This is a genomic window from Achromobacter sp. NCFB-sbj8-Ac1-l (assembly GCF_052695805.1).
Genome location: NZ_CP199812.1, coordinates 3,795,126 through 3,906,695, shown reverse-complemented (window position 1 = coordinate 3,906,695; position 111,570 = coordinate 3,795,126). Strand labels below are relative to the sequence as shown.

Below are 111,570 nucleotides of genomic sequence, written 5' to 3'. Positions count from 1 at the left end.
CACGATCAGCAGGAAGACCGAGATTTCCTCGGTCCAGGCGAACGACTGGTCGGTGAAGTAGCGCACCAGCACGTTCAGGAAGGTGATGGTGGCCAGGGCCCCCAACAGGATCACGGCCAGCCAGTCCTCGATGGCCAGCGGTACTTTCACGGCGGGGTCTGTTTCGGCGGGGATGATCGGTTCAACAGGCTCGACGGGGGCTTCGGGGCGTGACATGTGAGGCAACGGCCAGCGCGGCAGGGCGCTTTCTAGTTATAGGGTCGCTGCATCCTACCGTCGGGGCGCGGGCGCCGGTGTTCGTGTTTTCCCGCGCTGCGGTATGGCCGCAACATGGTGCATTGCAATAGCGGGGACGGGGGCTGGAACCCGGCTGGAGCGATATACCGGGTGGCGGGCAGGGGTTTGGTGCCGATATTGCTTTGCAGCAGTCGCGCCGTTGCGTCGCGGAATTCTTTTGTAACATCGTCCGGAAGGGCGCGGCGAGAGGCCGGATCGGGGTTGCGGTAATCCCGGCTCCGGGAAAACCCCTTAAACAGGTAAAATCCCTTTTCTTTGCTCCCCTCCTTATACGGCGCCCGCATCGTGTCCCTAGTTCAGCATCTGCCTGGTTCCTCTGTCCTGTCCTCCTTTCGTCGTGACCGCCTGCTGGCGCAATTGAAGGAAGCCGGCCTGCCCGTGGCCGACATCTCCGCCCGCTACGAGCACTTCGTCAGCACCGACGCCGCCCTGACGGCCGAACAGCAGCAACACCTGGCCCAATTGCTGGACTACGGCACCCCCGCCACCGGCGAAGCCCCCGCCAAGAGCCTGGCCCTGTTGGTCATTCCGCGCCTGGGCACCATTTCGCCGTGGGCCAGCAAGGCCACCGACATCGCCCACAACTGTGGCCTGTCGGCCGTGCACCGCATCGAACGCGGCGTGCGCTATACCATCACTCCCGAACGCGGCTTGTTGGGCACCAAGTCGTTCGACGACGCCATGCTGGCCCGCGCGGCAGACTGCCTGCACGACCGCATGACCGAAACCGTGGTCGACGCCAGCTTCGACGGCCAGGCGCTGTTCCAGCCGCTGGCCGGCAAGCCCATGCGCCAGGTCGACGTCCAGGCGCGCGGCGCGCAGGCGCTGGTCGAGGCCAACACGGCCCTGGGCCTGGCCCTGTCCGACGACGAAATCGACTACCTGGCCAAGTCGTTCACCGACCTGGGCCGCGACCCCACCGACGTCGAACTGATGATGTTCGCGCAGGCCAACAGCGAACACTGCCGCCACAAGATCTTCAACGCCCAGTGGGTGATCGACGGCCAGGAACAGCCCAACACGCTGTTCGGCATGATCCGCGCCACCCACAAGGCGCAGCCCGAAGGCACCGTGGTGGCCTATTCCGACAACGCCGCCATCATGGCCGGCGGTCCGGCGCAGCGCTTCCAGGCCGGCGTGCCCGGCGTCACGGGCGAGGGCGTCGACGGCGCCAGGTACATCCGCCGCGACACCACCGTGCATACCCTCATGAAGGTCGAAACGCACAACCACCCCACCGCGATCGCGCCGTTCCCCGGCGCCTCGACCGGCGCGGGCGGCGAAATCCGCGACGAAGGCGCCACGGGCCGCGGCTCCAAGCCCAAGGCGGGCCTGACCGGCTTCACCGTGTCGCACCTGCGCTTCGACGATGCCCTGCAACCCTGGGAAGCCGACCACCACGGCCTGCCCGAGCGCATCGCCTCGCCCCTGTCCATCATGATCGACGGCCCCATCGGCGGCGCGGCGTTCAACAACGAATTCGGCCGTCCCAACCTGCTGGGCTACTTCCGCTCGTTCGAGCAAAGCGCGGGCGGCACGCGCTGGGGCTACCACAAGCCCATCATGATCGCGGGCGGCCTGGGCAGCATCGACGCCGGCCTGACCCACAAAGACGTCATTCCCCCCGGCGCGCTGCTGATCCAGCTGGGCGGCCCGGGTTTCCGCATCGGCATGGGCGGCGGCGCCGCCTCCAGCATCAGCATGGGCAGCAACTCGGCCGAGCTGGATTTCGATTCCGTTCAGCGCGGCAATCCCGAACTTGAACGCCGTGCCCAGGAAGTCATCGACCGCTGCTGGCAGCAGGCCGAAAACAACCCCATCATCGCGATCCACGACGTGGGCGCGGGCGGTTTGTCCAACGCGTTCCCTGAACTGGTCAACGACGCCGGCCGCGGCGCCATCTTCGACCTGAAGCGCGTGCCCCTCGAAGAGTCGGGCCTGTCGCCCGCCGAAATCTGGAGCAACGAATCCCAGGAACGCTACGTCCTGTCGATCCTGCCGCGCGACCTCGAACGCTTTGACGCCATCGCCCGCCGCGAGCGCTGCCCCTACGCGGTGGTGGGCGTGGCCACCGAAGAACGCCAGCTGCGCGTGGTCGACGGCGAAGGCCTGCCCGGCCTGGACGCCATCCGCCCGCAAGGCGACGCCGAAGTCCGCCCGGTCGACGTGCCGATCGACGTCATCCTGGGCAAGCCGCCCCGCATGACGCGCGACGTGCGCCGCCTGCCCGGCGTGTCCGAACCCCTGGACCTGGCCGGCATCGACCTGACCGAAGCCGCCTTGCGCGTGCTGCGCCACCCCACCGTAGCCAACAAGTCGTTCCTGATCACCATCGGCGACCGCACCGTGGGCGGGCTGTCCAGCCGCGACCAGATGGTCGGCCCGTGGCAGGTGCCGGTGGCCGATTGCGCCGTCACCCTGGCCGACTACGAAGGCTTCCGCGGCGAAGCCATGGCCATGGGCGAACGCACCCCCATCGCCATGCTGAACGCGCCCGCCTCGGGCCGCATGGCCGTGGCCGAAGCCCTGACCAACCTGGCCGCCGCCGACGTGGCCCGCCTGGAAGACATCAAGCTGTCCGCCAACTGGATGGCCGCCTGCGGCGTCGACGGCCAGGATGCCGCCCTGTACGACACGGTGTCCGCCGTCAGCGAACTGTGCCAGGCCGCCGGCCTGTCGATTCCGGTCGGCAAAGACTCCCTGTCCATGAAAACGTCCTGGGAACAGGACGGCGAGCAGCGCCAGGTGGTTGCGCCCGTGTCGCTGATCGTCACGGCCTTTGCACCGGTGGGCGACGTGCGCGCCAGCCTCACGCCGCAACTGCGCACCGACGCCGGCGACAGCGTGCTGATCCTGATCGACCTGGGCCGCGGCCTGCACCGCATGGGCGGCTCGATCCTCGCCCAGGCCTACAACCAGGTCGGCGAAACCGTGCCGGACATCGATTCGCCCGAAGCCCTGCGCGCCTTCTTCGTCACCATCCGCACGCTGGCCGAAGCCGGCACGCTGCTGGCCTACCACGACCGCTCCGATGGCGGCCTGTTCGCCACGCTGGCCGAAATGGCCTTTGCCGGCCGCACCGGCATCTCGGTCAACCTGGACATGCTCACCTTCGACCCGCAATCGGCCGATTGGGGCGACTACAAGATCCGTCCGGAACAAGTGGCCGTGCAGCGCGAAGAACTCACGCTCAAGGCGCTGTTCTCGGAAGAAGCCGGCGCCGTGATCCAGGTGCCCGCCGCCCAGCGCGACGCCGTCATGCAGGTGCTGCGCGGTGCGGGCCTGTCGGCCCACTCGCACGTCATCGGCGGCCTGAACGGCGCCGACGAAATCGAGTTCTACCGCGACGGCAAGAAGGTCTGGGGCCAGCCGCGCGCCGAACTCGCCCGCGCCTGGAGCGAAGTGTCCTACCGCATCATGTCGCGCCGCGACAACCCGGCTTGCGCCCAGGCCGAGCTGGACGTCTGGAACGACACCAAAGACCCGGGCATGACGCCTTCTGTCGCCTTCGATCCGCAAGAAGACGTGGCCGCGCCGTTCATCAACACCGGCAAGCGTCCGCGCGTGGCGATCCTGCGCGAGCAGGGCTGCAACAGCCAGGTGGAAATGGGCTGGGCATTCGACACTGCCGGTTTCGAGGCCGTTGACGTCCACATGACCGACCTGCTGTCGGGCCGTGTCGACCTGGGCCTGGTACAGGGCCTGGTGGCCGTGGGCGGCTTCAGCTACGGCGACGTGCTGGGCGCCGGCGAGGGCTGGGCCCGCACCATCCGCTTCAACAGCAAGCTGTCGGACCAGTTCGCCGCGTACTTCGCGCGCCCCGACACCTTTGCGCTGGGCGTGTGCAACGGCTGCCAGATGATGGCCGCGCTGGCGCCGATGATTCCGGGCGCCGAGCACTGGCCGCGCTTCACGCGCAACCAGTCCGAAAAGTACGAAGCCCGCCTGTCGCTGGTCGAACTGGCCAAGTCGCCGTCGATCTTCTTTGCCGGCATGGAAGGCGCGCGCATTCCGGTCGCCGTGGCGCACGGCGAGGGCTACGCCGACTTCTCCCAGCAGGGTGACGCCGGCCGCGTGCTGGCCGCGGCGCGCTTCATCGACAACTACGGCAACGCCACCGAGGCCTACCCGTTCAACCCGAACGGCAGCCCGGCCGGCCTCACGTCGGTCACCACGGCCGACGGCCGCTTCACGGTGATGATGCCCCACCCGGAACGCGTGACCCGCAACGTCATGATGTCGTGGGCGCCGGAAAAGTGGGGCAATGCGGATACCGGCGGTGCGTACAGCCCCTGGATGCGCATGTTCCGCAACGCCCGCGTCTGGATCGGCTGACAAGGAAGGGCCCCCACGCCGCACGCGCGTTGCGCGCTTGCTGCCCCCCGAGGGGGCTCCCCGGCCTTCGGGCGGCCGGGCGGCCGGGGGGCTGTTCTAGCCCACAGGACGGGCGTTCTAGCCAACAGGGCGGGTGTTCCCGCCGACAAAGACCTCACCAGTTTCTGGTGAGGTTTTTTTTCGCCTGCTGGCCAGTCCGTGATGTAACCCAATGAGATATTTAACTTTTCATTGCAGTGGGCCGTAAAGAAGGGGGACAGCCCGTGGCGGCTGTCTCATGCAAACCCGGAAAGGCCCCCCAATGTTCAAGAACCTGAGTATCCGCGCGGTCCTGACGACCGCGCTTGGCGTTTTTTTCGCGCTGTTCCTGCTGACCGGCATTGCCGTCTATCAGCAGCTGACGTCCAACCGCAGTTCCATCGAAGTGCTGCTGGACACCAACCTGGTGCGATCCAACGCCATGGACGATGCCGGTGCCGAACTGTTGCGCGCCCGCCTGGTGCTGCTGGCCGCGCAGAGCGCGCTGCTGGAAGGCAAGCGCATCGACAGCCTGGCCAGCATGCAGCGGCTGGACGGCTACACCAAGCGGGCGGCCGACCTGGTGCAGAGCGCCCGCCAGACGCCTGAAACGTCACCGGTGGGCAAACCGCTGTTCGAGGCCGCGTTGGCGGCGTATGACGTGTACCTGCGCGACGCGGTCCTGCCGATGATCGCTGCCATCCGCGCCAGCAACGCCCAGGAGGCCAGCCGCCTGAACCTGGACAAGGTCACGCCGCTGGGCATCAACTTCACGCAGGCCAACCAGAAATACTCCGATTTCGCGGACGAGGTCGGGCGCCGCGTGGCAAACGAGTCGTCGACGCGCATCAATGGCGCGATCGCGTTCCTGATCGGCCTGCTGGTGGTCGTGGCGGTGCTGGTCGTCGGCTTGTATGCCGTGTTCGCGCGGTCGGTGTTCCGGCCGTTGCACGACGCCGGCCGCCTGTTCGACCGCATCGCCAGCGGCGACCTGACCAACCGCATCGAGCAACGCGGCAACAATGAAATCGGCGTGCTCTACGGCGCCGTCAAGCGCATGCAGGACAGCCTGGCGCGCACCGTGGCGGCCGTGCGGCTGGGGGTCGAGGAAATCCATACCGGTTCGCGCGAGATCGCGGCGGGCAACATCGACCTGTCGTCCCGCACCGAGCAGCAGGCCGCGTCGCTGGAGGAAACCGCCGCCAGCATGGACGAGCTGTCGTCCACGGTGAAGAACAACGCCGATAGCTCGCGCAGCGCATCGCAACTGGCCGTGGCCGCGTCCGATGTGGCCACCCGCGGCGGCAAGGCCGTGGGCGATGTGGTGGGCACCATGCGCGCCATTGCCGACAGTTCCAACCGTATCGCCGACATCGTCGGCGTGATCGACGGCATCGCTTTCCAGACCAACATCCTGGCGCTGAACGCGGCGGTGGAAGCTGCCCGCGCGGGCGAGCAAGGCAAGGGCTTTGCGGTGGTGGCCAGCGAAGTGCGCGCGCTGGCCCAGCGCAGCGGCCAGGCCGCCAAGGAAATCAAGGGCCTGATCGACGACTCCGTGCAGAAGGTGTCGATCGGTTCGGACCAGGTGGAAGCCGCCGGCGCCACCATGCAGGAAATCGTGACGTCGGTGCGCCGCGTGACGGACATCATCAACGAGATCTCCAGCGCTTCGGAAGAACAGTCGCAGGGCATCCAGCAGGTGAACCAGGCCGTGTCGCAGATGGATAGCGTGACGCAGCAGAACGCGGCGCTGGTCGAGCAGGCGGCCGCTTCCGCGGCGTCGCTGGAAACGCAGGCGCAACGCCTGCGCGACGCGGTGGCGGTGTTCAAGCTGCAGGCTGGCCGGGTGATCGACGCCGATGCACCGGCGCTGGGTCGGGACGGCGAGCCTGCATTGCTGGGCGTCTGAACCGGCGCGCGTTCAAAGTCGTCCTGCAGGGCATGCCGGCGGGCGCTCGCGCCAGCCGGTGGCCAGGATGTCGTCAGCCCGGCGCTTGCGCCGGGCTGACGACCAGGATGGATTGTCAGGCCAGCGCCCGCGCCAGCCAGTCGACCAGCGCGCGGGCGCGCGCTGGCAGGCGCCGGGGGCCGCTCAGCGCATAGAGCGTGACCGGCTCCATTTCCCAGCCCGGCAGCACCGGCACCAGCCCGGCGGCAAGCGGGGCCGCCGTGCCGGTGGCATGCAACGCGGCAATGCCGACGCCACGAGCGGCGAGCTGCATCGCCATGGCCGGCGCATCGACGCCATAGCGTTCACGCACCGTGACCACTACCCGTTCCGACCCCGACCACAGCCGCCAGCGAGCCGGCCGGCTATCGTGCCCGCGCTGCGGACCGACATGCAGGCCGATGCAGTCGTGCATCGCCAGTTCGATGGGATGTTCGAGCGGCGGCTGCCGCGCCAGGTAGGCGGGCGCGGCGTACAGGCGGGCACGCAGGGCGCCCAGGCGACGGGCCACCCGTGCGGGATCCGCGGGCGGCTCCAACCCGATGGAAAGATCGCAGCGCTCGCGCACCGCGTCAGTTTCGGCGCCGCTCGGGCCCAACTGGACCCGCACGTCTGGATGCCGCTCGGCGAAGGCCGCAAGCGCCGGCGCCAGCGCGTCGTGCACGCGGGCGTCCGGCAGGATCAGGCGCAGCGCGCCCGCCTGGGTCAAATCCCTCATCCCCATATCCGGTGCGATCGCCGCCGATCAGAACGCGTAGACCACGCCGACGCTGCCGAATACATTGGCGCGGCGCTCGGTGAGCGGACTGTCGCGCGCGTCGCCCAGCAGGGTGTTCACGCCGACGGTGGTGATGGTGCTCCAGCTGGGGTTGATGCGGTACGACCAGTTGGCGAACACGGCTGCCGACTTGAAGCCCGACGATGGCGAGTAGGTCGACAGGCCTTCGCGGCTGCGAGCGGCCTGGCTGGAGGTCACGCCGAACCAGGTCTGCATGGCATCGTGGCTGGCCCATTGCGTGCTGGCGCCGACGTTGACGCGGTGGGCGCCTTCTTGCCAGGCGTTATAGGTGGCGCGCAGTTCCAGCGTGCCGCCGTAGCCGCTGCGCGCGGCCTGCCGGTAGGCCGCGCCGAGCGACCAGGGGCCGGGCGTCCATTCGACGAAGCCGCCGTAGGTGGCGTGAAAGTCGATGTCGTCCAGCCCTTTGGTGCGGTCGGCGTCGCTGGCATCGCGGCCCAGCGCCATGCCCAGGAAGACGCCGGCTTTCCAGTCGGGCGCCAGGTCGGTCTGCAGGCCCATGGCGGGCAGGCCGGCGCGCGGCGAGATGAAGAAGTTGCCCGCACGGTAGTTGATCAGCGGGACGGGCAGGGCGCGGTAGTCGCGCGAGCCTTCATAAACCGGGACGTATCCAACGCCCAGGCCGATGAAATTGGTGCCGGGTTGATCGGCCTGGGCCTGGCCTGCGGCGCAGGCCAGGACGGCGGCGGTGGCGGCGCCTCTTGCTAACATTGCCAGCTTCATTGCGGGGGTCTTCCTTTCTGGTGAGCGTTGCGCGCGGCACGGCCGCGGCGCGACAAGGCGCTCATTGTCGAAGCGCGCTTTTAAAAATTCTTTAAATCCGGGGCGGCACAATGCCGCACCATGGATAGTCAGGGAGTGTTCGTGCAAGTCTTGCTGGTGGAAGACGACGCCATGCTGGGGGATGCCTTGCGCACCAGCCTGGCGGGGTCGGGCATGCAGGTCGATTGGGTCCGCGACGTGCCGGCCGCGCGCCTGGCGTTGGTCGAACATGGCTACGGCGCGGTGCTGCTGGACCTGGGCTTGCCCGGGGGCAGCGGCCTGGCGGTGCTGAAACACCTGCGGTCGCGCTACGACGCCACGCCGGTGCTGATCATCACCGCGCGCGACCGCCTGACCGAACGGGTGCAGGGCCTGGATGCCGGGGCGGACGACTACATCGTCAAGCCGTTCCAGCTCGATGAGCTGCTGGCGCGGTTGCGCGCCGTGGTGCGGCGCAGCCGCAATTCGGTGGTGTCCGTCCTGCGTTGCCGCGATGTGCTGCTGGACCCGGCCCGGCGCGTGGTCACCAAGGCGGGCGCCGAAGTGGTGCTGAGCGCCAGCGAGTACCGCACGCTCTTGGCGCTGATGGAACGGGCCGGCCAGACCGTCAGCCGCGAACAGCTGGAATCCGCGGTGTACGGCGGCAGCGGCACCATCGAAAGCAACACCGTGGCGGTCTACATCCACCAGCTGCGGCGCAAGCTGGGCGACGACCTGGTGGCGACCGTGCACGGCCTGGGTTACCGCATCGCCACGGCGGACGCGCCATGAAAACCCTGCGCCGACGTCTGACCGTCACGTTGCTGCTGACGTTGCTGGTGGCATGGGCGGGCGTGTTCTGGTGCCAGCAGCACGCCATGAACGAGGCGCGCACCGGGATCCGTGACCAGGCGCTGGCTGACGCCGCCACCAAGGCCATCCTGACGCTGCGGCGCAGTCTGCTCGACGAAGATTCCAACGAACGTTTCGAACTGCCGCCCTCGCAGCAGTATCGCGGCGACCGCACCACGTTCCAGGTCTGGTCTCTGCCGGACCGCCGGCTGGTGCTGCGCTCGCCTGAGGCGCCGGTCCAGCCATTGAGCCCGCGCTTTGAAGACGGCTTTCACGACAGCGATATTGGCGGCGAGGTCTGGCGCGTCTACGCGTTGAGCGACGCTTTCGACCAGGTGCAGGTGCAGGTCGCCCGCGCCGAAAGCGGCCTGCGGGCCGAAGCCCTGGCGTCCTTCAAACGCAGCCTGGTGATCGTGTCGGCGCTGTTCCTGATGCTGGCCGCCGCCACCTGGATGGGGGTGCGGCAGGCGTTCCGCCTGGTCGACCGTGCCGGCGAGGCCATCCAGCGCCGCGCACCGTTCGACCTGGCGCCGCTGCCGCTGGACGGCCTGCCCGGCGAATTGCATCCCTATGTGCAGTCCATCAATGCCTTGCTGCTGCGGTTGCAGGCCGCCATGGACCATGAACGGCGCTTCCTGGCCGACGCGGCGCATGAGTTGCGCACGCCGCTGGCGGCGCTCAGCGCACAGACCGAACTGCTGCTGCAAGGCATTGCCGGCACGCCGGCGGCCGAGGCAGGCACCAAGCTGCGCGCGGTCGCGCAGCGCACCGCGCGCCTGGCCGAGCAGCTGCTGGACCAGGCCCGCATGGACGCCGTCAGCGAAAAGGGCTCCGACCCGGAAACCGTGGCGCTGGATCAATTGGTGGTGCTGCTGGTGCGTGATGGCGAAGCGGCCGCGGCGCGCAAGCGCCAGCGCATCCAGCTGGACGTGCAGGCCTGCGAGGTGCGCGGGCGCATGGACACCCTGGGCGTGCTGGTGCGCAACCTGTTCGACAATGCCTTGCGCTATACGCCGGATGATGGCCAGATCGCGGTCGCTTGCGGACCGGCGCAAGACGGCGGGGCCTGGCTGCGCGTGGCCGACGATGGCCCGGGCATCGCGCCGCCCGAACGCGTGCGGGTGTTTGATCGTTTCTACCGCGGCGCGGGCGTGGGCGCCGGGGCGGGCGGCAGCGGCATCGGCTTGTCGCTGGTGGCGCAGATTGCCGCGCGGCACGGCGCCACCGTGGCATTCGCGCCGGGGCTGAACGGCCGTGGCGTGGGGCTGGTCGTGACGTTTCCCGGCTTGCTGCCGGCGGCCACCGCACTCGGATGAGCGCGGCCGCCGCCGTGGGCGCCGTTTATTGATCCAGCTGGATCTTGGCGTCGGCCGCCACGTTCTTCCACTTCTTCACGTCGCTGGCGATCACGTTCTTGAACGCCTCCGACGTGCCGGCCACCACCGTGCCGCCCAGGCTGGCCATCTTGGCCTTGACCTCGGGATTGTTCAGCGCCTTGACCGACGCGTCGTGCAGCTTCTGCGTCACGTCCGCGGGCAGGCCCTTGGGCGCCAACAGGCCGTTCCAGGCATTGGCTTCATAGCGCGGCAGGCCGGCTTCCTTGAAGGTCGGCGTGTCGGGCAGTTCCGGCGAACGCGTCTCGGCGGCGATGGCGATGGGGCGAATCTGCCCGCCCTTGATGTACGGCAGCGAGGCCGGCACGGGTTCCCAGATCATCGAGACCTGGCCGCTGATCACGTCGGTGAACGCCGGGCCCGCGCCGCGGTAGGCGATGTGCATGAGCTTGGCGCCCGTCATCGACTTCATCAGTTCCATGGCCAGGTTGCCCAGGCCGCCCGCGCCGGACGAGGCGTAGGTGTACTTGTCCGGGTTGGCCTTGGCGGTGGCGATCAGCGCGTTCAGGTCGGCGGCCGGAAAGTCCTTGGTCACGCTCAGCACGCCCGGCACGGTGACCAGCTGCGTGATGGCGGTGAAGTCCTCTACCGCGTCGTAGGTCAGGTTCTTGTACACGGCGGGGTTGGTGCCGTGGGTGCTGGACGAGGCCAGCAGCAGGATGTAGCCATCGGGCGCGGCATCGGCCACGAAGCGCGTGCCGATCGAGCCGCCTGCGCCGGCCTTGTTCTCGACCACCACGGTGGCGCCCAGTTCGGTGCCCAGCTGCGCGGCGAACACGCGACCGATGATGTCGGCGGTGCCGCCGGGGGCGAACGGCACGATCAGGCGCACGGGCTTGTTGGGATAGTCGGCCTGCTGGGCCGAGACCGCGCCGGGCAGCAGCGAAGCGCCGGTCAAGAGCGCCACGGCCAGGGTGGTTTTCGTCAATGTCATGGGGTGTCTCCAGGCGAAGGTTAGTCGAGGCCGTTGAGCCAGTCGACGATCAGTTCGGCGATGCGGTCGCTGTTGCGGTCCAGCATGCAGAAATGCGAATTGCCGGCGATGCCGGCGGCGGGCAGGTCCAGCACGTCGGCCCGCTTGCCCGCGCGGTGCAGCGCGTGCCAGTAGGCGTCCGTCTGGGCGCGGTAGCGCTGCCAGGTGTCGTGGGCGGCGAAGTGGTCGCCCCAGACCAGCAGTTGCGGGGGCAGGGGGCCGTCGACCGTGGCGGGCGTGCCGGTGGGTTCCACCGCCACCACCGCGCGGATCGGGCCGGGGCATTCGCGCGCCAGTTGCGTGGCGTAGCCGCCGCCCTGGCTGTGGCCGATGACGATGCAGGGGCCGGCCAGGTCCAGCAGCAGGCGATAGGCGTCCAGCGCCATCGCGTCATGGTTCAGCCAGCGCGGCACGAACTGCTTGGCGAAGGTATCGAAGGCGTCTTCGGGAAACTGCTGCCCGGGATGGGCGCGGCGCGGCTGGCCGGCCGGCGCGTAGCCGCCGGCCGGGCCGATGCGGAACAGCTGCCAGGCTTCTTCCTTGGACCGGAAGATCGGTGCGGTCTCGTAGACCTGTGGCGTCATGGCCCACGACGCACGGCCGCGTTCGGGCGCATCGGCCACGAACACGTCGTAGCCCGATTGCAGCAGGCGCCATAGCCAGCCCTGGCGGCCGTCGGGCGTGCTTTCCCATTGGGCGCCGGTCATGCCGCCGCCGTGCCACAGCAGCACGGGGCAGGGGTGGCGTGGCTGCGCCAGCCGATATTCCTGCACGTAGAGCTGGCCGGCGCTGTAGCTGCCGTTCATGTCCAGGGCCCGCGCCGAGGCATTGCCCACGACTTTCTTTTCCACGACCGGCAGTCCGCTCGCCACGACGTCGCGCCCGCCCAGGAAGTGGCTGCGCAGGGTTTTCAGCAGAATGGGGGCGTCGGGCATCGGCATCTCCGGAAGGACGCCGTAATACTAGTTGTAACTAAAGCCGGCTTTGTGCAAAATGTGCAGGCGCTGTGCCGGATCGGCACAGCGCCATGACAAGCAGTCGGAGACAAGATGGACATCAAGTGGCTGGAAGACTTCGTGGCGCTGTCCAAGTCGCGCAACCTGTACCAGGCGGCCGAGGCCCGCAACGTCACGCACCCGGCGTTCGGGCGTCGCATCAAGGCGCTGGAAGATTGGGCCGGCGTGCCGCTGGTGGAACGCGGCCACCAGGTGTCCACCCTGAACCCGGCCGGCCGCAGCATGCTGGCGGCGGCCATCGACGTGCTGGACATCCTGCGTGAAACCCGGCTGAGCCTGCAAAAGCCGGAACTGGCGCGCAGCCGCAAGCTCTCGATCGCCTCGGGCAAAACGCTGGCGCATTCGGTGCTGCCCGGGTTGATGGCCAGCGTGCAGCAAGGCCTGCCGCCGTTCCAGCTGAAGGTCATCACCACCACGCTGAACTACGGCGTGGACATGCTGGCCGAGGGCGAGGTCGATTTCCTGCTGTGCCATGCGCACGAACCGCTCTATGCCCAGATCGACAACCCCAATTACCGCTGCCGCCGGGTGGGCGCCGACAAGCTGGTGGCGGTGAGCGCGCCGCTGGCGGCGGGCAGCAGGCACCCGCGCCATGCCGTGCCCAAGCTGGCCTGCGACCCGGCCGTGCCGTTCCTGGCCTACGCCGACAGCATGTCGCTGGGCCGCATCCTGCACGACCGGCTGCGGGGACTGTGCGTCACCGCGCAGTTGCAGACGATGTATGAATCGGATCTGGCCGATGCCCTGCACGCCATGGCCCGCCAGGGGTTCGGCCTGGCCTGGCTGCCGCACACGCTGGTCGAGGCCGACCTGCGCGCAGGCAACCTCGTGCGCGCCGACAGTGCGCGCAACGATATCCATATGGAGATCCGGCTGTACCAGTCGGTGGACAACGCCAAACCGCTGGCGCGCCAGGTGTGGGGCCGGATCGAGGCCTACGCGGCGCGCTAAAATAGTCCGATTCCCTCCTGACATCCCACCACAGGATTCCGCGCCATGAACGCACGTATCCCCGACGACGCCCTTCCTCCTACCCTCGATCCGAAGGCTCTGCAGGCTTTTGTGGACGACAAGTGGGACAACGAGATCATTCCCGCGCTGACCGACTACATCGCCATCCCGGCCAAGAGCCCGGCGTTCGACGCCGACTGGGAAAAGAACGCGTTCATCGAGCGCGTGGTGCGCGACGCGGCGCAGTGGGTAGAAGCCCAGAAGGTCTCGGGCCTGACACTGGAAGTGGTGCGCCTGCCGGGCCGCACGCCCGTCATCTTCTTTGACGCGCCGGCCACCCGCAGCGACAACGGCGACACGGTGCTGCTGTACGGCCACCTGGACAAGCAGCCGGAATTCTCGGGCTGGCGCGCCGGCCTGGGCCCCTGGACCCCCAAATACGAAGACGGCAAGCTGTATGGCCGCGGCGGCGCCGACGACGGCTACGCCGTGTACGCCTCGCTGACCGCCATCATGGCGCTGGACAAGCAGGGCATTCCGCGCCCGCGCTGCGTCGGCATCGTCGAAACCTGTGAAGAATCCGGCAGCTACGACCTGCTGCCCTATGTGGACGCGCTGCGCGATCGCCTGGGCAACGTGGCGCTGGTGGTGTGCCTGGACTCGGGCGCCGGCAACTACGACCAGTTGTGGATGACCACGTCGCTGCGCGGCATGGTGTCGGGCACGCTGGAAGTGCAGGTGCTGGACGAAGGCGTACACTCGGGCGATTCCAGCGGCGTGGTGCCGTCGTCGTTCCGCATCCTGCGCCATCTGCTGGACCGCCTGGAAGACAGCGCCACCGGCCGCCTGCTGCCGCAAAGCCTGCATTGTGAAATCCCGGCCGAGCGCATTGAACAGGTCGCCGCCACCGCCCGCATCCTGGGCGACGAAGTGTGGCGCCGTTTCCCCTGGAGCTGCGGCGCCGAAGGCGGTTTCGTGCTGCCCATGACCACCGAACCCGAACAGGCCCTGCTGAATCGCACCTGGCGTCCGACGCTGTCGGTGACCGGCGCCGAAGGCCTGCCGCCGCTGTCCAGCGCCGGCAACGTGCTGCGCCCGCGCACTGCGTTCAAGCTGTCGCTGCGCCTGCCGCCGCTGGTCGACGCCGTGGCCGCCTCGCAGGAAATCAAGGAACTGCTCGAAGCCGACGCGCCCTACAACGCCAAGGTGATCTTCAAGGCCAACGAAGGCGCCGCCACCGGCTGGAACGCGCCCGCGTCCGTGCCGTGGCTGACCAGCGCGCTGGATGCCGCTTCGCAGCAGTACTACGGTTCGCCCTGCGGCTACATCGGCCAGGGCGGCACGATCCCGCTGATGAGCATCCTGCAGAAGGGCTTCCCCAAGGCGCAGTTCATGGTGTGCGGCGTGCTGGGCCCGAAGTCCAACGCCCACGGCCCGAACGAATTCCTGCACGTGCCCTATGGCAAGAAGCTCACGGCCGCGGTCGCCCAGACCATGGCGGCCATGCCGACTGCGTAAAGGGCGGGGCGGTAAACGCAACGCGGACCCGTACATGGGTCCGCGTTTTCATTGGTAGCTGCACTGATGGCGCAGCCTGAGGCGCTAAGCCGCTGCCCGTGTGGCCGAGCGAGAAAACACCACACTGAGCGATGTGTTCGAGGTGGCGCGCAACGTGACATCGCTGCGCGGCCGGGCCAACAGGGCTGAACCCCGTGCCATGACCCAAAGCCAACCGATGACCGGAATCATGGGCAGTACCGTTTCGGTGAACGAGGCCGGGCGGTTGATCGGGGTGAGTTCGACTGTGCTGGACAGGCCGTCGCGCGCCAGCAACGACTGGATGCGTTGGGTGGCGTCGTTCAGCGTGTCGATGTTCTCGAGAAAGAAACTCTGTCGCTGGCCCAGCACCGAGACCAGTTCATCGTCGTGCATGCGGTTCAGGAAATACGTGCGCGCTACAGACATCAAGACCTCCGCGATTGGGGTTCCGTCACTCTACACCAGGCGTGTCGGCCCCGCTGACCGGTCGCCTATACTCCCTTTTTTCTAGGACTTACCGTCATGATTTCCACCTCCGACGCCTACGCCAACGTGGTCGCAGAAACCCGCCACTGGCTGACCCAGGCCGTGATCGGCCTGAACCTCTGTCCGTTCGCCAAGGCGGTTCAGGTCAAGGACCAGATCCGCTTTGCCGTCAGCGACGCGACCGACGCCGAAGGCGTGTTGACCGACCTGCAGGACGAACTGGCCCTGTTGGCAGAGACCGATCCGGAAAAGATCGACACGACGCTGCTGATCATTCCGGACGCGCTGGACGACTTCCTGGATTTCAACGACTTCGAAGAGCTGTCCGACCGCCTGCTCAAGCGCATGCGCCTGGTGGGTGAATTGCAGGTTGCCACCTTCCATCCGCAGTTCCAGTTTGCCGATACGCAGCCGGACGACATCGAGAACTACACCAACCGTTCGCCGTACCCGATCCTGCACCTGCTGCGCGAAGACAGCATCGACCGCGCGGTGGAATCCTTCCCGGATGCCGCCGAGATCTACGAAAAGAACATCGAGACGATGAACCGCCTGGGGCTGGACGGCTGGAAACGCTTGATGACCAAGGCGTGATGCGTACCGGGATATCCCTAGATAGCCCCGGCGCCATATTGCATACAAGATACCGTCATTGAGACCCCCGCCGTTTGGCGGGCGGCCTGTGCCTCCTTCCCCCTTATCGTTGATCGCAGGGCTTGCCACGGCCGGATGCCGCGCGCCTGCCGTGCACGCCTGTCCGGAGAGCCTTATGCCGTTCACCCGCCGCCACGCCCTGGGCGCGCTTGCCGCGCTGCCGTTGATGCCTCGCCCCGCCCGGGCACAGGCTGACTTTCCCACCCGCCCCGTGCGGCTGCTGGTCGGCTTCGCGCCGGGTGGCCTGACCGATATTGCCGCGCGTGCGCTGGCCGAGCGCATGAGCAAGATACTGAAGGGCAACGTGGTGGTGGAAAACCGCCCGGGCGGCCAGGCCATCATCGCCACCGTGGCGGTGGCGCGGGCCGAACCCGATGGCTACACGCTGGGTTTTGCCGGCACCAATGGCATGATCCTGAATCCCTTGCTGTACAACAACCTGCCGTACCAGGTGTCCGACTTCAAGCAATTGGGGTCGATGGGCAAGTCGCCCATGCTGCTGATCGTGCATCCGGCCCTGGGCGTGAAGAACGTGCAGGAATTCATCGCGCTGGCCAAGAAAAAGCCGGGCGACCTGACCTGCGCCCACGCCGGTCGCGGCGTCATCAACCACCTGGCGCTGCTGCACTTCCAGTCCAAGACCGGCACGCAGTTCCAGGACGTGCCCTACAAGGGTAGCGGCCCGGCGCTGCTGGACCTGATGGCGGGCACGGTGCAGTGCACCTTCGATTTCCCGACCTCGGCGCTGCCCAATATCCAGTCCGGCAAGCTGCAGGTGCTGGCGGTGACGGCGGACAAGCGGCTGTCCAGCCTGCCCGACGTGCCCACCATGAAAGAGGCGGGCGTGGACGGCATGGAACTCTATACCCGCATGATGATCTCGGGCCCGGCCGCGATGCCGGGCAGCGTGGTCCGCACGCTGGAAAACGCCGTGCGTGAAGGCACGCGCGACCCCGGCCTGGTGCAGCAGTTTGCCGCGCAGGGCGTGACGGTGGAATTCACCTCGTCGGCCGACCTGGACCGCGTCATTGCCGAAGAATCCGCGTTGTGGGCCGGGGTGATCCGCGCCAACAACGTGCCCAAGACCGACCTGAAAGGTTGAGAACCGCCATGACCGAGCAGCCCCGCATCACCGTCAGCCCGGAATTCGCGCTGATCGACGTTGCCCGCGAGATCCGCCTCGACGGTTTCGCGCCCTATGCCTTCGTGACCGTCACGGCGCGCATGCGCATGTGCGGCGCGCCGTGGCAGTCACAGGCCGTGTTCCTGGCCGGCCACGACGGCAGCCTGGACCTGGCGCGTGACTGCCCGGTGTCCGGCAGCTATGCCGAGCCGTCGGCGATGGGCATCGTCTGGTCGATGGTGTGCACCGAGATGGATCGCGTGGTGTTTCCGCCCGATCGCACCGAGCCGCTGACCATCGAACTGCATGCCACGGACGGGCAGCGCAGCGCCAGTGCGCAACTGGTGCAGGATTTCGTGGACGACGGCGTGACGCACCGATCGGTGCGCGAACAGGTGGGCGGCATGACCGTATCCGGCGAACTCTACACGCCCGCCGGCCCCGGCCCGCATCCGCTGGTGATCTACATGAACGGCTCGTCCGGCGGCGTCAATGCGCCGCGCGCCGCGCTGTTCGCCGCCCGCGGCTACCAGTGCCTGGCGCTGGGCATCTTCAATTACGAAGGCCGGCCCAAGTACCTGAACGACATGCCGCTGGAATACTTCGAGCACACGCTGCGCTGGGCGCGCGACACGCTGCAGCCGCGCGATGGCTTCGTGGCGCTGTCGGGCATCAGCCGGGGCGGCGAGACCTCGCTGCTGGTGGCCGCGCATTATCCCGAGCGGGTCAGCGCGGTGGTGGCCTACGTACCGTCGCCGGTCACGCACGGCGTGGTCAGCGCGGGCGAGCCGGGCACCGGGCGCAATGCCCAGGTCTGGCTCAAGGGCGGCGAACCCTTGCCGCATCTGTGGCAGGACAACGCCAGCGCCGATTGGGACGCGGCCTACGCGTCCGATCCGCCCTACCGGCAGACCCACGCCTTTCTCAGCGCCAGCCGCGACGCGGCGGCGTTCGAGCGGGCCCGCATCCCGGTCGAGAACTATCCCGGCCCGGTCATGCTGGTCAGCGCGTCCGACGATGGCTTCTGGCCGAGCACGGCGTACTCCGAGATCGTGATGCGCCAGCGCCAGGCGCACGGCCTGCCCACGTTCCACCATGTCTGCATGGGGGCGGGGCACCACGTGCACTATCCCTATCTGCCCGCCACGCTGATCAGCAAGCCGCACGCCATGTCCGGCCTGCTGCTGGATGCGGGCGGCACGCCGGCCGCCAATGCGGCGGGCAACGAGGGGTCTTACCTGGCCGTGCTGGATTTCCTGGGGCGGGCGTCCGGGGGCGCCCGTTCGTAGGACGTTTCAAGGCCGGGCACGGGCGGGCGCGCAGCCCGTGTGGCCGGGGCAATCAGGGGGCGTCCGTGAATAGCCGCTCGCTGATGAAATCCACGAACACCCGCACCTTGGGCGACAGGTTGCGGTTGGACGGCCATAGCGCCTGGAAGCGGCCTTCGCCTTGCACGTGGTCGGCCAGCACGACCTGCAAGCGTCCGCTTGCCACCGCATCGTGCACCAGAAAGTCCGGCATGCAGCCGATGCCGAAGCCGCTGACGGTGGCGCCCAGCAGCGCTTCCATGTTGTTGCAGGTGAACGCCGTGGCGATGCGCGGCGGCGCTTCGCCTGCGGACAACGTCAGCGGCCATTCCTGCAGCGTGCCCGCGTTGGGGTAGCGAAAGCGCACGGCGCGATGCCGCTCCAGGTCGCGTGGCCGTGCAGGCACGCCATGCCGCGCCAGGTAGGCCGGCGCCGCGCATAGCTGCAACCGGTACTTGCCCAGCGGCCGCGCCGCCAGGCGCGAGTCGGGCAGGTCGCCGCTGCGGATCGCCACGTCGACGCGCTCGCCGATCAGGTCGACGATGCGGTCGTTGAAATCCATGTCCAGCTCGATGCCCGGATAGCGCGCCGCAAAGGCCGGCAGCACGGGCAAGAGAAAGTGATAGCTGACCAGCGGCGCGCTCACGTGCAGCCGCCCACGCGGCACCTCCAGGGTCTGCGACAGCATGGCGTGGGCATCGTCCAGGTCTTCCAGGATGCGCTTGCAGCGCTCGTAGAACAGCCGGCCTTCGTCGGTGAGCTGCATGCGGCGGGTGCTGCGCTGGAACAGGCGCACGTGCAGGTCCTTTTCCAGCTTGGCCACGGCCTTGCCGACGGCGGACGGCGACAGGTCCAGGTCGCGGGCGGCGGCGGCAAAACCACCCAGCTCGGCGCTGCGGACAAACGGCATCAAGCCGCTCAAGCGGTCCATGGGGGCTCCATTGCGGAAATTAATTCTCTTGTGTGTGGATTTTTACCCTATTTATCCGGAAGTCGTGCGCAAGTATCTTCAATGCCGTTGCGTCTACCTCTGGTTTCTTCATGTCCCCATCCCCTGTTGCGCCGCTTGCTGCGGCCCGCAAGACCCTGATCCTGATCGCCGTGTGCCTGGCCTGCGCGGCCATGCCGCTCAGCTTTACCGGCCCGGCGATCGCGCTGCCGTCCATCGCCCAGGCGCTGGGCGGCGAACCGGTGGCGCTGAACTGGGTCACCAATGCCTTCATGCTGGCGTTCGGCAGCGCCTTGCTGGTGGCGGGCGCCCTGGCCGACCGCTATGGCCGCCGCCGCGTGTTCCTGGCCGGTACGGCCGTGTTCATCGCGGCATCGCTCGGCCTCGTCCAGGCGCCCGGCATCGTCAGCTTTGACCTGTTGCGTGCGGTGCAAGGCCTGGGCGGCGCGGCGATCTTCTCGGGCGGCGCCGCGGCCCTGGCGCAGGAATTCGACGGCCTGCCGCGCATGCGGGCGTTCAGCCTGCTGGGGGCGAGCTTCGGCGCGGGCCTGTCTTTCGGGCCGATCTCGTCGGCCTTGCTGATCGAACGCTACGGCTGGCGCAGCATCTTCTTGCTGGTGATCGGCCTGGCGGGGGTGGCGTTGGTGCTGGGTGCGCGCAGCTTGCGCGAATCGCGCGACCCTGACGCGGGCCGGCTGGACTGGCCCGGCGCAGCCGCCTTCACCGCGGCCCTGGCGCTGCTGACGTGGGGCATCATGCGGGTGCCCCAAGAAGGTTGGGGCGATCCGCTGACGCTTTCGATGCTGGCGGGCGCGTTGCTGCTGTTCGTGGCTTTCACGCGGATCGAACTGCGCACGGCGCGACCGATGCTGGACCTGACGCTGTTTCGCTACCCGCGCTTTGTCGGCGTGCAGTGGCTGGCGGCCGCGCCGGCCTATGCCTTCGTGGTGCTGCTGATCCTGCTGCCGGTGCGTTTCATCGCCGTGGACGGCCTGGGCGAAATCGCCGCGGGCCGCCTGATGATCGCGCTGTCGGCGCCGTTGCTGGTGCTGCCCGTGGCGGCCGGCCTGATGACGCGCTGGCTGGCACCCGCCGTCATCTGCGGCGCCGGCCTGCTGGTGTCCGCGGGCGGCCTGGCGTGGCTGGCCGTGGCGATGACGGCCGGTGAACCCCAGGCCTTCATCGGCCCTATGCTGATGATCGGCGTGGGCATCAGCCTGCCCTGGGGGTTGATGGACGGCCTGGCGGTCAGTGTCGTGCCCAAGGAACGCGCGGGCATGGCGACGGGCATTTTCAGCACCACGCGAGTGGCGGGCGAGGGCGTGGCCCTGGCCATCGTCAGCGGCGTGCTGGCGAGGCTGACGGCGCGGCACATCGGCGCGGCCGTTCCGGGCGGCGCGGCGCACGCCGCCGAGGCCGCCCAGCGGCTGGTGGCGGGCGATTTTGCCGCCGCCGCGCAGTGGCTGCCCGTGGCCGGGCGCGCGGCATTGGTGCTGGCCTCGGGGCAGGCATTCGCCAGCCTGCTGTGGGGGCTGGCGGCCGTGACCGTGCTGACCGCGCTGATCGTGTTCCTGTGCCTGGGGCGAACGGAACCGAAGCGCGCCGCGCGTCAGCCCAGCCGCATCGACACTTCCACATCGCCGCTGAACGGCGTCGATAGATAACCCGATGCCGGCGACCGCACGCGGGCCAGGTATTCGGGGCAGTAGTCGGCGTTGTCGGCCACGATCATTGCCCCCGGGCGCAGGCGGCTTTCCAGCAGCGCCAGGATGTCGGAATACAGCGCCTTGGCGCCGTCCAATAGCACCAGGTCGATCGACGCAGGCAGGTCGGCGGCCAACGTTTGCAGCGCGTCGCCCTGGCGAAATTCGACCAGATCGGCCAGACCGCCCGCCGTCAGGTTCTCGCGGGCACGCACCACCTTGGACGGCTCGAACTCGCTGGTGATCAGGCGGCCGCCGCCGTTGTCGCGCAGCGCAGCCGCCAGGTGCAGCGTCGAGATGCCGAACGAGGTGCCGAATTCCACGATGTAGCGTGCGTTGCCGCTGCGCGCCAGCATGTAGAGCAGCGTGCCGGTTTCTGGCGAGACGGCCAGCGGCAGGTCTTTCATGCGGCCGTAGAAATCGAGGTAGTCAGTCTTGCTGCGCATCAGCCGGGTCTGTTCGGCATCCGACATCGTGGCCAGGGCCGGGTCGGCGGTCGACCACGACGCGTCGGCCTGCGTGAACAGCAGGTCCAGGAGCGGGGCGACGGGGGAGGAAGTCAGGGTGTTGGTCATGCGAAGGTTCCGATATCAAGTGAGCGGTTGCGGCAGCATCAAAGGGCCTGTCGGATCGGTCCGTTGAAGCGCCGCCAGTACCGGTTTAGAATACGACGAATTCGTCGCATTTCTCTATTCGCATTTCCGGATACCCCATGCCCACCCGCCGCAGCGCCCGGCTTTCAGAGCGAAAACAGCCCCAGCAGACCCGTTCGGCAGAACTGGTCGCCGCCATCCTGCAAGCCGGGGCTCAGGTTCTGGCCAAGGAAGGCGCACAGCGCTTCACCACGGCGCGCGTCGCGGAAAAGGCCGGTGTCAGCATCGGGTCGCTCTACCAGTACTTCCCCAACAAGGCCGCCATCCTGTACCGCTTGCAGATGGAAGAATGGGCGCAGACGTCAGGCCTGCTGCGCGGCATTCTGGAAGACGCCAGCCTGCCGCCGCCCGAGCGCCTGCGCACGCTGGTGCGCACGTTCCTGCATTCCGAATGCGAAGAGGCCGTGATGCGCGTGGCGCTCAACGACGCCGCGCCGCTGTACCGCGATGCGCCCGAGGCCAAGGCCACCAAGGAAGAGGGCGCCCGCATCGTCCAGGCCTTTCTGCGCGAAGCGCTGCCGCAGGCATCCGAGGCCACCCGCGCGCTGGCCGGCGACCTGATCACCACCACCTTCAGCTCGGTCGGCAAGCAATTCTCGGAAAGCCCGCGCACCGCCCAGGAAATCGACGCGTATGCCGGGGCGCTGGGCGACATGCTGTGTGCCTATCTGGACAGCCTGGGGGCGATGCGAGAGTAAGATTGCCGGTCCTTTTCGGCACATTGTCGGCCCCGTCCGGCAGCAGCGAGGTTTCGCCATGCATGCTTCCCCCGTCGCGCTGGTCACCGGATCCACGTCCGGCATCGGCGCCGCCATCGCCCGGCGCTTGTCGCGCGAGGGCTATTCCATCGTCTTGCATTCGCGCCGTTCGGCCGATGCCGGCCACGCGTTGGCTGCCGAACTGGGTTCGGCCGTCTACGTGCAGGCGGACCTGGCCGTGGATGCCGACCGGGTCCGGCTGGTGCGCGAGGCCGTGGCCGCCTGGGGGCGGTTGGACGTGCTGGTCAACAACGCCGGCATCAGCCGCGTCATTCCTCATGGCGACCTGGCCGCCGCCACGCCGCAGGTCTGGCACGCGATGCACGAGGTGAACGTGGTGGCGCCCTTTCGCCTGGTGGCCGAGGCGCAGGCGGCGCTGCTGGCCTCGGCGGCGGGCGGCAAGCCGGCGTGTGTCGTCAATGTCAGTTCACACGCCGGGGTGCGGCCCAAGGGCGCGTCCATTCCGTACGCCGCCGCCAAGGCCGCGCTGAACCACGTGACCCGGCTGCTGGCCGTGTCGCTGGCGCCGGCCATCCGCGTCAATGCGGTGGCGCCCGGCCTGGTGGATACGCCGATGACGCAGGACTGGACTGCGGCCCAGCAGCTCTGGAAGGAACGTGCGCCGATGCGCCGCGCCGCCAGCCCCGACGACATTGCGCAGGCCGTGGCGTTGCTGGTGCAGTCCGATTACCTGACGGGGGAAATCCTGCTGTCGGATGGGGGCTTGAACCTGACCTGACGGGCCTGGGCCGGCCGCGCCATCGCCCGCGCAATCATGGGGGGATGCCGGGCACGCCCAGCCGGATGTTGCGCGAGTACCGCGCCGGGTCGGTGGTGGCGCGGGCACGCTCGGTGTAGCGGCCGGCTTGTCGATAGGCCGCCGCACTGTCCGCGCCTTCCAGCGCACCCAGCCGGTACAGGTACTCGGGCAGATAGCCCGAGAGCAGCAGCCGGTAGTCCAGCGGCAGGCCCGGCACGATCTTGTCGGCCAGCTGGTAGATGATGGTGATGCAGTTGGCCGTCAGCGTGTTGTAGAAGCGGGGGCAGCGCGCCAACTGGCTGGCCGTGTCCACATACGACAGCAGCAGCTTGCGGGCCGCGCCTTCCGGCATGTGCACCCGATACAGGTAGCCGTCTTCGCCGCGGACATTGGTGCGTACGCGCAGGCTGTCTTCTTCGGCCGACGCCAGCACCGACAGTTCGTATCGGCGAAAGAACCCGCCGATTTCCGAGAACTTGTCGTGCAGCTTGCGGCGGATTTCGACCGAAAACACCACCTGCTGCCCATCGGTGAAGCCGAACGACACCAGCGCATGCGCGACGGCCGGCCGGCCCCAGTACGACAAGGCCAGGTCCACCGAGGCCAGGCGCGACAGGTCGTAGGTGCGCGTTTCCCAGCGCTCGTCGTAATCGGTGGCGCTGCGCCAGTTGAAGTTGCGCACGTTGTGCAGGGTCAGTGTATCGCCTTGCAGCGACCCGTGCGTGATGCGGGCGACTTCCGGAATCCACTCGCGGTCGTTGGACGGCCGCACCCCCCAGCGCCACCAGGCCAGCAACGCCAGCAGCAGCGCGCCGAAAGCCCAGGCCGGCAGCGTGTGGCCGGTGGCCAGCCCGATCAGCGCAACCGCCGCCAGCGCCAGCCAGACGATGGGCAGCAGGGGGCGCCCGCGCCCGCCCGCCAACGGCTGGAACCACAACGCCAGCGCGCCCCAGAGCGCGCCCGCCATGATGACCAGGCCCACGGCGACAGCCGCCATCACGGTTGCGCCTGCGCGTTGCGGGCGCCTGCCTCGCGGTCCTGGCGGCGCCAGCCGGCACGCAGCGCCGCGATCTGGCGAATGGCCGCCTGCGACATCTTCCACCAGCCGAACGGCCGGGGATCGGCCAGCATGCTCAGCGCGCGGGCGTAGTCCAGCGTCAGGCCCGGGGTCCAAGCCATGGTCAGGGCGCGCTTGCGGATCTGCGCGGCCACCCAGAGTTCGGGCGTGAGCAACAGGCGCAGCAGCACGCCCCAGCCCGCCTTCGGGCCGTGCAGGCGGCCCACCACGCCATCCAGCGCCGCTTCCAGCGCCGCCGACACCGAGCTGGAACAGTTGCGGTGCGTCAGGTTGTAGATCTCGGTCTGGCGGTATACGTCCCAGAACGCCTGCAGCTTGGCCGCGTCGTAGTTGCGGATGCGCACCTGCATGGTCGACGGGCACCAGGCGCGGGACTCGGTGGCGTAATCGGGCTGGTACACGCCGGGTACGTTGTTGTCGGCGGTGGCGCGCAGCAGCGTGCCGAATTGTTCCGGCGAATGGTCGATTTCCTGGGCGGGGTACAGGCTGATGTACACGCCTTCGGGCGATTCCAGCGCGGCGTGGCCGGTGGACACGACGCCGTTGATGTCGACCGCGGCGATGTAGCGGTCCAGCACCGGGTAGTTGCGCGTGGCCGTCTTGGCCGAGCCCGACGGCGTCCAGACATGCACCGTCAAGGCCCGTTCGCTGGCCAGCGGCGGCCCGTCGAACACGGTCTGGGCGGGGCCATCGACACGGGTGGGCATGAAGTCGGGACGCGGGTTGTCGGCCAGCGCGGGATTGGAATCCAGGCTGCGCACCCGGCGCGCCAGCCACACCAGCTTCATGCCCGAAAACGCCAGGAACAGGCCCAGGCAGTACGGCACCGTGCCGACGTAATGGGTGGGGTAGGGCTGGAAGAAGAAGATCGCCAGCAGGACTTCGACCACGCCGGACGCAAACACGTAGCGCCAGCGCGGATAGCGCACCACGTAGGCGGCGATGCACTGCAGCAGCCCGTCCGCCAGGAACAGCAGGCCGAAGATCATCGACAGCAGGAAGTGGCCATGATGGTGGCCGGCCAGGATCATGATGCCGGCCGCCAGCACGAACACGCCCTTGGCGTAGCGCAGCACCCGCTGGCCGCCCACGCCGGATGTGGCGATGGCCAGCGTCGCCAGCCCTTCGATGACGAACAGCACGGCAAACAGGTACAGGGGAAAATACAGCGCTCCATCCAGTGCGTCGATGAAGATGATGACGCCGGCCGCCAGCACCAGCCAGCCGACGATGGCGAGTGCGCGGGCGCGCTTGTGCAGGTAATCGACGCCGAGCAGCAGCAAGACCAGGTGGCTCATGTTCCTAGTGCTCCGTAGAGAGGGGCCGGTATTGCGATTGGGGTAGAGCAGGTGGCGCTGGGCGGACGATGTCGCGGCGCCGCTGCCAGGGCGGTACTAAAGTATCACGGGTGTCCCGCCGTGCGGGCACAGGGCCGGCCTCGCAAAGACACCGGCGTCGGGCGATGCCGGGCCGCCTACCGGTGGGCCACGGCCTGCAGCCAATGGCTGGCCAGGTCCAGCACGATGCGTTCCTGTTCGCGATGCGGCACGTGGCCGCAGTTTTCCAGCAACGCCTGCTTGCCGCCGGTCAGGCCCGCGATGCGCTCGGGATGCGCCGCGGAGCCGTATTCGTCCAGCTCGCCGTGCAGCGCCAGGACGGGGCAGCGCACGTGCCGCAGCGTGTCGTTCAAATTCCAGTCGGCGAAGTCGGGCGACAGCCACGTGTCGACCCAGGCGGCCAGCACCCAGGCGGCCTTGTCGCCGTGGTATTTCTTCAGCCGGTCCAGTTGGCCGGGGTCGGCGAAATTGCGTTGCGCCGCGCGAATGCCATCCAGCGTGCGGTCTTCGGCGAACGCCTGGGCCGATTCGGTGATGAGCGCCACGCAGTCGTCGGGGTAGGCGGCCGCGGCGCAGATCGCCATGCCGCCGCCCACGCTGTGGCCCAGGCCGATGTAGCGGCCGATGGCCAGCGCCTGGCGCAGGTCATGAAAGCCCTCGCGCGCCTCGGCTTCGACGAAGCCCGTGGCAAGCGTGGCGGGGTTGGGGTCCGACTGGCCAAAGCCCAGTCGGTCGTAGGCGATGACGCTGCGGCCGGTGGCCGCAGCCAGGTGCTCGGGAAAATCTCGCCACAGGTCCACGCAGCCCAGCGAGTCGTGAAACAGCACGACGGGCGCCGCAGCGCCATCCGCTGCCGCAGTCGCGGCCTGGCCCGCCGGTTCCCAGCGGCGCGCGAAAAGGCGGCCTTGCCGGGTGGGCACGTGGATATCCTGGCGGGTAATCGGAAGCATGTCGGGGTCCTGGTGGGGTGGGGCGCTCGGCGGCGCCGCCTGGGATAGCCTCCGATTATAGGAAAGCCGGCCTATTCCTCGCTGGTCCATTCGACCTGCACGCCCAGGCTGCGCAGGTTTTCGACAAAGCGCGGGTGGGCGCGGCGGATCGGCGTGGCGTTGCGGATTTCCGAGCGGCCGTCGATGCTGCTGGCGATCATGAACAGCGCGATCGCGACCCGGATGATGTAGGGGCTTTCGACCACCGCCGGCGTCAGCGGGTTGCCGCCAAAGGTGATGACCCGGTGCGGGTCGGACGAAAACACATGGGCGCCGAACTTGGACAGCTCGCCCGTCCAGCCCAGCGCGCCGTCGTAGACCTTGTTCCAGAACATCGCGTTGCCTTCGGCGCACACGCCCAGGGCGATGAAGATCGGCAGCAGGTCCACCGGAAAATACGGCCACGGCGCGGCTTCGACCTTGGTCAGCACATTGCTGGTGAAGGGCGTCTGCACCTTCAGGGGCCCGTTGCGCAGCGCGCGCGACCAGCCATTTTCGTGCACGATCTGCACGCCGAACTTGGCGAAGGTGCGGTCGATCAGCGGGAAATTGCCGGGCGTGCTGTTGCGCACCACCACGTCGCCGCCGGTGATGGCGCCCAGCGCCAGGAAAGTCGTGATTTCGTGGAAATCTTCTTCGAAGGTGAACTCACCGCCGCGCAGCGTCGCGCCGCCGCGCACCGTCAGGCGCGAGGTACCGATGCCGTCGATGTCGGCGCCCATCATGGCCATGAAGCGGCAGAATTCCTGCACGTGCGGTTCGGACGCGGCGTTGGTCAGGGTGGATTCGCCAGCGGCCGCCGCGGCGCACAGCACGAAGTTCTCGGTGGTGGTGACCGATGCGTAGTCCAGCCAGTGATGGGTGGGCTTGAGCGGACCGGCGCTGCGCACCAGCAGCGAACCGCTGGCGCGTTCGACCTCGCCGCCGAACGAACGGAAGATATCCACGTGCGGATCGATTTCGCGCACGCCCAGGGTGCAGCCCTTGACGTTGTCTTCCAGCCGCGCCACGCCAAAGCGCGCCAGCAGCGGCGGCACCAGCATGATGGACGAGCGCATTTCCTCGGGCAGCCGGTGCCTGGCCGCGTCGAACGCGGTGTCGCGGTGGTGCAGGTCCAGCGTGCGGGTGCTTTCGTCCAGCCGCACCTCGCTGCCCAGCGTGCGGAAGATGTCCAGGATCTTGCGCACGTCGGTGATGTCGGGCACGCCATGCAGCCGCAGCGGCTGGTCGGTCAGCAGCGTGGCGCACAGCACGGGCAGCACGGCGTTCTTGTTGGCTGACGGAATGACGCGGCCGCGCAGGGGCGTGCCGCCGTGGACGATGAGATTGGACATGGGCGAGGAGCTTGGACGACAGGAAAAGCGGGTTGGGGGAAGGGCGCGGGAAATTGTACCGGGCGGGCCAGGCGGGCGCCGGGCGGCCCTGGGCGAAATGGTGTCAGACTGCAAACCGTGTTGCCTGGCTTTGCGTGGGTAGGGGTATCGGTCTTGCGTTCAACCCTGGCGTTGGCCCAGGGGGGGCGGGTTCGAAATCTTGGCGCGAGCCTGGAATATTGGGGCCAGCCTGCATGGACGCCCCGGGGCAGCTTGGGTATAAAGTCCGCCGGGCCATTGCCCCGAGCCAGTCCGCCTTTTCGCCAAGGACCGCCGCCATGAGCACTGCCAACGCTGCAAAATCCGCAAAAGCCGACAAAGCCGACAAAGCCGACAAAGCCGACAAAGCCGACAAAGCCGACAAAGCCGATCCTGTCGCCGCCGCCGCGTCATCCCCCGCCCAGCAGATCGACGCCCGCATCCGCGAGTTGGCCGACTGGCGCGGTGAAGTGCTGGCGCGGCTGCGCCAGTTGATCCGGCAGGCCGTTCCCGATGTCATCGAGGAATGGAAGTGGCGCGGCGTGCCGGTGTGGTCGCACGGCGGCATCCTGTGCACGGGCGAGACCTACAAGAGCGCCGTGAAACTCACCTTCGCCAAGGGCGCCGCGCTCGAAGACCCGGCGGGCCTGTTCAACGCCAGCCTGGACGGCAATACCCGCCGCGCCATCGACATCCACGAAGGCGACGCGATCAACGGCCAGGCGCTGAAGGCATTGATCCGCGCCGCGGCGGCCTTGAACGCGGCGGGCAAGCAGGCAGCGGCCAAGAAAGCGATAGCGAAGAAAGCCGTAGCCAAGCAAGCCATACCCAAGAAAGCCCAAGGCGTCTGATCCCGTTCAGGCCAATTTCAGGGCTGCTCGTTAAGATGCGCCTGTTGTCGCGGCAGCTCGCCGCCGCACCGTAAGCGTTCACGTCAACCAACGCGCCTTCGGACCGCCTGTGCTGCGGCCGGGCGCGCCCGTGCGACCGCTGGGCCAGGCCCGCTCTGGCGCAGGCGTCCCCCGCATCGGGACTGCACTCATGACCCAACCCGCTATTCAAGCCTCGTCCGCCGCTGCGCCGCCGGACGCGCGCCGGCTGTTTTTCACCGCCTTGCTGGTCGCCGCCGCCTTCTTCATGGAGAACCTGGATGGCACCGTCATCACCACAGCCTTGCCCGCCATGGCGCAGGACTTCGGCGTGTTGCCGGTGGACCTGAATCTGGGCGTCAGCGCCTACCTGCTGACCCTGGGCATCTTCATTCCCATCAGCGGCTGGATGGCCGACCGCCACGGCGCGCGTCGGGTGTTCTGCGCGGCCCTGGTCATCTTCACCCTGGCGTCGCTGGCCTGCGGGCTGGCCGACGGCCTCTGGTCGTTCATTGCCCTGCGCGTGCTGCAGGGGGTGGGCGGCGCCATGATGGTGCCGGTGGGCCGGTTGGTGGTGCTGCGCCATACGCCCAAGCACGAACTGATCCGCGCCATGTCCATCCTGACCTGGCCCGCACTGACCGCGCCCGTGCTGGGGCCGCCCGTCGGCGGCTTCATCACCACGTACGCCTCGTGGCGCTGGATTTTCTATCTGAACCTGCCGCTGGGCCTGGCGGCCCTGGCTGCTGCCTGGGTGCTCATCCCCGATGACCGCGCGACCGAACGCCGGCCGTTCGACTGGGCGGGTTTCCTGTGGATCGGCGGCGGTCTGTCGGGCCTGTTGTGGACGCTGGAGCAGTTCGGCGCCTCGGCCCCGTCGTGGGGGCGCATCGGCTTGTGGATGGCTGCCAGCGTCGCGCTGCTGGCGCTGGGCGTGCGTCACCTGGGTCGGCACGCGCATCCCATGTTGACCCTGTCCCCGTTGAAGATCCGCGCTTACGCCGTCAACTTCTGGGGCGGCTCGCTGTTTCGCATGTCGGTGGGCGCGGTGCCGTTCCTGTTGCCACTGATGTTCCAGGTGGGCTATGGCATGGACGCCTTTCGCGCCGGCTTGCTGGTGATCGCGGTGTTCGCCGGCAACCTGCTCATGAAGCTGTTCACCACCCAGGTGTTGCGACGTTTCGGCTTTCGGCCAACCCTGCTGGGCAATGGCGCGCTCAATACCGTGGCATTGGCAGCGTGCGCCCTGATCGGCCCGCAGATGCCGATGGGTATCACCGCGCTGATCCTGTTCATCGGCGGCATGTCGCGGTCGATGCAGTTCACGGCCCTGAATACCCTGGCGTTTGCAGATATGCCGCAAGCGCAGATGAGCGCGGCCAACACGCTGTTTTCCACCATGTCGCAACTGGCGCTGGGCATGGGCATTGCGCTGGGCGCCATCGCCATTCGCATCGGTGAATGGGCCGTGCCGATGCTGGGTCTGGAGAGCGCGCCGGGTGCGGCCTATCGGTTGGCGTTCATTGTGGTGGGAGGGGTGTCGTTGATCGGCATGCTGGACCTGTTCGCGTTACCGCGCGGCGTGGCCGACGACGTGTCGCGGGGGCGGCGGGCGTAAGGCGCAACCCTGCCACGCCAGGCGCGTCGCGCCCAGGCGTGTGCGTCCCCGTGGCGTTAGCCGCCCGTACCCAGCAACCCGCCAGGGCCGAACGCCAGCCGCGCAAAGCGCTCGCCCATGCGGCGGTGCGACGCGCCGTCCGGATGCAATCGATCGGGCAGCGGCAGTTCGGCAAAGTCCGCCGGGCCATACAGCGTCATGCCGTCCAGATAGCGCAGTTGCGGGTCGGTGGCGGCGCGCTGCGCGACGATGCGGCGCAGTTCGTCGCGAATCACCGTCAACGTCAGCTTGCCGGCCTGACGCTCGGTCGGGTTACCGGTGGCGCGAAAGGCCACCTTGCCAGCGGCCAGGGCGTCGGTATCGAAGGCCCCGGGGCCCGGCGTGTCTTCATGGATCGGGCAATGGATCGGCGACACCACCAGCAGCGGCGTATCGGGATGGCCGTCGCGGATCGTGTCCAGGAAACCATGCACCGCCGGGCCGAAGGCGCGCAGTCGCATCAGGTCTGCATTGACCAGGTTGATGCCCAGCTTCAGGCTGATCACATCGGCCGGCGTGTCGCGGATGACGCGCGCGGTGAAGGGGTCGAGCAGCGCGCTGCCGCCGAAACCCAGGTTCACCAGTTCCACGCCGCCCAGGCGGGCGGCCAGCACCGGCCAGATGGCGGTGGGGCTGTCGCCGTTGGATCCGTGGCTGATCGAGCTGCCGTGATGCAGCCACACCGGCCGGCCATCGCTCTGCACCGGTTCAAGCGGGGCATCGCTGCGCAGGGCGACCAGTTCGGTGGTTTCGTTGTGGGGCAGCCAGATCTCGACCCGCTTGGCGTGGCCGGGCAGATCGTCAAAGCGCAGCGTCGCGAGTGCGCCCGTGTGCCGCGAGACTGCGCCCGTAGCCATGTTGATCGTGATCACATCGCCGCCATCCGCGCGGGCCTGCGCGGCCAGTTGGCCGTCGATCTGCAGGTCGTAGATGCCCACAGGCCGTGGCGGTATACCGGCATAGACGTAGCGCGTGGGGGCAACATCCAGTTCAATCCGCGTGGCGGTGGTCTGGAACACCAGGCGCACACCCGACGGCTGCGATTCGGCCATGGCCAGTTGCGGGTCCGGGCACTGCTGACGCGCCCACGCAGGCAGGCGATGCGGCAGCAGGCCGCGCGCGGTCGTTTCCAGTTCAAGGGCCCCGCGCACCAGCGCCGGGGCGATCGAGGTGGCGTTCAAGGCAGGGCGCGCGTTCGTCATGCGGTGAAATCCGTGCGGGTTCAAAGCGCGCGATCTTAGCAAGGGCGGGCGACCGGCGATAGCGCAGCGCCCGCCGGCCTGGCTATTGCAGCGCCGGGGGGCGGCGCTTGCGGATCAGCACCGAACCGCCGATGGTCAGGAGCAAGCCGCCACCCAGGTAGGGCAGCCCGAAGATCAGCACCCAGAAGAACAGCGCGGTCTTGGTGTCGTTGGCAGCCTGCGCGCCCGCCGTGGCGGCGTCTTGTACGCCGGGGTCCATCGTCAGCACACTGGCGAGCAGCGTCAGCAGCAGCGTCAGGCCGAGCAGCACGCAGCCCCAGCCGGCACGGCGGCGGTTGTCGGCAATACGAAGCAAGGCGGCCGCCACCACAACCGTGATCACCGCGCTGATGATCGTTCCGGTGATCAGCATGCGGTCCAGCACGGCGGGGTCATCGGCCACATAGGGCTGTCCCGCTGGGTGGTTCAGGCCGAACAGCACGATCAGGATGGGATTGGCGACACCAAATGCCGCCCGGCCAACCAGCAGGCCGAATGCAACGCCGGTAATCCATTTGATCAGGGTGGGGTTCATTCAGGGTTGCCGTAGGTGCCGAGGTGGCAACAGGATACCGCTAATCGGCGCGCCGCTTGGGGTCGGCGCTGGCGGTGGCGCGGGCCAGCGCCGCATTCGCCTGCCAGTAGCGCGACAGGGCCGCGAAGGCCGTCTCGGGCGTCATCTCGCGGGTGGGGCATGGCAGGACGTATTCCCGGGATTTGGCCGCATAGCGGGTGCGCGATCCCTTGCTTGCGGACCGTGGCGGCTGATAGCCGGCAGCCATCGTCAGGATGATCCGCTTGCTGACGATGGTGCTAGCGCCTGCCGACAGGTTCAGTTGTTCTTCCGTGCTGACGCCGGTGATCTGGTCCCAGGGAACCAAGGTATTCAGGTCCGGCAACCAGACGCCCTTGTGCGACAGCACGGCATAGGGTTGACGCTGCAGCCAGAACGCCCGCAGGGCCGCCCTGGTCAGTTGCAAGCCGCTGACGATGCCAATGGCGCCGATGAGCCAACGCTTCAATTCCAGGCCCGCCTGCAGGCCGGCAACCAGCAGCACCCCTCCTGCCAGGGCGCAGAGCAGGGCGGCGCCCCATCCGTGTTCGTAGAGTTTGGCCGGCGGGGTACCCGTCAAGGACTGGCGTTGCAGGGCGGCGATGTCCTGCGCAAGGGCCTGCCTGGCCAGGGCGCGGTAGTCGAATTCGGGGGGAGTGTCGAAGGACGAGGGGTCCCGGGCGACAATGACGTTCAGGGGGGTGATGCGGGGCATGAGGGGAATCGGGGATTGCGCGACGCGACTGCGGACAAGGCCAAGGGGGCAGAATACGTGGCGCAGCGTTGCACGAACATTGGAAGATTCTTATTTTTTCGCTGTGATACGGTATGGCTTTTTTCGCGCAGGTCTGTCTGCGCCCACCGCCAACATGTCCGAGCATCATCAGTTCTTCTTCCCGCTCCAGCCGCACCTGCCGCCGCCCGACTGGCAGGCGCTGGAGGCCCGGCTACGCCAGGGCAACTATGTGCTGGAGCCGCGCGGCGCTGGCATTCCGCGAGCGGCCCTGGTCGATTTCAGCTTGCTGCTGGCGCGCGGCCTGCAGCAGCCATACCAGTACCGGGACGGCATGCGCACCGCGGGTGACGTCATTGACCTGTACCGGCAGGCGGGCTATCTGCCGGCCAGCGTGCCCGTGCGCCATGACGACACCCTGGAAGAGACGCACGCCCTGTTGGCGGCTCATGGCATCGAAGCCGACCGCGAGCTGGTCGACGATGAATGCAGCGACTGGCATAGTCCACGCTATTGCCTGGGCCCGGCGGCGCGGCATGCGCTGTGCCCGCTGCTGCGCGAGCAATACGACGCCGATCCGCAATCGCTGGAGCTGATGCTGCTGGCCTACGACGAGCCGAACCCCCGCGTCGCGGTGGGCGAGAACCTGGAAGCGCCCAGCGTGCCCGGCTCGGACGAACCGCTGGAGGACATGCCGCCGTTCGGTTCGCATATCGACTTCATCGGCGCGGCCTATGAAGACCCCGCGGTGCAGTGGCGCAATCCCCGGGATGGACGCGACTACCGCATCCTGGACCTGGACTGGCACTACAGTTTTGCAATGGGGTTTCGGCTGATTCGCGCCCGGGGCCTGGATCCCGACAGCGCCGAAGGGCTGGCCGCCGTGTTGAGCGGCCTGGTCGGCCAGCCGATGGGCTGCAGCCACCGGCATCTGTGATGCCAAGGCGGGGCATGCCGCCCCGCCAGCCGGCATCCGATCAATAGTAGATATCGACGTAGTCGGTCAGGCCGCCGCACGCTTCCATCTGCTGCAGGCGCCAGTACTTGCGCTTGCCGGTGGCGCGGAATTCATAGTCCCCGGTGCGTTCGCAACGGCGGCCGGGATCGGGTGCGTTCAGGATCAGGATGGTGCCGCGGAAGATGAAGCGGTCGGCCGAGATCGACACCACTTCACCGCGGATTTCCACCGAGCGGTCGCCGTTGATCTGGCCGCCTTCCAGGCTCACCACATCGCGGTCATCGCGAGCCGTCAGGTGGCCGCGCTTGTCGCTCCAGAGCCATTGCAGGGTGACGCCGCTGTTGTTGCGCAGGCGCTCGTAGGCGGCCTGGTCCAGGATTTCGGTTTTCTGGACGCGTGCCAGCGGCTGGCCCGGGGCCTGGCCTTGGACGGCCTGGGGCGTGGCCGAGGGCTGCACCTGGGGCTGCACTTGCGGCTGCACTTGCGGTTGGGCTTGCGGGCGAGGCGGCAGTTGGCCCGGCGCCAGCGTCGGCGCGGCGCCGTGCGCGCCATCACCGGGCGCAGCCATGACCGGCGATGCGGCTGCCAGGGCCAGGCCGAGGGCAAGAGCGTAGAGACCGGACAGCCGCTTTTTAGCGGGTGCAAAAGCCGGGACGCGATCGGAGTGCATGTGCATAGTGGGTGTCTTGGAAAAGTGGGTAGCGCGTTGCCAGGTTGGCAGGGCCCGATCAAGGGGGACGCATTGCCGGGCCGTAAATTAGCACGCGTCTGAAGGCACGATGTGCGGTTTTCTGTCTTATGTATCTATTCGTTAACAAGAAAATCACGGGGCGGCCCGGCGCGGGGGCATTATTCCGAACCGCGCATCAGGGCTTGGGCGCGCGATTCATTTCATATTTGGGCCGGCCGCGGAAATTCTTCAGCGCATAGTCCAGGAATTCAGCCTTGCTGATGCGGCCATCGCCATCGGTATCCATATCGGCCACCTGTTCGGCGGTCGCTTCCTTCAAGAGCGGACCGCGGGTGAGATAGCCGTCGCCATTGATGTCCTGTTTGTAGAAGGCCGCTTCCATCCGGGCGTAGTATTCGCGTTCGGTCATGGGGCGGTTGACGGCATCGGGGGTGGGCGTGGCGTCGGTCTTGCTTTCACCGGCCTTGCCGGCCGCCGGCTTGTCCGCGCCGGGTTGCGCGGTATTTGCCTTGCCCGAGTCTGCCTTGCCGGTTTGCGCCGCAGCCGGGGCAGGGGCCGCCGATTGCGCCATGGCGCCACCTGTCAACAAGGCAAGCAGCAACGCTGCGGTCAGGCTACCCGTCCGGGTGACGTTTTTCATGGTTATCCTTTTAGGCATTCAAGCGGCGCAAATGATATCGCCGACTTGAATAATCGGTGTTGCCATATGTTTTCGAATAATAAATAAGCAGGGATCCAAAATGACGACGTTGGTTATCGGCGCCAGCGGGGCGACGGGGCGGCTGTTGGTCAGGCAATTGCTGGATCGAGGCGAATCGGTGCGTGCGGTCGTGCGCACGCCGCAGGGGTTGCAGGGGCTTTCGGGGGCCGCAGGCCTGTCGTTGATCCCGTGCAGCGTGTCCGAGGTTTCCGATGCCGATCTTGCCCGCCATGTCGATGGCTGCACGGCCATCGCGTCATGCCTGGGCCATACCTTGAGCCTAAAGGGTGTTTATGGTCCGCCGCGACGCCTGGTGGCGGACGCGGTGCGCCGCTTGTGCCAGGCGGTCAAGTCCCGCCCGGGCGCCGATCCGGTCCGTTTCGTATTGATGAATACGGCAGGCCACCGCAACCGGGATATGGCCGAACCCGTGTCATGGGCGCAGCGCTGCGTGGTGGGCGTGGTACGAGCATTGGTGCCGCCGCATGCAGACAATGAACAGGCCGCGGATTACCTGCGCACCACCATCGGCCAGCATGACCGCGCCATCCAGTGGGTCGTGGTACGTCCGGACAGCCTCGTCGATCAGGACGAGGTCACCGCCTACGAGGCGCACCCGTCGCCCCTGCGCAGCGCCATCTTCGATGCCGGCGTCACCAGCCGCATCAACGTCGCGCACTTCATGGCCGAGCTGGCGCTGGGTGGCGCCACCTGGGCCCGTTGGCAGGGCAGGATGCCGGTGCTTTACAACCGGACGTTGCCATCCGGCGCAGGATAGCGCCCGACCTCAGCTCAGGTCGTCGAATATGTAGGGCGCGTACTCGTAGGGGCGGGCAGCTTGGGCGGCCGGGGGCAGCAGGGGCTTGTGCCAGTAATTGCCCGGCTCGTTCAACCACCAGAATTTCTCTTCGCGGGCCAAGGTGCACAGGGAAGACAGGTCTGCACCGTAGCGCACCAATAGCGCGACCAGTTCACGCACCATGGCAGAACTGAGCCGGCGGCGGTCGATCTTCAGGGTGAAATCGTGGCCATGTCCGGTATGGCTCGTGATGGCCGGGATGGTCGCCAAGGCGTCGAAGAAGCGTTTTTCGTCACCTTCGGAAAAAAAACGGGCCAGCGGGATCTTCATGTCCAAGACGTAACGCTCCAGCGCGGAATCTGCCCGTGCCGACGGCCGCAGTGCGGGTGTGCCATCGGGCGCAGCTTCGCGCAAAACCTCTGAGGTTACGGGGTGGGTACCTCACACCACCATTGGAAGATTCTGATTTTTCAAGGCAGCAGCCGCATCCCGGTGCGTTTGACGAATTCTTCGTAGCTGATCGGCGGGCCGGCCTTGGTGCTGGCGCTGTTGGCCTGCCAATGCACCCACGAACGCCCGCTGGTGGCGTCGTACACCACTTTGTAGATATAGGTGGGCACCGCCACCCCAGACCCGATGGTCTTGGGCCGGTCGGCATAGACCGGGCCGGTGAACACGTACACGTCGCCCGCCGCCCGCATCACGTACTGGCGCGTGTCCTGTTCGATGCGGCTCCAGGGGCCGGCGTTGTGGGTCTGGTCCTGCGGCACCATGTTCGCCAGCGAGAAGCTCTGCGCCATGGCCTCGGGCGTCGCCATGTCGCCGGCCGGCGCCATGTGGCCGCGCGAATATCCGGACCCCCGGTAGTCGTCCAGCTCGGCGCGCTCGGCGCGTGGCAGCCGTGCGTCGGCATAGAACTTGTCGGTGCGGTGCAGCCCCTTGGCCTGCGCCAGGTTCTGCCGGTTCAGCCGTTCGGCCACGAAAACGGGCGTCTTGGTCTGGCCGTTGTGCAGGATCGCAAACGACGAAAAACACACCTCGCGCAGCCGCTGGCTGGCGGGTACCGCGGGCGGTCGGGCATGTGGAAAGAACTGCGGGCAGTCGGTGAAGGTGGTCTGCACCAGCGCCGAATTGGGCGTGGGCAGCGCCACCGGCGCCGTGCGCTCCTGCGACGGCCAGCCCAGTCGCGACAGCAGGTCGCTGGCCGATGCCGGCATCCGCCATTGCGGATTCAGCATGTAGGTGGCGGCGCCGAAGCTGGCCAGCGAGGTCACGACCAGCGCCCGTAAAAAACGGGGAATGCGGCCGGCGGACCGGGAATTCGTTCGGGAGGGAGAGCTTCTCTTTCTGGGAGCGGGTTTCTTCGCGCGCGTCATGCTACCTGGGGCTACGGACCGGCCGCCAGAGGCAGCCAATGTGACCCCGGATTGTAGATGAGTGATGAATTTGTCACTACGCTTGGTAACGCCTGCCTGTCGGGGGCGCGCAGTATCCTCGACCCCGCAGCATCCGTCATGCGGTCCGCGCCCGCCATTGCGCGCAGCCGGTCCGCCGGCGTGTCATCGACAGGAGCACCAGAATGGTCAGCAAAAACACGATTTGCCTCTGGTTTGACGGCGGCGCCCTGGAAGCCGCCCAGTTCTACGCCAGGACGTTTCCCGATAGCGCCGTGGGCCGGATCATGCATGCGCCCGGCGATTTCCCCTCCGGCAAGCAGGGCGACGTGCTGACGGTGGAATTCACGGTCATGGGCATTCCTTGCCTGGGGCTGAATGGCGGCCCGGGCGTCAAGCACAACGAGGCCTTCTCGTTCCAGGTGGCCACCGACGACCAGGAAGAAACCGACCGCCTCTGGAATGCCATTGTCGGCAACGGCGGCAAGGAAAACGTCTGTGGCTGGTGCCAGGACAAATGGGGCCTGTCGTGGCAGATCACGCCGCGCGTGCTGACCGACGCGATCACCGATCCCGATCCGGGCGTGGCCAAGCGCGCGTTCGAGGCCATGATGCAGATGGGCAAGATCGACGTCGCCAAGATCGAGGCGGCGCGGCGGGGGTAGCGACCCGGGGCCCGCGGCTCGCGCTGCCGCTCGCCGCCGCCGGTCGCTGCGCTAGCGCTGGCGCGCTTCGAATTCGCTGCGGTTGAACAGCTCGAAATACAGCACGTCCGACCACTCCAGGCCCAGCGGATACTCCGTGGCGCCGGTGCGGGTGCTGTCGAATTCGTTGTCCAGCCGCAGCCCGAACAGCACGTCCAGCGGTTCGGCTTCCTGCTGCACCGTGGCCGATTTCAACAGGCGGGCCGCCTCGGTGATATCCGCAGGCAACGCGTCCAGCGCCGCGCCGGCATGCTGGCAGCGCGCCAGTTCCTGTTCCACGCTGGCCTTCAGCGCGGCTTCGCCGGATTCGCTCATGATGTCCAGCTCGATGGTTTCCAGCAGCAGGTAGCGGTCGCGGTGGGCCTCCAGGAAGGCGATGGTCTCGTTCAGCGCGACCAGCAGGTTGGACGGCGGCGCATACGACGTCGTCGCGGCCTGCACCGGGATCGACGAGGCGGCTTTGGCGGCCGGTGAAAACAGCCGCTTCAGCCGCGCGAAGAACGAGGCGGGTGGGGGCGGCGCGGCGGGTGCTGCCGAGGCGGCCGGCGGCAACACGGCTACCGCCACCCGCAGGATTTCCGCAAAGCGCTTGACCCGTTCGAAGCCGGGTTCGAACGGGCTGCTGATGGCGTAGAGCCGGGTGCGCGAATCGGGCTCGTCGTCATCCAGCCCGTCGGAAACCAGCGACGCGCACAGCTGCGGGTCGCCGGACATCAGCAGGCGGTAGATGAAGGGCACGTCATACGCCCATTCGGACAGGCCCGAAATCGTCTCGGGCCGGTCGGCGTAGGACGTGGGGCGGTTGCTCAGGCTGTAGAGATACGAACGGTTGGCCATGGCGGCGGGGATCTCGCTAGCGTTGGGGACGCTAGTTGAACCCAAATTGCGTCAGGGCGGGGTGAAATTGCGTGTTGGCCTGCAAAAAACAGGGGCGTATCACCTTCGTGGTTCCCCGGATTCGTCACATCCGTACGAAGGATTTCCCCCTAAAATCGCGACTGCCGCCGCCCTCTGCCGGCGCAAACCCTGCCTATTCGAGATGTACGTCGATCTCCTCACCCTGTACCTCATCACCATCGGCACGCTGCTGGCCAGCGCCGGCCTGACGTTCTGGGAGCATCGGACCCATCCCACACGCAGCCATTCGCTGCGCCTCTTGGCCGCCGGTTTCGCCACGCTGGCGATCGGCTGTACTGCGGCATTGTTTCGCGCCGACCTGCCCGGCGCGCTGGGCCCGGCGCTCAGCAACCTGGTCATCCTGTGCGGTTACCTGCTGGTGCTGGACAGCGTGGCGTCGCTGAGCGAGCGGCGCTATCGACTGCGCGCGTTCGCCTTGCTGATCGTCATGGCCCTGATCTGGCTGGTGGCCGGTGCGGGCGGGCAGGACCCGGTCTGGAAGTACATCAGCGCCTTTCCCATCGCCTTGGTCAGCGGCCTGACGGCCTGGGAGCTATGGCGGTGCGATTCGCTCAAAGCCTTCAAGACCCGCCACATCGCCGTGGCCGTGGCGGGCATCCATGCGCTGATCTATCTGGCGCGCGCCGTCGTGCTGCCGTGGTGGGTGGCGGCCCACGGGCCGTCGGTGCAACTGCTGGCCAGCAACATCACCATGTATGAAGGGGTGCTGTATTCGGTGATTCTGCCGATGACGCTGATCAAGCTCATCCGCGAAGAAACGCTGAGCCGCCTGGTGCTGGAATCCCAGACCGACTACCTGACCCGTTTGGGCAACCGCCGCTGGTTCTTCGAGCAGGGCGCGCGCGCCATCGATGCCGCGGCCGGTCGCGGGCCGGTGGCCATGCTGGCGTTCGACCTGGACCAGTTCAAGGCTATCAACGACCGCTATGGCCACCAGACCGGCGACCACGTCCTCAAATCGTTCGCGCAGATCGTGCGGGACGTGCTGGGCCCCCAGGCCATCCTGGCCCGCATCGGCGGCGAGGAATTCGCGGCCTTGCTGGCTGGCGAGGCGGCTGGCCGGGCTCAGGCCTTGGGCGAGGCCGCGGCCCGCCAGTTCGCCGCCACGGTTGCCGATCCCGCCGGCGGCCTGGGGTTGCGCGCCACCGTCAGCATCGGGCTGGCGCGCTACGACCGCGACGCGCCACCGCTGGCCGACGCGCTGGCGCGGGCCGACCAGGCCTTGTACCGGGCCAAGGCGCTGGGCGGCAACCGGCTGGAGCCTGCCTGGGTGCTGGACGCCGCGGCGGCGGATTGAGCGGGGCCGGCACAGGCTCTTTGCTCAGCGCGCCGGCCACGGCTTGTCGGCCATTCCCAGCTTCGGTTCGCCCAGCAACGGCGTGGACAAGGCGTACGCGCCATTCTCGGTGAAGGCCCAGATGATGTTGCGGTCGTACTCGGTGTAGATCGAGAACACGCCCTTGCCCAGCGTGTAGACGGGCAGCTCGGATTCATCGGCCAGCGCGGGCACGAAGTACCCGGCGATGGTGGGCTTGGCGGGATCTTCCACATTGAAGATCTGCACCCCCGCGTTGTAGAACGAGTAGGGCACGATGCCCTGGCGCCACTGGCCCGGCTGGCCGATGGCATTGGCGCGTTTCGGACCGAAGTTGCCGCCCCGCTGGCAGAAGCTGGTGAACGGCGCACCCGCCGGCACTTCGGGTTGCGGCATCTTGGCCGCGACCTTCAGGTGCGAGGGGTCGCGGGCGTCGATGACGAAGATGTCTTTGTAGGGTTCATAGCAATCTCGGTTCATCGGGTAGCCGTTGGCGAACACGTAGCCGGTGCGCGCGTACTGGCTGACGTCGGCATTGTCGAATTCGGTGCCGGCGAAGCTGGGCGCCGTGTTCACGCCGCCGAGCATCCTGGGCTTGGCCGGGTCCGACAGGTCGAACGCGTACACCCCCAGTCCGCCCATTGCGCCAAAGCCGATCTTGCCGCCGTTTTCCAGCGGCTGCGACAGGAAAATGGGGTTGCGCGAGCCCATCCACGACGTGCGGTTGCCCGCCCGCGGATTCATCAGGTAGGCCTCTTCGTGTTCCTTGTCGCCCAGGATCTGGCCCGGCACGGCGATCTGCGACACGAACTTGGGATCGGCCGGATCGCTCATGTCCCAGACCTGGTAGCCGGGCGAATACAGGTAGTTCGGGTATTCGGTCAGGCCGTAGGTGTCGTCCGGCGCGGCCGACAGGATCATGTATTTGCCGCCGTAGTACTCCGGCGAATCCAGCGAGCCGGACCCGCGCTGCTGGCCGACCGGCGCGTCCGGACGCTGGTAGTCCGTCGTGCGGGTGGCAATCAGGCGCCACTGGCTGGGCAGGGGGCCGTCCATGACGAACACCTTGAAGCCCTTGAGCGAGTTGTACTGGCGCTGCGCGGCGACCTTGTCGGGCTGTTCCAGCTTTTCGTTCATCAGGCCATAGCGGCCGATCTCGAACGAGGCAACCAGCACCGGCTTGCCCAGCTTCTTGCTCCAGGCGATGGTGGCGCCGCCCAGATAGTCCTGCACGGTGTTCGGATCGTACTTTTCGCTGGACCCTTTCGGCCCCCAGACGCCGCCCCTGGAATAGACGATCTTGCCGTGGGCGGGGTCGGTGACGTCCAGGATGCGCAGGTAGTCGCGGTCGTGCACGTACAGGTAGCGGCGGCCCTCGAAGTCGGCGATGTTGTTCCAGGCATGGAAAGGCGAGCCCACGCCGGGGTAGAAGGCCAGTACCTTGACGTTCTTGGCGTAGCTTTGCTTGTCCCAGCTTGTCATTTCGCCGGGGAATTTCTGCCCGGTGTGCACTTCGGGTGTGGCCTTGGGCCAGATGAACTGGCCGGTCGCCGGGTCCATGCCGTAATCCACGCCGGGCTTTTGCGGCACGGGCCGGCGCTCGGGCGTCAGGCGCAACCATTGCGCCAGATAGGGGTCCTGCACATTGGGCGTACCGGGCGTGGCGGCCGGCGCAGCAGGTTTGTTCGGTGCGGCCGGCGCGGTCTGGGCGCAGGCTGGCAGCGCGGCGCCGGCCAGCAGCAGCGAGGCGAAGGCCGGGCCCGCGAATCGGACAGGCCAGTGGGGGCGGTGAATGGACATGCAGTCTCCTTGGGTACAGGGGCGCTCGCCGGATGCGGCAATGGCGGCGGGCATTCAGAAGGCGTGGCGGATGCCGACCTGGTAGCCAGTCGGGTTCTGGCCGGCGTTGGGATAGTTCTGGAAGGTCACGGGATACGGCACGGGCGCGGCGCGGCGATGCTGCACATGGGCCACGCTGGCGTACAGGTCGGTGCGCTTGGACAGGCCGTGGATGAATCCCAGGACGAAGCCATTGGCGCTGGACAGGCTCTTGTTGTCGTCGTCGTGGCGGTGCACCACGCTGGCGTAGAGGCGGTTGCGGCCGTCGATGTTCCAGCGCGCGCCCAGCTGAACGTCCCACCCGCTGGCGTTGAAGGCGGTGTAGGGCGGATAGGCGTAGTAGCCGTTGTAGGTATGGAAGATGAACGTGGGCTCGACCGAACCGATGCGATAGACGGCCGAGAAATAGTTGTCGCGCGAGGAATGCACCTCGGACGAGCGGAAGATGTCGCGGGTGTATTGCTGCTCGCTGGCCACGCCCAGGAACAGCGGGCCTTCGCGGTATTCAAGGGCGGTGCTGATGAAGCGCCCGGCCTTGGAGCTGCCGCCTTCGCCGTTGGTCATCATGAGGCGGCCCGTGAGGCCATGGAACGCCGGCGTCTTGTACTGCACCGCGCCGTCCACCCGGTACGACGCATAGAAGAATTCCATGTTGTTGACCATGCTGAACTCGGCGGCCCAGCTTGGGTCGGCATAGCCGGCGATCCAGTACGACGGCGTGAACTGCCGGCCCAGCGTCAATTCGCCCCAGTCGCCCTTGAGCCCCACGAACGACTGGCGAAACTGCGCGGCCTGCTGGCCGTTGTTGGCCGAGAACATGGGTTCGATCGTGAACACGGCCTTGTTGCCGTCACCCAGCTCTTCCACGCCGCTCAGGTTGAAGCGCGAATTGTTCAGGCCGCCGCTGGACATGCGCGTCGTCGAGCCGGGGCCTGACGATTGCAGGTGCTTGATGTTCATGTCGACGTAGCCGGACAGCCACACGCGGGTCTGGGCCTGCACCCCGGAACCTGCGCATAGCGCCACGACGGCAGCCAGTGCCGAAATCCTCTTCATTGGACTTTCCCCTCCTCGGTGAGCCGGTCCGGCCGCTGGGCGGTTCGGGCCTGTCGCTCGGGTCAACGTTGGACTTTTGTTGTATACATTTATTGATAAAAGTATACGGAGAGGGGAAGGAGGTTTACTGAACTGTCTGCTTATAGTGAAGGGCGATTTGGTTATAGCGGCCGTATTTCAAGCTGTATACATCAGGGGCTTCCTGAATAGGCGCGGGGCGGCGAATGCACCAGAATCGCGGCAGGCAGCATCCGGCCGGGCCGGATGCCTTACCTGGCCTTTGGACAAGAGGAATCCACCATGCATGCAGCGGAAGCGCTTCCCTGGAATGACCTGTCGCTGATCCGCCGTTTGAAGCTGAACCAGCTGATGATCTTCGGTCGGGTGCTCGAAGCCGGCTCCGTGATCGGCGCGGCCCAGGAATTGCGGCTGTCGCAGCCGGCGGTGACCAAGGTCATCCAGGAACTCGAGGCCTGTTTCGACGGCCCCTTGTTCGAACGGTCCAACCGTGGCGTGGCGCCGACCGCGCTGGGCGCGCTGCTGGGCCGCCGGGTCAAGCTGCTGATGGCCGAATTGCGCGGCATGACCGACGAACTGAATGATTTCCGCCTGGGCGCCAGCGGCCACGTCACGGTGGGCACGCTGATCTCGGCATCGGCCCGCCTGCTGCCCAACGCGATCGCGATGTTGAAGGCGCGTGCGCCCGGCGTATTGGTCACCGTGCGCGAAGGCGCCACCGCACACCTGTTTCCGGCGCTGGCCGCGGGCGACGTGGATATCGTCGTCGGCCGCCTGCCCGAACCCGAGCTGCCGCTGGCCAACGCCCATGCGCTCAGCCACCACGCGCTGTTCGACGAGGCCCTGTGCGTGGTGGTCGGCAAGGGCTATGGTCCGGCGGCCGACCGCGTCACCCACCTGGCCGAGCTGATCGGGTCGCCGTGGATCCTGCCCACGCCGGATTCGCCGGCGCGGTTGGCGGCCGAGCACCTGTTTCGCGGGGCCGGCCTGCCGTTGCCCACGGACATCGTCGAATCGTTGTCGATCCTGACCAATATCGGCCTGTTGCTGCACACGCCGCACGTGGCGCTGATGCCGCGCGCCGCGGCCCGGCAATTCTCGGATGCCGGCCTTTTGCGCATTCTCAACCTGCCCGAGACCGGCGCGTTCGGGACCGTGGGCTATTCGCTGCGCCTGAACCGCGAGCCCGGCGCCGCCTGCCAGACGTTCATTGCCTGCCTGCGCGAGGTGGCCGCGCCGCCGGGCGGCGGCGCGGCGGCGATGCGCTACTGAGGCTCGATGCCGGCCGCTTCGATCACCGGCTGCCAAAGCCCCTGTTCCGTCTTGATGCGGGTGGCGAAGGCGTCGCGCAGTTCGCCATAGGGCGTGATGCCGGCTTCTTCCAGCCGCGTGCGAAAGGCGGGGTCGGCGACGATGCGGCGGCCCTCGTCGGCCAGGCGGGCCAGCACCGCTTCGGGCATCCCCGTGGGGCCGACCAGGCCGTTCCAGGTTTCCACGACATGACCGGGGTAGGTTTCGGCAATGGCCGGCAGGTCGGGCAATTGCGCCAGCCGCCTGGCGCTGGACACCGCCAGCAGCGACAGCTTGCCGGTGGCCGCATGCGGCAGCACTTCTGACACGCTGGCGCTGTACAGGTCGATCTGCCCGGCCAGAACGTCCGCCAGCGCTTGCGCGCCGCCGCGGTACGGCACCATCGTCGCCTGCACGCCGGCACGCGTCAGGAAGAGCAGCGCCGACAGGTGTGTCAGCCCGCCGGTGCCGGCGTGGCCCACGTTCAGGGCGCCGGGGTTGGCGCGGCCGTAGTCCACCAGGTCGGCCAGCGTCTTGAAGCCGTGGCGGGCGCTGGCCGCCAGCACGAACGGGTTGCCGCCCACATTGATGATGGGCGCGAAATCGCGGATGGGGTCGTAGCGGATCTTGTTGGTCATGGGCGCCGTGACGATCTGCGTCATGGTCGACATGAACAGGGTCTGGCCGTCCGCCTTGGCCCGCGCCACGTATTCCGCCGCGATCAGGCCGCCTGCGCCGCCGCGGTTGTCCACGATGAAGGGCTTGCCGATGCGCTGGCCCAGCTTCTCGGCCATCATGCGCGCGATCAGGTCGGTATTGCCGCCGGGCGAGAACGGCACCACGATGGTGACGGGCCGGTTGGGCCAGCTGTCTTCGGCCCGCGCCACGAAGGGCGCGCCGGCCAGCAGTGTCATCGCGCCCAGGCTGAAGCGCCGCCTGGCCGGGTTGTTGGGGGTTGTCATGATGTCTCCTCGTTTTCCAGGTATGCGCCCGGCGTTGCCGGGTCGGTCATGCAATCCGGCAGGCCTGGGCGAAGTCCAGCCGCGGCAAGCGTGCAAAGAGCTTGTCGGGATCGCCCTTGCCCAGGTTGCACAGGAAATTCACGCGCCAGGTGCTGTCGGCAAAGAACGCCTGGTTCACGGCGTGGGCGTCGAAGCCGGACAGCGGCCCGCAGTCCAGGCCCAGGGCGCGCGCGGCCAGGATCAGGTAGCCGCCTTGCAGCGAACTGTTGCGCAGCGCGGTTTCCTCGGCCAGCGCCGCATCCGCCGCATAGGCGTCGTACTGCGATGGCCGATGCGGAAACAGCGTTTCGCCCCACTGGTGAAAGGCGCTGTCGTACGCAACGATGGCCGTGACGGACGCGCCCAGCACCTTGGCCACGTTGGCGGGCGCCAGCGCCGGCACCAACCGGGCCTTGGCCTCGGCAGTCTTGACGAACACCAGCCGCATGGGACTGGTGTTGGCGCTGGTGGGGCCGTGGCGCACCAGTTCGTACAGGGCGCGAAGCTCGGCGTCGGCGATGTCGCGGGGCAGCCAGCCGTTGTGGCTGCGCGCCTGGCGGAACAACTGATCCAGCGTGCGGGATTCGTTCATGCGCGGTCTCCTTCAGACGCCGGCCGTCATGCCTGCAGCGCCGGCAACGCTGCGCGCATGCGGGCTTCGACCTGCGCGGCGGTGCCGGCATCCAGCGGCACCAGCGGCGCACGCACGTGGCGCCAGCCGTCGTCGCCCGTCAACAGCGACAGGGTGTGCTTGACGGCCGCCACCATCGGGAACTGCTCGGCGGTCTTGCGTACCGCCGTGATGCGGTCGCCCAGGCGCGCGGCTTGCTCGGGGGAACCGTAGGCCAGCGCAATGTCGCGTGCATTGATGTTGTTGGTGGCCGAAATGCAGCCCGCCGCGCCCCGTTCCAGGCTGCGCAGCATCAGCACTTCGGATGCCGGGAAAATCGACAGCTGCGGAAAGCGCGCCAGCATGGCGGTCAGGTTGTCCCAGTCGCCCGAGCTGTCTTTCACGCCGACGATGTGCTGCGGGTACGCGGCCGCCAGCCGCTCGATCAGCGGCAGGGTGATGGCAACGCCCGAGACGGCGGGGATGTGATACAGCACGATGCGCAGGGCGGGGTTGTCCACCCGCTCGATCAATTGCCGGTAATAGGCAAACACGCCGTCTTCCTGCACGTTCTTGAAGAAGTAGGGTGGCAGCACCAGCGTGCCGGCGCAGCCCCGTTCCAGGGCATGGCGCGTCAGGACGACGGCGTCGTCGACCGCGCAGCAGCCCGTGCCGACCAGGATGCGGTCGGGGGCGATGCCCGCGTCGATCACGGCATCGACCAGCGACATGCGCTCGTCGAACGTTTCCGAGCAGGCCTCGCTGTTGGTGCCGGAAATCGCCAGGCCGGCGCCATCGGCGACCAGTTGCTTGCAGTGCGCGACGAACGCGGGCAGGTTCAGCGAAGCGTCCGCGCGAAACGGACTGACCACGGGCGCGAACACGCCGCGCAGCGAAGGATGTGACATGGAAGGTTCCTCAGGATGAGCGGCCCGGCGCCGGGGCAGCGGGGGCGGTGATGGGCAAGGGGCCGGCATGGGTGGCGACGAAATCCAGCAGCGCGGCGGCAAAGGCGCCGTCGGCGCTGCCCAGGTGCGCCACCACGGATGTGTGGTTGTGTCCGGGCACCTGGACGATGCGAGGCATCCGCCCGGTGGCGGCGACGCGCGCCGCGTATTGCAGCGCGTAGCGATCCAGGTACGGGTTTTCGTATTCGGCGATCGCGATCAGCAGTGGCACGGCCATGGCCTCGGCATGTGCCATGGGGGCATGGCGCCGCTGCAACGCGGGGTCGGGGCCGTAATAGGCCACCACGCCGGCGGCGTTGGGGTTGCCGGGCAGGGTGTCGGCCTCCAGGCGGGCGCTGATCAGCGCGGCGCCGGCCACGCCATCGGCCTGGCCACGGTAGCGCGGGTCGGTCAGGAAGGTGGCGACGTGGCTGCCGCCGGCCGAGTGGCCGATCAGCACGATGCGCCGCGGGTCGCCGCCCCAGGCGGCGGCATGCCTGCGCAGCCAGTCCACCGCCGCGGCCACGTCGTCGGCGCCGGCCGGGTAGGGCGCTTGCGGCGCCAGGCGGTATTCGACGTTGACACCGACGCAGCCGGCGCGTGCGAACAGCCTGGGCACGTTGGCATAGATGTACGGCGTGGCGTCCTTGCTGCCGCGCAGGAACGCGCCGCCATGCACGAAGGCCACGATAGGCCGCGCGGCGCCATCGGCTGCGGCCGGCAGGTATAGGTCAAGCTGCTGGCGCGGATCGTCGCCATAGGCCTGCGCGGGCAACGTGCGCAGGCCGTCCGCGGGCAGGCCGTCATGGACGGCGTCGTAGATCTCGCAGACCTGGCGCCGGTTGCCCTGGATGTCGTTGGCCCACGTCGGGCCCAGGGCCAGCATGGCGGCACGCTGCGCGTCGTCCAGCCCGGGAAACGGCGGGAAGGGGAATGTCATCGCGCGCCTCGGCTCATTCGGGCTTGTCTTGCTTGTCTGGCGCGGGCCGGCCTTCCTTGGCCGCCAGAATCGCCGGCGACGGCTGCACCACGAAATGCGCCAGGCGGTGCCGGTCGAACGATTCGAGGTCGCGGGCCCAGGTCTGCGGTTCGTGTTCGGCGCTGGTCGGTATCTGCTCCATGTCGGTGTAGATCTCGACGTTGTTGCCGTCCGGGTCCTTGAACACCAGGAACCAGTTGCTGCCCGGGCCATGCTGCCCGATGCCGCGCTCGATCTCTACGCCCAGCGCGCGCGCCACGTCCACCGCGCGCTTCATTTCGTCCAGCGATTCCACGTAGTACGAGAAATGCTCCAGCCCGGGTCGGGTGTAGCGCGGCAGGTCGTCGCGGTCGGGGGCGTCGGCCGGCAGGCGCGACAGGGCCAGGTCATGGTGGTCTTGCCCGGCGCGCAGGAAGACCATCTGGTCGGCGATGCGGTCCGATATCTTCAGGCCCATCACCTCGGTGTAGAAGCGCGTCGAGGCTTCCAGGTCACGCACCATCAGCACCAGGTGCCCGAGCTTGCGGGTCCGGATGGGTGCGATGGCCTTTGTGTCTGCGGCATTCACGGTTGTCTCCTCGCGGGGCTCTTGGCCCCGTCGTTATCAGGTTGCGTAGCAGGCTAACGGCTTTCGAGGGCCACCGGGTTCTCGATGGTGCCGATGCCTTCTACCCAGGCCGTCATCGTATCGCCCGGCTTGAGATACACGCCGCGGCCCATGCCCACGCCGTCCGGGGTGCCGGTGGCGATCAGGTCGCCGGGTTGCAGCGTCAGGATGCGCGACAGGTAGGCGATCTGCTCGGCCACCGAAAAGATCATCTGCGAGGTATTGCCGTCCTGCATGGATTCGCCGTTGACGCTCAGCGTCATGCGCAGGTTCTGCGGATCGGCGATGCAGCCGGCCGGCACCAGCCAGGGCCCCATCGGCCCGAACGTGTCGAAGCTCTTGCCGCGAAACCAGTCGTGCTTGAAGGGGTAGTCGGTGCGGCGGTTGAGGTCGCGGGCGCTGATGTCGTTGAAGACCGTGTAGGCGGCAATGACCGACAGCGCGTCTTCCACCGACACATGGCGGCAAGTCTTGCCGATGACCACGCCCAGTTCCACTTCCCAGTCCAGTTTCTCGGTTTCCGGGGGCATCAGCACCGTGGCCTGGGTGGGAATGACGCTGCTCTGCGCCTTCATGAAGACGTAGGGCTGGCTTTCGGCGCGGGCGGCGAGCTGTGTGCCCATTTCGTCGGCGTGTTCGTAGAAATTCGAGGCCACCCCGAAGATGCGCCGCGGGCGGTAGGGAATGGCGTAGGCCGCGCCGTCGATGGCGGCCACGCGGCCTTCGGCGGCCAGGCCACGAGCCTGCTCGGCCAGCGACGCCAGGCGCGGGGCGGCGGCATCCCAGTCGTCCAGCAGGCCGTCCACGGCGGGCAGGTCGCCGCTCTGCCCGGCCTGGCTGGCACGGGCCAGTTGCGCCAGGTCATAGAGCGTGTTGTCGACCACCAGGCCGGGCTGTTGGACGCCGTTCAGTTCATAGGTTGCTAGGCCGTGCCAGATCACGGGGATCTCCTTGTTGTGATGATGAGGTGAAGCGGCGGTCTGCGTGTTCTCACCGCCGCCTTTGTGAATACTTTAAAGCTTACGTGTATACACGTCAAAGGGTTTGTGATAATTTTTGCCCCCTCATCGTTTCACCCCCTTTTCACCCCATATCACCCCCTGAGGAGGCAATCGCCGTCATGAACGGAACCCCGAAAGACCCGAACACCGACGCGGGCCACGCCGGCCCGCTGCACGTGCTGACCCGGCTGCCGCTGGACGCGGACTGGCTGGCCGCCGTGGCCCCGCGCTACCACGTGACCCCCTGGGCGCAGGCCGACGCCGACGTCCGCGCCCGGGCGCGGGCGGTGGTCACCAATGGCTCGACCGGGCTCAGCGCCGACGAACTGGCCACGCTGCCCGCGCTGCAGCTGGTGGCAAGCTTTGGCGCCGGCTACGAGAAAATCGACCTGCATGCCGCGCAGGCGCGGCAGGTCCGCGTCTGCCATGCGCCCGACGCCAACGGCCAGGTCGTGGCCGACCACGCGCTGACCCTCATGCTGGCGCTGGTGCGCGGCATCCCGGCGCTGGACCGCGGCGTCAAGGCTGGTGGCTGGGAAGCCCTGCGCGCCGCGCGGCCCGGCCTGCGCGGCAAGACGCTGGGCATCGTCGGCCTGGGCAATATCGGCCACCGGCTTGCCAGGCTGGGCACGGCGGTGGGCATGCAGGTGGCCTACCTGTGGCATGAAGGCACGCAGGGCGGCGAGGGCTACGCGCCGCATGGCGACGCGGTGTCGCTGGCTGCCGCGTCCGACGTGCTGGCCCTGACCTGCCCGGGCGGCCCGCAGACGCATCACCTGGTGAATGCCCGTGTGTTGCAGGCGTTGGGTCCGGCCGGCTTTCTGGTCAATGTGTCGCGCGGCACGGTCGTGGATACCGACGCGCTGATCGACGCGCTGGCGCGCGGCGTCATCGCCGGGGCCGCGCTGGACGTGCTGGAAACAGAGCCTGTCGTGCCGCAAGCCTTGCGCACGATGGACCAGGTCATCCTGACGCCGCACCTGGCGGGCCGCTCGCCGGAAACGCGCATGGCGCAGCACGCGGCGCTGGCCAGCAACCTGGACGGCTGGTTCGAGCGGGGCGCGCCCGCGCATCCCGTCCGCTTGCCCGCCTGATTGCAGGCAGGCAAGCAGCGATGCCCCGGCGGGGCATCGCTGCGCAAGCGTGGCCTCAGAGGCCGTCGCGATCGGCTTTCAGGTCGGGGTTGCGCAGGGCCGGGCCCGCATCGCCGTCGCCGCCCGCGCGGGACGCGCCGCCCCAGCCGTGGTCGGTCAGGTCGATGATGATGCCGTTCGGGTCGCGGTACTTCACTTCATAGAAGATGTTGCCCTTCACCGGCACCTCGCCCATGTAGTAGTGGCCGCCCGCGGCCTCGACCGTCTGGCGGGCTTGGGCGATGTCTTCGACCCACACGCCGATATGGTGCAGGCCGACGAAATCCTTGCCGCGGTCTTCGCCCGCCGCGTGGTCGCTCTTGTAGTTCAGCAGCGCGATGCTGATGGTGCCGTCGGTAAGGTATACGCCGCGCGCCAGCGACGAATCCGTTTCGCCGACTTTGCGAAAACCGAATGCGTTCTGGTAGAACTCGGCGGCGGCCCAGGGGTCGGGCACGGACAGGGCGATGTGGCGCAGTTTGTTGCTCATGGAGATGCTCCTGGTTGGAACCGGGTGGATGAAAACGGTGGCGGGCGGCATCAGAACTTGTGCGTGATGCCCACCCCGAAAGCGGTCGCGGCGTCGCCCGCCGTCAGTTGCGGCAGCGGATTGCCGGACAGGTTGTAGCGAGCGGTCTCGCCGTTCACCAGCCGCGTGAACGACGTCCAGACCTCGGTGCGCTTGGACAGCGTGTAGCCGTAGCCCAGCGAGATCTGCCAGGCGCCGGACCCCGAGCCCGGCACGCCGATGCCGCCCACCGCCTTGGTGGTGTCCCCGTGCGCGTCGGCGCCGTAGGTGTAGGACGCGCGCAATTGATGCGGCCCGAAGCTGTGGGTGGCGGCGACTTGCCAGGCGTCGCGGTACACCGATTGCCCTGGCGCGGGCTGGTAGCGCAAGCGCTCATAGGCGCCGCGCAGTTTGGTGCCGCCAAAGGTGTAGGTCACGGCCAGGCGGTCGGCATGGTCGGCCGAACCGTCGTAGAAGTAGTCGCGGTGGTACTCGTGGCCCCAGGCCACGAACCAGTCGCCGCTGGCGTAGCTGGCCAGCCCCGACCACGCCATGGGATTGCCCGTGGGCATGCGTTCGGGCAGCGTCACGCCCATCTTCAGGCTGAAGCCGCGCCAGTTCGGCGTGGCGTACTGGAAGAGGTTTTTCTGGCGCCGGTCGAACGAGTGCGGCGCCACGCCATTGCCGGCCGTGGTGAAGCCGTTGCCCATGATCGAGTTCGACGCGAACACGCCGGCCGTGAACGGGTCCACCGTATAGACCGAGGCAAAACGCAGCGGCATTTCCCATTGCCCCATCAGGAACTCGCCCCAGGGGCCGCGCAGCCCCAGCCCGGAATTGCGGTCGGAGATTTCCGACGTGCCGGTGCCGGTCATGCGCAGATTGGTCTCGATCTGGAAGAACGCTTCAAGATCGCTGTTGATTCTTTCCTGGCCGCGAAAGCCCAGCACCGACAGGTCGTTCACCAGCCGGGTCAGGGATTCAGAGCGGCCATTGCCCGACAGCCTGACGGTTTCCACGTCTTCCTTGATGAAGCCGTAGATCTGCACGCTGCTGCCGGGCTGGGCCAGCGCGGGGCTTGCGGCGCTGGCCGCCAGCACGGCGGCGGCCACCCCCCTTCGGTGGGGCCGGCGCGCGGTGCGCGAACCCGATCTTGTGACGCCCCTGAAAACGGCTGAAATCGATGCCATGTGGTTGGTCTCCCCTTGTCCTGTTTAAGGTACATAATTTTCGCAAAGTGTACATTGTTATTGATGTGTATACACAAAGGATTTTTGGGATTTACAGGTCCAATGCAGGGGAAGCGGGCCTGGGATGAGGGAAATCCCTGGATAGAAGAGGCGAAATCGGCCGGCACGGGCGCGGTTGTTCACGGCGAACACGGAGTCGTGTTCATCTAGTGTGTACAAAAATAGGGATGTGCACGCAGATGGCGAGAATGAAATATCTTTGGCCGGAAATCCGGCCAAAAAATGGGGGCGTGTATAATTTTTGCCACTCCCGACACTGATTCGAAGGACATTAGTGCCAACCATCGCCGCCCAAATCAGCCAACAGCTCGCCGAAGACATCATCTCCGGCCTCCTGCCTCCTGGTGAGAAGCTTGAAGAGCCCGCCTTGGCGCAACGATTCCAGGTGTCGCGCACGCCCGTCCGCGAAGCACTGCGGTTGCTGGACGCGCGTGGCCTGATCGAACTGGTGCCGCGCCGCGGAGGCGTCGTCATCAACACCAGCCCCGACCAGCTGGCCGACATGCTCGAAGCCCTGTGCGAACTGGAATCGCTCTGTTGCCGCATCGCCACGCAACGCATGAGCGCCATGCAGCGCCGTCAGCTGGAACTGCTGCACGAAGAAGCCGAAGCCGTGGCTGACAAGCGCGATACCGAGGCCTATCTGGAACTGAACTCGCGCTTTCACCAACTGATCTGCCAGGGCACCCAGAACGCCACGCTGGTGGCCGCCGTCGAAAGCCTGCGCGAACGGCTGGCGCCGTTCCGGGCCGCGCAATCCGGCGTCGAACGTCGTTTCGAGGTCTCGCACCGCGAACACCAGAAAATCGTCGAAGCCATTCTGGCGGGCCAGCCGGAACAAGCCTACCTGGCCATGCGCAGCCACACCACGCGCCTGACGCTCAACGTCATGGAACTGATCCAGGCCCAGCGGGCGGGCAAGGCGGCGTCGCTTGCCGGCTGAACGCGACGGCTTCTGGTTCGATGCGCCGGATGCCTCCCTTGCCCTGAAGCGATCCGGCAACCAGGTCAGCCTGGCGCAGGCCGTGCCTCCCTGGATCGTGGTCGACCAGTCCGTGGCCAGCATCACGATCGGCAGCCGTTGGCCCGGTCGTTTGTGGCGCGTGCGGGTCACGCAGTTGGGGGATATGTCGGGTCTGGTGGCGCAGCCTGGCTACTGGCGCGCCGCCGCGATCGAACTGCTCGAAGAACTGCCGTTATCGGCCCTGTTCGGCCCGCGAGGCGAGGCGGTAGTCGACCTGCTTGAACAAATACGCGGCTTGTCGCGCCCGCAGGCCGAGCAGCTTGCGGCCGGCGTGCCGCCGCAAGCGTGGCGGGCCTGGGGCCGCGCCTGGATGCGCTGGTCCGCTGACGATGGCGCCGCACCCGAAACCGATAGCGCCCTGCAAGCCTGGGACGGCGTGCTCTCGGCCACGCGCCGCGTCGACAAGCAACGTTCGCCCATCCACGCCGGCTTTCTGCTGATACACACGCTGGTGCGCGAACGCGCCCAGGCGCTGGACGGCGACGCCGCTTTCGAGCTGGTCGAAGACGACGGTGAAATCGAACAATGGCTGGCGCCGATGTGGCGCAATGTCAGCGATGCCTGCCTGTACGCCGCCATGGCGCTGGGCGGCGCGCAGTGGGTCGCGGATGGACAGGCCGCGGTGTTGACGCAGGCTTGGCGCGGTGTGTTCGGCGAGTCCGTGGATGCGCCGGCCACGGCCGGATAGGCCGTCGAGCTAGCCGGCCAGCCCCACGACGGGCAGGGCCTCTGGCAAGTGCGAAGTCCCCGCGCCGGTCGGCCGTGATGGCTGCGGCGCGCCCCAATTCCGCAGGCTTTCCCGCAGCAACGACACCGCGGCGCGGCCGCTGTCGTTCAGCCGCTTCGACGCATACATGCCGAACTGCGCACGCAGGCCGGATGCGGAGTCGGGCCCGAGCGAGATGATGCGCATGGTGTCGGGCCGCACGCATTCGCTGGACAGCAGGGCAACGCCCAGGCCGTTTTCCACCGCGGCAATCGTGGCGCCCACATTGTGGCTCGTCAGCGTGACCCGAAAATCGCGGCCCGCGGCGGTCAGTGCATCAAACGCCAGGCGGCGCCACGAGCACGGTTCGGCATACACGATCACATCCAGCGGCGCGTCCGGGTCGGGCGCTTCGTCGATGGCGCAGACCCAGTGCAGGTCCACCGCCCAGGTCTGCACAGGTTCATCCACGAACGCCGCGCACACGCCCACCGCCACATCCAGCGTGCCTTCCTGCCAGCGCGCCGCCAGCCTTTCACCGTCGTCCACCACGACCTCAAGGTGCAACTGCGGGCAGGCGCGCCGCAGACGGCCCAATGCGGCGGGCAGGGCCGCCACGGCCACGTCTTCCGACAGGCCGATGCGCACGCTGCCCGCCACCGCGCGTTCGCGCAGCCGGGCCGCCGCCGCTTCGCCCAGCGCCAGGATGCGGTTGGCGTAGCTCAGCAGCAGTTCGCCTTCGGTGGTGGGCGCCATGCCGCGGCCGGTTCGGTGCAACAGGCGCTTGCCCACCTGTTCTTCCAGTCGCCGGATCTGCGTGCTGAGCGCCGATTGCGCGCGCCCGGCCTGGTCCGCGGCGCGGCTCAGGCTGCCATGGCGGCAAACCGCCACGAAGGTACGCAGCAGGGCGGGGTCGAAGTCACCGGACACGAGGGGGCCTGATATGAAGGGGCCTGACACGAGTGAGCCTGACATTATCAATCTGTTAAGTCTGGATTATGAGGGTTCAGTCTACCTGTATCTCTGCGGCGCTCCTAGTATCCCCGTATCGCGAAACCGCTTTCCCTTCGCGTCCCCTTGAACTACGGAGAACCTTTCATGTCCACCCCTCAGAATCTGCGTGTCGTCCTGGCCTCCCGCCCTGTCGGCCGGCCGCGTCCCAGCGATTTTCGCTTCGAGCAAGCCTCCATCCCCGAGCCGGCCGACGGCCAGGTGCTGCTGCGGGTCCAGTACCTGTCGCTGGACCCCTACATGCGCTGGCGTATCAGCGCGGCCAAATCCTACGCGCCGCCCATCGAGATCGGCGACGTGATCGTGGGCGGCACCGTGGCTCGCGTGGAAGTGTCCCGGCACCCCGATTGGGCAGAGGGCGACGTGGTGCTGTCGGCGGCGGGTTGGCAGCAGTACGCGCTGTCCGACGGCAGCGATTTGCGCCGGCTGGATCCGACCCTTGCTGCGCCGTCCACCGCGCTGGGGGTGCTGGGCATGCCGGGCTTCACCGCCTACGCCGGCCTGCGCAACATCGGCCAACCCAAGCCCGGCGAAACCGTGGTGGTCGCGGCCGCCAGCGGCGCGGTCGGCTCGGTGGTGGGCCAGATCGCCCGCATCCAGGGCGCGCGCGTCGTGGGCATTGCCGGCGGCCCCGAGAAGTGCGCCTTCGTCAAAGACGAACTGGGCTTTGACGCGGTGGTCGACCACCAGGCGCCCGACTTCGCGCAGCAGCTGGCCCAGGCGTGCCCCGACGGCATCGACGTGTATTTCGAAAACGTCAGCGGCCATGTGTGGGACGCAGTGCTGCCGCTCTTGAACAACTTTGCGCGCGTGCCGGTGTGCGGCCTGATCGCCAACTACAACGACGACCCGGCGGCCGCCAGCGGCCCCGACCGCCTGCCGGCCACCATGCGCGAGATCCTGGCCAAGAGCATCACGCTGCGCGGATTCATCCAGCATGAATTCGTCGACGCGCAGCAGGACGACTTCCTGCGCGAGGCGGCGCAATGGATCAAGACAGGCCAGCTGCGTTGGCGCGAAGACATCGTGGCCGGCCTGGAACAGGCGCCACAAGCGTTCATCGGCCTGCTCGACGGCAAGAACTTCGGCAAGCTGGTCGTGCGGCTGGATCGATAGCCGTCACGGGACCCGGGCGTCGTCATTGCGCGTTGCACAGGCACGCCAGCCCCTGGCCGCAACGCGCAATGACGGCGCCGGGTATCGAAAATTTCGCCATGCCCCCGGCGGAAATTTCCGGGCGCATGGGCCCGGTCGGCCTGATCTTTGGCGATATCATGGCGGCGCCGTCGCGGCCTTGAGATGTGGCTTTGAGATGTGGCCTTGATATGGCTTTGAAGCGGCTTTGAAGTGGTCTTGAGGCTGCCCTGTAGCGGCCCTGTTGCCGCCTTGCAGCGGCGTTGAATCCGCTCTCAAGCTGCGCTGCGACGCGCCCCTGCAGCGTTGACCAAGGACCCCGCAATGCGTCTGACTCAGTGCCAGAATTTCCACGACTTTCGCCGCATGGCGCGCCAGCGGCTGCCCGGCCCGATCTTCAACTACATCGACGGCGCCGCCGACGATGAAACCACCTACCGCCGAAACACCGACGCCTTCGAGGCCTGCGACCTGGTGCCCGACGTGCTGCGCGGCGTGGCCCAGGTGGACATGTCCGTCACGGTGATGGGCCAGAAGCTGGCGCTGCCGGTGTATTGCTCGCCCACGGCCCTGCAGCGCCTGTTCCATCACGACGGCGAACGCGCCGTGGCTGCGGCCGCCGGCAAGTTCGGCACGATGTTCGGCGTGTCGTCGCTGGGCACCGTCAGCCTGGAAGAAGCCCGCCAGATCAGCGGCGGCCCCCAGGTCTACCAGTTCTACTTCCACAAAGACCGCGGCCTGAACCGCGAGATGATGGCGCGCGCCAAGACCGCCGGCGTGCAGGTCATGATGCTGACCGTGGACAGCATCACCGGCGGCAACCGCGAACGCGACAAACGCACCGGCTTTGCCATTCCGTTTCGCCTGAACCTGGCCGGCATCGCCCAGTTTGCCGCCAAGCCGGCGTGGGCCATCAACTACGTCACCCACGAACGCTTCCGGCTGCCGCAGCTGGACACCCACGTCGACATGGGCGGCGGCGCCATGTCCATCAGCCGCTACTTCACCGACATGCTCGACCCCGCCATGAACTGGGACGACGTCGCCGCGATGGTGGCCGAGTGGGGCGGCCAGTTCTGCCTGAAAGGCATCATGTCCGTCGAAGACGCCAGGCGCGCCGTCGACATCGGCTGCACCGGCATCGTGCTTTCCAACCACGGCGGGCGGCAGCTGGACGGCTCGCGCAGCGCCTTTGACCAATTGGCCGAAATCGTCGACGCCGTCGGCGACCGCATCGACGTCATGATGGACGGCGGCGTGCAACGCGGCACGCACGTGCTCAAGGCCCTGGCGCTGGGCGCCAAGGCCGTGGGCCTGGGCCGCTACTACCTGTTCCCCCTGGCCGCCGCCGGCAGGCCCGGCGTGGAACGGGCGCTGGACCTGATGCGCATTGAAATCGAACGCGCCATGAAGCTGATGGGCTGCCAGACCGTGGCGCAACTGCAAAGGCGGCATCTGCGGTTTCGGTGAGTCGCGCGCGTGCCACGCCCGCCGCCTTGCCACAAGCCAAACCAAACAGGGACGCAACCTTCGGTGCGTCCTTGCAACAAGAAACTACATGAGAAGCGTTTGCATTACACTTCCTTGCAAATTATTGTTCCAGCCCGTGCAAGGAAGTCATCATGCAAGACCCGCGGCCCGTCGGCCACCTCTGCCTCGTTCGTCCTCGCGCCGCCTTGCGGCGCACCACCAGCCTGGTACTGATGGCGCTTGCCAGCAGCGCTGCGTTCGCCCAGCAGGCTGACGTCGCGACGCTGCCCGCCGTGAAGGTCGAAGGCCAGGGCGATATCACCACCACGGAAGGAACCGGCTCGTATACGCCGCGCGCCACCGCCGCCAGCACCGGCCTGACGATGTCGCTGCGTGACACCCCGCAATCGGTCACCGTCGTCACGCGCCAGCGCATCGATGACGAAAACATGCGGTCGCTGGCCGACGTCATGGCCAGCACGCCGGGCATTTCGGTGCAGAACTACGACAGCGAGCGCTATTCGTTCAACTCGCGCGGCTTTGCCATCAGCAACTACATGTACGACGGCATCCCTACGTCGTTCGATATGGGCTATGCGGGGGGCGAGTCGTCGCAGGACCCCATCATCTACGACCGCGTCGAAGTCGTGCGTGGCGCCACCGGCCTGCTGACCGGCGCAGGCAACCCGTCGGCGTCCGTCAACCTGGTGCGCAAGCACGCCACCAGCCGCGAGTTCACGGCCGACATGAGTGTCAGCGCCGGCAGCTGGGATACCTATCGCGCCACCGTTGACCTGTCGTCGCCGCTGAACGCCAGCGGCAGCGTGCGCGGCCGCATCGTGTCGGCCTACCAGGACAACCATTCTTTCCTGGACAACTACGAGAACCGCAAAAAGGTCTTCTACGGCGTGGTGGACGCGGACCTGACCTCGCGCACCACGTTAAGCGTGGGTTTCAACTACCAGGACAACCAGCCCAAGGGCAGCAGCTGGGGCGGTTTTCCGCTGTGGTACGCCGACGGCGGCCGCACGGACTGGAAGCGTTCGCTGAACACCGGCGCGGACTGGACCTCGTGGGCCAGCACCACGCAGGGCGCCTTCGCCAGCCTGGAACATCGCTTCGACAACGACTGGCGCATCCAGACTACGGCCTCGTATTCCAAGAACGAAATGGACGGCAAGCTGCTGTACCTGTACGGCCTGCCGGACCGCAACACCGGCCTGGGCGTGAACGGCTCGCCGGCCTGGTACTACGGCGACCGCCAGCAGAACAGCCTGGACGTGAAGGCCTCGGGCCCCTTCAACCTGTTCGGCCGCACCCATGAAGCCGTGTTCGGCGCCAGCTTCAGCCGCCAGTACGCCGACTTCCGCGGCCGCTTCCCGGCGTCCGGCGCCGCGCCCGTGGGCAATTTCTACGATTGGGACGGCTCGTATCCCGAACCGCAGTGGGGCGATTCCAGCACCGCCAGCCGCTACACCACCAAGCAGACCGGCTGGTACAGCGCGCTGCGCTTCAGCCTGGCCGATCCGCTGAAGCTGATCGTGGGCGGGCGCTACAGCACCTGGAAGACGGACTCGGTGGGCTTTGGCGGGGGCAGCAAGCAGGCCTTCGACAAGGACGCCTTCACGCCCTACGCCGGCCTGCTGTACGACATCAACGAGAACTACACCGCCTACGTCAGCTACACCGGCATCTTCAACCCGCAAAGCTATCAAGACCGCAACGGCAGCTGGCTGGATCCGCTGGAAGGCAAGGCCTACGAGGCCGGCGTCAAAGGCGAATTCCTGGAAGGCCGCCTGAACGCGTCCGCCGCGGTGTTCCAGATGAACCAGGACAACGTGGCCCAGGTCGACCCGGGCCAATTCGTGCCCGGCACCATCAATCAGGCCTATCGCGCTGGCCAAGGCACCCGCAGCCGCGGCTTCGACCTGGAAATGTCGGGCGAAGTCTCGCCGGGCTGGAACGTGGCCGCCGGTTATTCACACTGGACCGCGCGCGACGGCGACGGCAACGGCATCCAGACCGACCAGCCGCGCAGCCTGGTGCGCCTGTTCACCACCTACCAGCTGCCCGGCAGCTGGAACCGCCTGACCGTGGGCGGCGGCGTCAATTGGCAGAGCCGCATCTACACCCTGGCCAGCGGCCCCAACGGGCAGGAACGCGTCAGCCAGGGCAGCTACGCCCTGACCAACCTGATGGCGCGCTACAAGTTCGACCGCAACCTGTCGGCGCAGTTGAACGTCAACAACCTGTTCGACCGCAAGTACTACTCGCAGGTGGGGTTCTACAACCAGGGGGCGTGGGGCGCGGGGCGTAGCGCAACCTTGACGGTGCGCTACCAGTATTGAGGCAGCTTCAGTCCTCGGCGCGCCACGATTTGCGCCGCCGGGCCCGCGGCTTGGGCACCACGCCCAGTCGCGGGTCTCGCGCCAGCGCCAGTTCCACCAACTGCGCCGCCCGCGCTTCGAAACCTTCATCCGTCTGCGGCAGGTACAGCCATTTGCTCAACTGCGGATGCGGCACCAGCCCGGGCACGTCTTGCATCAGTGCCGCCTGGCGATCGTGCGAGGTGCACACCATGACCCCATTCCAGGGTTCGTCCCGGTCGGCCACGACCAGATAAAGGGACCCATCCAGATACGCCGCATCGCAGCCGAACATCTTGCGATGCGTGAAATTCGCGTCCCGTTCCAGGGGCTCGATGATCCACAGCAGCGAGTTCTGGCGCACGGGGCGCGCTTTTCTGGGCGGGGCGAACGGGTCGGGGGCGTGGCGCATGGGGCAAGTGTAGCCAATCGGGCCGGGGGCGGCGGGCAGGGCGCCGCACTGCCTATAATCATCCCTGATCCCCGCTTTGACGGCAGTCTTGCCGTGCCTCATGTCCCCTAAGCCTTTACGCGTCCTGTCGGTCATTCCGCCGATGACGCAGCTCAACACCCCATACCCGTCCACGGCCTACCTGACCGGCTTTTTGCGTTCGCGCGAGGTCCCGGCGGTGCAGGAAGACCTGGCGCTGGCCCTGGTGCTGCGCCTGCTGTCGGCCGACGGCCTGCGCGCCGTCGCCGCCCAGATCGACGCCTTGCCCCTGGAAAAGCACACCCCGCCCATCCAGGCCTTCATCGCCATGCAGCCGCGCTACCTGGCCACCATCGGCCCGGTCATCGCCTTCCTGCAAGGCCGGGACTCCACCCTGGCGCACCGCATCGCCGGCCGCAACTTCCTGCCCGAAGGGCCGCGCTTTGCCACGCTGGACGTCTATATGGACGAAGACGGCGGCGATCCCCTGGGCTGGGCCTTTGGCGCCCTGGGCCTGCAAGACCGCGCCAAGCATCTGGCAACGCTGTACCTGAACGACCTGGCCGACGTGCTGCGCGACGGCATCGACCCGCGCTTTGAATTCGTGCGCTACGCCGAATCGCTGGCCGGCAGCCAACCCACCTTCGACCCCCTGGCCCAGGCCCTGGCCGCGCCGCTGAACCTGGTCGACGAAACCCTGCGCGACCTGACCCACGAAGCCCTGGAACGCCACGCGCCCACCATGGTGCTGCTGTCGGTGCCGTTCCCCGGCGCCGTTTATGCCGCCTTTCGCATCGCCCAGGCCATCAAGGCGCACGACCCCGGCATCATCACCGTGCTGGGCGGCGGCTTCGTCAACACCGAACTGCGCGAACTGAAAGACCCGCGAGTCTTCGACTACATCGATTACGTCTGCCTGGACGCCGGCGAACGCCCCTTGCTGGCCTTGCTGGAACACGTGCAGGGCAAGCGCTCGCGCCAGCGCCTGGTGCGCACCTTCCTGCGCGATGCCGAATCCGGCCAGGTTCGGTACATCAACATGGTCGAGCCCGACGTGGCGTTTGCCGAAGTCGGCACTCCCACCTGGGATGGCCTGCCGCTGGACCGCTACCTGTCGCTGCTGGACATGCTGAACCCCATGCATCGTCTCTGGAGCGACGGCCGCTGGAACAAGCTCACCGTTGCCCACGGCTGCTACTGGAAGAAATGCAGCTTCTGCGACGTCAGCCTGGACTACATCGGCCGCTACGAAGGCGCGTCCGCCACCGTGCTGGCCGACCGCATCGAAGCCATCGTCCGCGAAACCGGCCAGACCGGCTTTCACTTCGTCGACGAAGCCGCGCCGCCCAAGTCGTTGAAAGCCCTGGCCACCGAGCTGATCGAGCGCAACGCCGGCATCTCGTGGTGGGGCAACATCCGCTTTGAAAAGACCTTCAGCCCCGAGCTGTGCGAACTCTTGGCCGACAGCGGCTGCATCGCCGTGTCCGGCGGACTGGAAGTCGCGTCCGACCGCCTGCTGAACCTGATGAAAAAAGGCGTCTCGGTCGACCAGGTCGCCCGCGTCACCCGCGCCTTCACCGATGCCGGCATCCTGGTGCACGCCTACCTGATGTACGGCTTTCCCACCCAGACCGTGCAGGACACCGTCGACGCGCTGGAATACGTGCGCCAGCTGTTCGAGAACGACTGCATCCAAAGCGGCTTTTTCCACCGCTTTGCCTGTACGGTGCATTCCCCGGTGGGCAAGAACCCCGAGGAATACGGCGTCACGCTGCAGCCGCTGCCCGACGTCACCTTCGCCAAGAACGACATCGGCTTTCATGACCCCACCGGCGTCGATCACGACGCGCTGGGGCGGGCGCTGAAAAAAGCGATCTACAACTACATGCACGGCATCGGTCTGGACGAAGACGTGCGGACGTGGTTCCCGTTCAAGGTGCCCAAGACCACGGTCGCGAAGAACCGCATCAGCCGCGCGTTGAGCCAGCGGGGGTAGGGCGGGTCTGGACGACCCGCCCGGCGGCTACAGCAGCAACGGCGAAATCTTGCTGCCGTCCACAGACACCCCGGCGACCAGGCCGCCGTTGTTCAGCACGAAGCCGACGATGGGCTGCTGGACGGTGTAAGAGTCGATATTGCCGTTCACGCCCAGATTCGCCACGGCCACCGTCGCGTCGGCGCCCACCGTCCAGCCGCTGCTGCTGCGGAACTTGGCCAGGGCATCGTCCGTCATGAACATGACCACCATGGCCTTGGACTGCGCGCCGATCTGCAGGCCGATGGACCCGCCCGTGATGCTGTAGTACCCGGTGTCCTGGCCATTCACACGCAGAACGCCCGACCCATGCTGGGCGCCGACGATGAAGCTGGCGCTCAACACCGCCGGAAACACCAGCACGCCACGAGCCTGGGCCACCAGCTGCTTGGATTGGGGCGCGGCCTCGTACAGCTTGGACAGGGTCGCCGTAGCGGCGGCGTTCAATTCCTGGCGCTTGTCGGCGGCAGACGCCGTCGATTGCGGGCCGGTGGTGGTGCAGCCGGTGAAGAGCGCGCTGGCCAGGCCCAGGGTCAAAGCGGTCAGGGCGATGCGGCGCGATTTCGACGAGAGATCAAGCATGGCGGTTCCTTTGGGTCGGCAAGACCCTTGACGACGCGTCAGAGAGCGAGTGCTCAGCGGCAGGATACTCTGGCTTTGGGTGGGCCGTGTGGATTGCGGGCCGGCATCGCACGGTATGATCCCTAGCTGTTTCCAGGCCGGCCGGCTCAATGGCCAGAGGGTTCACCGATGAAAAAATGCCTCCCGCTCTTGCTTGGCGTGTCCGTCCTGCTGACGGCCTGCGGCCCCAACAAGATCATCGTCGATCTGCCGTCGCCTGACGGCAAGTACCACGTCGAAGTGCGCAAATGCCCACAAGCCGGATCGTTGACGTGGACGGAAAAAACGCAGGTCTCGATTCTGGATCGCGGTGTGTCGGAAGCATGCCAGTCCGCCGTGAAATCCCTGGCGCAGTTCGACGCGCCCACCCCGGAAGATCAGCTGCAGCTGGAATGGCTGTCGGACACCGAGCTGCGCGCGTGGCACCCGTCGTTCAACCCGGAATATGGTCCGCAGTCTGCGAATTTCAAGCCGGGTACGCCGATCAAGCTGGTGTACGCGCCGAAGAAATAGAGAGGCGGGCTGTCGTCACAACAGGATCGGCGTGCCGCCACGCAGGCCATATACTGACCCTTCCGATGGGAGGGTGCCATGTGCAGCCACTACCAGACCCTGAAAGACGCCGAACTGCTGCTGAAGCTATTCGGCGTGCCGATGCCCGAAAAACCGTATGCGCACGACATGCGTCCGGGTGTGAATGGGGTGTTCGTGCGCCGGCCAGTCAAAGGCGATGGCAACGGCAATCGTGAACCGCGCGAAGCCGTGGTCGGACGCTGGGGCCTGACCCGGCGCGGCGCCGCGCCCTCGCCAAAACTGTCCACCTTCAACGCCCGGTCAGACCGACTGGAAACGGCCCGCACCTTCCAAGCCGCCTGGTTTGACGGGCAACGGTGCCTCATCCCGGCCGACGCCATTTTCGAACCGGACTGGCGTCAGAAATTCCAGATATCCACGCGCTTCACCCGTGCCGATGGCCATCCGCTGGGCCTGGCGGGTATCTGGGAGCGCGGTCGGGATGCCGAGGGCGGTGTGCTGGAAACCTACAGCATGATCACCGTCAACGCCGACGATCACGCATTATTCCAGCGGTATCACCGCAGCCATGAAGAAAAGCGCATGGTCGTGTTGCTGGCGGATACCGCCTATGACGCCTGGCTGGGGGCCTCGCCTGACGAGGCCATGGCCATGCTGCGCGGCGCGCCGGCAGAAAGCTGGTGTGCCACCCCGATGCCGCAAGGCAATGCGACCAATCTATCGTTGTTTTAGTCGCGCGGCGCTGCGGGGTTTCAAAGCCCCCGCGCCAGCCCCTTGGCCGTGTCCTCAAGCGACCGGTCTTCATTCACCGCATCCTTGAGTTCGGTGACGAACCAGGGCAGCACCAACTTCGTGTCGCTGTCCGACAGCCCGATCTGGAGCCGCTCTTTCGGTTCGCATGCCTCTGCGCCACTTTGCGATGCGCCCTCGTCCTGCACCGCGGCGGGCTTGGACAAACCGAGTGCGGGGGTGGAAAACACCGGGTCCATCGTGATGGCCGAGGCCGTGGCGGCCGCGCCAAGCAGCGCAACGCCTGCGAGCAGTTGGATTCGGAATGTCGGCATGGTGCGCATCCTTGGAAAACTTGGGGGCCTGCACGGCCGACCCGCCAGATTCTCGGGTCGCCGTGATGAAAGTATTCCGCTATTGTGCCGCCCGCACAGGCGTTCAGGTATGGGAGAGTTGTGATCGTCTGTGAAGATCTGCGCGCCGCGGGGCCAGGCTACATGTCGGCGCGCCGGATGAGCGTGACCAGCGGTTCGCCAGCTCGAAAGCGATGAACCATGTCATCGGGATCGAAAAGAATCCCGATGGGATTATGGGAAAAAGCCTCGCCCACCATCCAGGTGGTCGCCTCATCCGCGGTTTCAAACACGTCGATCTGCAATTCGATGTCGTTGCCATCCGGGTCCCGGTAGTACATCGACACCGTGGGGCCATGCAGGATGCACAGGTGCGGCACGATGTTGTCCTGCTTCAGCCGGGTATAGGTAGCCAGCAGCTCCGCCAGACTGCCATACGTAAATGCGGCATGGTGAAAGCCCACCCGGGGCGCGCCGGCCGGCTCGGCCGGTTCGTTGATCAGCGCCACCCGATGGTGTTCGTCGTCATAGGTCACGAACGCGATCTGTTCATTGGCAAAAACGATATGCGCGCCCAATACTGAGCAGTACCAATCCAGCATCACATTCAGCTGCCGTGTCCGAAATACCAGATGCGCCAGTTTCCGGGGCCGGGGGACGGCAGCGGGGACCAGGACAATCTGTTCCAACGGATTCCGTTCGGGATGACTCATCTTGTGCCTCCTGGGGGTTGCGTAGCGTGCCAAACGCTGGCGACTCGTCCTGCGGTTACCTTCTTTTCACGAGCGGTGCGCTACGGCGTAAGCGAGCGATCAACCGTGATCGCATGAGTGATACGCCGTTTCAAGCTACTGGAAGGGGGATATTTGGAAACTTGGATAATTCTGAATTTCGCTGCCGCGATGGCATTGATGCGTTGATTGAATGGCGGTCATCCTGGACACAAGGGAATATCGGCTATCGGGACTGAGTGGCCTGGACGTGCTTGTCCGATGGGCGAAGTTGTCACGTCTTATTTCTTCATGCATTTGCTTGCTTCGGAATCCATCCTCCAGCATTCAGGTACTATCTCCCATCGATCCCGCCATGTCCCCGAATTTGGACCACGGCCTGTGTCGAACCCCGACAAGCAAGTCTTGACGCGCGCGAACGCCGTTGACCGCGACGGCGCCTGGCGAAATCGGCTTGCCTCGACGGGGATTCGCTCGATCGTCAAACCCATCAAGAAAAACGGAGAAAGTTGATGCGCTTAAAGGCTCTTGCACTCTGCATGCTGGCAGGATTTGGAACGTCGGCCGCGGCACAAGACAGTACGCAGACATTGCAGCAGGCCTTGAAGCAGATACCGCAAGCGGCGCTCTCCACGCCGCAGGCGATGCAGATTTTCTTTATGGACGTGCAGGCCTGGCGCGGATTGGAAAAATCCGGGCCGACGGCAGACGGTATGCGCAGGCTGAGTCTGGCGCAGCCGATCCAGCCGATCGAATCCATCGGTTATGGCCTGGACCAGTGGTCGCTGAATGCGAAAGTCGCGGTGGACGAGGTTTTGTATTTCGCCGGGTTTGGCCAGGCGCCCTCCAATGTCAGTTATTGGGGGCTGAAGGATAAGCAAGCGGTCGAGAAACTGGTCGCCAATCTGAAGCAGGACGATTTTGTTGCGGTGGACGGCGGTGTGCCGGGCCTGATCGCCAATGGCGCCGAGGGCGCGATGGATCTGAAGAAGGCCAACCCGAAGAGCCCGTGGCGCGGCATGATGGGCAAGGCCAGCTTTGTGTTGCCGCTGGATTCTGCGTTGATCCAGGCGCCGTCAGCGGGGGGTATGAAGAGCCTGGCGCAGCCCAAGCCTTCGGTGGCAGACAGCGATGCGGTGGCAGCGGCTGTGGCCGGCTTGCAGGAAGGAGTGCCTGCGAACAGCGGCCGCATCGTGCAGGCCGCGGTGATTTCCCCGGTGATGGGGCTTAACGCGGTGGATCCGGCGAAGGTGTTGCTGTCGGCGAATGGCGATATCGACACCGCCAAGCAGAATCTCAAGGCGGCGACCGAGGCCAACGGGCGCGGTATTCCGCCTTACTTCTCGGGGATCATTGCGGACGTCCAGATCGACGCCGTGCCGGCGGTGGTGATGTCGCTGTCCTACGCGGATTGCGCGACCGCCAAGCAGGCCGTTGATGGCATCGATGCGGCCTGGAAGGCGAGCATGGCCGATGCGGTGCCGGCCAAGTTCTCGGGCAAGACGGTCCAGGCCGGCAAGCTGTGCGCGGCGGTGGTGAACCTGACGGCGCCGAAGGTGGAAAATGCCGGCAACCCGATTCTGGCGCAGGTGATGAACCGCTACATGCGGCGCGAATTCACCTTGCTGCAGATCGGCGCGCCGCGCTGATCGCGCGCCTAGGCTTTTTGCGTCTAGGCCTCTTGCGTCAACAGCTTCAAGGGCGGCCCATTTGCCACGCCAGTGGCACGTGGGTCGTTCTTTGCAGGGGCAGGGACGTGTCGGCGAAGCGCGCTTCGATGCGGTCGCGTTCGCGGGCGTCGACGCGTTCGCCCAGTACCAGCGGAAGCTGCCGGCAACGGTTCAACGCTTCGGCTGCATTGATACCCAGCAGTTCAGCGGCTGCCTTGGCGGCCCCCAGCAGGCGGTCTGCCGGGCATGCGGTCAGGTGCAGGTCGTATTCCGCGTAAATGTCGCGGGATAGACCCGGCGTCGGCTCGGGTTCTTTGCCGCCGCGATAGAACTCGCCACGGTCCAGGAACGCGTCTTGCTCGGCGTAGTGTTCGAGTGCGACGGCGTAGTCTTCCAGCTGCGATAACGGCTGCTGCCGTTTCTGCACGCTCAATACGTCGGCGAAGGTGGCGGCTTCCAGGTAGTTGACCAGTCCGTGCGCCATGGCGAAGGCGGGATGTTCCTCGCCGTCTTCATCGACGGCAGGATCGTCTTCGTCGTCGCGGGTAGACAGATAGAGTCGGGCGTCGACAAGCGGCACGTCGTCGGTCACGTAGACCCAGCAATAGCGGTCCCAGACGTCGCCGTCGTCATGACACGCGGCGATGGCTTCTATGGCGTCGCGAAGGCAGAGGAGTTTGCGCATGGGAAGGGGCCGCCCAAAAGGGCGATGATGCCAGATTCTGATGCATGGACTGCGAGTCCGACATGAATAGGCGGGATCCCGCGTGTACCGATCCAGACGCCCGGCACGAGGGTACGGTCGTGTCTTTCATTGACCCGCCACCGGCCTTTGACACCATTTTTTACTGCGTTTCGCGGCCGTAGCCGTCATCCTCACCCGTACACTACCGGGAACATCAAGGAGCAATATGTCGATTCAAACGTTGGGCCGTTACGGTGTCGTGCTGTTTCTCGCGGTGCTCAGTTCGGGCTGCGCCAAGGTCGTTGGCGAATGCGGCTGGGTCCGCAGCAGCTGCATGTATGACGGCAAGTACGAAGAGGGCGAAGAAGACTACGCCGAAGCCGAAGCCAAGCGGCTGAACAAGCAGTCCTCGGATCGGCTGCGTCGCAGCAATTGATTCCGCGGCGCGCATGCTGAAGCGGGCGAGGTCGCCGGCCTGTCCGTGCCGAAAGCCGTCAAAAGACAAAAAAAAAGCGAAACCCATTGCCGGTTTCGCTTTTTGCTTTACGCTGCCACCGCCGCATCCGGCAAGAAAAACCGATCCTTCAATTCCTGCAGGCCGATCCGGTCCAGCATCTCGGTCAGGCGTTCGGCCGGCTTTTTCTTCGGCAGGTTCTTGTACTGCGCGATGATCAGTTCGTTTTTCATCGAGTGTTCCCACCCGACCAATTCGGTCACGCTGACCTGGTAGCCGTGGGCTTCCAGTTGCAGGCAGCGCAGCACGTTGGTGATCTGGCTGCCGAATTCACGCGTATGCAGCGGGTGGCGCCAGATTTCGGCCAGGGGGTCGGCCAGGGCGCGGGCCTTGTTCTTTCTCAGCACGGATGCCACTTCGGCCTGGCAGCAAGGCACGACGACGATGTACTTGGCCTTTTTTTCCAGCGCGAAATGAATGGCGTCGTCGGTGGCGGTGTTGCAGGCGTGCAGGGCGGTGACGACGTCGATGGTCTTGGGCAGTTTGTCCGAGGTGATCGATTCGGCCACCGACAGGTTCAGGAACGACATGCCGTCAAAGCCCAGGCGCTTGGCCAGTTCTTCGGATGACTTGACGAGTTCTTCGCGGGTTTCGATGCCGTAGATGTGCGAGCCGCCCTTGGCGGCGTCTTTCTGTTCCTTGAAGAACAGGTCATACAGGATGAAGCCCAGGTACGACTTGCCCGCGCCATGATCCGCCAGGGTGACGGCGCCGCGTTCTTCCTGGACGTCCTTGAGCAGCGGCTCGATGAACTGGAACAGGTGGTAGACCTGTTTCAGCTTCCTGCGGCTGTCCTGGTTCATCTTGCCGTCGCGGGTCAGGATGTGCAGGGCCTTGAGCAGTTCAATCGACTGGCCGGGGCGGATGTCGTGGGTTTTTTCGGACATGGGGCAAGGCAATGCGCCCCGCGGGCAGCGGGGCGCAAAAGAAGGCGGGAAAACGTCAGTTTAACGAAAACGCGGCGCCTTTCGCCTGATGCCGGTGCCGCAGACTGACGCCGGCAGAGTTACCGCGTCAGGTTTGCGGAAAAACCGGCTCGCCCAGGTTCAGCATCAGGCGATTGGCCCACGCAAAGATCGCGTCCGAATGCAGCAAATCCAGCACCTCGCCTTCGGTCAGCCCCACGTCCTTCAAGGCCTGGATGCTGTCGGCATTGACGGATGCGGGGGCGTCGGTGATCTGGATCGAGAACTTGCCGATCGCCAGTTCGCGCGCGGTGGTGCCGGCGGTGGTGGGGTCTTCGAACACCTGGGCGATCACGTCATTGCGCTTGGCCAGTTGCTCGAAGCGCTGCGCATGCACCGACGCGCAGTACACGCAGCCGTTGACGCGCGACACGACGGTGGCGCCCAGCTCGCGTTCGGCGCGCGACAGGCCGCCGGGGGCGTACATGATGGCGTTGAATGCCGTGGACCGCTGGCGCAGGATTTCCGGCTGGTGCACCAGGAAGCGGTAGTAATCCGACACCTTGGCCTTCGGGTGGCTTTCTTCCAGCACGGCGATCTGGTCGGGCGTGGCCTTGTCCAGGTCAATGACGTCGAGCCAGGCCTTCCATTCCAGCGATTCGTTGGTAAAGCCGTGGTTCTTGATGACGTCGCCGGGCGCGGTGGCCGCGGTGTTGGCCGGGAAGGGCGCGGCGGGCGTGCCGGCCGCGCGGCCGGGTTGCTCGGCCAGCGACTTCATGGCGTCCAGGCCCGCCACCAGGCGCACCTGGTACGACAGAAAGGCGATCAGCTGCGACAAGGTCACCACGGCCGGCGTCGAAATGCCCGCGGCCGGCAGGGTCTTGAGCGCGGCCTCGTCGCCTTCGACGGGCTTTTCGATCAGCTTGCGCGTGAATTCCAGGATCGCGGCCAGGCGTGGATCGGCGGCGTCGGCGGGCTTGCCGGCGTCGGCCACCTGGATGTCGGCGGCGTTGGCGCCGGCGTCCACCAGGCGCTGGCGGTAGTGGGCCGCCAGGGCGGGCGACGGCGTCAGGCGCGACGCATACAGCGCGACCAGCAGGCGCTCGGCCAGGGTCAGGCCGGGCAGCGCCGGGTCGAACAGGGCGTCGTAGCTGCCTTGCGTGGCGGCGGCGACCTTGTCGCGCTGGTGGCGTGCGGCGTAGGTGGTGCTGTCGGCCTTCAGGCCGACGAGCTGGTCAACGAGGTCTTTCGCGGCGTCGTAGACGATAGGTTGTTGGGCCATTGAGAGCGTCTCCTTGAGTGTCATTGCGCCGGCTTGGCGGCGGCGCTGGCCGCGCGGGCTTTCACCGCCGCGTCCAGGAACGTCAGCACGCCTTCCCAGGATTCCTGGTCGGCGCGGGCGTTGTCCTTGGGGTTGCCGCCGCTGGTGCTGATCTTGCCGGACACGGGGTGGGCATAGACCAGTTGCGTGGTGGGCACGTACGGGAACAGGATGGAATGCCCGCCGTTCTGGTAGTCCAGCCACTTGACCGGATAGGGGTGCTGCACCTCGGCCAGCTTGTCCCGCACCATCTTCGAATACAGGCTGGACGGCCACGAGCCGTCATCCGTGGCGGACAGCAGCATGACCGGGCCCTGGATGTCTTCGACGCGGATGCGGGCTCGCGCCACGGCGTCCGGGTCCTGCAAGGCGGTCAGGATGGCCTTTTCGTGGCGGTGTGGCGACGGGCCTTCGTCAAACGGCGCCCAGGTGGCGGTGCGGTTGTTTTCCCAGACGTGGGGCAGGGGCTTGCCGCCCAGCAGCCAGGTCGGGCCTTCGCGGCCGATCTTCGGGTCGCAGGCGTTCTGGCCGCTGTGCACGACGGCGCCGGGCACATAGGCCACCACCGCCGACACTTCAGTGGGGAAGGTGGCGCCCAGCAGCAGCACCAGTTCGCCGCCGCGCGACTGTCCGCTGATGGCGACGAAGTCGTGCTTGGGCTGGACCTTCTTGCGCAGCCAGCGCAGGCCGGTCTGGAAATACTCCAGCGGCGTGTTCGAGATGTAGTCGGACAGGCCCGGCGCCTTGAAGTAGGCCAGCGCAAAGGCGGCGTAGCCGCGCGAGGCATACAGCGCCGCGCGCGGTTCGTTGATGCCGCCGCCCGAGCCGTTCAGGATCAGCACGGCCGGGTGCGAGCCGGGCGTGGCGCCGGCCGGCAGGTACAGCGTGCCGACCAGGCCTTCCTCACGCACCTCGATGCGGGTGACGCCGTCGGCGGCCAGGCGCTGCACGAAGCGGCCCTGGGCCTGCGCACCCGAGGCGCGCACGACGATGTCGGTGACCAGGGCGTCGGTGACCGGGTGGTTGAAGTGTTCGCGGCTGGGTGAGTCCACGGGGGACTGCGACCAGATCAGGCCCATGGGCGACACGCCGGCGTAGTCGCCCGACGCCGGGGCGTCGCGCGACAGGTCGACCGCGCCGTCCTCGCCCGCCACGAAAGCGGCGTGGCTTTGCCACAGCACGCCGTTGCGGCGGGTCAAGGCGGTGATCTCGACCGTCTGGCCGGGCGCGACGTGCTCGACCCGGATGTGGCGGGGCACGTCGATGAGCGCGTCGACGGGTTGGATGCTCAGGGTAGGGACCATGATGCGTGCCTTACTTGCCCGTGTCCTTGGTGACCATCATGGCCGCGGTGCGGTCGCTGGTCATCGGGGTGACCTTCAGGCCCTTCTTGGTGGCCCAGATGTTCTTGTAGTGGTACAGCGGGATGATGCCGACGTCGTCGGCCACCAGCTTGACCGAGTCGCGCAGGATGGCTTCACGCTTGGCCACGTCGAATTCCGAGGTGGACTGGTCCAGCGCGGCATCGACCTTGGGGTTGCTGTAGTGGCCCCAGTTGGACGCGCCCAGGCCCTTCTTGGCGTCGACGGTGGCCAGGATGTTGACCAGCGCGTAGCTGGCTTCACCCGTGCCATTGCCCCATGCCAGCATGCTGACGGCGAATTCGTTCTTGTTGGCGCGGCCCGAATACACGGCCCACGGCACGACTTCCACTTGCGTCTTGACGCCGATGCGGGTCCAGAACTGCGCCACGGCCTGGGCGGTTTCCGGGCCTTGCGGGTAGCGGTCATTGGGCACGTGCATCGTCAGCTTGAAGCCGTCCGGGTAGCCGGCGGCCGCCAGCAGCTTCTTGGCCTGTTCGACATCGTTGGGGATGTCTTTCACGTCGGGGTTGTAGCCGAAGGTGCCCTTGGGCATCCACTGGTTGGCTTCGGTGGCGGCGCCTTGCAGGATGCGGTCGGCGATGGCCTTGCGGTTGATGGCCAGGTTCAGCGCCTGGCGCACGCGCACGTCCAGCAGCGGGTTCTTGTCCAGCGGCTTGCCGTTGTTGTCGGTGATGTACTGGTTGGGCGCAGGGTTGAAGCTGGGCTGCAGGATCATCACGCGCAGGCCGTCGTAGGGGTAGACGGACACGTTGGGGGCCTTTTGCAGCTTGGCCAGGTCAGATACCGAGACCTTGTCGATCACGTCCACGTCGCCGGCCAGCAGCGCGGCGGTGCGGGCGGCGGCGTTGTTGATGTAGCGGTAGTTGACCTTGTCCCAGGTGGCTTTCTCGCCCCAGTAGCCGTCGTTGCGTTCCATCAGGACGCGGTCGCCGGGGGTGTAGGACACGAACTTGTAGGGGCCGGTGCCGACCATGGCCTTGCCCGAGTTGTAGTCTTCGGTCGTCGACTTTTCACCGACGTGCTTGCTGACCACGTGCACCGACGCCAGGTTCAGCGGCAGGTCGGGGTTGGGCGCCTTGGTCTTGACGATCAGGGTCAGCGGGTCCTTGGCGGTCATCGTGTCGATGGTGCGCAGATAGCCGGCGTAGGTGGCCACGCTGCCGGGCACGGCGCGGGCGCGGGTGTAGGAATAGATCAGGTCGTCGGCGGTGAACGGCGTGCCGTCCTGCCACTTGACGCCTTCGCGCAGCTTGAATTCCCAGGTGGTGCTGTCCAGCGGCTTCCAGCTCACGGCCAGGCCGGGCTGCAGCTTGTTCCACTTGTTTTCGATCAGCAGGTCCCAGAAGTGCAGGGCCACCGAGCGGTCGCCGGCGTGGTTGTTCAGTTGCGGGTCCAGCGACGACAACGGGTCGGCAAAGCCGATGGACAGGTTGTCGGCCGAGGCCGCGGCGGACACGCCCAGGATGGCGGCGGTCAGGGTCGAGAGAATCAGGCGTTTCATGTTCGGCGTCCTTGGTGAGGGGGAACGATCAGTAAAGGTTCCATGGATCGCGGCGGTAGCGCCGCGGTCCGCGAGCGTCAGGCCATGTCGTTCAGGTGACAGGCGCTCAGGTGGTTGATGGCGATTCCCTTCAAAGTGGGAACCTCGGTTTTGCAGCGCGGCATCGCATGCGGACATCGCGGATGGAAGTGGCAGCCAGAAGGCGGGTTCAGCGGGCTGGGAATCTCTCCCTTGATGGCGGTAAAGGTCTTGTGGCGCGATTTCAGGTTCGGGATTTCAGCCAGCAGCGCCTGCGTATAGGGGTGGTTGGGGCGCTGGAAGACTTCGTCGACCGTGGCCGTTTCCACGACGCGGCCCAGGTACATGATGACCACGCGGTCCGACAGGTGCTCGACCACGCCCAGGTCGTGGCTGATGAACAGGTACGTCAGGTTCAGCTGTTCGCGCAGGTCCATGAACAGGTTCAGGATCTGCGCCTGGATGGACACGTCCAGCGCGGCCACGGCTTCGTCGCACACCAGCATCGACGGTTGCACGGCCAGGGCGCGGGCAATGCCGATGCGCTGGCGCTGGCCGCCGCTGAACTGGTGCGGATAACGCTGGCGCAGCGCGGGGTCCAGTCCGGCGCGCTGCAGCTGGGCGCTGACATAGTCATCGAATTCGCCGTTGCCCACCAGGCCGTGGATGCGGGCCGCTTCGCCCACGATCTCGTCCACGCGCAGGCGCGGGTTGAGGCTGGCGTAGGGGTCCTGGAAGATCATCTGCACTTTCAGGCGGGCGGCGTGGGCTTGGGCCGACGTCATTTCGGCCGGGCGGCGGCCATTGATCAGCACTTCGCCGCCGGACGGCGTGAGCAGGCCCGCCGCGATGCGGCCCAGGGTGGACTTGCCGCAGCCGGATTCACCGACCAGGCCGACCACTTCGCCGGGGTTCACGATCAGGTCGACATGGTCGACGGCGCGCGTGATGGCGGGCGGCTTGGACAGGCCCAGGCGCTGCAAGGCGCGGCCAGCGGCGCCCACGGGGCGTTCGCCAAAGCGCTTGCTGACCTGGCGCAGATCGATCAGGGGCGTGACGCCGGCTTGTGCGCCGGCCGTCGTGTCAGGCTGCGCTTGCAACGGCGTGCCGATAGCGGATTGCTGGCTCATGCCGCCACCTCGCGCAGTTGAATCGTCGGGTGAAAGCAGCGCACCTGGTGGTCGGGCAGCACGTCGGTGATGGCGGGCGCCTGGCCGCACTGCGCCGTGGCGCGCGCGCAGCGCGCCGCGAACGCACAGCCGGCGGGCAGGTGGAGCAGGTTGGGCGTCATGCCGGGAATCTGGCGCAGGCGTTGGCCGCGCTGGTTGTTGCTGGGCAGGCTGTCGATCAGGCCCACCGTGTAGGGGTGCTGGGGGCGATCCAGCACGTCGTCGACCTTGCCGTGTTCGACGATGCGGCCGGCGTACATCACGGCCACTTCGTCGGCCAGGCCCGCCACCACCGACAGGTCGTGGGTGATCCAGATGAGGCTGGTGCCGTGCTGCTGCGCCAGCTTCTGCACTTCGGACAGGATCTGCGCCTGGATGGTGACGTCCAGCGCGGTGGTCGGCTCGTCGGCAATGATCAGGTCGGGGCGGTGCAGCATGGCGATCGCAATGGCCACGCGCTGGCGCATGCCGCCGGACAACTGGTGCGGGTAGGCCAGCAGGCGTTCTTCCGGGCTGGGTATGCCCATCATGCCGAGCGTGTCGCGGGCCAGTTCGCGGGCCTGCGACTTGCTCATCCTGCTGTGGGCGCGCACCGTTTCGATCATCTGCACGTCCACCCGCAAGACGGGGTTCAGCGTCATCATCGGATCCTGGAAGATCATGGCGATGCGGTTGCCCTGCAGCTTGCGCAGTTCGCGGGGGGCCAGTTTGGTCAGGTCACGGCCCTGGAACAGCACCTGGCCGCCGACCACGCGGCCGGGGGCGTCCACCAGGCCCATGATGGAAAAGCCGGTGACGGATTTGCCCGAGCCGGACTCGCCGACCAGGCCCAGGATCTTGCCGCGTTCCAGCGTGAACGACACGTCGTCCACGGCGGGCAGGGTGCCGGCGCGGGTGAAGAAATGGGTGCGCAGGTTGCGCACTTCCAGCGTGGCCGGTGCGGCCGGATTCGATACGGCGGCCGGCGCCGCGGCGGGGCGGACGGCGGTCATTTGTGGGTCCTCGGGTTCAGCACGTCGCGCAGGCGGTCGCCCACCAGGTTGATCGCCACGATGGTGACGAGCAGCGCGATGCCGGGGTAGAAACTGATCCAGTATTCGCCGGACAGCATGTATTGGAAGCCGTTGGAAATCAGCAGGCCCAGCGACGGTTCGGTCACCGGCACGCCCAGCCCCAGGAAGCTCAGCGTGGCTTCCAGCGTGATGGCGCGCGCAATCTGCAAGGTGCCGATGACGATCAGCGGCGGCAGGCAGTTCGGCAGGATGTGCTTCCCCATGATCCGCCAGTTGGGAATGTCCAGGCAGCGGGCGGCTTCGACGTATTCGCGGCGGCGTTCGACCAGGGCCTGGCCGCGCGCGGTGCGGGCGTAGTAGGCCCATTCCAGGATCACCAGCGTCAGCACCACGTTGCCCACGCCCTTGCCCAGGTAGGCCAGGATCATCATGGCCACCAGGATGGACGGGAACGACAGGATCAGGTCGACCAGGCGCATGATCAGCGCATCGACCTTGCCGCCGGCATAGGCGGCCAACAGGCCCAGCAGCGTACCGATGATGCCGGCGATCAGGGCCGAGCCCACGCCGACCATCAGGCTGATGCGCAGGCCGTACAGAATGCCCGACAGCAGGTCGCGGCCCTGGCCGTCGGTGCCCAGCCAGTAATGGAAAGTGCCCAGGCCGTTCATCGTGCCCGGGGGCTGGCGCGAATCCAGCACGTCGATCTGCAGCAGGTCGTACGGGTTCTGCGGCGATATCCACGGCGCCAGCACGGCCGCCAGGATCAGCAGGGTGGCGATGACCAGGCCGAACACCGCCGTCCTGGACGACAGGAATTCCAGCAGGTTGCGGCGCCAGGGGGACTCGCGGCGCAGAGCGGGCGTAGGGGTAGGGGTAGACGTGGCACTCATGCCGATGCCTCCAGCCGCACCCGGGGGTCCAGCACTTTATAAAGAATGTCCACGATCAGGTTCAGCGTCACGAACAGGCACACCACCACGATCAGGTAGGCCACGATCACGGGGCGGTCCAGCGCGTTCAGGCTGTCCAGGATCAGCTTGCCGGCGCCCGGCCAGGCGAAGATGCTCTCAGTGATGACGGCAAACGCAATGGTCGAACCCAGTTCCAGGCCCAGCACCGTCACCAGCGGAATCATGGTGTTGCGCAGCACGTGCACGCAGACCACGCGAAACGGCGACAGGCCCTTGGCGCGCGCGAACTTGACGAAGTCCAGCGGCATCACGTCGCGCACGCCAGCACGCGTCAGGCGGATCACCAGCGAGATCTTGAACAGCGACAGGTTCAGCGCCGGCAGGATCAGGTGGCGCCAGCCGTCGGCCGTCAGCCAAGACCACTGAAAGCCCAGGAATTCCACCGTCTGGCCGCGGCCGCTGGCCGGCAGCCAGCCCAGCGATACGCTGAAGGTCATGATCAGCATCAGCGCGACCCAGAAGGTCGGCAGCGAAAAGCCCACGATGCTGCCCGCCATCACCAGCTTCGAAAAGCGGCTGTCGGGATACAGGCCGGCCAAGAGGCCCAGCGGCAGGCCGACAATGACCGCCAGCATCAGGGCGGCGATGGCCAATTCCAGGGTCGCCGGCAGGCGCTGGATCACCAGTTCCACGGCGGGGATGTTGTAGACGAAACTGTTGCCCAGGTTGCCGTGCAACGCCCCGTTCAGAAAGCCCAGGTACTGCTGCCACAGGGGCTTGTCCAGGCCGAGTTCGGCGATGATGCGGGCGCGGTCGATCTGGTCGACGTCCTGGCCGATCAGGATGTCTACCGGGTTGCCGATGGCGTGCAGGCCCACGAAGACGATCAGCGTCATCAGGAAGACGACCACCGCGGCCTGCGCGATGCGGCGTAGCAGCCAACCGGTCATTGCGCGGTCTCCGCGTGCTTGGCGGGGGCCGGGGCCGGCGTCCACTCGTCGCCGAATACTTCCGGTTCAGAGAACGCTTCCATGTTGGCGTAGTGCACCGCCACGTCTTCGCGGTAGAACAGGCCGGCGATGCCCTGCGCCAGGCGCTTGGCGCCTTCGCTGATGGCGGGAATGTCGCCGGACACGGTGCCTTGGCTCAAGGCGGCGGGGTACGAGAAGCAATGCACCCGGTCCAGGCCCGGACAGGCGCCCGGGGTCTTTTCCTGCAGTTCGAAAACGGGACCCAGGTCGGGCGAGTCGTGCAGTTCCTGGTCTTCTTCGCCGGCCGGCGGGGTGTAGCGGTCGCCCCAGGCGCGCACGTGCGGGGCCAGCGCCGCGAATTCAGGACGCACGGTCCAGTCGATGCGAAAGCCCGTCGAGAAGATCAGGAAGTCCAGCGTGAACACGCCCTTGGGCGTGGTGACGCGAATGTCGTCGCCGGCCAGTTCCACGTCCTGCACGCCGCAGCCCAGGTTGAAGAAGGCGTTGGGATGGCGCGACACGCGCAGCGTGCTGCCGCGCGGGGGCGGCACCTGGGCGGCGTTGATGTAGTGGCGGATCTTCCACTTCCAGTCGTCGGGCAGGTGCAGGTGGCCGTGGGTCAGGCCCGGGTTGCCGGCGCCCTTGCCCTTGTTGATGCGGGGAATGTCGTTGCGGCGGATCAGCAGGTCCACGCTGGCAGCGCCCGCTTCCAGCGCAGTGGCCGCGCTGTCCATGGCCGATGCGCCCGCGCCCACCACGCCGACGCGCTTGCCGGCCAGGGTGGCGTAGTCCATCACGTCCGACGAATGGGCCCAGCGGTCGCGCGGCAGCTTGTGCGCAAAGGCCGGCACATAGGCGCCGCCCAGGCCGTCGCGGCCGGTGGCCAGCACCACGCGGCGCGCCAGCACCGTGCTGCGGCCCGCGGGCGATTCGATGTCCAGCTGCACCAGCTGGTCGGCGCGCGGCAGCACGGCCAGGATGCGGTGTTCGTTGCGCACGTCCAGGTTCAGCACGCGGCGGTACCAGCGCAGGTAGTCCATCCATTGCAGGCGCGGAATCTTGTCCAGCGCTTCCCACGCTTGCAGGCCGAACTGCGCCTCGAACCAGGCGCGGAAGGTCAGGGCGGGCAGGCCCAGCGCGGGGCCGGTCAGTTGCTTGGGCGAGCGCAGCGTTTCCATGCGGGCCGTGGTGGCCCAGGGGCCTTCATAGCCTTCGGGCGCCTGGTCGAAGATGGGGGCGACAACGCCCAGGTGCGTCAGCGACGCCGCCGCGGCCAGGCCGGCCATGCCGCCGCCCACGATGGCCACGTCCAGCACGGGCTGGCCGTCGACCAGGCGCGGCGTGACCCAGTTCTTGGCGGGGATTTCCAGCCAGGACAGGTCCTGGCGCAGGCGGGCCTCCAGATCGGCCAGGCCTTGCGGCGCGGGCGCCGGGGCGGCAATGGGCAAAGTCATAGTGCGGGGGTATCCGTAAGAGGGGCTTCATCACCGTAGATGGACTGCAGCAGCGCGCCGTGCTGGCAGGCGTCGTGCAGCACGAAGCCGGGCAGTAGCGCCGCCGCGGCCTGCGCCAGGGCATCGGCCAAGGCTTGGCAGGCCGGCGTCAGCGCTTGCGACTGCGGGGTGATGACCCCGAAGAAAAAAGGGATGTCCAGGTCGATCGGCCGGATCACCACGCCCGCCATCGGCGCGCCGTAGGCGGTAATGGGTTCCAGCACCGACACGCCCAGGCCGGCGCGCACGGCGGCCAGGGCATTGACGGACGAATTGGTTTCAATGGCGCCCAGCGGGTTGCCGTTGGGCGGCAGCGCGGCGTCCAGGCGCCGACGCAGACGGTACGGGTTGGCCATGGTGATGACGCGGCGCCCGGCCAGCTCGGCCACGGGCACCACGTCATGGCGTGCGGCCGGGTCGTTTTCCGGCAGCGCGACCACACAGGGCGCCTGCCCGATCCAGTGCACCGTCAGGCCGCGGTGTTCCAGCGGCAGGCTGGTCGCGCCCAACTGGGCTGCGCCGCTCAGCACCGCGTGCACCACGCGTTCGGGCGATGCGCTGCGCAACTGGATGCGCGCGGCGCCGCTTTGCGCTTCGATGCGCTTGAGGGCATCGGGCACCAGCCCGGCCGCCAGCGCCGACGTGGCGGCCAGCAGCAACGGCTGCGCCTGGCCGCGCGCGATTTCCTCGGCGCGGCCGCGTATCTGCTGCAGGCTGGACAGGGCGCGTTCGACGTCGTCGTACAGCAGGAAGCCCTGGTCGGTGGGGGTCACGCGGGGGCCGCTGCGAGCGAACAGGGCGTAGCCGATCTCGGCTTCCAGTTCTTGCAGCAGCCGGCTGATGGCCGGTTGCGAACGGCCGAGCAGCCGCCCGGCAGCGGTGACGCTGCCTGTGGACATGACGGCCGCGAAGGCCTCGAGTTGGCGAAGTTCCATCTGGGGTGCTTTATGCTCAGAACGCATTCTTGCCCACCCAGTATGCGCTGTACAAATAATTAAAGGGCATAAGCAAATTCCCTAATGGGGATTTCCTGATGCCTTTTCATTACTGCACGTTATTTCAATGACTTACCGGGTTTCCCCTAAGCCGCCCGTCGCAAGCGGGGATCGTTGTGCCCGGCGTGCAGAGGGATCATTCAGAACCAGCGGGGCGCCCAGGGGCATGCTGGGCTGCTCAGCCTTGGCTATGTCCGCAGCCTCGCTATGGCGCGGAAAGGCGTGACCCACGAGGCGTTTGTCTGCTCGGCATGTGGCGCGGAGTGGGACGACTTCCACGACAAGCGAGATGAGGCAGTGGGCTGGTCGCTTTCCTGACGCCTGAACGGCATTGCTCGGGGGGGCACGCTGACTCCATCGTGGATTCCCTCGATCAGCGTCGCGATGAAAGCGGACGATCTGATCGATGACGGGGGCGTCGGTGGACGGGGCGGGGAGGGAAGGGTAGATGTATTATTCTGAAACAGGCGTATCTTTGTTCAGGGCAATGACTGATAGTGGCGCCGGGAACATTTTTCCCTGCAAATCTAGGACTTACATTGAAGATTGAAACTGGTATCGTGAAGTGGTTTAACAACGACAAGGGCTTCGGCTTCATCATGCCGGAGCTCGGTGGCAAAGACCTCTTCGCCCATTACTCTGAAATTCAGGGTGATGGACACAAATCTCTTGAAGAGAACCAGCGTGTTTCGTTCGTCGCCGGCCAAGGGCAAAAAGGTCCTACGGCGACCATGATCAAATCGATTTAATCGCTGGGCTGCTTGCTGCAATGCAAGCAGTTCGGTAGCAGGTTGTGGGGCCGGATCCTTTGAAACATTGGATCCGGCCCTTTCGTTTTGGGCCGCACTCGCCATCTGGACCAACACGAAGGCCTTTCAGCGCGGCGCCATGCCTTTGCGCTGACCGGCAGGCGTTTCGAGTAGTTCGGCCGTCATCTGGTCGCGTTCAAGGATGCAGGGTTCCTGGGCCAGGCTGGCCAGCAGTTCGTCGTAGATATCGCCCATCAGCCCGGCGGGCCGTTTCAGGTCGCACGAGACCTGATGCATGCGCAGCAGCAGCGAGCGCATGCGCTTGACCTCCCAGAGCAGGGCAAGCACATCGGCGTTCCAGGGCTGGCGCTCGCGGATGACGCGCAGCTCGGCATGGGTGAGGGGGACTTTGAACGGCATGGCGAAAAACACTGGTTATATATCCAGTATAATCCGCCAAAAACAGGGCCAGGTTTGTTGCGGGTCGGCCAAGTGTTACCAATCGCCGAACCCTGTTTCCCGACCCTCTCCTACACTCGCGGCGTCTCAATCCTGCGAGTTGCATCATGAAAACGCTCTGTAGCCTGGCCGCCATCGTCTTGTTGCTGACCGGCTGTGCGGTCTATACCCCCAGCGGGTCCATCGTGGTCGATCCCCACGACGGCGGTGGCCGTGGCGGTTTCTGTCCGCCGGGGCAGGCAAAGAAAGGCAACTGCTAGGCTGTGGTCGGCCTGCCCGCGGGGCCGCGGCGGGCCGACGTATTCACTGCGCCAGGGCCAGGCTCAGCGCGGCTTCGCAATGCACCAGGGTCGTGTCGAACACGGGCACGGCGACGTTGCCTTGGTTGAGCAGCATGCCGACCTCGGTGCAGCCCAGAATCAGGCAATCGGCCCCGCGGTCGATCAGGCGGCTGGCGATGGCGACGAACTCGGCCCGGCTGTCTTCATTGATCTCGTCGCGGCAGAGCTCTTCGTAGATGATGCGATGGGTTCGAGCACGGTCGGCCGGCTCGGGAATCACCGGCTCCAGGCCGGCGGCGACGAGACGGTCCGTGTAGAAAGACTGTTCCATCGTGAAGGCGGTGGCCATCAGGCCGGGCGAGCGCAAGCCGCGGCGCTGGATGCTGGCGGCGGTGGCATCGGCGATATGCAGCAGCGGAATCGACACGCCCTGCATCATCGGCGTTGCCAGCTTATGCATGGTATTGGTCGCCAGCAGGAGGAAATCAGCGCCGCCGCGCTCCAGGGCGCGCGCTTCGTGGTTCAGGATATCGGCGGCCTGGTCCCATTGTCCCTGCGCCTGCAGCGTTTCGATCCTGGCGAAATCCAGCGAACGGATCAGCAGTTCCGGCGAATGCAGCCCGCCCAGGCGGGCTCGGGTCTGGTTGCAGAGTTCACGGTAATAGATCTGGGTCGAGGCGGCGGACATACCGCCCAGAATGCCTATGGTTTTCAAGAATTGCTGCTCCGGTAAGTCGGGCCGAATGCGGGATGCGAAATACGGCAAGGCAGCGATTGTGGCCGGTGCCGGGCTTTCTTCGCGAATTCTTATCCATTGGAATAGCGTTGAAGCATATGGATACTTTGCCCCCCCGCGTCGGCTGCGGGGCGAGCATGTCCGCCGGCTCGTTGCCGTCAGCGCCGTTTATCCGGGCGGCGCGGGGCCGGCAGCGGCGTGCCGACGTGGCTGGCCAGCCAGTGTTCGATCTTGTCGTCGCGGCGGGCGGCCCAGTCCTTGCCCAGTTCCAGCACCAGCATGTTGCGGGTGTCGCCGAAATCTTGCCCCGGCGCCTTCTGGAACATGGCCTGCCAGATTTCCGAGGCGACCAATTCGGTGGTGAGCAACACGCCGATGCCCTTGGCATCGATCCACAGGGGCGCCGCGCGTTCGTCCACGTGCGTCTTCAGGTTTTCCAGCAGCTTCTGGGCCATCGACGCGTTGTCTTTCGAGGCCGCGATCAGGACCAGGTACTGGCGCCGGTTGCTGGACGTGTCGTCCGAATCGCCAAAGGGATTTTCCATGGTCGTGCCTTCAGGGGAAGTATTGGGGCGACGGCCGGTTGTCGGCCGTCATGTCCGCACCATAGCACCACGCTGCCCTGGCTTCGGTCACGCTGCGCTTTTTTCGCGCGCATCCAGCCAGGCGCGGCCCTTGGGCGTCAGCACCGCAACGGCCGGGCCGCTGGCGTGGCCGCGGGTCAGGTCGATCAGGCCGTTGGCCGTGGCGTCTTCCCAGGCCGACAGGCGGGGGCACGACGTGCGCCAGGCGTCCATGATGTCGGCGTAGGTGCGCGGGTGTTCGGACACCCAGATGAGGAACTGCGCCAGATTGCCCAGTTGGGACGCGCTGGCTTCGAGGGCGGGACTGTCAGGCATGGCCGGCTCCTTTTCGAACAGCCAATGCCACGATACTCCCGTCAGGAAGCCTGCGTCACCGGGGTGTCGGCGCCTTTGTCGATGATCTTCTTCATCGACGGGGCCGGGTGCAACACATATTTTTCGCGTTCATAGAACGCCACCGCATCGGGCCGGGCATCCAGGAACACGGCGCCCATGTCGCGAGCCCGGGCATCGGCTTCGGCGTACGCCATCAGCGCCCGTCCGGCGCCGCTGCCGCGGATGGCTGCGTCGACCACCAGATCATCCACGTGCAGGTGCGGGCCGCGCGCCAGGGTATGCACCGGCCGGATACCCATCACGCCGACCAGTTTGCCGTCCAGGTACGCGCCGACCAGCTCATAGCCCGTGTGCGATTGACGCCGCACGCGATGCAGGAATTCCGCTTCGTCCAGCTTGCGCAATTGTGCGATCAGGGGATAGGCCAGCGCCCAATGGGACGGCTCGATTCTGTGGACTGCGATCATGGAATGCCCAGCGATGTTTTGTCGGGCGGTCAGGCTACCACGGCTGCAAATGCGAGCGGCGCGCTGAGGCGGGCCATGCCGGCCTGATAGGCGCCAAAGCCGGCTTGATGCGGGCGGATGGCACAGGGATGATGAAAAAAGGCAAAAAAAATCCGGCCCGAAGGCCGGAGAAAATTACAACAACAAGCACAACGGCTCGCCGGCACGAGCCAGTGCGATGAGAAATTTATCAGATATGCGATAGATTGCAAGGTCCAGTGTCCACAAGTCGGACACATTTACCTAGACCACCCGGGTCACCGTCGTGCCGTCCCGGAACCAGCCATCCAGGTTTGCCAGCATCAGGTCCGCCATGGCGCGCCGGGTTTCGTGGGTGCCGCTGGCAATATGGGGCAGCATCACCACATTGTCCATCCCGTTCAACGCCGGGGGCGTAGCCGGCTCGTGTTCGAACACGTCCAGGCCCGCGCCGGCAATGCGCCCGTCGCGCAGCGCGGCGACCAGCGCGGTTTCATCCACCACGCTGCCCCGGGCAATGTTGATCAGCCAGCCTTGGGGCCCCAGCGCGTCGAGCACGGCGGCGTTGACCAGATGCCGGGTTGCCGCGCCGCCCGGCACGGCCAGCACCAGGAAGTCGCTTTGGGCGGCCAGTTCCAGCACGTCGGCGCAGTATTGATAGTGGCCGGGCGCATCTGCCCGCGGCTTGCGGCTGGTGTACAGGATGGGCATGTCGAAGGCTTCGGCCCGGCGTGCGATCTGCCGCCCGATATTGCCCAGGCCCACGATGCCGCAGCGTTTGCCGCTCATGCGGGTACCCAGGCCGAAGCCCTCTTGCGGCCAGCGGCCTGCACGCACGAAGCGGTCCGCTTCGGCAATGCGGCGCGGGGCCGCCAGCATCAACGCCAGCGCGGTGTCCGCGACGCAGGCGTCCAGCACGCCGGGGGTGTTGGTGACCAGCACGTTGCGCGCCTGCGCCGCCGCCACGTCGATGGTGTCGTAGCCGACGCCGAAGCTGAACACGCCTTCCAGGGCGGGCAGCGCATCGATCAACGACCGGGATGCGCCAAAGCGGCCGCTGGTGGCGATGCCGCGGATGGCCGGGCCGTGTTCGCGCAGCAGCGCGGCCTGGTCGCGGCTTTCCCACCAGCGGTGCACGCGGTAGCGCGATTCCAGGTCGGCGGTCAGTTCGGGCAGCAGGGGGCCGACCATCAGCAGGTCGGCGGCGGGGGCGGTCAAAGTGGATGTCATGGCTGGGGTGCGGGGTTAAAAGGCGGCCTGCATCGCGCGGGCTGCCGAGGGGGAAGGACGCGGCAGGGATATCGCCGGCCCGCTGCCCTGGGGCGGCGGACCGGCACCGCTACCGGACGTGAACTACTGGACTTGAATATGCCGGGTCTTGATGATCTGCCCGTAGCGTTCGCGCTCGCTGGCGGCCAGGGCTTCCAGTTGCTGCGGCGTGGAGCCATGGGCCACGGCGCCCTGGGATTGCAGCTTGGTCTTCATGACGGGGTCGCTGGCCACCTCGCGAATCGCGGCGGACAGCTTGTCGATCACCGCTTGCGGCGTGCCGGCGGGGGCCAGCACCGCCGTCCACGAACCCGTCTGCGCGTTCTTCACGCCGGCCTCGTCGATGGTGGGCACGCCGGGCAGGGCGGGCGAGCGCGTGGCGCCCGTCACCGCCAGCGCGCGCAGCTTGCCGGAATTGACGTAGGGAATGGTCTCCAGCACCGACGCGAACAGCATGTCGACCCGGCCCGCCATCAGGTCCGTCATGGCCGGACCGCCTCCCTTGTAGGGCACGTGCATCAGGTCGACGCCGGTGGCCTGTTGGAAGATCTCGCCGGACAAGTGCGGCGCACCGCCGGTGCCCGAGCTGGCGTAGGTGTGCTTGCCGGGCTGCGCCCGCGCCAGCGCCACCAGTTCCGACACGTCCTTGGCCGGCAGGGTGGCTGGCACCACCAGCACGAATGGCAGGTCCGAAAATAAGGACACGGGTGCAAAGGCCTTGGCCGGGTCCGAATGCAGCTTGTAGATCCACGGGTTGATGGCCAGCATGCCGGAATTGGCGAACAGCAGCGTGTAGCCGTCGGCGTTGGCGCGCGCCACCAGGTCGGCGGCGATCTGGCCGCCCGCGCCGGGGCGGTTGTCCACCACGACGGACGCGGACAGCTTGTCGCCCAGTGCCGCGGCCAGCAGCCGCGCCGAGATGTCGGTGCCGCCGCCCGGCGCGAACGGCACGATCAGGTTGATGGGGCGTTCAGGGTAGGGCGCAGCCTGCGCCGCACTCGGCAGGACGCTGCTGGCGGCCAGGGCCAGCAGCGCGGCGATAAGCCGGATGCGGGGGCGCGCGGGTCGGTTTGTCTCCATGATTTTCTCTTTGTGGTGGATGGGTGGAGCGACGAAGGTCGGGCAATTCCGGCCGCGAAAAATGGGGCTGCGGCGGCTCGCCTCGATGTGCTGGGGGCAGGGTCCGCCGACACGGCGCAACGCCTCCTTTTGTGTCGGTGGACCTGGGTCTGACCCTTGCGGCCGAGTATAGGAATGCCTGCCGATGGATGACTGTTCGAGCTATAAATAGCATTGATCAATTCAAGGATTGAATCGATGGAATTCCGCCAGCTTGAATGCTTCATCGCCGTGGCCGAAGAACTGCACTTTGGCCGCGCGGCGCAGCGCCTGTGCATGACGCAGCCGCCGCTGTCGCGCCAGATCCAGTTGCTGGAGCAAGACCTGGGCGTGACGCTGTTCGAACGCAGCAGCCGCCAGGTGGAACTGAGCGCGGCGGGCCGGGCATTTCTGCGCGATGCCCGCCACCTGCTGGAATATTCCGCGCGCGCCGCGGCCATCGCCCGCCGCACCTCGGGCGGCGAGGCCGGCCACATCACGCTGGGGTTCACGGCGGTGGCGTCGTACCGGCTGATGCCGTCACTGGTGGTGCGGGCGCGCAAGCGGCTGCCCGGCGTGGACATCCAGTTGCGCGAAACCGTCAGCACGGATCTGTCGCGCCTGCTGGTGGCGCGCGAGGTGGATGCGATCCTGGCGCGCAGCGTGCCGCAGCAAAGCGGCATCGAGGCCCGCCTGATCGAACGCGAGCCGCTGATGCTGGCGCTGCCTGCCGGTTCGCCGCTATGTGCGCACGCCGTCGTGCCGCTGCGCCTGTTGCAGGGCCAGCCATTCGTGCTGTATTCGCCGCGCGAAGGCAAATACTTCTACGACCGCATCGTCGGCGCCTTCGGGCTGGCCGACGTGCAGCCGCAATACGTGCAGCGCGCCAGCCAGACGCACACCCTGCTGGCCTTGGTGCGGGCCGGCCTGGGTGTGGGCATCGTGCCGGATTCGGCGCGCGAGCTGCGCCTGGAAGGCGTGGAATTCCGGCCGCTGGGCCAGCGCGATTTCTACGCCGACATGTACCTGGCCTGGCACGCGCAGCACGACAACCCCGCGCTGGCCGCGTTTCTCACGCAAGTCGCGGAAACGGCGTGATCGAGGCCGGCGCCGTCCGAGCTGCCCGCGCGGACGGCGTCGTTCCACCCGCGCGAGCCGCCCAGGCGCTCCGCGCCTACCAGCGATGCGTGTACATCGCCGTCAGCGCCATGCCCGCGGCCGGCAGGCGGCTGCTGTTCAGGCTGTTGCGCATCAACTGGCTGTACTGGGGGTAATAGTCGCGGTTGAACAGGTTTTCGATGCCCAGCGTCAGCGTGTCCTGCTTGCTCAGTTCGTAGCGGCTGATCAGGTCCACCGTGGTGTAGCTGCTGACCTCGCGGCGTCCGAAGCTGTTCACGCCGTCCAGCCGGTAGTCCTTGCTGCCGAAATACGTGATCTGCACGCGGTTGCTCCAGTGCTCGCTGGGGCGGTATTGCAGATAGCCGGTCAGCTTGAGCGGCGCAATGCGGTAGCCGGTCATCGGCTGGCTGGGCTGGCCGTCCGGCGTTTCGCGGCCGCGCGTCCACGTGAAGGTGCCGCCGGCCCCCCAGCGGTCATCGTCGGTGCTGTAGTCCAGGCTGCCTTCGACGCCGAAGATCTTCTCTTGCGTGCGGGTCAGGATCAGCCCGTTGTTGAAGCTTTGCACGTCGCCCAGCTTGGACGTCGAATAGAACACCGCCAGCGTCGCCGACGTATTGCCGAAGCCGCCGCGCCAGCCCACTTCATAGTTGTTGGTCTTGACCGGTTGCAGGTCCGACGAGGCGATGTTGAACCCCGGGCGGGCATTGCGCATCTGCACGCCGATATCCGGCAACTGGAAGCCCTGACTGAACGAGGTATAGAACTCTTGCCCCCGCACCGGCGAATAGGCCAGCCCCGCGTTGAACAGCAGCGCGTCGTAGCTGACCGAGCCGCCCTTGATCGTCTGCGGATTCGCCACCCGCGACTGCGACAGCGGCACGAAATCGTCGAAACGGGCGCTGGAATACTCGTAGCGCACGCCGCCCTGCGCGGACCACTGGTCGTCGAACTTGTGTTCCAGCTGGCCGAACAGGCCGGTGCTGCGGGTGGTCAGCTCGGGCATGTAGGTCACCGTGCCGGTGCGGCGAAACACCCGGCCGCCGCTGGCGTCGTACGCCACGGGGTCGAAGATGTCGTTGGGCATGTCGCTGCGTTCCTGGTTGAAATCCAGGCCCCACAGCAGCTTGGTGCGCTTGGCATCGCCCAGCGGCGTGTCCACCGTGATGCGGCTGCCCAGCACGTGCGAATTCTGCATCACCTGGTCGACGTTGTTGCCGCGCGTGACCACGGCGCGCGCATCGAACGGCGTGAAGCGGGTGTAGTAGTCGCGGTAATACACCTGGGTGCTGAGCTTGCTGCCCCACAGCGACTGGTGCTGGTATTCCAGGTTGACCAGGGTATTGCGGATCTGGTTCTGGTCGTCCAGTTGCAGCCCGTCCAGCGGGCGGGCCGTGGCCGACCCCGGCGGCAGGCGCGCCACGGCGGGGTCCGACGCGTAGTGGGTGTCCTGGTCGGCGTTGTAATGGCTGACCGACAACTGCACGCGCTGATTGTCGTCCAGCCGCACGCCCAGTTTCGCGCCCACGTTGAAGGCGTTGGCGTTGAACATGTCGCCCTGGCTGGGCTCGGGGGCGATGCGGTGGCCGTTGGCGTCGTACGAACTGCCGATATGCCGGCCGCCCACGTCGAAGGCATAGTCCAGCTTGCCCTGGCTGCCGGCAAAGTGTTGCTGCAACTGGCCGCCCAGGCCGTCGGCGCGCAGGCGGGTCAACGGCGACGTGGCGGTCAGCGTGGTCTCGGCCACGTCCGGGCCGCCGGCCGGGCGCGTGGTGATGGACACGATGCCGCCCGTGGCGCCGGCGCCGTAGATCGCGCTGCTGCCGCGCAGGACTTCCACCCGTTCGATCAGCCCCGGGTCGATATTGGCCAGGTTGCGCGCGGAATCGCGGTTGGTGTTCAGCGGAATGCCGTCGACCAGCACCAGCATGCTGCGCCCGCGCAGCGTCTGGCCGTAGTCGGTAATGGTGCGGCTGGAATCGGCCATGCCCGGCACCGCCTTGGCCAGCACCGTGGCCAGGCTGTCGGAACCCGTGCGCAATTCCTGCAGCTGGTCACGCTCGATCACCGTGGTCTGCCGGGTCGGGCTGGCCAGGTCCGACTGGGTGCGTGACGCGCTCACTTCCACCGCGGCCAGCGTCACCGGGCCAGCCTGGGCCGCGGCAGCCCGTTGCAGCACGATGGCATTGCCTTCGCGGCGCTGCTCCAGGCCGCTGCCGCGCAGCAACCGGGCCAGCGCCTCTTCGGGCGTGTAGCTGCCCGACAGGGCCGGCGCTTGCAGACCTGCCACCACCTCGGGGGCGTAGAACAGTTGCAGTGGCGTGCGCTGCGCCAGGCGCTTGAGTGCGGCGTCCAGCGGCTGGGCGGGCATGCTGAATGCGATCGGCGCCGCCGTCGTGCCCTGGGCCTGCGAGGCGGCCGACGCAAACGCGCAAGCCAGCGCCAGCACGACCGGCGCCAGGCGCAGCGCGCCGGCTCGCCCAGCGCTGCGCAACGGGCTGCGCGCGTCCAATCCCAAGTGTTCCAACCCTGCCTGCACGTTCCTGCTCCTGTTCTTTGCCAAAGGGGGCCCGCCGTTGTCGGCGCCCGGGACAGGCGCCATGACATCGGAGGGCTTTTGCGGAAGACGCAATCCGGCAAAAAAACCTGAATGGGAATTTGTAACGATGGCGCGACAGCCGATTCCGGCAACGATCAGCGCGCGCTCACCTGCGCCGTGCCGTCCGGCAGCAGGCGCACCGTCACCGGCAGCAACTGGGGCAGGGCGGCCAGCAGGCTGTCGGGGTCGGCGGTATTGAACATGCCGGTCAGGCGCATGCGTGCCGACGCGGCATCGACCACGATCGGCACTCGGCGGTAGCGCGACACTTCACGCGCCACGTCGGCCAGCGCCGCGTTGGAAAACACCAGCTTGCCGTTGCGCCAGGCCAGCACGGCGTCGACATCGGCCGCCGTCACCGGCCCCAGGCGGCCCTGGGCGTCCAGCGCCACGCGCTGTCCGGCCGTCAGCGCCGCCGTGGCGCCCGCCAGGCCGGGCGGCCCGTCGACCCGCACGGACCCGGACTCGACCACCACGTCCGCGCCGGTGTCGCCGCGCCGCACCTCGAAGCGCGTTCCCGTGACCGTGACCGACCCGCGGCCCACATCGACGACGAATGGCCGCTGCGAATCGTGCGCCACCGTGAACATCACCTGGCCCGCCACCAGTTCCACCAGGCGCTGCGCCTTGCCCAGCCGTACCCGAACCTGGCTGCGCGTATTCAGTTCCAGCAGCGAGCCATCGGGCAGCTGCAATTGCTTGCGCTCGCCGATGCCGGTCGCCAACGCCATCACCTTGTCCCCGGGCATCATCAGCACGACGCCGCCTGCCAACGCCAGCGCCAGCGTCGCGCCCGCGCCCACCAGAAAACGCCGGCGGCGCGGCGCGGCGGCCTGGCGTTGCACGCGGTCCGGCCGCACCTTGGCGGACGCTTGCCACAGGCGGTCAAGAAAATCGTATTCGTAGCGGTGGCGCGGATCGGCTTCCAACCAATCGCGCAGCGCCTGCCGTTCGGCCTCGGTCATGTCGCCCGACTGCGCGCGGGCGAACCAACGCGCGGCGGCTTCATCCGGAGGGGGCGGGGCGGGCAGGGAGTGCGTCATGGCAGCGGCGCGCGGCTAGTGCGGTGCATGCGCGCTAAGGCGCTGCCGCAGGTGGCGCAAGGCGCGGATCATGTATTTTTCGACCATGTTCTTGCTAAGGCCCATGTGCTCGGCGATCTCGGCCTGGCTCAGGCCTTCCAGCCGTTGCCACAGGAACACCTGGCGGCATTTTTCGGGCAGCTCGGCCAGGGCGCGTTCCAGGTCTTGCGTCAATTGGCCCGACCGGGCCTGCGACAGCGGGTCGCCCAGGCGGCTGGGATGGGCCGCAATGATATCAAGCGGCAGCATCTCGACGCCGCCTTCTCGCCGATGCTGGTCGATGACCAGATTGCGCGCCGTCTGATGCAGATAGGCGCGCGGCTCCCGCACGGTGGCGTCGTCCGCCTCCAGGCACTTGAGCAGGGTGTCGTGCGACAGGTCTTCGGCCGCGGGCCGGTTGCCCAGGCGTCGCGTCCACGTGCGCAGCAATTCCTCGTAGAAGGGCAGGAATCCCTTCGCGCGTGATAAGCGGCTTGCCATACCGGTGGCCGTAAAGTGGGACCGGAATGATAATGCGTTGCATTTGGTTGTGGCAAGCGGCTTTCGCCGAAGCGCTCGGCCAGCGGGTGGGGCACGCGATGCTTGCCGCGGCTCGCTGCCGCGGCGGGCCGCGACGTCAGGCCGGCATCTTCTTCTTGCCCATCAGCGCCAGCGTCAGCGCGCGCCCGCGCCGCATGAACGGATACAGCGCCGCCGACAGGCACGGGCTGCGAAACACCGCGGCATTCACTTTGTTGAACAGGTCGTTGTCGGTGCTGATCAACGCCAGCCGGTTGATGCAGTCGGCGCCCCAGTAGGTCTTGCCGTCCAGCCGCAGCAGCATGCCTTCGTTCAGGTCGTAGCCTTGCTTGCGAAAGGCCGCGGCCAGGTCCGGATGTTCACGCATGTTCAACAGCGCCACCGGCCCCACGGCTTTGCGCAACTGCACCATCCGCACGTAATTCGTGCAGAACGGGCAGTCGCCGTCGTACAGCAGGAAGTTCCGGGGGGTGGCATCCATATAGACAGAGCTTACCAGCGTGCGCGGCGCGGTGCTGCCGTGGGCCGGGGCGGTGGCCGGGGCGTGGCCCTAGTTCCAGTCGATATCTTCCTGCAGATACCACGGCCCGGCCAGGGGCGTGACGACCAATTGCGGGTGCGACGGCAGCAGCGGTTCCTGCGGCGAATATTCGTACCAGAGCAGGTGACGGTCCGCCACATCCAGCGTGGCATGCGCCACCGCGCCCGACGCGTCATACTCGATACGAAAGGCGTCGATGGCCAATCCCAGCTCGCGGATACGCCTGCGCAAATCCGCATGCTGCGCGGCCGCTTGCGCATCAAAGGCCTGGCTTGCCGGCCGACCCGGCAACGCGCACGATGCACCTGCCGGTTCGCAATACCGAACGGCCCCGTAGGCCAATTGCTTCGGCCCCTTGGCCGAATAGCCCGCGATGCGTAGCGGTTGCACGTAGGCCAGCAGGGCCTCCAACCGGGGTACGTCGGACGCGCCCGGTTGCCGGCAGGCGTGCCAGCCCCAGGCGCCGGCCAGCGCCAACGCCACCGCGCCCAGGGCGCCACATGACCAGACACGGCGGATCATCGTGCTGCCTACGCCGCCGCGTCCGCCCACGCCAGGTGCATCGCGTAGTCGCGCACGTCCTGCGGCCAGTCGGCCAGCTGCCGCGCGAATCGCTCTCGGTCGCCCGCATACAGCGCACGCGTGGCTTCTTCGAAACCGGCCAGGTTGCCCGCCATGCTGGACATGAAGTGGTACGCGGCCTCTTGCCGCTGGCGTTGCTGGTCGCGCGCCTCGTTGTCGCGGCGCGCCTGTTCCACCAGCTTGCGCAGCGCCACCGAGGCGCCGCCGGGTTGCGCGGCCAGCCAGTCCCAATGGCGCGGCAGCAGGGTCACTTCGCGCGGCACCACGCCCAGCTTGGGCCGGCCGCGGCCACGCGGGGCGGCGTCGGGTGCATCTTCCGTTGGCGCGGCGTCGGCAGCCGGTTGCGGCTGGTAGCGCTGGCGAATCTGCGCCTCGTCGCCACGCAGGTCCAGGTCGACCTGCTTGCCGGTCTGGTCATCGAACACCAGGATGGCGGCATCGCTGCCGGCGGCCGACGTCTGCCGCACGGCCAGCGCTACATCGGCCAGCGGGCCGCGCGCCAGCAGGCGGTGGCCTTCGAAGGCGGTGTGCAGGGCGGCCGCGGACGTTGCGGCGGGGGAGGGAATCGTGGTCATGGCGGTCAAGGCTAAATTTTGCCCGGGTAAATTTTATGGAATGCATTGTGATCCGACAAAAAGCGCCTGTCAATATGATCCGGGTAAAAATAGTCGCGGCCGCGCCACGCCCATGAAAAAAGTCGCAAAAATCCTGCGCCGACCTAGGGTCAATACCTAGTCAAAACACACAGGCGGCGTATAATCTTGCTTTGCGCCCGGAGTTACCCATGCGTCTCGTTCAAAAAGCGCTCACCTTCGACGATGTGTTGTTGGTGCCTGCGTATTCCGAGGTGTTGCCGCGCGACACCTCCCTGGCCACGCGCCTCACCCGCAACATCAGCCTGAACATCCCCCTCGTGTCCGCCGCCATGGACACCGTCACCGAGTCCCGCCTGGCCATCGCCATGGCCCAGGAAGGTGGCATCGGGATCATCCACAAGAATCTGTCCGCCGACGCCCAGGCCCGTGAAGTCGCCCGCGTCAAGCGCCACGAATTCGGCATCGTGATCGATCCGGTCACCGTCACCCCCCAGATGAAAGTGCGCGACGCCATTGCGTTGCAGCGCCAGCATGGCATCTCGGGCCTGCCGGTCGTCGAAGGCCGCAAGCTGGTCGGTATCGTCACCAACCGCGACCTGCGCTTCGAAGAAAACCTCGACCAACCCCTGCGCAACATCATGACGCCGCAGGAACGCCTGGTCACCATGAAAGAAGGCGCCACGCTCGATGAAGCGCAGGCCCTGATGCACAAGCACCGCCTCGAGCGCGTGCTGATCGTCAACGACGGCTTCGAACTGCGTGGCCTGGCCACCGTCAAAGACATCGTCAAGAACACCGAACACCCGCTCGCCAGCAAAGACACCCAGGGCCAGTTGCGCGTCGGCGCAGCGGTCGGCGTGGGTGCCGGCACCGAAGAGCGCGTGGAAAAGCTGGTCGCCGCCGGCGTCGACGTCCTCATCGTCGACACCGCCCACGGCCACTCCAAGGGCGTGCTGGAAGGCGTGCGCTGGGTCAAGCAGAACTACCCCAAGGTCGAAGTCATCGGCGGCAACATCGCCACCGCCGCCGCCGCGCGCGCGCTGGTCGAATACGGCGCCGACGGCGTCAAGGTCGGCATCGGCCCCGGCTCGATCTGCACCACCCGCATCGTCGCCGGTGTCGGCGTGCCGCAAATCCATGCCATCTCCGAAGTCGCCAAGGCGCTCGAAGGCACGGGCGTGCCCCTCATCGCCGACGGCGGCATCCGCTACTCGGGCGACGTCGCCAAGGCCCTGGCGGCCGGCGCCTTCTCGTGCATGATGGGCGGCATGTTCGCCGGCACCGAAGAAGCCCCGGGCGAAGTCGTGCTGTTCCAAGGCCGTTCGTACAAGTCGTACCGCGGCATGGGCAGCCTGGGCGCCATGACCGACGGTTCGGCCGACCGCTACTTCCAGGACCCGGCCAACAACGCCGACAAACTGGTCCCCGAAGGCATCGAAGGCCGCGTCCCCTACAAGGGCAGCGTGCTGGCCATCATCTACCAACTGGTCGGCGGCATCCGCGCCTCGATGGGCTATTGCGGCGCCGCCACCATCGACGACATGCGCACCAAGGCCGAATTCGTGGAAATCACCTCCGCCGGTGTCCGCGAATCCCACGTGCACGACGTACAGATCACCAAGGAAGCGCCCAACTACCGCGCCGACTGATTCCCGTACAGTCAACTACAATGTCATGCATCACGCACCGGCAGAACCGCAAAATCAGTCAGCGGGTCTGCCGGTGCGGTTTTATTTACTGCGGTTTCATTCATTACCGGTAGAGTCTCCATGCACCAGCGCATCCTCATTCTCGACTACGGTTCGCAAGTCACCCAACTGATCGCCCGTCGCGTTCGCGAAGCCGGCGTCTATTCCGAAGTGCATCCGGGCGACGTCGACGACGCCTTCGTGCGCGAACAAATGGCGCAAGGCCTCAAGGGCATCATCCTGTCGGGCAGCCACGCTTCGGCCTACGAAGAAGGCTCCATGCGCGTGCCCCACGCCGTGTTCGAGCTGGGCGTGCCCGTGCTGGGCATCTGCTACGGCATGCAGTCCATGGCGCAGCAACTGGGCGGCGTGGTCAGCTTCTCCGACCACCGCGAATTCGGCTACGCCGAAGTCCGCGCCCACGGCCACACCAAGCTGCTGGAAGGCCTGGAAGACTTCACCACCGCCGACGGCCACGGCATGCTCAAGGTCTGGATGAGCCACGGCGACAAGGTCACCGAGCTGCCCCCGGGCTTCAAGATCATGGCGTCCACGCCGTCGTGTCCCATCGCCGGCATGGCCGACGAAGACCGCCGCTTCTACGCCGTCCAGTTCCACCCCGAAGTCACGCACACCGTTCAAGGCAAGGCCATGCTGGCCCGCTTCGTCAACGAGATCTGCGAATGCCAGGGCGACTGGAACATGCCCGACTACGTCGCCGAAGCCGTCGCCCGCATCCGCGAGCAGGTCGGCACCGACGAAGTCATCCTGGGCCTGTCCGGCGGCGTCGATTCGTCGGTGGCTGCCGCGCTGATCCACAAGGCCATCGGCGACCAGCTCACCTGCGTCTTCGTCGACCACGGCCTCTTGCGCCTGGACGAAGGCAAGCAGGTCATGCAGACCTTCGCCGAGAACATGGGCGTCAAGATCATCCACGTCGACGCCACCGCCCAATTCATGGGCAAGCTGTCCGGCGTGGCCGACCCCGAAGCCAAGCGCAAGATCATCGGCCGCGAATTCGTCGAAGTGTTCCAGGAACAAGCCGGCAAGCAGAAAAGCGCCAAATGGCTGGCCCAGGGCACCATCTATCCCGACGTCATCGAATCGGCCGGCGCCAAGACCGGCAAGGCCACCTCGATCAAGTCGCACCACAACGTGGGCGGCCTGCCCGACACCCTGAACCTGCAGCTGCTCGAACCCCTGCGCGAACTGTTCAAGGACGAAGTCCGCGAACTGGGCGTGGCTCTGGGCCTGCCGCCGCAGATGGTCTACCGCCACCCGTTCCCCGGCCCCGGCCTGGGCGTGCGCATCCTGGGCGAAGTGAAGCACGAATACGCCGAACTGCTGCGCCGTGCCGATGCCATCTTCATCGAAGAACTGCGCAACACCAAGGACGAAGCCAGCGGCCTGACCTGGTACGAACTGACCTCGCAAGCCTTTGCCGTGTTCCTGCCGGTGAAGTCGGTGGGCGTGATGGGCGATGGCCGTACGTATGAATACGTCGTAGCCCTGCGTGCCGTGCAGACGTTTGACTTCATGACGGCAGATTGGGCGCCGCTGCCGCATCCGTTGCTGGCTCGCGTGTCTTCGCGGATCATTAATGAAGTGCGTGGGATCAATCGGGTTGTTTACGACGTGTCGAGCAAGCCGCCGGCGACGATTGAGTGGGAATAAAGCTGCGGTGGTTTCGCGGTGAATAAAAAAAGGCGCCTCGGCGCCTTTTTTCATGGGATGTTCCTGAGACTACTGAGTCCGCTGGTTACAGGGGTAGCTACTTCAAATCATGCTGGAGTTTCCACGCGAAGACGGAGGTCCTGAACGTGTAACAGTTACGCTTGAGTTCATGCCCGCAGATAAGGTCTTGCGTGTTGTCACGATGATCTAGAACTGGCAGGTGCTATGGCTCAAGTTTGGCCTCCTCGACCACTACCAGATTTACGGGCCGCTTGAGCGGTGATCGCGGCTCTCATTTCGGCAACTGAATATGGAGGATCTCTTCTATGTACGACGTGATGACACGTGGCGCAGAGGGGGATCAAGTCTCGTATGGGGTCCACCTGATAAGCCTCGCCAATGGCCGACAATGGAGTGACGTGATGGACATGGATAAGATCGGCGCCAATTGTCCCATACTTGTCTTCATAGTTCAGGCCGCATGCTAGGCAGGTCGGTCCGTAGTACGCGATGCAGAGCTTCCGTGCCGTAGCGTTGCGCTCGTAGAGCGTCAATTCGACCGTCGTCGAGGCTCCTTCGGAGAGCGTTGATTCTGATGCAGCGCCGCTGATTGCTGGTGCAGACACGAGAGAGGGAGGCAAGACTCCTAGGACAAACTCGCCGCCTACGCCCGTGGCATTGGCTTCCCAAACGCCCCATTCGCCGATGGTCAAGCTCGACTTTGGCGGGTTCTTGTGAAGGCGCGAAGCCATTAGGCCGGTTCCGGGATCGCGCCACATTTCTTGCAGATCTGTGTTTCGCTCGTGAAGGTACCAAGCGGGCCACTCGCCTAATTGCCCCCTCCATGATTGACCCCTGGCATAGCTTCTGTGTACAAGCGCAAGAACCTCTTCCGCCGGAGGAACAGCAATAGAAATATTGAACGGCGGCGATGATTGGTCGGAGGGAGGGATGAAGTAAGCGTAGTTTTTTGTTTTCTTTACGAGCGTCCAGCCTCTTCTAGGGAGAATAACGCTGAGCGTCAACACCGCACCAAACCGATACGTAGTTGGGCCATACTTCTTTGGCGCCCTGCCACTCGGCACTAGTTCAATAGTCTGGATTGGCCAACCTGGAGGGGTATGACTTTTTGCAGCAAGTTCATCAAGCTCAAACTCTTTTGAATCATTCGAATTCATCTTTTTACCTCAGAGGCTGGCGAGCGTCCCGGCGATTCTCTATTTCAAGAGGACTCCAGCAGCGCACTTGGCCGAACCACGCCAAGGCCTTAGGTGGGCATGACCTAAGCCAGCAGACTGCTGGTCGAGTTTGGTCTGCGCTTCCGCACAAAGAACCTGCCCGCGCCGCATGGTGCAGTTGGCCACCAACCTACTAGCGGCGGAGATCCTGCGTGAACGAATCATCCTGCATCAAAGACGGCTTGAGTATGAATGGAATCGGGTTCAAAAAGACCGAGTTGGCGAACATGTCCCTCAGCGTGATCGGGATCGGTTGTGAAAAGCACTACTGCCAAATCTTTTAGAGCTCTGGTGCAACTCACATAGAAAAGGCGGCGTGTTCGATCCATGGTCGTTTCTTCGCCCGCCTCGATGTGTTTTCGGTCTGTATCCGAAGGCGCTTTGAGACCCAGGTACTTCTCGTAGGAAAACTGGAAATGGGTGCTTTCTGCATCGTCCAGCACGACTAGCACTCTGTCGAATTCTGCTCCTTTGATGCCTTGCTGAGTCCAAAAAGGGGAGCGCTCCGAGATGTAGGTCTGATACGGCAGAAGCTGTGTGGCAGGACATGCCAAAAAAGCATCCATAGAAGCGATTTCCTTGTCGGAGTCATCTTCTTCTTGGTCGTCGTCATCGCCCGCCTCCTCGACTGGCGGGACAGGTGGGGGCGCATTAGGGTCCAAGTACGATGCCAGTCGGTGGTCTAGGATTAGTAGTCCTGCGGCATACACCTTCTTCAATACTTCGCCGATCGTGGCATTGGAGTTTCCCGCTATGGCATCTGCGATTGAGGCTATAAGCTCACTGAGCACCTTGAGTCGCTCTGCGACGTTCGCTCCAAGTAAATTGTCCTTTTCGAGAAGCGGTGAGTACTCCCGGATTAGCCGCATCACTTCAAGTTGCCGGCTTTGATTGTGGGCTACGGCCACTGGAATCAAAAATTTAACGAACGGCGAAAGAGGCCACGCAGATCCATCCAGAAAACCATCCTTGAATGCTGTCGGCGCCTTGGAGTTTAGTGCCGTATAAAGCTCTCCGAACCCTAAACGCCTCGCGGCCATCTGGTGAACAATGACGAGAAGTTTGACCTGATCATGCTCATTTCGCCATTCGTTGTCATCGGTTCGCGCCGCCATCCAGTCTCGGACGCGTACCAAGTTCGCGTCCCGCGTATCGTCCGCCGGCAAGATGAAAAGATGGGCTGAACCTTCAGGGGTTGGCACGATGCCTTCGGATCCAAGGCGTTCGCCGGGAACCTGAATGAGGTCATCACCACCGCGCCGTATGGCGTTGGCGAGATTCAACACTTTGGTGGAACACCGAAAGTTCTCTGGCTTGGGAATGTCAGCCCAATTCGGCGATGCTTCGACCAGGCCACTTCCCGTGGCATAAATTCGTTGCATCGGGTCGCCGAAGAAGCCGAGGCAAAGTGACACGCCTGGTTCGCGTTCGACAATCTTCAATGCGTCGATGACTTCTGCAGTCGTGTCCTGACTCTCGTCTACAAATACGAAGGGAAACTGGCGCGCGAGAAGGGTTCGAAACAGAGGGCGCTCAGCGATGAGGTAGGGTACAAGCTTCAAAATATCGTCGTGTCCCAAGATTCCCTTGACGTAGTCGCTACCTGTTCCATACCGAAAACCTTTGACCGCTGCGATGCGACCAGACTGTCTGCGGAGACGTTCCATGTCGCGGGCGTCTTTATCTTTCGTACGCTGTTGAACTCTGGGGCCGTAAGTGGCCTGCTTCTGTTCAAGCGCCTCGATTTTCTCCGTGATGCGCGTGGACACCCAAGCGCGAATGTCCTTTTGAAACGGTTTGGCTAGCAGCCACATGAAACTGTGGATAGTCGAAACATGAACCATCGGATCACTGCCGACGTCCCTCCATATTTCTCCGGCCGCGATCTCCGTGTAAGTAATGCAAGCAATGCGCTGACGGGACTTCTTCAGTCTTTCGCCGTGTATGCGAATGGCCGACGACAGCCCCTTAATGAGAGAGGTGGTTTTTCCAGAGCCGGCACCAGCCTTCATTATGAAGCTGCGCGGTGGAGCCTCTCTAAGACAGTTGCGAAGATCTAGGTCCGCTTGGGTATCTGGCTTATTCGCCCGGCTACTCATGCTCTTCTCCTAGGGCGGCGGCTTCGGCATTCAGAACAATATCGGGCAATACATTCTCCACTTCGATGCGAACCTCGTCCCTTAACCAAACGAGTCCATCACGAATGTATGCAGGGACGTGCCACGTATCTTCGTTCTCGGTTAATAGAGCCAGTGCGAACTTAGTCTTGTCGAAGCTCTTGCCTGAAACCTTCTTATTAAGGCCTCTGGCAAGCTCATAAGGATTGGCGGCCCCCCCTTTCACAATCAGGCCAAGAGACTTCCTCGCTGCTGCTTGTGACCACTCAGCATTTTCGAGGCCGAAGTCCTCTTCGAGCGTGCGCCCGCAAAGACTTTCGGTGGAGCCGTTCCAAGTGATAGCACGTTCGGTTTGATAGGCAACGCGAACCTTTGCACCATCTTCAAGCTCATGAGTTTTGTCGGCATCGGAAGAGTTGCGCAATTCTTCGATTGTTAGCTTGCCAGGAAGCCATTTTATGAGGGTCTGGTTCGAGGTAGCGGCCCCAGCTTCACTTGGCAAGCAAGCCTTGCCGTACTTCTTCTTGGGCAGGGCTGCCTCTTGCGCGCCGATAGAATTTTGCCCATCGACCACAGCCTGCGCAGCGATGTCTGCCTCTGCATCAGCAGGAACCTCGAATTCCTCGGCTTCCTCGTCGTCTTCGTCCGCCTCGGCCCCGGGTATCACGAGCGCTACGCTGTCAATATCAGTGACGATTAGCGTAGTTAAACCAAGAAACTCTATGAGCGACTGGAAGCGATGACCAAAGGCTCCGCCGACCTCCAAAATACATAGGCAAGCTGAGCGAAGAGTTTTCGCCGTTTTCTGAATCATTATGGGCAATAGCAACCTTTCAACATTGCCTTCAACAAGAATTGCGGCATCTGAGAAGAAAAGGTCACAGTGAGTCAGCTTCAAATATCGTTCGAGAAAGTCTCGGTCATCTGGCTGAGCTTGGTAGAAGGCAGATAGATTTATGACCTCAGTCATCTGTTCGCCGCCAACCTTCTTTCTACGGAAATAGCGGATTGGCTTGAACCCTCGCTCATAAAGAATGTGTGGCGAGTGGGTGGTTATAACCATTTGACTTCCGAATATGCTTTCATCGTCGCCTTCTATGTTCAGAAGTTCAAGCACATTTCGGATAAAGACTTGCTGAAGCTGGGCGTGCAAGTGAGCCTCTGGTTCCTCGACGAAAATCAGGTGCAATGGAGGGCGACTGTCCATAGCCATCCATCTTGCTTGGGCGTCCAGAATCTCTACTACCATGTAGATCAGATTCTTGAAGCCGAGCCCGTTGTAACTATCAGGGAGTGTGGCAACATCTTCGCCATCTCCAATCTGATAGTGGACGCGCGCGTCTTGACTCATCACGTGGGCAGGGTCTAGCGCTGACATAATTTTCAATCGCGGGTTATTGATGCCCGGATACCCCAGCTTTGCTAGCCGATCGAGCATCGGCTTGAATACCCCATCCAAGTGAATGTTAAGTGCCTGCTCAGAGTCGAACAAAGCCTTGAGCGCTGTGTGATCGTCCTGCCTTTGATTAAGATTGCGCTTGTAGAAGCGGCTCAGACGCTTCGATAGGTCTTCTGATCTTCCGCCTGCTTCTGGATTTGGGTCGGCCAAATGCCGTTGAGCTCCCAGGCTATCAATATGGATGAGCGCTTTTAGGATTGTGCCCCCGCCTGGTTCGCCACCTATTTCTTCGGGACGATAGTCCTCAATTTCGTGAAAATTCTCATCGAAATGCGTTCGATCTAAAATGAAATAACGCAGCTCATATTCGCTTTTAAGTTCACGCTGAAGATAGTCAGTCATGGAGCGAGGCCAAGGTGTGTACTGTGACCCCGGCAGCAGTTCTGCGACTTGCTCAGCGGCTTTAGCTTTGGCTTCTTGGTAGTTTTGGATCAGAGTCGTGGGGTTTTTTGCACTAAGCGAAACCCGAATTCCAACCTTCGTTCCTGCCCACGCTGTGCTGGGAAGCAAGGGAATCACTAGGTATAGGTCTGGTGCGGCTACTTCGAACCAGAGATCCAGTTCTATGCTTGGCAGTGAAAAACCATCGGCAACTGGCTCAGCTAAGTTGATCTCTCCAGCCTGATCGAAAACTCTCCAGCATGAAGAGCTGAAATCATAAAGACTGAAGCGGTCCCTTCCACCCGTGACAAACGCTTGGATAGCCTGAGTTGCCGACGTCTTTCCGCTGTTGTTCGATCCTACAAATATCGAGATGTCATCAGCTAGCTCTATATGAGCGTCCTTCAAACGTCGAAAATTCTTGAGGCGATATGAGTGAAGATGCACGAATCCCTCCGATGCTTTAACGATCTCTAGGAGGCTGTATTCGCTAATTTGTGAGGAAGCATTTTTGCCTTACCGGATGCATCATCTCGCGGTAGCCGAAAACAGCGGTACGTAAATAAATGGTAAACGAAACACGTCGTTACGTCTCCGCTTCGCGGATCGCGCTGCTCCAGGTGGAGTTGCCGGAGTCGTCGCCCCCCAAGTTCTTCCATCTTCCGCACCAGACAAAGCGCTTTTCGGGTGACGGTAAATACGACGGTAGCGGCCCATGTCGCTCATCGCAAATCCCTTTGTCCACGCGGGCTTGCGAGACCTATTGATGATCGAGTGGGAATAAAACCGCAGTAGTTTCGCGGTAAATGAAAAAAGGCGCCTCGGCGCCTTTTTTCATTGGGAATGGGTTTGGAGAACAACCTACCGCTTCAATCCCTCCACCCCCATCCCGCTTCAGTGGGCTATCAGCCCTGCAGTTCCTTCCTCACAATCTCCGCGCCTTCGCTCAGCGCCAGCAGCTTGCCCTTCGCAATCGCCCGCGACAGCGGCGCCATGCCGCAGTTCGTGCACGGATACAGCTTGTCTGCATCCACGAACTTCAGCGCCTTGCGCAGCGTATTGGCCACTTCTTCCGGCGTTTCCACCTTGTCGCTGGCCACGTCGATGGCGCCGACCATGACCTTCTTGCCGCGGATCAGTTCGAGCAGATCGATCGGCACGTGCGAGTTGTGGCATTCCAGCGAGATGATGTCGATGTTGGATTGCTGCAGCTTGGGGAACGATTCTTCGTACTGGCGCCATTCCGAACCCAGGGTCTTCTTCCAGTCGGTGTTGGCCTTGATGCCGTAGCCGTAGCAGATGTGCACGGCGGTTTCGCATTTCAGGCCTTCGATGGCGCGTTCCAGGGTGGCGATGCCCCAGTCATTCACTTCGTCGAAGAAGACGTTGAAGGCCGGTTCGTCGAATTGAATGATGTCGACGCCTGCGGCTTCGAGTTCGCGGGCTTCCTGGTTCAGGATCTTGGCGAATTCCCAGGCCAGCTTTTCGCGGCTCTTGTAGTGGCCGTCGTACAGCGTGTCGATCATCGTCATGGGGCCAGGCAGGGCCCACTTGATGGGCTGCTTGGTCTGCTGGCGCAGGAACTTGGCGTCTTCGACGAACACCGGCTTCTGGCGGCTGACGTCGCCCACGACGGTGGGTACGCTGGCGTCGTAGCGGTCACGAATGCGGACGGTTTCGCGCTTTTCGAAATCGACGCCGCTGAGGTGTTCGATGAACGTGGTGACGAAGTGCTGACGGGTTTGCTCGCCGTCGCTGACGATGTCGATGCCGGCGTGTTGCTGTTCTTGCAGGGCCAGGCGCAGGGCGTCTTGCTTGCCCTCGACCAGTTCTTCGTCTTGCAGCTTCCAGGGCGACCAGAGCTTTTCAGGCTGGGCCAGCCAGGAGGGCTTGGGCAGGCTGCCGGCGGTGGAAGTGGGCAGGAGTTTTTTCATGGTCTGAGTTTCTTGTGTGTTTCGAGTGATTAGAGGGCGGTGTTGGCGGCCCAGCTTTCGAGCGTCTTGGCGTACGGCTTGATGAAGTGCTCTTCCGTGAATTTGCCCTGCTTGACGGCCAGCTGGCTGCGTTCTTCGCGGTCGTAGACGATCTGCGTCAACGAGTAGTCCTGGTTCTTCAGGCTCGGCTGATAGAACTTGCCGGCCGCGGAATTGGCGTTGTAGATCTCGGGGCGATAGATCTTCTGGAACGTTTCCATCGTGCTGATGATGCTGATCAGCTCAAGCGTTGTGTAGTGGCCCAGCAGATCGCCCTGGAAGTAGAAGGCCAGCGGCGCGGCGCTGCCCGGGGGCATGAAGTAGCGGACCTGCAAGCCCATTTTTTCGAAGTACTGGTCGGTCGACGAGAATTCGTTCTGTTGGTATTCAACGCCCAGGATGGGGTGCTGGTTTTCCGTGCGCTGGTAGGTCTTGCTGCTCGAGGCGCTGATACAGATGACGGGCGGCTTGCTGAAATTGGCCTTGTAGGCGCTGGAATTGACGAAGTGCTTGAACAGTTTGCCGTGCAGTTCGCCGAAATTGTCGGGCGTGCTGAAGGTGGCTTTGTTGTTGTTGTGCTCGGGCAGCAGCACGCTGAAGTCGTAGTCGCGCACGTACGACGAGAAGTTGTTGCCGACGATGCCTTCGATGCGCTCGTTGTTCTTCTTGTCGACGATGTTGGTCTTCAGGATCTCGATCAGCGGAAAGGCCGCATTGCCGCCTTCGGCGCCGATGTTCATTTCAACCGAGATGATCTCGAGTTCGACCGAGTAGCGGTCGCCCTTGGGGTTGTCCCAATGCGCCAGGTTATTGAAGCGCTTGTCGATCATCTTCAGGGTGTTGCGCAGATTCTCCTGGCGACTTGCTCCCCGGGCCAGATTGGCGAAGTTGGTCGTGATGCGCGTACTGTCAGACGGCTGATAATTTTCATCAAAATTGATGCTTTTGATGCTGAAGGTGAACGCGTTGCTCATTTTGATTGGGTGTGCCAGTTTTTCTAAAAAAGTCTGCGGGGCGATAACGCCGGTGTCGGTGGTTTGATGGACCGTGTTTCAGGCCGCGACCGCTTCTGGGGCGGTGACCGCGCGGGGATCGCGCGTCAGTTCAATGAAGGGCAGTGCCCGCTCGACGGCCAGTCGGGTCCGCTCGATCAGGGCCGGGTCCTGCAGGCGGTAGTCGACGAAATCCTTGTCGGTGGCGTAGACGCCCAGGGGCAGGGTGCGTGCCTGGAAGAAGCTGAACAGCGGCCGCAGTTGATGGTCGATCATCAGGGCGTGGCGTTCGCTGCCGCCGGTGGCCGCCAGCAAGACGGGCGTGTCGACCAGGGCGTCCTGGTCGATGAAGTCGAAGAAATGCTTGAACAGGCCCGTGTAAGAGCCGCGGTAGACGGGGGTGGTCACCACCAGAATGTCCGCTTGCTCGACGATGCTCAGTTCCCGCTCTACCGTGTCGGGCAATTGCGAACGCCAGACCGCGCCCGCCAGTTGGGGGGCAAGCTGACCCAGTTCGACCAGGTGCTGTTCGCAGGGGAATTCGTCAGCGATCAGGTCCAGCAGGTGCTCGGCCAGGGCCGCGGACTTGGAGGGGCGTTGCAGTCCGCCGGAAACTGCGACGAGACGGAGGGGGCGTGTCATTTTTGCTTCACTTGAAGGGATCTACGCGGCGCCGCATCTGCTTTGTGCAGGTGCAGCAACAAGCCGGAAGCGCATGCTAGAGGAGGGGGGTGATGAAGTAAAATGGTTTTATTTCACGAATCCATGAGCAGGAATCATCTGAATGCTTGAGCGCATCCACCTCAGCATCGTCCAGCAGGTCGAAAAGCAGGGGTCGTTGACGGCCGCGGCCGGCGTGCTGAACCTGACCCAGTCGGCCCTGAGCCACAGCATGAAGAAGCTGGAACAGCAGCTGGGCACCGACGTCTGGCTGCGCGAAGGTCGCAGCCTGCGCCTGACGCAGGCCGGCCAATACCTGCTGGCGGTGGCCAACCGGGTGCTGCCGCAGCTGGACCTGGCCGAAGAGCGCCTGGGCCAATTCGCGCAGGGCGAGCGCGGCGCGCTGCGCATCGGCATGGAATGCCACCCGTGCTACCAGTGGCTGCTCAAGGTGGTGTCCCCCTACCTGGCGGCCTGGCCGGACGTGGATGTGGACGTCAAGCAGAAGTTCCAGTTTGGCGGGATCGGGGCGCTGTTCGGCTACGAGATTGACCTGCTGGTCACGCCCGACCCGCTCTTCAAGCCCGGCCTGAAGTTCGAGCCGGTGTTCGACTACGAGCAGGTGCTGGTGGTGGCCAAGGGCCACCCCCTGGCGGGCGCGGCCTATGTGAAGCCCCAGCAGCTGACCCAGGAAGTGCTGATCAGCTACCCCGTGGACATCGAGCGCCTGGACATCTACAACCAGTTTCTGTTGCCGGCGGGGGTTACGCCCAGGCGCCACAAGGCCATCGAGACCACCGACATCATGGTGCAGATGGTGGCGAGCGGCCGCGGCGTGGCCGCGTTGCCCCGTTGGTTGGTCGAGGAATACGCGGCCAGGATGGACGTGGTGCCCGTGCGGCTGGGTGCGCGCGGCATCGCCAAGCAGATATTCCTGGGCGCGCGCGAGGCCGATACGGCCATCGACTATGTGCGGGCCTTCATCGAACTGGCACGCCATCCCGCCGCCGTGCCCGTCGCCGCCATTGCGCCGGAAGCCATTGCCTGAACCCTACCGCTGAACGCAGACCGTCCGCCGAGCCGACTGGCAAATCCATTTGTCGAGCCCGTTCGTCGAACCCGTTCGTCGAGCACATTCGTCGAGCACATTCGTCGAGCACATTCGTCGAACCATCTTTCGAGCCGTTCTGCGGGCCTTTCACTGATTCCCTGATGCATCCCAGTACGCTCAAGTCCTTTCGCCACATCACCGACGGCTATTCGCTGGAAGTCAGCACGAAGGACATTGCCGCGCTGACCGCCGCGGCGCCCCGGATATTGCCCGGGTCGACCATTTCCATTCCCTACCTGCCCGGGCAGGACGACCAGGCGCGACTGGCCGCGGCGCGGGTGGTGCGCGGGCTGGGCTTTGAGCCCATGCCGCACCTGTCTGCACGCCGTATCGCCTCGCTTGCCGAGTTGGAAACGTTCGTCACGCGGGCGGTCGCTGAAGCCGGGGTCGAGCGCTGCTTCGTGATCGCAGGCGACCCATCGACCCCGGTCGGGCCGTTTGCCGACAGTGCGTCATTGATCGAAACCGGCGTTTTCGAACGCGCGGGCATCCGGGTCGTTGGCGTGGGCGGGCATCCGGAAGGGCATCCGGTCATGAGCGCGTCCGATCGGTGGGAGGTGCTGGAACGCAAGTGCCAGATGATTACCCGCCGCGGCATGGCGCCCTTGATCATCACGCAGTTCGGATTTGATGCCGACGTGGCGCTGGCGTGGCTGCAAACGCTGCGCGAGCGGGGCATTGACCATCCCGTGCGAGTGGGCGTGCCGGGGCCCGCGGGTATTGCGGTGCTGGCGCGCTATGCCGCGCTGTGCGGCGTCAGCGCCTGCGCGTCAATGTGGTCCAAGTACGGTATCTCGCTGGGCAAGCTGCTCGGCACGGCGGGGCCGGATGTGTTCGTGGATCGCCTGACCGCTGGGCTGACGGACGCCCATGGATCGGTGAGCCTGCATTTCTTTCCGTTCGGAGGGATTGCGCAGTCGGTGAAATGGATCGAGCAGTATCGGGCGCGGACTCCGGCGCTGGATCGCGCCGGTCCGGCGGTATCGTGAAGCTCAGTCCGGCGGCAATGGACACTCAGGGTTCGTTCTCAAGGACGGTCAGCAGTTCCGCGGCGATTGTGAACTCATCGTCATCTACATCTCGGCTGATAACGATCGGTTCATAGCCGGGCTGCAGTGAATCCGGATGCAGAATAATTTGCTCGTGATGCCAACTGCCGTCAGCGTTGATCGTTTTCTTGCTTGAGTAGACTTTGACTGTGTATTTGCCACCCGTCTCTGGATCATCAATGCTGCGATGCTGCGCAATTACAACCTTGCCTTGACGGGTACCGCTCGGTTTCGCTCGGAACAGGCACCATGACCCGTTGGGGATTCTTCGGCTCATCGACTCGCCCACAACTTGAGCCACGAAGAGGCCGGGCTGCGGGGTAATCCAATCTGGCGGTTCTAGCCACTGGGTGGCGGCCTCGTCTAGCATCTGGGCGTCTGAGAAAGCCCCTGCTGCCATCTTGATGTCGATGAGTGGCAGCGCAGTAAAGCTGTTTTGACGCTTGGGTTCTATGACTTGTTTCAATGGCACGACGTTGGTGTCGTCGGTTTGCAAGATCGGTTCAGATAGCGGTTCCGTAGTAGAACCCAGCCTGTTGCGCAGATATTCACCGAGCGCTTTGTCGGTGCAATAGACATAGCAACCTTTCATGCCTCGGGTCATCAGCGTGCGGTAGGTGTTCTTGATGATGAGATCCGCCAGTCCCCTTGCATTATCCGGGTTCTCTCGCATCATCTTCTTGAGCCCACGTACAGATTGGTCGGAAGACGCACGCTGCGTAGCATCCGTCTTGATCTGACCATCACGGTAGACCAAGTCGTCGCCAATGATGACGCCGACGTAGTCCAATTCCAGGCCTTGACAGGTGTGGATGCAGCCCACTTCCTGGACGGAGCCGGGCTTGACGATCCATAGGCTCCCGTCTGTGCTGAGGTTCCACCGCTTTTGATAGCCGAATTGGGATAGTTCGATGTCCCACGCTGCGGGGTTCTTCTTGCTTGGCCAAGGCCAGCAATAGCCGGCAACAACGCGAGATCGGTTATTCAGCCGGTTTTTCGCAGCAATGAGGTCATGCATTTCGGTCGGGCTATCAAATACCCGGAAATCGTAGTCAGTTGGGTCTAGCACTGGATTGGCCGTGGGTCGAATTTCCAGCGTGTTGTCCAGCCAGGCGAGATAGCCTTCCGAACCATTGCATCGAAATTGCGACGTCAACTCCAGTTCCGTAATTTCGGCCCCCTGCGCTTTGGCCTGATTTTTCAGTTCTTCGGTGTGACCAATATCAAAGATCGTGACCCGTTGATCGTCGTCCGTAAAGAAGACAGTGCAGCGCGCTGATCGGATGATCTCCAAAACCTGATTCTCGCCCATGTTGCGATAGAGGCCACTCTTCTCGTTAAGTCGGTGCGCTTCATCCACCAACAGAACGTCATGGCTATCGGGCGTGTCGTCAGTGAAAGATCCTGAGCCGCTGAACAGGTTGCCAAGTCGAGTCTTGGTAAATGTACCCGTCAACTTGGCTTGAAACACCTCTCGGGGGGCGCGATTCTTCGTCACATATCGTGCGTTGCGCTGCTGGCCTATAAGTGCGGCTAAAAGATTTATGGCAAGAACCGACTTGCCGGTGCCAGGGCCTCCTCGGACGATGATGACCTGCTTCTGCGCGCGCGAGCGGGCTTCTATCTGCAGAATGGACTCGTAAACAACCTTTTGCTGATCAATAAGCACGAACTCGCTCTTGCCCTGCATCAGGCCCGTCACATAGTCCATCAGGCTCTTCGATGGCTGGATGCGACCACGTTCGATGGCATAAAGCGACTTCAAGCGATCGCCGCGTCGTACATGCTTGCTGATGAATCGGCTGAGCTTATCCTTGTCGCTTTTGAGAAAGAGGGGAGCCCGCTCCATGTGCGGCTCGTAGTGCGGATGGTCGATCTGACCATCGCGAGGATGATTGTGCAAATAAGCGCAGGGGTGCAGGCGAATGCCTTGTTCATGAACGGCCGCGTTGAGATCTTCAAGCCGCGCTGCGTACGACCAGGCTTGATACGAGGGGTGAGGGCCTTCTACCTCGGCGTTACGCCCACCCCGTCGTGCCCAGACAACCCCATCCTTGCTGCTGTATCTGGAAGTCGACCACTGCTTCAATTCGACGATAACGACCTTCGGGCACCCTGTGTCGTCTTCTCCCGTGACCATGAAGTCGATACGCTGTGAACTGCGGGGGAGCTGGTACTCGATGGCGATACCGGCGTCGTCTGGAATTTCAGCATCCTGAAGCACTTTGGCCATTTCGAACAACGAGCTTCGCCACGAACGCACTTCGCTTTCTCCGCCACCGGCGACACCGGCATGGCGGACATGGCGCAGCATGATGTCCTCGATGTCATCACGAAGCGCATGTTGGAGAAATTCTGTCTTGCTGGCCTGATAAATGATCAAGATTGCACCTGTTCCAGCACGTCAAAGTTGATCGTATTTCGTGCTGCGACCCTTGGCGCGGTTGACTGGGTACTTCTGCGAGTTGATCAGAATTTTTGCCTGCGCAGCTCGCACAGGATCAATCCCAAGCACGTTGCTCAGTTGAACGAGATAAAGGAGCACATCCGCTATCTCGCTACCAACAGCTTCGAGCTTTTCAGCAGAAAGTGCCCGGCTTTGCTCTTCTGTCAGCCACTGAAAATGCTCGAGTAATTCCCCTGCTTCCACGATCAGCGCGGACGCCAAGTTCTTGGGCGAATGGAACTGCTCCCAATCGCGTTCCTTTGCGAACTCGCTTTGTTGCTGGCTAAGATTTTTGAGCGTATCGGTCATGAATGAATTCTCAGCGTGATGCTGCTGGTGAGTCGGTGGATCCATTGGGATCGCTTATCAGCGACGGTGCAGGCTCGTAAGTGGATGAGCTGTGGACCGCTCTCTGTGAAAGAAGCGTGTCTACTCACTCCAACCAATGGCCTTCCAAATCAAACGACAGTTGCCGGTGGTGCCGGATCGAAAGCAAATATACCGTGCTGCCGATGCGTGCATATAGCAGCAGGTAATGCGTCATCACGTATTCGCGCAATTCGCCGTTGTCGTCGATAGCGTCGAGTTGCTTGGTCAGGCGTTCGATGCCGTTGAGCGCTTCGACCGATCGGGCCGGGCGTTCCAGAAACAGTCGCCCTAAGCTCGGATAGCGCTCCAGGTTTGGGACGACAGTGTCCGTCAATTCATCCAGCAACATATCGAATGCGTGGGGAATGTCGGCTTTTTGAAGAAACGCATCGATCTCTTCAAGGTTGGTCTCGAAGTGCGCAGTGAGTTTGACGGTATAGAGAACGGGCACTCGGTGAACTCCGTCCGTTAGCGAGTAGCTTTGGTCGTGCCGCGGCGTTTGAGCGCTGTGAGCGTGTCACGGGCGTCTTTCACCTTTCCGGCATACACATCAGCCAAGCCCTTGCCCGCGTCTTCCATGACCAGAAGATGGATGCGTTCACGCTCTAGCTGGTGGTAGTAATCCAACCGTTGGGCGTCAATGATGGCGACGTAGCTTTCCCCGTTTTTGGTCACGATTTTTTCTGCGCCAGCCTTTACCTGATCGGCCAACTCGGACAGGTTCGCCCGGGCTTGGGACAGCGGGATGACGTCACTGGAAGAGATGGCCATGGCTTTTTTCCTGGACTAGGTTTTGTACAAAATAACGTACATGATACAGGAAGTCGACGTTGGCAACTCAACCTTCACACAGCCTCCCGCAACATCTCAATCAACGCCCGCAACGCACCCGACACATGCCGG

107 protein-coding genes (2 of these 107 running past the window's edge) are annotated in these 111,570 nt (G+C 65.6%); 37 read left to right on the top strand and 70 right to left on the bottom strand.

Features of this window, described 5'->3' with window-relative positions; all coding sequences use genetic code 11:
- Window positions 1–216 carry the 5' end (the start) of a TRAP transporter small permease gene (locus ACUDP5_RS17825; RefSeq protein ID WP_263910791.1) on the bottom strand. 336 nt of this gene lie to the left of the window's left edge, so the window shows 216 of its 552 coding nt (coding positions 1–216); its start codon is at window positions 214–216; its stop codon lies off the left edge, out of view.
- Window positions 217–582: 366 nt separating this feature from the next.
- Here ACUDP5_RS17825 and purL point away from each other — a divergent pair, with 366 nt between their 5' ends.
- Together purL and ACUDP5_RS17815 are read left to right on the top strand one after the other, a co-directional pair.
- The gene (gene purL / locus ACUDP5_RS17820) at window positions 583–4,632 is read left to right on the top strand and encodes a phosphoribosylformylglycinamidine synthase (protein ID WP_445656764.1); all 4,050 of its coding nucleotides are present in this window, start codon (window positions 583–585) and stop codon (window positions 4,630–4,632) included.
- Window positions 4,633–4,933: 301 nt separating this feature from the next.
- Window positions 4,934–6,559, top strand: a complete 1,626-nt coding sequence (locus ACUDP5_RS17815) for a methyl-accepting chemotaxis protein (RefSeq protein WP_445656763.1) — start codon at window positions 4,934–4,936, stop codon at window positions 6,557–6,559.
- 115 nt (window positions 6,560–6,674) lie between these two features.
- On the opposite strand, the gene ACUDP5_RS17810 is transcribed toward ACUDP5_RS17815, so the two are convergent.
- Both ACUDP5_RS17810 and ACUDP5_RS17805 read right to left on the bottom strand, forming a co-directional pair.
- On the bottom strand, window positions 6,675–7,316 hold the full coding sequence (locus ACUDP5_RS17810) for a substrate binding domain-containing protein (protein WP_445656762.1): 642 nt from the start codon (window positions 7,314–7,316) through the stop codon (window positions 6,675–6,677).
- Window positions 7,317–7,343: 27 nt separating this feature from the next.
- On the bottom strand, window positions 7,344–8,117 hold the full coding sequence (locus tag ACUDP5_RS17805) for a MipA/OmpV family protein (protein ID WP_263914137.1): 774 nt from the start codon (window positions 8,115–8,117) through the stop codon (window positions 7,344–7,346).
- 141 nt (window positions 8,118–8,258) lie between these two features.
- Between ACUDP5_RS17805 and ACUDP5_RS17800 the strand changes: the two genes are divergently transcribed.
- Both ACUDP5_RS17800 and ACUDP5_RS17795 read left to right on the top strand, forming a co-directional pair.
- Window positions 8,259–8,927 (top strand): response regulator transcription factor, encoded by a 669-nt coding sequence (locus ACUDP5_RS17800; protein ID WP_445659185.1) that lies wholly within the window; start codon window positions 8,259–8,261, stop codon window positions 8,925–8,927.
- The gene (locus ACUDP5_RS17795) at window positions 8,924–10,303 is read left to right on the top strand and encodes an ATP-binding protein (protein ID WP_445656761.1); all 1,380 of its coding nucleotides are present in this window, start codon (window positions 8,924–8,926) and stop codon (window positions 10,301–10,303) included. The genes ACUDP5_RS17800 and ACUDP5_RS17795 overlap by 4 nt, the downstream gene beginning before the upstream one ends.
- 25 nt (window positions 10,304–10,328) lie before the next feature.
- Here ACUDP5_RS17795 and ACUDP5_RS17790 read toward each other — a convergent pair whose 3' ends face one another.
- Together ACUDP5_RS17790 and ACUDP5_RS17785 are read right to left on the bottom strand one after the other, a co-directional pair.
- On the bottom strand, window positions 10,329–11,315 hold the full coding sequence (locus tag ACUDP5_RS17790; RefSeq protein ID WP_263914135.1) for a Bug family tripartite tricarboxylate transporter substrate binding protein: 987 nt from the start codon (window positions 11,313–11,315) through the stop codon (window positions 10,329–10,331).
- Between the two features lie 20 nt (window positions 11,316–11,335).
- Complete coding sequence (locus tag ACUDP5_RS17785) at window positions 11,336–12,289, bottom strand: alpha/beta fold hydrolase (protein WP_445656760.1); 954 nt, start codon at window positions 12,287–12,289, stop codon at window positions 11,336–11,338.
- A gap of 114 nt (window positions 12,290–12,403) precedes the next feature.
- Here ACUDP5_RS17785 and ACUDP5_RS17780 point away from each other — a divergent pair, with 114 nt between their 5' ends.
- Together ACUDP5_RS17780 and ACUDP5_RS17775 are read left to right on the top strand one after the other, a co-directional pair.
- Window positions 12,404–13,321, top strand: coding sequence for a LysR family transcriptional regulator (locus tag ACUDP5_RS17780; RefSeq protein ID WP_263914133.1), 918 nt, complete (start codon window positions 12,404–12,406; stop codon window positions 13,319–13,321).
- A gap of 45 nt (window positions 13,322–13,366) precedes the next feature.
- Entirely contained in the window at window positions 13,367–14,839 is a 1,473-nt protein-coding gene (locus ACUDP5_RS17775; protein WP_263914132.1) for a M20 family metallopeptidase, read from the top strand.
- Window positions 14,840–14,923: 84 nt separating this feature from the next.
- Here the strand turns inward: ACUDP5_RS17775 and ACUDP5_RS17770 are convergent, their stop codons facing one another.
- Window positions 14,924–15,286 (bottom strand): hypothetical protein, encoded by a 363-nt coding sequence (locus ACUDP5_RS17770; RefSeq protein WP_445656759.1) that lies wholly within the window; start codon window positions 15,284–15,286, stop codon window positions 14,924–14,926.
- A gap of 96 nt (window positions 15,287–15,382) precedes the next feature.
- Here ACUDP5_RS17770 and ACUDP5_RS17765 point away from each other — a divergent pair, with 96 nt between their 5' ends.
- The 3 genes from ACUDP5_RS17765 (at window position 15,383) to ACUDP5_RS17755 (ending at window position 18,412) form a co-directional block, all read left to right on the top strand.
- A complete protein-coding gene (locus tag ACUDP5_RS17765) occupies window positions 15,383–15,940 on the top strand; it encodes a DUF1415 domain-containing protein (protein WP_263914130.1) in 558 nt (185 codons plus the stop codon).
- 175 nt (window positions 15,941–16,115) lie between these two features.
- A complete protein-coding gene (locus ACUDP5_RS17760) occupies window positions 16,116–17,102 on the top strand; it encodes a Bug family tripartite tricarboxylate transporter substrate binding protein (protein WP_263914129.1) in 987 nt (328 codons plus the stop codon).
- A gap of 8 nt (window positions 17,103–17,110) precedes the next feature.
- Entirely contained in the window at window positions 17,111–18,412 is a 1,302-nt protein-coding gene (locus tag ACUDP5_RS17755; RefSeq protein WP_263914128.1) for an alpha/beta fold hydrolase, read from the top strand.
- 52 nt (window positions 18,413–18,464) lie between these two features.
- On the opposite strand, the gene ACUDP5_RS17750 is transcribed toward ACUDP5_RS17755, so the two are convergent.
- Entirely contained in the window at window positions 18,465–19,361 is an 897-nt protein-coding gene (locus ACUDP5_RS17750; RefSeq protein WP_445656758.1) for a LysR family transcriptional regulator, read from the bottom strand.
- Window positions 19,362–19,471: 110 nt separating this feature from the next.
- Here ACUDP5_RS17750 and ACUDP5_RS17745 point away from each other — a divergent pair, with 110 nt between their 5' ends.
- Window positions 19,472–21,043, top strand: coding sequence for an MFS transporter (locus ACUDP5_RS17745; protein ID WP_445656757.1), 1,572 nt, complete (start codon window positions 19,472–19,474; stop codon window positions 21,041–21,043).
- Here the strand turns inward: ACUDP5_RS17745 and ACUDP5_RS17740 are convergent.
- Window positions 20,989–21,657 (bottom strand): O-methyltransferase, encoded by a 669-nt coding sequence (locus ACUDP5_RS17740; protein ID WP_175192101.1) that lies wholly within the window; start codon window positions 21,655–21,657, stop codon window positions 20,989–20,991. The two genes, ACUDP5_RS17745 and ACUDP5_RS17740, sit on opposite strands and share 55 nt — an antisense overlap.
- A 137-nt stretch (window positions 21,658–21,794) precedes the next feature.
- Here ACUDP5_RS17740 and ACUDP5_RS17735 point away from each other — a divergent pair, with 137 nt between their 5' ends.
- Window positions 21,795–22,433, top strand: a complete 639-nt coding sequence (locus ACUDP5_RS17735; protein WP_445656756.1) for a TetR family transcriptional regulator — start codon at window positions 21,795–21,797, stop codon at window positions 22,431–22,433.
- 58 nt (window positions 22,434–22,491) lie between these two features.
- Entirely contained in the window at window positions 22,492–23,232 is a 741-nt protein-coding gene (locus ACUDP5_RS17730) for an SDR family NAD(P)-dependent oxidoreductase (protein ID WP_445656755.1), read from the top strand.
- A gap of 34 nt (window positions 23,233–23,266) precedes the next feature.
- On the opposite strand, the gene ACUDP5_RS17725 is transcribed toward ACUDP5_RS17730, so the two are convergent.
- The 4 genes from ACUDP5_RS17725 to ACUDP5_RS17710 form a co-directional block, all read right to left on the bottom strand.
- Complete coding sequence (locus tag ACUDP5_RS17725) at window positions 23,267–24,253, bottom strand: Lnb N-terminal periplasmic domain-containing protein (RefSeq protein ID WP_445656754.1); 987 nt, start codon at window positions 24,251–24,253, stop codon at window positions 23,267–23,269.
- On the bottom strand, window positions 24,250–25,629 hold the full coding sequence (locus tag ACUDP5_RS17720; RefSeq protein ID WP_263914121.1) for a DUF308 domain-containing protein: 1,380 nt from the start codon (window positions 25,627–25,629) through the stop codon (window positions 24,250–24,252). The genes ACUDP5_RS17725 and ACUDP5_RS17720 overlap by 4 nt, the downstream gene beginning before the upstream one ends.
- A 176-nt stretch (window positions 25,630–25,805) precedes the next feature.
- Complete coding sequence (locus tag ACUDP5_RS17715) at window positions 25,806–26,618, bottom strand: alpha/beta fold hydrolase (protein WP_263914120.1); 813 nt, start codon at window positions 26,616–26,618, stop codon at window positions 25,806–25,808.
- 71 nt (window positions 26,619–26,689) lie between these two features.
- On the bottom strand, window positions 26,690–27,991 hold the full coding sequence (locus ACUDP5_RS17710) for a UDP-N-acetylglucosamine 1-carboxyvinyltransferase (protein WP_445656753.1): 1,302 nt from the start codon (window positions 27,989–27,991) through the stop codon (window positions 26,690–26,692).
- Between the two features lie 446 nt (window positions 27,992–28,437).
- Between ACUDP5_RS17710 and ACUDP5_RS17705 the strand changes: the two genes are divergently transcribed.
- Window positions 28,438–28,860 (top strand): DUF1801 domain-containing protein, encoded by a 423-nt coding sequence (locus ACUDP5_RS17705; protein WP_445659184.1) that lies wholly within the window; start codon window positions 28,438–28,440, stop codon window positions 28,858–28,860.
- A gap of 190 nt (window positions 28,861–29,050) precedes the next feature.
- A complete protein-coding gene (locus ACUDP5_RS17700; RefSeq protein WP_445656752.1) occupies window positions 29,051–30,496 on the top strand; it encodes an MFS transporter in 1,446 nt (481 codons plus the stop codon).
- Window positions 30,497–30,552: 56 nt separating this feature from the next.
- Here the strand turns inward: ACUDP5_RS17700 and ACUDP5_RS17695 are convergent, their stop codons facing one another.
- From ACUDP5_RS17695 to ACUDP5_RS17685, 3 genes are all read right to left on the bottom strand, one after another.
- Entirely contained in the window at window positions 30,553–31,737 is a 1,185-nt protein-coding gene (locus ACUDP5_RS17695) for a GDSL-type esterase/lipase family protein (RefSeq protein WP_263914116.1), read from the bottom strand.
- An 82-nt stretch (window positions 31,738–31,819) separates the two neighbouring features.
- Window positions 31,820–32,311 (bottom strand): hypothetical protein, encoded by a 492-nt coding sequence (locus ACUDP5_RS17690; RefSeq protein WP_445656751.1) that lies wholly within the window; start codon window positions 32,309–32,311, stop codon window positions 31,820–31,822.
- Window positions 32,312–32,351: 40 nt separating this feature from the next.
- A complete protein-coding gene (locus ACUDP5_RS17685; RefSeq protein WP_445656750.1) occupies window positions 32,352–33,044 on the bottom strand; it encodes a hypothetical protein in 693 nt (230 codons plus the stop codon).
- A gap of 154 nt (window positions 33,045–33,198) precedes the next feature.
- On the opposite strand from ACUDP5_RS17685, the gene ACUDP5_RS17680 reads away from it, so the two are divergent.
- On the top strand, window positions 33,199–33,999 hold the full coding sequence (locus ACUDP5_RS17680) for a hypothetical protein (protein ID WP_263914113.1): 801 nt from the start codon (window positions 33,199–33,201) through the stop codon (window positions 33,997–33,999).
- Between the two features lie 40 nt (window positions 34,000–34,039).
- Here the strand turns inward: ACUDP5_RS17680 and ACUDP5_RS17675 are convergent, their stop codons facing one another.
- Window positions 34,040–34,588 carry a hypothetical protein gene (locus tag ACUDP5_RS17675; RefSeq protein ID WP_445656749.1) on the bottom strand — a complete coding sequence of 183 codons (549 nt, stop codon included), beginning with the start codon at window positions 34,586–34,588 and terminating at the stop codon, window positions 34,040–34,042.
- Between the two features lie 298 nt (window positions 34,589–34,886).
- Window positions 34,887–35,351, bottom strand: coding sequence for an EF-hand domain-containing protein (locus ACUDP5_RS17670; protein ID WP_263914111.1), 465 nt, complete (start codon window positions 35,349–35,351; stop codon window positions 34,887–34,889).
- Between the two features lie 100 nt (window positions 35,352–35,451).
- Between ACUDP5_RS17670 and ACUDP5_RS17665 the strand changes: the two genes are divergently transcribed.
- Window positions 35,452–36,189 (top strand): NAD(P)-dependent oxidoreductase, encoded by a 738-nt coding sequence (locus ACUDP5_RS17665; RefSeq protein WP_445656748.1) that lies wholly within the window; start codon window positions 35,452–35,454, stop codon window positions 36,187–36,189.
- Between the two features lie 9 nt (window positions 36,190–36,198).
- On the opposite strand, the gene ACUDP5_RS17660 is transcribed toward ACUDP5_RS17665, so the two are convergent.
- Window positions 36,199–36,546: a hypothetical protein gene (locus tag ACUDP5_RS17660; RefSeq protein WP_263914145.1), complete on the bottom strand. Its 348-nt coding sequence runs from the start codon at window positions 36,544–36,546 to the stop codon at window positions 36,199–36,201.
- A gap of 134 nt (window positions 36,547–36,680) precedes the next feature.
- On the bottom strand, window positions 36,681–37,586 hold the full coding sequence (locus ACUDP5_RS17655; protein WP_263914110.1) for a DNA/RNA non-specific endonuclease: 906 nt from the start codon (window positions 37,584–37,586) through the stop codon (window positions 36,681–36,683).
- A 203-nt stretch (window positions 37,587–37,789) separates the two neighbouring features.
- Here ACUDP5_RS17655 and ACUDP5_RS17650 point away from each other — a divergent pair, with 203 nt between their 5' ends.
- Window positions 37,790–38,269, top strand: a complete 480-nt coding sequence (locus tag ACUDP5_RS17650; protein WP_445656747.1) for a VOC family protein — start codon at window positions 37,790–37,792, stop codon at window positions 38,267–38,269.
- A gap of 51 nt (window positions 38,270–38,320) precedes the next feature.
- On the opposite strand, the gene ACUDP5_RS17645 is transcribed toward ACUDP5_RS17650, so the two are convergent.
- The gene (locus tag ACUDP5_RS17645; protein ID WP_445656746.1) at window positions 38,321–39,145 is read right to left on the bottom strand and encodes a DUF7822 domain-containing protein; all 825 of its coding nucleotides are present in this window, start codon (window positions 39,143–39,145) and stop codon (window positions 38,321–38,323) included.
- Between the two features lie 202 nt (window positions 39,146–39,347).
- Here ACUDP5_RS17645 and ACUDP5_RS17640 point away from each other — a divergent pair, with 202 nt between their 5' ends.
- Window positions 39,348–40,523: a diguanylate cyclase domain-containing protein gene (locus ACUDP5_RS17640; RefSeq protein ID WP_445656745.1), complete on the top strand. Its 1,176-nt coding sequence runs from the start codon at window positions 39,348–39,350 to the stop codon at window positions 40,521–40,523.
- Window positions 40,524–40,547: 24 nt separating this feature from the next.
- On the opposite strand, the gene ACUDP5_RS17635 is transcribed toward ACUDP5_RS17640, so the two are convergent.
- Window positions 40,548–42,341, bottom strand: a complete 1,794-nt coding sequence (locus ACUDP5_RS17635; RefSeq protein WP_445656744.1) for a hypothetical protein — start codon at window positions 42,339–42,341, stop codon at window positions 40,548–40,550.
- 54 nt (window positions 42,342–42,395) lie between these two features.
- Window positions 42,396–43,436, bottom strand: a complete 1,041-nt coding sequence (locus ACUDP5_RS17630) for a porin (protein WP_263914105.1) — start codon at window positions 43,434–43,436, stop codon at window positions 42,396–42,398.
- Window positions 43,437–43,736: 300 nt separating this feature from the next.
- Here ACUDP5_RS17630 and ACUDP5_RS17625 point away from each other — a divergent pair, with 300 nt between their 5' ends.
- The gene (locus ACUDP5_RS17625) at window positions 43,737–44,726 is read left to right on the top strand and encodes a LysR family transcriptional regulator (RefSeq protein WP_263914104.1); all 990 of its coding nucleotides are present in this window, start codon (window positions 43,737–43,739) and stop codon (window positions 44,724–44,726) included.
- Here ACUDP5_RS17625 and ACUDP5_RS17620 read toward each other — a convergent pair.
- The 6 genes from ACUDP5_RS17620 to ACUDP5_RS17595 all read right to left on the bottom strand — a co-directional run bounded on the left by ACUDP5_RS17620 (window position 44,720) and on the right by ACUDP5_RS17595 (window position 49,829).
- Window positions 44,720–45,706, bottom strand: a complete 987-nt coding sequence (locus tag ACUDP5_RS17620; RefSeq protein WP_263914103.1) for a tripartite tricarboxylate transporter substrate binding protein — start codon at window positions 45,704–45,706, stop codon at window positions 44,720–44,722. The two genes, ACUDP5_RS17625 and ACUDP5_RS17620, sit on opposite strands and share 7 nt — an antisense overlap.
- Window positions 45,707–45,752: 46 nt before the next feature.
- Window positions 45,753–46,337: a malonic semialdehyde reductase gene (locus ACUDP5_RS17615; RefSeq protein WP_445656743.1), complete on the bottom strand. Its 585-nt coding sequence runs from the start codon at window positions 46,335–46,337 to the stop codon at window positions 45,753–45,755.
- Window positions 46,338–46,363: 26 nt separating this feature from the next.
- Entirely contained in the window at window positions 46,364–47,263 is a 900-nt protein-coding gene (locus tag ACUDP5_RS17610; protein WP_263914101.1) for a dihydrodipicolinate synthase family protein, read from the bottom strand.
- Between the two features lie 10 nt (window positions 47,264–47,273).
- A complete protein-coding gene (locus ACUDP5_RS17605) occupies window positions 47,274–48,242 on the bottom strand; it encodes an alpha/beta hydrolase (protein WP_445656742.1) in 969 nt (322 codons plus the stop codon).
- Between the two features lie 13 nt (window positions 48,243–48,255).
- Complete coding sequence (locus ACUDP5_RS17600) at window positions 48,256–48,825, bottom strand: VOC family protein (RefSeq protein WP_445659183.1); 570 nt, start codon at window positions 48,823–48,825, stop codon at window positions 48,256–48,258.
- A gap of 77 nt (window positions 48,826–48,902) precedes the next feature.
- The gene (locus tag ACUDP5_RS17595) at window positions 48,903–49,829 is read right to left on the bottom strand and encodes a fumarylacetoacetate hydrolase family protein (RefSeq protein ID WP_445656741.1); all 927 of its coding nucleotides are present in this window, start codon (window positions 49,827–49,829) and stop codon (window positions 48,903–48,905) included.
- Window positions 49,830–50,008: 179 nt separating this feature from the next.
- Here ACUDP5_RS17595 and ACUDP5_RS17590 point away from each other — a divergent pair, with 179 nt between their 5' ends.
- Window positions 50,009–50,983, top strand: a complete 975-nt coding sequence (locus ACUDP5_RS17590; protein WP_445656740.1) for an NAD(P)-dependent oxidoreductase — start codon at window positions 50,009–50,011, stop codon at window positions 50,981–50,983.
- A 55-nt stretch (window positions 50,984–51,038) separates the two neighbouring features.
- On the opposite strand, the gene ACUDP5_RS17585 is transcribed toward ACUDP5_RS17590, so the two are convergent.
- Window positions 51,039–51,512, bottom strand: a complete 474-nt coding sequence (locus ACUDP5_RS17585; protein WP_263914097.1) for a VOC family protein — start codon at window positions 51,510–51,512, stop codon at window positions 51,039–51,041.
- Between the two features lie 50 nt (window positions 51,513–51,562).
- Complete coding sequence (locus ACUDP5_RS17580; protein WP_445656739.1) at window positions 51,563–52,642, bottom strand: porin; 1,080 nt, start codon at window positions 52,640–52,642, stop codon at window positions 51,563–51,565.
- A gap of 412 nt (window positions 52,643–53,054) precedes the next feature.
- Here ACUDP5_RS17580 and ACUDP5_RS17575 point away from each other — a divergent pair, with 412 nt between their 5' ends.
- Both ACUDP5_RS17575 and ACUDP5_RS17570 read left to right on the top strand, forming a co-directional pair.
- Window positions 53,055–53,723 carry a GntR family transcriptional regulator gene (locus ACUDP5_RS17575; RefSeq protein WP_263914095.1) on the top strand — a complete coding sequence of 223 codons (669 nt, stop codon included), beginning with the start codon at window positions 53,055–53,057 and terminating at the stop codon, window positions 53,721–53,723.
- Window positions 53,713–54,492, top strand: a complete 780-nt coding sequence (locus tag ACUDP5_RS17570; protein WP_263914094.1) for a hypothetical protein — start codon at window positions 53,713–53,715, stop codon at window positions 54,490–54,492. Before ACUDP5_RS17575 ends, ACUDP5_RS17570 begins: the two co-directional genes overlap by 11 nt.
- A 9-nt stretch (window positions 54,493–54,501) precedes the next feature.
- Here ACUDP5_RS17570 and ACUDP5_RS17565 read toward each other — a convergent pair whose 3' ends face one another.
- Window positions 54,502–55,440 carry a LysR family transcriptional regulator gene (locus tag ACUDP5_RS17565; protein WP_445656738.1) on the bottom strand — a complete coding sequence of 313 codons (939 nt, stop codon included), beginning with the start codon at window positions 55,438–55,440 and terminating at the stop codon, window positions 54,502–54,504.
- 168 nt (window positions 55,441–55,608) lie between these two features.
- Between ACUDP5_RS17565 and ACUDP5_RS17560 the strand changes: the two genes are divergently transcribed.
- From ACUDP5_RS17560 to fhuE, 3 genes are all read left to right on the top strand, one after another.
- Window positions 55,609–56,637, top strand: coding sequence for an NADP-dependent oxidoreductase (locus ACUDP5_RS17560; protein ID WP_445656737.1), 1,029 nt, complete (start codon window positions 55,609–55,611; stop codon window positions 56,635–56,637).
- Between the two features lie 342 nt (window positions 56,638–56,979).
- Window positions 56,980–58,125: an alpha-hydroxy acid oxidase gene (locus tag ACUDP5_RS17555; RefSeq protein ID WP_445656736.1), complete on the top strand. Its 1,146-nt coding sequence runs from the start codon at window positions 56,980–56,982 to the stop codon at window positions 58,123–58,125.
- A gap of 152 nt (window positions 58,126–58,277) precedes the next feature.
- The gene (gene fhuE / locus ACUDP5_RS17550; RefSeq protein ID WP_445656735.1) at window positions 58,278–60,473 is read left to right on the top strand and encodes a ferric-rhodotorulic acid/ferric-coprogen receptor FhuE; all 2,196 of its coding nucleotides are present in this window, start codon (window positions 58,278–58,280) and stop codon (window positions 60,471–60,473) included.
- A 7-nt stretch (window positions 60,474–60,480) separates the two neighbouring features.
- Here fhuE and ACUDP5_RS17545 read toward each other — a convergent pair whose 3' ends face one another.
- Window positions 60,481–60,903 (bottom strand): hypothetical protein, encoded by a 423-nt coding sequence (locus ACUDP5_RS17545; protein WP_263914084.1) that lies wholly within the window; start codon window positions 60,901–60,903, stop codon window positions 60,481–60,483.
- Window positions 60,904–61,003: 100 nt separating this feature from the next.
- Here ACUDP5_RS17545 and ACUDP5_RS17540 point away from each other — a divergent pair, with 100 nt between their 5' ends.
- Window positions 61,004–62,917, top strand: a complete 1,914-nt coding sequence (locus tag ACUDP5_RS17540; RefSeq protein ID WP_263914083.1) for a radical SAM protein — start codon at window positions 61,004–61,006, stop codon at window positions 62,915–62,917.
- 27 nt (window positions 62,918–62,944) lie between these two features.
- Here ACUDP5_RS17540 and ACUDP5_RS17535 read toward each other — a convergent pair whose 3' ends face one another.
- A complete protein-coding gene (locus tag ACUDP5_RS17535) occupies window positions 62,945–63,538 on the bottom strand; it encodes a BPSL1445 family SYLF domain-containing lipoprotein (RefSeq protein WP_445656734.1) in 594 nt (197 codons plus the stop codon).
- Between the two features lie 168 nt (window positions 63,539–63,706).
- Here ACUDP5_RS17535 and ACUDP5_RS17530 point away from each other — a divergent pair, with 168 nt between their 5' ends.
- A complete protein-coding gene (locus ACUDP5_RS17530; RefSeq protein ID WP_445656733.1) occupies window positions 63,707–64,090 on the top strand; it encodes a hypothetical protein in 384 nt (127 codons plus the stop codon).
- Window positions 64,091–64,168: 78 nt separating this feature from the next.
- The gene (locus ACUDP5_RS17525) at window positions 64,169–64,843 is read left to right on the top strand and encodes an SOS response-associated peptidase (RefSeq protein WP_445656732.1); all 675 of its coding nucleotides are present in this window, start codon (window positions 64,169–64,171) and stop codon (window positions 64,841–64,843) included.
- A gap of 20 nt (window positions 64,844–64,863) precedes the next feature.
- Here the strand turns inward: ACUDP5_RS17525 and ACUDP5_RS17520 are convergent, their stop codons facing one another.
- Together ACUDP5_RS17520 and ACUDP5_RS17515 are read right to left on the bottom strand one after the other, a co-directional pair.
- On the bottom strand, window positions 64,864–65,175 hold the full coding sequence (locus ACUDP5_RS17520) for a hypothetical protein (protein ID WP_445656731.1): 312 nt from the start codon (window positions 65,173–65,175) through the stop codon (window positions 64,864–64,866).
- A 158-nt stretch (window positions 65,176–65,333) separates the two neighbouring features.
- Window positions 65,334–65,906, bottom strand: coding sequence for a VOC family protein (locus tag ACUDP5_RS17515; RefSeq protein WP_445656730.1), 573 nt, complete (start codon window positions 65,904–65,906; stop codon window positions 65,334–65,336).
- A gap of 557 nt (window positions 65,907–66,463) precedes the next feature.
- Between ACUDP5_RS17515 and ACUDP5_RS17510 the strand changes: the two genes are divergently transcribed.
- Entirely contained in the window at window positions 66,464–67,573 is a 1,110-nt protein-coding gene (locus ACUDP5_RS17510) for a hypothetical protein (protein WP_445656729.1), read from the top strand.
- 46 nt (window positions 67,574–67,619) lie between these two features.
- Here the strand turns inward: ACUDP5_RS17510 and ACUDP5_RS17505 are convergent, their stop codons facing one another.
- Window positions 67,620–68,279, bottom strand: a complete 660-nt coding sequence (locus tag ACUDP5_RS17505; RefSeq protein WP_445656728.1) for a DUF7716 domain-containing protein — start codon at window positions 68,277–68,279, stop codon at window positions 67,620–67,622.
- A gap of 226 nt (window positions 68,280–68,505) precedes the next feature.
- Here ACUDP5_RS17505 and ACUDP5_RS17500 point away from each other — a divergent pair, with 226 nt between their 5' ends.
- The gene (locus ACUDP5_RS17500; protein WP_445656727.1) at window positions 68,506–68,715 is read left to right on the top strand and encodes a hypothetical protein; all 210 of its coding nucleotides are present in this window, start codon (window positions 68,506–68,508) and stop codon (window positions 68,713–68,715) included.
- 107 nt (window positions 68,716–68,822) lie between these two features.
- Here ACUDP5_RS17500 and ACUDP5_RS17495 read toward each other — a convergent pair whose 3' ends face one another.
- From ACUDP5_RS17495 to ACUDP5_RS17450, 10 genes are all read right to left on the bottom strand, one after another.
- Window positions 68,823–69,680: an SAM-dependent methyltransferase gene (locus ACUDP5_RS17495; protein WP_263914073.1), complete on the bottom strand. Its 858-nt coding sequence runs from the start codon at window positions 69,678–69,680 to the stop codon at window positions 68,823–68,825.
- A gap of 127 nt (window positions 69,681–69,807) precedes the next feature.
- Window positions 69,808–70,980, bottom strand: coding sequence for a CMD domain protein (locus ACUDP5_RS17490; RefSeq protein WP_445656726.1), 1,173 nt, complete (start codon window positions 70,978–70,980; stop codon window positions 69,808–69,810).
- A gap of 20 nt (window positions 70,981–71,000) precedes the next feature.
- A complete protein-coding gene (locus tag ACUDP5_RS17485; RefSeq protein WP_263914071.1) occupies window positions 71,001–72,323 on the bottom strand; it encodes an acyl-CoA thioester hydrolase/BAAT C-terminal domain-containing protein in 1,323 nt (440 codons plus the stop codon).
- Window positions 72,324–72,333: 10 nt separating this feature from the next.
- Window positions 72,334–73,905: an ABC transporter substrate-binding protein gene (locus tag ACUDP5_RS17480; RefSeq protein ID WP_263914070.1), complete on the bottom strand. Its 1,572-nt coding sequence runs from the start codon at window positions 73,903–73,905 to the stop codon at window positions 72,334–72,336.
- A 77-nt stretch (window positions 73,906–73,982) separates the two neighbouring features.
- Window positions 73,983–75,053 carry an ABC transporter ATP-binding protein gene (locus tag ACUDP5_RS17475; protein WP_445656725.1) on the bottom strand — a complete coding sequence of 357 codons (1,071 nt, stop codon included), beginning with the start codon at window positions 75,051–75,053 and terminating at the stop codon, window positions 73,983–73,985.
- Window positions 75,050–76,084 (bottom strand): ABC transporter ATP-binding protein, encoded by a 1,035-nt coding sequence (locus ACUDP5_RS17470; RefSeq protein WP_445656724.1) that lies wholly within the window; start codon window positions 76,082–76,084, stop codon window positions 75,050–75,052. Before ACUDP5_RS17470 ends, ACUDP5_RS17475 begins: the two co-directional genes overlap by 4 nt.
- Window positions 76,081–76,998, bottom strand: coding sequence for an ABC transporter permease (locus tag ACUDP5_RS17465; RefSeq protein ID WP_445656723.1), 918 nt, complete (start codon window positions 76,996–76,998; stop codon window positions 76,081–76,083). The genes ACUDP5_RS17470 and ACUDP5_RS17465 overlap by 4 nt, the downstream gene beginning before the upstream one ends.
- On the bottom strand, window positions 76,995–77,969 hold the full coding sequence (locus ACUDP5_RS17460; RefSeq protein ID WP_263914065.1) for an ABC transporter permease: 975 nt from the start codon (window positions 77,967–77,969) through the stop codon (window positions 76,995–76,997). Before ACUDP5_RS17460 ends, ACUDP5_RS17465 begins: the two co-directional genes overlap by 4 nt.
- Window positions 77,966–79,444: an NAD(P)-binding domain-containing protein gene (locus ACUDP5_RS17455; RefSeq protein WP_445656722.1), complete on the bottom strand. Its 1,479-nt coding sequence runs from the start codon at window positions 79,442–79,444 to the stop codon at window positions 77,966–77,968. The genes ACUDP5_RS17460 and ACUDP5_RS17455 overlap by 4 nt, the downstream gene beginning before the upstream one ends.
- Entirely contained in the window at window positions 79,441–80,418 is a 978-nt protein-coding gene (locus ACUDP5_RS17450; protein ID WP_445656721.1) for a LysR family transcriptional regulator, read from the bottom strand. The genes ACUDP5_RS17455 and ACUDP5_RS17450 overlap by 4 nt, the downstream gene beginning before the upstream one ends.
- A gap of 599 nt (window positions 80,419–81,017) precedes the next feature.
- Between ACUDP5_RS17450 and ACUDP5_RS17445 the strand changes: the two genes are divergently transcribed.
- A complete protein-coding gene (locus ACUDP5_RS17445; protein ID WP_057286732.1) occupies window positions 81,018–81,227 on the top strand; it encodes a cold-shock protein in 210 nt (69 codons plus the stop codon).
- 126 nt (window positions 81,228–81,353) lie between these two features.
- Here the strand turns inward: ACUDP5_RS17445 and ACUDP5_RS17440 are convergent, their stop codons facing one another.
- Entirely contained in the window at window positions 81,354–81,647 is a 294-nt protein-coding gene (locus ACUDP5_RS17440) for a hypothetical protein (protein ID WP_263914062.1), read from the bottom strand.
- 146 nt (window positions 81,648–81,793) lie between these two features.
- Between ACUDP5_RS17440 and ACUDP5_RS17435 the strand changes: the two genes are divergently transcribed.
- On the top strand, window positions 81,794–81,946 hold the full coding sequence (locus ACUDP5_RS17435; RefSeq protein ID WP_263914061.1) for a hypothetical protein: 153 nt from the start codon (window positions 81,794–81,796) through the stop codon (window positions 81,944–81,946).
- A gap of 43 nt (window positions 81,947–81,989) precedes the next feature.
- On the opposite strand, the gene ACUDP5_RS17430 is transcribed toward ACUDP5_RS17435, so the two are convergent.
- The 6 genes from ACUDP5_RS17430 to ACUDP5_RS17405 form a co-directional block, all read right to left on the bottom strand.
- Complete coding sequence (locus tag ACUDP5_RS17430; protein WP_263914060.1) at window positions 81,990–82,682, bottom strand: aspartate/glutamate racemase family protein; 693 nt, start codon at window positions 82,680–82,682, stop codon at window positions 81,990–81,992.
- Between the two features lie 179 nt (window positions 82,683–82,861).
- Window positions 82,862–83,248 carry a hypothetical protein gene (locus ACUDP5_RS17425; RefSeq protein ID WP_263914059.1) on the bottom strand — a complete coding sequence of 129 codons (387 nt, stop codon included), beginning with the start codon at window positions 83,246–83,248 and terminating at the stop codon, window positions 82,862–82,864.
- Window positions 83,249–83,335: 87 nt separating this feature from the next.
- Window positions 83,336–83,602, bottom strand: coding sequence for a hypothetical protein (locus ACUDP5_RS17420; protein WP_263914058.1), 267 nt, complete (start codon window positions 83,600–83,602; stop codon window positions 83,336–83,338).
- Window positions 83,603–83,643: 41 nt separating this feature from the next.
- A complete protein-coding gene (locus tag ACUDP5_RS17415) occupies window positions 83,644–84,090 on the bottom strand; it encodes a GNAT family N-acetyltransferase (protein WP_445656720.1) in 447 nt (148 codons plus the stop codon).
- 282 nt (window positions 84,091–84,372) lie between these two features.
- Window positions 84,373–85,338: a 2-hydroxyacid dehydrogenase gene (locus tag ACUDP5_RS17410; RefSeq protein ID WP_445656719.1), complete on the bottom strand. Its 966-nt coding sequence runs from the start codon at window positions 85,336–85,338 to the stop codon at window positions 84,373–84,375.
- A gap of 123 nt (window positions 85,339–85,461) precedes the next feature.
- Window positions 85,462–86,457: a Bug family tripartite tricarboxylate transporter substrate binding protein gene (locus tag ACUDP5_RS17405; protein WP_263914055.1), complete on the bottom strand. Its 996-nt coding sequence runs from the start codon at window positions 86,455–86,457 to the stop codon at window positions 85,462–85,464.
- A gap of 237 nt (window positions 86,458–86,694) precedes the next feature.
- Here ACUDP5_RS17405 and ACUDP5_RS17400 point away from each other — a divergent pair, with 237 nt between their 5' ends.
- Entirely contained in the window at window positions 86,695–87,573 is an 879-nt protein-coding gene (locus tag ACUDP5_RS17400; protein ID WP_445656718.1) for a LysR family transcriptional regulator, read from the top strand.
- Window positions 87,574–87,649: 76 nt separating this feature from the next.
- Here ACUDP5_RS17400 and ACUDP5_RS17395 read toward each other — a convergent pair whose 3' ends face one another.
- The 6 genes from ACUDP5_RS17395 to ACUDP5_RS17370 form a co-directional block, all read right to left on the bottom strand.
- On the bottom strand, window positions 87,650–90,058 hold the full coding sequence (locus tag ACUDP5_RS17395) for a TonB-dependent siderophore receptor (protein WP_445659182.1): 2,409 nt from the start codon (window positions 90,056–90,058) through the stop codon (window positions 87,650–87,652).
- A gap of 227 nt (window positions 90,059–90,285) precedes the next feature.
- Window positions 90,286–91,233 carry a FecR family protein gene (locus ACUDP5_RS17390; RefSeq protein ID WP_445656717.1) on the bottom strand — a complete coding sequence of 316 codons (948 nt, stop codon included), beginning with the start codon at window positions 91,231–91,233 and terminating at the stop codon, window positions 90,286–90,288.
- Between the two features lie 15 nt (window positions 91,234–91,248).
- On the bottom strand, window positions 91,249–91,752 hold the full coding sequence (locus tag ACUDP5_RS17385) for a sigma-70 family RNA polymerase sigma factor (RefSeq protein WP_263914052.1): 504 nt from the start codon (window positions 91,750–91,752) through the stop codon (window positions 91,249–91,251).
- 136 nt (window positions 91,753–91,888) lie between these two features.
- Window positions 91,889–92,272 carry a DUF393 domain-containing protein gene (locus ACUDP5_RS17380; RefSeq protein WP_263914051.1) on the bottom strand — a complete coding sequence of 128 codons (384 nt, stop codon included), beginning with the start codon at window positions 92,270–92,272 and terminating at the stop codon, window positions 91,889–91,891.
- A 69-nt stretch (window positions 92,273–92,341) separates the two neighbouring features.
- On the bottom strand, window positions 92,342–92,854 hold the full coding sequence (locus ACUDP5_RS17375) for a hypothetical protein (RefSeq protein WP_445656716.1): 513 nt from the start codon (window positions 92,852–92,854) through the stop codon (window positions 92,342–92,344).
- Between the two features lie 8 nt (window positions 92,855–92,862).
- On the bottom strand, window positions 92,863–93,489 hold the full coding sequence (locus ACUDP5_RS17370) for a DUF2239 family protein (RefSeq protein WP_263914049.1): 627 nt from the start codon (window positions 93,487–93,489) through the stop codon (window positions 92,863–92,865).
- Between the two features lie 209 nt (window positions 93,490–93,698).
- Between ACUDP5_RS17370 and guaB the strand changes: the two genes are divergently transcribed.
- The gene (gene guaB, locus ACUDP5_RS17365) at window positions 93,699–95,159 is read left to right on the top strand and encodes an IMP dehydrogenase (RefSeq protein WP_175192159.1); all 1,461 of its coding nucleotides are present in this window, start codon (window positions 93,699–93,701) and stop codon (window positions 95,157–95,159) included.
- A 120-nt stretch (window positions 95,160–95,279) separates the two neighbouring features.
- Window positions 95,280–96,872 (top strand): glutamine-hydrolyzing GMP synthase, encoded by a 1,593-nt coding sequence (guaA, locus tag ACUDP5_RS17360; RefSeq protein WP_263914048.1) that lies wholly within the window; start codon window positions 95,280–95,282, stop codon window positions 96,870–96,872.
- Between the two features lie 230 nt (window positions 96,873–97,102).
- Here the strand turns inward: guaA and ACUDP5_RS17355 are convergent, their stop codons facing one another.
- From ACUDP5_RS17355 to msuE, 6 genes are all read right to left on the bottom strand, one after another.
- On the bottom strand, window positions 97,103–98,050 hold the full coding sequence (locus tag ACUDP5_RS17355) for an HNH endonuclease (protein ID WP_445656715.1): 948 nt from the start codon (window positions 98,048–98,050) through the stop codon (window positions 97,103–97,105).
- A gap of 221 nt (window positions 98,051–98,271) precedes the next feature.
- Window positions 98,272–100,209: a UvrD-helicase domain-containing protein gene (locus ACUDP5_RS17350; protein WP_445656714.1), complete on the bottom strand. Its 1,938-nt coding sequence runs from the start codon at window positions 100,207–100,209 to the stop codon at window positions 98,272–98,274.
- Window positions 100,202–102,514, bottom strand: coding sequence for an ATP-dependent nuclease (locus ACUDP5_RS17345; protein ID WP_445656713.1), 2,313 nt, complete (start codon window positions 102,512–102,514; stop codon window positions 100,202–100,204). The genes ACUDP5_RS17350 and ACUDP5_RS17345 overlap by 8 nt, the downstream gene beginning before the upstream one ends.
- A gap of 458 nt (window positions 102,515–102,972) precedes the next feature.
- Window positions 102,973–104,001, bottom strand: coding sequence for a methionine synthase (locus ACUDP5_RS17340; protein ID WP_175218070.1), 1,029 nt, complete (start codon window positions 103,999–104,001; stop codon window positions 102,973–102,975).
- 29 nt (window positions 104,002–104,030) lie between these two features.
- Window positions 104,031–105,014: a DUF1852 domain-containing protein gene (locus ACUDP5_RS17335; RefSeq protein ID WP_445656712.1), complete on the bottom strand. Its 984-nt coding sequence runs from the start codon at window positions 105,012–105,014 to the stop codon at window positions 104,031–104,033.
- A 78-nt stretch (window positions 105,015–105,092) separates the two neighbouring features.
- A complete protein-coding gene (gene msuE, locus ACUDP5_RS17330; protein WP_263914040.1) occupies window positions 105,093–105,674 on the bottom strand; it encodes an FMN reductase in 582 nt (193 codons plus the stop codon).
- 142 nt (window positions 105,675–105,816) lie between these two features.
- Between msuE and ACUDP5_RS17325 the strand changes: the two genes are divergently transcribed.
- Window positions 105,817–106,740 (top strand): LysR family transcriptional regulator, encoded by a 924-nt coding sequence (locus ACUDP5_RS17325; RefSeq protein ID WP_183004854.1) that lies wholly within the window; start codon window positions 105,817–105,819, stop codon window positions 106,738–106,740.
- A gap of 164 nt (window positions 106,741–106,904) precedes the next feature.
- Window positions 106,905–107,792, top strand: a complete 888-nt coding sequence (locus ACUDP5_RS17320) for a methylenetetrahydrofolate reductase (RefSeq protein ID WP_445656711.1) — start codon at window positions 106,905–106,907, stop codon at window positions 107,790–107,792.
- A gap of 25 nt (window positions 107,793–107,817) precedes the next feature.
- Here the strand turns inward: ACUDP5_RS17320 and ACUDP5_RS17315 are convergent, their stop codons facing one another.
- From ACUDP5_RS17315 to ACUDP5_RS17295, 5 genes are all read right to left on the bottom strand, one after another.
- Window positions 107,818–110,235: a DNA/RNA helicase domain-containing protein gene (locus tag ACUDP5_RS17315; protein ID WP_445656710.1), complete on the bottom strand. Its 2,418-nt coding sequence runs from the start codon at window positions 110,233–110,235 to the stop codon at window positions 107,818–107,820.
- Between the two features lie 21 nt (window positions 110,236–110,256).
- Window positions 110,257–110,607: a nucleotide pyrophosphohydrolase gene (locus ACUDP5_RS17310; RefSeq protein WP_175192166.1), complete on the bottom strand. Its 351-nt coding sequence runs from the start codon at window positions 110,605–110,607 to the stop codon at window positions 110,257–110,259.
- Window positions 110,608–110,731: 124 nt separating this feature from the next.
- Window positions 110,732–111,118, bottom strand: coding sequence for a type II toxin-antitoxin system RelE/ParE family toxin (locus ACUDP5_RS17305; RefSeq protein ID WP_199166009.1), 387 nt, complete (start codon window positions 111,116–111,118; stop codon window positions 110,732–110,734).
- Window positions 111,119–111,135: 17 nt separating this feature from the next.
- Window positions 111,136–111,438, bottom strand: a complete 303-nt coding sequence (locus ACUDP5_RS17300) for a type II toxin-antitoxin system Phd/YefM family antitoxin (protein WP_445656709.1) — start codon at window positions 111,436–111,438, stop codon at window positions 111,136–111,138.
- A gap of 74 nt (window positions 111,439–111,512) precedes the next feature.
- On the bottom strand, window positions 111,513–111,570 hold the final stretch of the coding sequence (locus ACUDP5_RS17295; protein WP_445656708.1) for a LysR family transcriptional regulator. 851 nt of this gene lie beyond the right edge of the window; the window shows 58 of its 909 coding nt (coding positions 852–909); its start codon lies beyond the right edge, outside the window; it ends in the stop codon at window positions 111,513–111,515.

Excerpts from the sequence above, each read along its gene's own strand:
- ACUDP5_RS17680 (WP_263914113.1), top strand. The coding sequence starts at position 33,199 with ATGTCCGAGCATCATCAGTTCTTCTTCCCGCTCCAGCCGCACCTGCCG.
- ACUDP5_RS17770 (WP_445656759.1), bottom strand. The coding sequence starts at position 15,286 with ATGTCTGTAGCGCGCACGTATTTCCTGAACCGCATGCACGACGATGAA.
- ACUDP5_RS17470 (WP_445656724.1), bottom strand. The coding sequence starts at position 76,084 with ATGACCGCCGTCCGCCCCGCCGCGGCGCCGGCCGCCGTATCGAATCCG.
- ACUDP5_RS17750 (WP_445656758.1), bottom strand. The coding sequence starts at position 19,361 with ATGGACCGCTTGAGCGGCTTGATGCCGTTTGTCCGCAGCGCCGAGCTG.
- ACUDP5_RS17545 (WP_263914084.1), bottom strand. The coding sequence starts at position 60,903 with ATGCGCCACGCCCCCGACCCGTTCGCCCCGCCCAGAAAAGCGCGCCCC.
- msuE (WP_263914040.1), bottom strand. The coding sequence starts at position 105,674 with ATGACACGCCCCCTCCGTCTCGTCGCAGTTTCCGGCGGACTGCAACGC.
- ACUDP5_RS17560 (WP_445656737.1), top strand. The coding sequence starts at position 55,609 with ATGTCCACCCCTCAGAATCTGCGTGTCGTCCTGGCCTCCCGCCCTGTC.
- ACUDP5_RS17745 (WP_445656757.1), top strand. The coding sequence starts at position 19,472 with ATGTCCCCATCCCCTGTTGCGCCGCTTGCTGCGGCCCGCAAGACCCTG.
- ACUDP5_RS17460 (WP_263914065.1), bottom strand. The coding sequence starts at position 77,969 with ATGACCGGTTGGCTGCTACGCCGCATCGCGCAGGCCGCGGTGGTCGTC.
- ACUDP5_RS17775 (WP_263914132.1), top strand. The coding sequence starts at position 13,367 with ATGAACGCACGTATCCCCGACGACGCCCTTCCTCCTACCCTCGATCCG.
- ACUDP5_RS17350 (WP_445656714.1), bottom strand. The coding sequence starts at position 100,209 with ATGAGTAGCCGGGCGAATAAGCCAGATACCCAAGCGGACCTAGATCTT.
- ACUDP5_RS17510 (WP_445656729.1), top strand. The coding sequence starts at position 66,464 with ATGCTGGCAGGATTTGGAACGTCGGCCGCGGCACAAGACAGTACGCAG.
- ACUDP5_RS17465 (WP_445656723.1), bottom strand. The coding sequence starts at position 76,998 with ATGAGTGCCACGTCTACCCCTACCCCTACGCCCGCTCTGCGCCGCGAG.
- ACUDP5_RS17585 (WP_263914097.1), bottom strand. The coding sequence starts at position 51,512 with ATGAGCAACAAACTGCGCCACATCGCCCTGTCCGTGCCCGACCCCTGG.
- guaA (WP_263914048.1), top strand. The coding sequence starts at position 95,280 with ATGCACCAGCGCATCCTCATTCTCGACTACGGTTCGCAAGTCACCCAA.
- ACUDP5_RS17505 (WP_445656728.1), bottom strand. The coding sequence starts at position 68,279 with ATGCGCAAACTCCTCTGCCTTCGCGACGCCATAGAAGCCATCGCCGCG.
- ACUDP5_RS17780 (WP_263914133.1), top strand. The coding sequence starts at position 12,404 with ATGGACATCAAGTGGCTGGAAGACTTCGTGGCGCTGTCCAAGTCGCGC.
- ACUDP5_RS17715 (WP_263914120.1), bottom strand. The coding sequence starts at position 26,618 with ATGCTTCCGATTACCCGCCAGGATATCCACGTGCCCACCCGGCAAGGC.
- ACUDP5_RS17590 (WP_445656740.1), top strand. The coding sequence starts at position 50,009 with ATGAACGGAACCCCGAAAGACCCGAACACCGACGCGGGCCACGCCGGC.
- ACUDP5_RS17740 (WP_175192101.1), bottom strand. The coding sequence starts at position 21,657 with ATGACCAACACCCTGACTTCCTCCCCCGTCGCCCCGCTCCTGGACCTG.
- ACUDP5_RS17410 (WP_445656719.1), bottom strand. The coding sequence starts at position 85,338 with ATGACATCCACTTTGACCGCCCCCGCCGCCGACCTGCTGATGGTCGGC.
- ACUDP5_RS17665 (WP_445656748.1), top strand. The coding sequence starts at position 35,452 with ATGACGACGTTGGTTATCGGCGCCAGCGGGGCGACGGGGCGGCTGTTG.
- ACUDP5_RS17630 (WP_263914105.1), bottom strand. The coding sequence starts at position 43,436 with ATGAAGAGGATTTCGGCACTGGCTGCCGTCGTGGCGCTATGCGCAGGT.
- ACUDP5_RS17635 (WP_445656744.1), bottom strand. The coding sequence starts at position 42,341 with ATGTCCATTCACCGCCCCCACTGGCCTGTCCGATTCGCGGGCCCGGCC.
- ACUDP5_RS17355 (WP_445656715.1), bottom strand. The coding sequence starts at position 98,050 with ATGAATTCGAATGATTCAAAAGAGTTTGAGCTTGATGAACTTGCTGCA.
- ACUDP5_RS17755 (WP_263914128.1), top strand. The coding sequence starts at position 17,111 with ATGACCGAGCAGCCCCGCATCACCGTCAGCCCGGAATTCGCGCTGATC.
- ACUDP5_RS17785 (WP_445656760.1), bottom strand. The coding sequence starts at position 12,289 with ATGCCCGACGCCCCCATTCTGCTGAAAACCCTGCGCAGCCACTTCCTG.
- ACUDP5_RS17815 (WP_445656763.1), top strand. The coding sequence starts at position 4,934 with ATGTTCAAGAACCTGAGTATCCGCGCGGTCCTGACGACCGCGCTTGGC.
- guaB (WP_175192159.1), top strand. The coding sequence starts at position 93,699 with ATGCGTCTCGTTCAAAAAGCGCTCACCTTCGACGATGTGTTGTTGGTG.
- ACUDP5_RS17730 (WP_445656755.1), top strand. The coding sequence starts at position 22,492 with ATGCATGCTTCCCCCGTCGCGCTGGTCACCGGATCCACGTCCGGCATC.
- ACUDP5_RS17340 (WP_175218070.1), bottom strand. The coding sequence starts at position 104,001 with ATGAAAAAACTCCTGCCCACTTCCACCGCCGGCAGCCTGCCCAAGCCC.
- ACUDP5_RS17555 (WP_445656736.1), top strand. The coding sequence starts at position 56,980 with ATGCGTCTGACTCAGTGCCAGAATTTCCACGACTTTCGCCGCATGGCG.
- ACUDP5_RS17495 (WP_263914073.1), bottom strand. The coding sequence starts at position 69,680 with ATGTCCGAAAAAACCCACGACATCCGCCCCGGCCAGTCGATTGAACTG.
- ACUDP5_RS17325 (WP_183004854.1), top strand. The coding sequence starts at position 105,817 with ATGCTTGAGCGCATCCACCTCAGCATCGTCCAGCAGGTCGAAAAGCAG.
- ACUDP5_RS17400 (WP_445656718.1), top strand. The coding sequence starts at position 86,695 with ATGGAATTCCGCCAGCTTGAATGCTTCATCGCCGTGGCCGAAGAACTG.
- ACUDP5_RS17370 (WP_263914049.1), bottom strand. The coding sequence starts at position 93,489 with ATGACCACGATTCCCTCCCCCGCCGCAACGTCCGCGGCCGCCCTGCAC.
- ACUDP5_RS17385 (WP_263914052.1), bottom strand. The coding sequence starts at position 91,752 with ATGGCAAGCCGCTTATCACGCGCGAAGGGATTCCTGCCCTTCTACGAG.
- ACUDP5_RS17435 (WP_263914061.1), top strand. The coding sequence starts at position 81,794 with ATGAAAACGCTCTGTAGCCTGGCCGCCATCGTCTTGTTGCTGACCGGC.
- ACUDP5_RS17320 (WP_445656711.1), top strand. The coding sequence starts at position 106,905 with ATGCATCCCAGTACGCTCAAGTCCTTTCGCCACATCACCGACGGCTAT.
- ACUDP5_RS17530 (WP_445656733.1), top strand. The coding sequence starts at position 63,707 with ATGAAAAAATGCCTCCCGCTCTTGCTTGGCGTGTCCGTCCTGCTGACG.
- ACUDP5_RS17790 (WP_263914135.1), bottom strand. The coding sequence starts at position 11,315 with ATGACATTGACGAAAACCACCCTGGCCGTGGCGCTCTTGACCGGCGCT.
- ACUDP5_RS17615 (WP_445656743.1), bottom strand. The coding sequence starts at position 46,337 with ATGAACGAATCCCGCACGCTGGATCAGTTGTTCCGCCAGGCGCGCAGC.
- ACUDP5_RS17500 (WP_445656727.1), top strand. The coding sequence starts at position 68,506 with ATGTCGATTCAAACGTTGGGCCGTTACGGTGTCGTGCTGTTTCTCGCG.
- ACUDP5_RS17765 (WP_263914130.1), top strand. The coding sequence starts at position 15,383 with ATGATTTCCACCTCCGACGCCTACGCCAACGTGGTCGCAGAAACCCGC.
- ACUDP5_RS17490 (WP_445656726.1), bottom strand. The coding sequence starts at position 70,980 with ATGGCCCAACAACCTATCGTCTACGACGCCGCGAAAGACCTCGTTGAC.
- ACUDP5_RS17375 (WP_445656716.1), bottom strand. The coding sequence starts at position 92,854 with ATGATCCGCCGTGTCTGGTCATGTGGCGCCCTGGGCGCGGTGGCGTTG.
- ACUDP5_RS17480 (WP_263914070.1), bottom strand. The coding sequence starts at position 73,905 with ATGAAACGCCTGATTCTCTCGACCCTGACCGCCGCCATCCTGGGCGTG.
- ACUDP5_RS17450 (WP_445656721.1), bottom strand. The coding sequence starts at position 80,418 with ATGGAACTTCGCCAACTCGAGGCCTTCGCGGCCGTCATGTCCACAGGC.
- ACUDP5_RS17425 (WP_263914059.1), bottom strand. The coding sequence starts at position 83,248 with ATGGAAAATCCCTTTGGCGATTCGGACGACACGTCCAGCAACCGGCGC.
- ACUDP5_RS17540 (WP_263914083.1), top strand. The coding sequence starts at position 61,004 with ATGTCCCCTAAGCCTTTACGCGTCCTGTCGGTCATTCCGCCGATGACG.
- ACUDP5_RS17390 (WP_445656717.1), bottom strand. The coding sequence starts at position 91,233 with ATGACGCACTCCCTGCCCGCCCCGCCCCCTCCGGATGAAGCCGCCGCG.
- ACUDP5_RS17675 (WP_445656749.1), bottom strand. The coding sequence starts at position 34,588 with ATGGCTGCGCCCGGTGATGGCGCGCACGGCGCCGCGCCGACGCTGGCG.
- ACUDP5_RS17760 (WP_263914129.1), top strand. The coding sequence starts at position 16,116 with ATGCCGTTCACCCGCCGCCACGCCCTGGGCGCGCTTGCCGCGCTGCCG.
- ACUDP5_RS17670 (WP_263914111.1), bottom strand. The coding sequence starts at position 35,351 with ATGAAAAACGTCACCCGGACGGGTAGCCTGACCGCAGCGTTGCTGCTT.
- ACUDP5_RS17810 (WP_445656762.1), bottom strand. The coding sequence starts at position 7,316 with ATGAGGGATTTGACCCAGGCGGGCGCGCTGCGCCTGATCCTGCCGGAC.
- ACUDP5_RS17655 (WP_263914110.1), bottom strand. The coding sequence starts at position 37,586 with ATGACGCGCGCGAAGAAACCCGCTCCCAGAAAGAGAAGCTCTCCCTCC.
- ACUDP5_RS17520 (WP_445656731.1), bottom strand. The coding sequence starts at position 65,175 with ATGCCGACATTCCGAATCCAACTGCTCGCAGGCGTTGCGCTGCTTGGC.
- fhuE (WP_445656735.1), top strand. The coding sequence starts at position 58,278 with ATGCAAGACCCGCGGCCCGTCGGCCACCTCTGCCTCGTTCGTCCTCGC.
- ACUDP5_RS17610 (WP_263914101.1), bottom strand. The coding sequence starts at position 47,263 with ATGTCACATCCTTCGCTGCGCGGCGTGTTCGCGCCCGTGGTCAGTCCG.
- ACUDP5_RS17335 (WP_445656712.1), bottom strand. The coding sequence starts at position 105,014 with ATGAGCAACGCGTTCACCTTCAGCATCAAAAGCATCAATTTTGATGAA.
- ACUDP5_RS17605 (WP_445656742.1), bottom strand. The coding sequence starts at position 48,242 with ATGACATTCCCCTTCCCGCCGTTTCCCGGGCTGGACGACGCGCAGCGT.
- ACUDP5_RS17515 (WP_445656730.1), bottom strand. The coding sequence starts at position 65,906 with ATGAGTCATCCCGAACGGAATCCGTTGGAACAGATTGTCCTGGTCCCC.
- ACUDP5_RS17685 (WP_445656750.1), bottom strand. The coding sequence starts at position 33,044 with ATGCCCCGCATCACCCCCCTGAACGTCATTGTCGCCCGGGACCCCTCG.
- ACUDP5_RS17695 (WP_263914116.1), bottom strand. The coding sequence starts at position 31,737 with ATGACGAACGCGCGCCCTGCCTTGAACGCCACCTCGATCGCCCCGGCG.
- ACUDP5_RS17300 (WP_445656709.1), bottom strand. The coding sequence starts at position 111,438 with ATGGCCATCTCTTCCAGTGACGTCATCCCGCTGTCCCAAGCCCGGGCG.
- ACUDP5_RS17420 (WP_263914058.1), bottom strand. The coding sequence starts at position 83,602 with ATGCCTGACAGTCCCGCCCTCGAAGCCAGCGCGTCCCAACTGGGCAAT.
- ACUDP5_RS17415 (WP_445656720.1), bottom strand. The coding sequence starts at position 84,090 with ATGATCGCAGTCCACAGAATCGAGCCGTCCCATTGGGCGCTGGCCTAT.
- ACUDP5_RS17720 (WP_263914121.1), bottom strand. The coding sequence starts at position 25,629 with ATGAGCCACCTGGTCTTGCTGCTGCTCGGCGTCGATTACCTGCACAAG.
- ACUDP5_RS17650 (WP_445656747.1), top strand. The coding sequence starts at position 37,790 with ATGGTCAGCAAAAACACGATTTGCCTCTGGTTTGACGGCGGCGCCCTG.
- ACUDP5_RS17485 (WP_263914071.1), bottom strand. The coding sequence starts at position 72,323 with ATGGTCCCTACCCTGAGCATCCAACCCGTCGACGCGCTCATCGACGTG.
- ACUDP5_RS17310 (WP_175192166.1), bottom strand. The coding sequence starts at position 110,607 with ATGACCGATACGCTCAAAAATCTTAGCCAGCAACAAAGCGAGTTCGCA.
- ACUDP5_RS17645 (WP_445656746.1), bottom strand. The coding sequence starts at position 39,145 with ATGGCCAACCGTTCGTATCTCTACAGCCTGAGCAACCGCCCCACGTCC.
- ACUDP5_RS17795 (WP_445656761.1), top strand. The coding sequence starts at position 8,924 with ATGAAAACCCTGCGCCGACGTCTGACCGTCACGTTGCTGCTGACGTTG.
- ACUDP5_RS17475 (WP_445656725.1), bottom strand. The coding sequence starts at position 75,053 with ATGAGCCAGCAATCCGCTATCGGCACGCCGTTGCAAGCGCAGCCTGAC.
- ACUDP5_RS17405 (WP_263914055.1), bottom strand. The coding sequence starts at position 86,457 with ATGGAGACAAACCGACCCGCGCGCCCCCGCATCCGGCTTATCGCCGCG.
- ACUDP5_RS17525 (WP_445656732.1), top strand. The coding sequence starts at position 64,169 with ATGTGCAGCCACTACCAGACCCTGAAAGACGCCGAACTGCTGCTGAAG.
- ACUDP5_RS17620 (WP_263914103.1), bottom strand. The coding sequence starts at position 45,706 with ATGACAACCCCCAACAACCCGGCCAGGCGGCGCTTCAGCCTGGGCGCG.
- ACUDP5_RS17710 (WP_445656753.1), bottom strand. The coding sequence starts at position 27,991 with ATGTCCAATCTCATCGTCCACGGCGGCACGCCCCTGCGCGGCCGCGTC.
- ACUDP5_RS17690 (WP_445656751.1), bottom strand. The coding sequence starts at position 32,311 with ATGAACCCCACCCTGATCAAATGGATTACCGGCGTTGCATTCGGCCTG.
- ACUDP5_RS17380 (WP_263914051.1), bottom strand. The coding sequence starts at position 92,272 with ATGGATGCCACCCCCCGGAACTTCCTGCTGTACGACGGCGACTGCCCG.
- ACUDP5_RS17735 (WP_445656756.1), top strand. The coding sequence starts at position 21,795 with ATGCCCACCCGCCGCAGCGCCCGGCTTTCAGAGCGAAAACAGCCCCAG.
- ACUDP5_RS17805 (WP_263914137.1), bottom strand. The coding sequence starts at position 8,117 with ATGAAGCTGGCAATGTTAGCAAGAGGCGCCGCCACCGCCGCCGTCCTG.
- ACUDP5_RS17455 (WP_445656722.1), bottom strand. The coding sequence starts at position 79,444 with ATGACTTTGCCCATTGCCGCCCCGGCGCCCGCGCCGCAAGGCCTGGCC.
- ACUDP5_RS17440 (WP_263914062.1), bottom strand. The coding sequence starts at position 81,647 with ATGCCGTTCAAAGTCCCCCTCACCCATGCCGAGCTGCGCGTCATCCGC.
- ACUDP5_RS17700 (WP_445656752.1), top strand. The coding sequence starts at position 29,051 with ATGACCCAACCCGCTATTCAAGCCTCGTCCGCCGCTGCGCCGCCGGAC.
- ACUDP5_RS17625 (WP_263914104.1), top strand. The coding sequence starts at position 43,737 with ATGCATGCAGCGGAAGCGCTTCCCTGGAATGACCTGTCGCTGATCCGC.
- ACUDP5_RS17640 (WP_445656745.1), top strand. The coding sequence starts at position 39,348 with ATGTACGTCGATCTCCTCACCCTGTACCTCATCACCATCGGCACGCTG.
- ACUDP5_RS17535 (WP_445656734.1), bottom strand. The coding sequence starts at position 63,538 with ATGCTTGATCTCTCGTCGAAATCGCGCCGCATCGCCCTGACCGCTTTG.